Below are 115,343 nucleotides of genomic sequence, written 5' to 3'. Positions count from 1 at the left end.
ATCATCGATCCGATCGGCGTGGGCGGGTTCACGCTGCCGCAGATCACCACGCTGGAGATCGTCACCCCGCCGTTGACAATCGATTCGATCGGTACTGGCGGGTTCACGCTGCCACAGATCACCACCCCGGAAATCACCACACCACCACTCACCATCAACCCGATCAACGTCGCTGGCTTCACCCTCCCCCAAATCACCACCCCAGAAATCACCACACCACCACTCACCATCAACCCCATCAACGTCGCCGGCTTCACCCTCCCAGAAATCACCACACCACCACTCACCATCAACCCCATCAACGTCGCCGGCTTCACCCTCCCCCAAATCACCACCCCAGAAATCACCACACCACCACTCACCATCAACCCCATCAACGTCGCCGGCTTCACCCTCCCCCAAATCACCACCCCAGAAATCACCACACCACCGCTCACCATCCCACCGATCGGACTGGCGGCCTTCACAACACCGCCGCTCACCATTCCCGGCATCCACCTGCCTAGCACCACGATCGGAGGATTGGCTATCCCAGGGGGTCCGGGCTACCTCAACTCGAGCTCCGCGCCGTCGTCGGGCTTCTTCAACTCCGGTGTAGGTAGCAGCTCGGGCTTCGGCAACAACGGTTCGGGGCTCTCCGGCTGGTTCAACACAAACCCCACTGGGCTGTTCGGCGGCTCGGGGTACCAGAACTACGGAGGACTATCCTCGGGCTTTTCGAATCTGGGCAGCGGCGTATCGGGCTTCGCCAACACGGGCGTCCTGCCCGTTGCGGTGATCAGCGTTGTTTCGGGCTTTGCCAACATCGGCAACAACGTCGCCGGCTTCTTCCAAGGCATCAGGCCGTAACCCGTGGGGTCGTGACCGACGCCAATGGCCTGCTCCTAAGGCCGGTAACCTGGCCCCGCCGTGCGAGCGGACTCCGCAAGCGCTACTGGATTACTCCTGAGGACGGTCTGCCCAAGCGGATGCGACTGCTTGAACCCAACCGTGCCGCCAATGGACATTTGGCGCTCGGCTAACTGGAATGCGCTGCTACGCAAGCTTGCCCAGTGTGCGATCCCACAGCTCGGCCCCGAGGCGCGGATCGTAAGCGGCGCGGTTGGCCTTCGCGATCTTGCGGCGTGAGTAGTATTCCCCTGGCTGCCAATCGATACCGGGCTTGCTTGGTGCCAGCCAGACCAGTTGCCCGGCTCCCTCGTCTGAGGTGGCAGTGAATCGGGCCGTCAGCGGCACGTGGTTCTTCATGAAGGCGAGGACCCTAGATCCCGATGCCTCACCGAAGTTCGAGTTGACGTAGCCGGGATGGACCGTCGCGACCGACAGTCCCTCAGCGTGATATCGCCGATGTAATTCCATGGTGAACAACACAATTGCCAGCTTCGATAGGGCATAGGCGACGCTGGGCCGCCGTACGGCGGTGTTCTCCACATTGGCCGGCACCGTATTCGGCTCGTGCAATCCCAAAGCGGACATCTCCCGGCTGGCCAGGCTGTATGAGACCGGGCAGCTGCAACTCGATGAGATGATCACCAAGCGTTATCGCCTCGATGACATCAGCGATGCCTACCGCGATCTTCTCAACGGTGAAATCATCCGGGGCATCATCGATTTCGGCATCATCTGATGCTATTTCTTGCTCAACTTGAGCCGCTGCAGCTGGCGTACGCGTCGATCGGGCTGTGCAGGGCCAGACCACCGTCGGCGTGCACCACCTGTCCGGTCACCCAAGGCAATTCGAGAACGGTGACGATGGCGGCGGCCACGTCGGAAGCGTCATCCAACCCACCCAACGCCGTCCGCTCGGAAATGCCTTCCGCCCAGCCGGGCAGCGCTAACGACACCGGAATCCCAAACGGCAAGCGGCATTTGGCTACCAAGCCCACGCTCGCCGCGGGCCTGGTAGCCCGCGCAGCGGCCGCCAAGGTCCCCCGCAGCTGGGTTGCCGGCGACGGGGTCTATGTGGCAACCGCAGGCTAAGGGCGGCCATCCACGGCCACGGACTAGTACTGCAGCCGTAGATCGTGTTTGGTGCGGCTTGGGCGTGTCTGCGCTGGTCAGGGCGGTCACCGCGGCATTGTTCGGAGTTTGTGAAGACATCTGAATTGGCCGCGGTCGCCGCGGTTCATAGCGTAGACCTGGATCGGTGGCTGTCTGAGTTTTCGGCGGTGATTGATCAGATCGCGCCCGACGCCGGCGATCATTTGCTGATCCGCCGCAACGATGCCACCGGGGAGCTGGCCTACCTGCGCTGCTATCGCCGCACCGGGTCATGTAGTTGGAGTTTTTGCCATTTCGGGTGCCAGTTGTTCGTAGAGGTGATCGGCTAGACCGCGCACGGTGGTCGTGGCGTGCTCGTGGTTGATGCGTACGCCAGTTTCAGCCTCGATGCGAGTCCGTAGGTCGAGGGCGCCCAGGGAGTCGAGGCCGTACTCGGCTAGCGGTCGGTCTGGATCGACCGTGCGGCGTAGAATCAGCCCGGCTTGCTCGTAGATCAGTTGCCGAAGCCGGGCGGGCCATTCGCCGAGGGGAAGTGTCATAAGCTCGGCGAGGAATTTGCTTGTACCCGCGTCATGTCCGGTGGATTGGAACAATTCGAAGAATTGACTGCGTTCAGCAAAGGTAGTCAACCACGATGTTCCGATGAATGGCACATATCCTGCGTAGACACGGTCGTAGCGCAGGAGTGTTTCGAATGCGTAGGCGCCCTCGTCGGCAGCGATGCCAGCGCCGCTGCTTTCGGCCAGCTCGGTGGCGCGGCCAACCCCGGCCCACGCGCCCCATGCGATCGCGATCGCTGGAAGGCCCTGCGCTCGTCGCCAGTGGGTGAAGGCGTCCAGCCAGCTGTTAGCCGCGGCGTAAGCGCCCTGGCCCGGTGAACCAACGGTGGCCGCCGCGGAAGAGAACGAGCAAAACCAGTCCAGGGGCTGGTCGGCCGTCGCGTGATGCAAGTTCCAGGCGCCATATGCTTTGGGAGCCCAGTCCCGGTCGAGCAGCTCGTCGGTAATATTCGACAGCGCCGCATCCTCGACGACCGCGGCCGCGTGTAGCACCCCACGGACTGGGAGTCCGGTGGCGGTGGCCGCGGAAACCAGGTGATGGGCGGTGTCGGGTTCTGCGATGTCACCGCATTTCACTACGATGTCCGACCCGATTGCTCTGATGAATTCGATTGTCTCTAAGGCTTTTTGACTGGGTTGGGAGCGGGAGCTGAGCACAATGCGACCGCAGCCGGCTGCGGCCATTTTTTCGGCCAAGAACAGTCCGATCCCGCCCAGGCCGCCGGTGATGATGTAGGAACCGTCACCCCGGAAGACCTGAGCCTGTTCGGGTGGCAATACCACGCTGCTACTTCCAGTGCGCGGAATGTCCAGCACGAGTTTGCCGGTGTGGCGTGCCGCACTCATTTGCCGAATGGCGGTGGCCGCGTCGGCAAGCGGGTAGTGGGTGCTCGGTGGGATCGGCAGCTCGCACTCGGCGGTCAACCGGTACACCGTGTTCAACAACTCGCGGACCTGGTGAGGATGGCTGACTGACCACAACGCCAAGTCGACGGCGTGAAACGTGAGATTGCGCCGGAACGGGAAGAGACCAAGCTTGGTGTCGCCATAGATGTCGCGCTTACCGATTTCCACGAACCGGCCGCCGAAGGCCAGCAATTTGAGTCCCGCCAGTTGTGCAGCGCCGGTCAGCGAGTTGAGCACCACGTCCACGCCGTAACCGTTGGTTTCGCGGCGGATTTGGTCGGCGAACTCGATGCTGCGCGAGTCGTAGACATGCTTGATTCCCATGTCGCACAATAGTTCTCGGCGCTGAGGACTGCCGGCCGTGGCGAAGATCTCGGCCCCGGCAGCCCGAGCAATCGCAATCGCCGCCTGCCCTACCCCGCCGGTTGCCGAATGGATCAGTATTCGGTCGCTGGCCTTGATGCGGGCCAGGTCGTGAAGGCCGTGCCATGCGGTGGCATACGCGGTGGTCACCGCCGCGGCCTGCATGTCGGTAAGCCCTGGTGGCAGCGTTGCGGCGAGCCTGGCATCACAAGTTACCGATGTGGCCCAACAACCGTTGGGAGACATGCCCCCAACGCGATCACCGACCTGATGATCGGTGACGTCGGGTCCGACCGCGGACACCACGCCGGCGAAATCGCCGCCCGGCTGCGGCAGGTGTCCCTCGAAGCTGGGGTAGCGCCCGAACGCTACCAAGGCGTCGGCGAAGTTGACACTGGACGCACTAACTGCCACCTCGATCTGTCCGTGGCCCGGTGGCATCCGGTCGAACGCAACGAATTCCAGTGATTGCAAGTCGCCCGGCGTGCGGATTTGCAAGCGCATGCCGTCGCGCTCATGATCCACAGCAACGGTTTTCCGGTCTTCGGGACGCAGTGCGGTGGGGCACAACCGCGCCGCGTACCACTCATCGTTCCGCCAAGCGGTCTCGTCTTCGTCGGATCCGACCAGCAGTTGGCGTGCCACCTGTTCCATGTCGGTCTGCTCGTCAACGTCGATGTGAGTCGTGTGAAGGTGCGGGTGTTCGGTGCCGATCACCCGCAGCAACCCACGCAGCCCGCCTTGCTCTAGGTTGATACTCTCGCCGCCAACCACTGCCTGTGCATTCCTGGTGACGACATACAGCCGAGGTGTTTGGCCGACCAGGGTTAGCAGTTCACGCGCGATACGCAGTACATGCTGTACGCACTCACGACCGCGAACGGCGCAGTTGCCATCCGGGTTCTCGTAGTTGAGCCCGGTGAGCAAGACCAGGCCAGTGAATTCCCCGGCGTTGAGTTGATTACTTAGCACAGTCCCGGCGGTGATGTGGTCGTCGTGTTGGTGCCAGCGCATGGTCGTGCAGTGGGCACCGTGGAGCTGCAACGCGTCCGCCAATGTGGTACCGGCGTCATCGGCCGTGGTAGCGGCGCTGATCAGCAGCCAGCTTCCAGCGCCGGCATGGTTGCCCTCCGGCAGCTCGCGTCGTTGCCAATCGATGGTTAGCAGCCGTTCGTTCAGCACCCGATTTCGGTTGGCGTTTTCGGAAAGCCCGGTCCCGAACAGGAGCCCATGAACGGCTATCAGTACCGTTCCGTGCTCATCCAAGATGTCGAGGTCGGCTTCCACGCCCGAGCCACAAGGGGTCACCGTCGTGTAGCAGTATCGGGCCTTGCGGGCGTTGGCGTAGGCGCGGATCCGGCGGATACCTCGCGGCACCGGTAGACCTCCGTTTACCGCGCGTTGTGCGGCGGGATGAGCTGCTATCGATTGAAAGCAAGCATCCAGCAGTGCCGGATGGACAGAATAGGCATTTTGCTGGGAACGAATCGAACCGGCCAGCGCGACTTCGGCCAGTACCGTGGGATCGTTGGCGGTGTGGACTGCTGTTAGGCCAGTGAACGCCGGACCGTACTGTACCCCGTGCTCGTCGAACAGGGTCCGTATCTCGTCGCCGCCCAGGCGGTGCGGGTGAGCTGCCAGCAAAGCTGGCATGTCATATGCCGGCGGTTGCTCATAGTCGTCTACCGCGTCCAGCACCGCCGAGGCCCGCCGAAGCCGTCCCGCACCCTCTTGCAGAGTCTCCACGGCGAATTCGACCTCACCCAGCGATGGCACTGTTGCGACCGTCGATACGAGGGTCTCGTCGTCGTCCAGCAACAGCATCACCTCGAAGCGCATGTCACGCACCTCGAATTTCTCGCCCAGAATCGTCCGAGCCGCGGTCAGCGCCATCTCGCAGTAGGCGGCGCCGGGCACGGCCGGCACATTGTGTATCTGGTGATCGCCCAACCAGGGCAGCTCCGCGATACCCATCCCCGCTTGCCAGACATGGCGTTTCGGCTCTTCGGAGAGCTGGACATGTGCACCCAACAGCGGATGCACTGCGACAGTGCTGCCGCTTTTTGCCTTATGATTCTGATCGTCGCGATCGTGGAATAGATAGCGGTGCGTCCACGCCGGCAGCGGCGCATCCACCAGTCGTCCGCTTGAGTACAGCGCCGAGAAATCCACCGCGGCGCCCGCATTATGCAGGTCGGCCAGCAGGCCGCGCAGGCCATGGGGTAACGGCTGACCTCGCCGCATGCCGGCCAAGGTGGCCACCGGAATATCGAGGCTCTCGGCGGTCTGGTTGACGGCGTGGGTTAGCAGCGGGTGCGGTGCCAGCTCGGTGAAGACCCGGCACCCGTCCTCGAGCGCGGCTCGCACTGCGGCGGAGAACCGCACGGTGTAGCGCAGGTTGTTCACCCAGTATTCGGCGTCGCACACCGGCTCCTCGCGCGGGTCGAACAGGGTCGCCGAATAGTAGGGAATCTCCGGCGTCAGCGGGGTGAGATCGCTTAGTGCCGTTGAGAGTTCGTCAAGGATCGGGTCGACTTGCGGAGTATGCGATGCCACGTCAACCGCAATTTCCCGCGCCATTACTTCGCGCTGCTCCCACTCAGAAACCAGTGCGCGCACAGCCTGGCTCGACCCGCCGATCACGGTGGACTGCGGCGAGGCAACGACAGCGACCACGACGTCATTGATACCGCGGCTTAGTAACTCCGAAACCACTTGCTGCGCAGGCAATTCCACCGACGCCATCGCGCCGTGACCAGCGATACGCGACATTAGCCGCGAGCGGCGACAAATGATGCGCACCCCGTCCTCGATCGACAAGGCTCCGGCGACCACCGCCGCAGCGGCCTCCCCGAGGGAGTGCCCGATCACCGCGCCCGGCTCCGCCCCGTGGGACCTCATCGCCGCGGCAAGCGCGACCTGCATAGCAAATATGGTCGGCTGCACCCTCTCGATGCCAGTCACCGTTTGTGGCGCAGTCATCGCCTCTGTCACCGAAAATCCCGACTCCCCAGCGATTAACGGCTCGATTGTGGCCACGGTGGCGGCGAAGACGGGTTCGGTTACGAGCAAGTCAGCGCCCATCGCGGCCCACTGCGAGCCCTGCCCGGAAAATATCCACACCGGGCCCCGATCGTCGTGCCCCACCGCCGCCGGATACAGCGTGTCACCCTCGGCGATAGCGCGCAGCCCCTCGTTCAGCTCAGCGATGCTGGCGGCGATGACCACGGTCCGTACCGGCCGGTGGGCACGCCGACGTGCCAGCGTGTACGCCAGATCCGATAGCACCACAGACTCCGCGCGCTGTTGAACCCAGCCCGCCAGGCGCTTGGCGGTTTGCCGCAGCGCGTCGGGCGAGGAGGCCGACAGCGCGCACAGCTGGAGCTGTGTTGCTGGCACATCGGCCGTCCCCTTGCGCTCTGCTTGGGGTTCGCAAGCTTGCTCGACAACGGCGTGCACGTTGGTTCCCGACATCCCGTACGACGACACGGCCGCGCGCCGAGGACCATGATAACCGTTGTTCGGCCATGGCGTATTTTCCTGTGGCACAAACAGATTGGTCTTGATTGTGGCAAGCGCATCAGGTAGCCGAGTGAAGTGCAGATTGCGCGGAACCACACCATGTTGCACGGCCAGGACCGCCTTAATCAGTCCCAGCAGTCCAGAGGCCGACTGAGTGTGTCCGAAATTTGTCTTCACCGATGCCAGCGCGCACGGTGCCGTAAGCCCGTACACCTCGGCCAAACTGGCGTATTCGATCGGGTCGCCCACCGGTGTGCCGGCGCCGTGTGCCTCCACCATGCCGACGGTGGCGGGGTCCACGTCCCCGGCGGCCAACGCCTCTCGATAGACCGCAACCTGCGCGGGCCGCGACGGCGTCGCGATGTTGACCGTGCGTCCATCCTGATTGGCGGCGGTGCTACGCAGCACCGCCAAAATCCGGTCACGGTCGCGCTGCGCGTCCACTAACCGTTTGAGCACCACCACACAACAACCTTCGCCACTGACGAAGCCGTCCGCAGCGATGTCGAACGCGTGGCAACGCCCTGTCGGAGACAACATGCCCAGGGCCGATCCCGACGAAGATTTGCGGGGTTCCAGCATCAACGAGACGCCCCCTGCCATTGCGAGGTCACTTTCGCCCTCGTGCAAGCTTCGACAGGCCAGGTGGACAGCGGACAAACCAGATGAACATGCGGTGTCCACCGTCATCGCCGGACCACTCAAGCCCATAGCGTAGGCGACACGTCCGGACGCCATACTGAAACTGTTGCCCAGGAAACCGTACGGCCCTTCTAGAGCGTGCGCATCGGCTGCCACCAATGTGTAGTCGCTATGTGTCACTCCCACGAATACACCGGTCCGCGAGCCAGCCAGTGCGTTTCGAGTAAGGCCGGCGTGTTCCATGGCTTCCCAGGAGGTTTCGAGCAGTACGCGCTGTTGCGGATCGATCGCGATCGCTTCTCGTTCGCTGATCCCGAAGAACTCGCAATCGAAATCCGCTGGGGCCGCTAAAAACCCGCCCCACTTAGACACCGATCGGCCAGGAACACCCGGCTCGGGGTCATAGAACTCGTCAACATCCCACCGCTCAAGCGGAACCTCGGTGATCAGGTCATCGCCGCGCAACAACGCCTCCCACAACAGCTCAGGGGAGTCAATGCCGCCCGGAAGACGGCACGCCATGCCGATGACGGCAATAGGAGTAACAGAATTCTCGCTCACTGCTATTCAAACCTCGTCTCTACGTTTATAGGCGGCTTATCTTCTTACGCCCGCGGCCCTGTTGCGTTTTGACGGTGGACCTAGATACGAGCTAACCAGCTCACCCTTCCATTAAAAGCTTGAGTCGATCGCCGTACTTGCTGAGTGATTCCTGGGACAGCATTTCTTCATGCGTGCAGTCGACCGAGTACGTCGTAATGTCGCCGGTAACGTACGGCTGCCAAATCCGCAGAAGAAATGCACTCCGATCGCTCTCATCTCGTGCCGCACAGAATATCGCCATATCGCCATCAAATACATCGGGCACGTGGTCTGACCAATATAGCAATCTGTAGTTCTGCACCAACAATCGGAGGAGCTGTTTCGCTGGAAAGGGAAACTCCTCCTCGGCCTCTCGCTCCTGAATTAATTGTTCTACCTGCTCATAGGTGAGCGGGTCAGACTGCTCGGGAATATCTACGCTAACGGAGCGCAAGATTTCTTCCAGTATTTCACTCTCGCCAAGAGCCCGGTCGCTAACCGGGAATATGCTACTTGCGGCGAGTACGGTGTCCAAAAGTACGACGCGGGGCACTGCGCATCCACGTCGACGAAGCTCTACGGCGAGTTGCTGCGCGACGACCCCTCCAAACGACCAGCCGAGCAGGTTGTAGGGCCCAGCCGGGTAGAGCGCCTGGATTTCATCCGCATAACTGCTTGCCATGCTGCGAATTGACACGGGCGCGGCTTCGTCGGGCTGTGGGAATTGTTGAATGCCAACGATCGGGCAGTCCAGGTAATTTCCTAGAGTCAAATAGGGCCAAATTACGCCGCCTGCTGGATGGACGCAGAACAGTGGCGTGCCGGAACCGGGCTTTAAGATCTCAACGGGGGTCTTTCGCGCGGAATTGGCATCCTCAGCAAGCCGTTGACTCAAACCGCCGACCGTAGGCGCCTCGAGCAAGGTGCGCACAGATAGGTGGGTGTCTAGGGTGGTGTTGATCGCAGCGATCAGACGCATCGCTTGCAGGGAGTCCCCACCTAAGTCGAAGAAGGAGTCGTCGATGCCTACTCGGTCGATGCCGCATACCTGGGCATAGATGGTGGCCAGGATTTCCTCGGTGGGGGTGCTCGGGGGGCGGTAGCCGTCGGTGTGGCCGTATTCGGGGGCGGGTAAGGCGCAGGTGTTGAGTTTGCCGTTGAGGGTCAACGGGATTGCGACCAGGCCCACTACCGCAGCGGGGATCATGTAGTGCGGTAGCTGGGTGGCTAATTGGGTGCGCAGGCTTGTCGGGTCGGCGGTTCCGGTGATGTAACCCACGAGGCGTTTGTCGCCGGGACGGTCTTGGCGGGCTATAACGACGGCTTGGTCGACGCCGTCGAGGGCTGATAGTGCGGCGGTTACTTCGCCCAATTCGATGCGGTATCCGCGGATTTTGACTTGTTCGTCGGCACGTCCGACATAGTGCAGTTGTCCTTCGGCACTCCAGCGCACCACATCGCCGGTGCGATACATTCGGGCGCCGGTGTCCCCGAAGGGGCAGGCCACGAACCGGGACGCGGTCAACCCAGGCCGGCGGACGTATCCGACTCCGACCCCGGTGCCTGCCACATACAACTCACCAGCGACCCCGACGGGCACCGGCCGAAGCCAGGCATCCAAAACAAACAGCGCTGCGCCCGATAGTGGCACACCGATCGGCGGTACCCCGGAGTTCGCCGTCAACGGCCCGCTCATCGCCGCATACACCGTGGTCTCGGTGGGGCCGTAGGCGTTGATCATGACCCGCCCAGGTGCCCACCGGTCGACCACTTCGGTGGGGCAGGCCTCCCCGGCAACCACCAAGGCGACCGAATCTAAACCTTGTGATGACAACTCCCCCACAGCTGAGGGGGTTTGATTTAGGACTGTGACTTGTTCGGAGACAAGCAGGGCGTGGAATTCGTCCGGCAAGCGCAGTACTGGTTCGGGTACCACTACCAGGCGCCCACCGTGTAGTAGTGGGGCCCAGATTTCCCACACCGAAACGTCGAAGGCATGGGAGTGATATTGGGACCAAACCTGTCCAGGTGCTGGCGTGAATGAGGTCGCCGATGCGAACAGTTGGGTGACGTTGTGGTGGGTGATGCCGACGCCTTTGGGGGCACCAGAGGTTCCGGAGGTGTAGAGGATGTAGGCCAGCTCATCGACACCTGGGTACGGCAGCACGGTGTCGGGTTGGCTGGCGAGTATGGGGTCGTTGACATCGATGATCGCAAGGTCATGCCCGGCCAGCCGGCCGCTGAGAGTGCTGGTGGTCAGCGCTGCTGCCGGTGCTGCGTCTTTGATCATGAAGGCGATCCGGCTGTCGGGTTGGGCGGGGTCGATAGGCAGGTAGGCCGCCCTGGTCTTTAGCACCGCCACCATGGCAACGATGGCTTGGACGGAACGCTCAAGCAGTAGCGCCACAATGTCACCGGGGCCCACTCCACGGCTGGTCAATAGGTGAGCGAGTTGGTTGGCGGCCGTGTCGAGTTGACGGTATGTCAACGACGCACCCGCCCCAGTCAGCGCCACTGCTTCGGGCGCGTGGATGACTTGAGCTGCGAATAGTTCAGGTATCGAGGCCGCCGCGCGAGAGTTAGCGGTCAGCGCCACGCGATTACCCCACTCATCGAGGCAGGCCCGTTCATCGGCGTCGAGCAGATCCACCGTCGCCAACGGACGTGTTGGATCGGCTGTCATCACTTCGAGCACCCGCTGCAGCCGAGTGGTCAAGGTGTGGATGCCGACGGCGTCGAAGACGTCTGTGTCGAATTCCACCCGCAGGCCCAGTTCATCACCTGGCACGGCTTGAATCGCAAGCGGGTAATGGGTGCTTTCGCGGCTGGCGATATCGCTGATGGCCAGCTCCCGGTCACCCAGGGTCGCTGAGATGTCGATCGGGAAATTTTGGTAGACGAAAAGGGTGTCGAACAAGGGGTCGTGACCGGTGATGCGATGAATGGCGCTCAGAGCCAGGTGGTGGTGCTCGAGGGTGTGGTTGTGCGTGCTCTGCAGTTGGTGCAGCAGGTCCGTGGTGGTGGTCGTCGCGCTGATGCGCGCCCGTACCGGCACGGTGTTAATGAACAGGCCCATCATCGATTCCACGCCAGGCAACTCCGCTGGCCTGTTGGCGTCCACGGTGCCGAACACGACGTCGCGGTGACCGGTCAGCACGGTCAGCAACTGCGCCCACGCGCCCTGCAAGACGGTGCTGACAGTGGTGTGGCATGAGCGCGCCAGCTGGGTAATGGCCCGCGTGACGGCAGCGGGTAGCCGAAGCAATTGCACGTCCCGGCCGCCTGGCCGCAACTGGTTCGGCGAGCCGATCAAGGTCGGCGTGTCAAAGTCGGCGAACACCTCGCGCCAGGCCTCGTGGGCGGCGACGACGTCGCGGTCGGCCAGCCAGGAGAGAAACCTGCGATACGATCCGACCGCAGGCAACGGCTGCCCACAGTAGCTGGCGAATATCTCCTGCAACAGGATCGGCACGGACCAGCCATCGAGCACGATGTGGTGATGGGTGTGGATTAACCGGTGATGATCCTCTGCGATGTGAATCAGCGCGATCCGGAAAGGACAGTTACCGGCGACATCGGCGACCGCGGCGCGTTCAGCGGCACTCAACCGCTGGATTTGCTCCTCGACGTCGACCTCGCTACCGCGAAGATCGATATACCGCCAGGGCACGACGGGATCGGCCGGAATGATCTGCACTGGCTCGTCGAGGTGCTCATAGATGAACCGGGCCGCCAGGTGTGGATGCCGGTTAACCACTGTGTGCACCGCAACAAGCAGGCGGTGATGGTCAAGCGGACCGGTGACGGTTATGTCGACCTGTACCGCATACAAATCGTTACAGTCCGGCGCGATACTGGCGTGGAAGAGTAGGCCTTGTTGTAGCGGAGTCAGCGGCAAAACATCAGCGATCTGGTACTGCTGGATAAGTTCGTCTATCTGCCGCTGGCCCAACCGGGCGGGCAAAATATCGGAGGGGGTCAAGCCACCCCCGCCCGCGCGGACATGCGCGCAGATACCGCCCAGGGCCTCGAACCATAGCTGGCTAACTTGGGCAATCTGGGCGTGATCGAATGCCGACGACGCCCACATCCAGTTGGCGCGCAGTTGCGGGCCGTTATTGGTGTCGATGGTGGCGACGTTGAGTGCAACCGTGTGCGTCAGAGACATCGGCAAACCGGCGGGACCATTGTCGGTCGTTAAGAAGTCCCAACCGGAGATTCGCCAGGTGTCGTCGCCAACGGAAGTCTGCCCCGCTAGTGAGCCTAGGCGCCCGAGATAGCTGAGGCTGATCGTTGGGTCTGCACCAGTCAGGTCGACGCCAGGGTTCAGATAGCGCAGCAAGCCATAGGTCAAAGCATCGGGAAGCGCCCGAAGCTGTTCTTTTGCGCCTTTGAGGACCGCGCCCAGGGCAGCATCGCCTGCTGCCACCTGCCGCCAGCTGAGCTGGTCGACCGCCAATGACACCGGATATTTGGCCGTAAACGATCCCACCGTATGCGACAGATCGATTCCGGGGGCCAGGTCCTCCTGGCGCCCGTGGCTTTCCACCTCGATGGTGATTGGTTTGCCGCCATTACCCAAGAACTCCGTCCACGCCAGCCCAAAAGCGATGAGCAGGAGGTCTTGCACACTGGCGTGAAATGCCGTCGGCACCTCACCCAAGAGCATGGCGGTCGTCTCCGCATCCAGGGATACCGACAGGTGCCCGGCAGTGGCAGACGTATCCACGGCCGGCTGTATTGCGGGCAGCGCGGGCGCAACCGCCGCTAGCTGTTTCCACGCGGCGGCCTGGCTCACGATCTCCAAGCGGTGCGCGTGCTCGCCCAGCAGTTGCGCCCACCGGCGAAACGATGTCCCTCGCGTCTGCAACAGCACCTGTTGCCCGCGGCGATGTTGGTCCCAGGCGGTGTTTATGTCATCCAGCAGGATGCGCCACGACGCCGCGTCGACAGCCAAACGATGGATGATCAGCACCAACTGGGTGGTGGGGACAACCCACAGCGCGCTCACCATCGCCCCAGCAGCCGGATTCAGCCGGGATCGGGCCGCTGCCAGGGTCTCATCGGACAACACCTTCGCCTGGTGCAGACAACTGCGTGCATCTACGGAACCCGACCCGGGCACCCACAACGACCAGCCGCCGGCGGCATCGTCGTCGACCCGCAACCGCAGCATGGCGTGGCGATCCAGCAGGGCCTGCAGCAAGACCACTACGTCGGCGTCGGTCACCCGCCTTGGGGCCTGCAATATCACCATTTGACTGAAACGCTCGGCCGACCCGTCAACGCATTGCAGCCAACGCATGATTGGTGTCGCGGCGACCTCGCCCTCACCGTCGGTCGCATCATCCTCAATACAGGTTTCGCCACCAGCGTCGCTGCACGCTACCCGGGCCACCCCCGCCACGGTTTGTTCGATGAAGATGTCCCGCGGGTTACACACCACTCCTGCCGCGCGTGCTCGCGCAACCACTTGGACCGACAAAATGCTGTCGCCGCCTAGGTCGAAGAAGGAGTCCTCGACCCCGACGCGTTGCAGTCCCAACACTTGGGCGTAGATGTTGGCCAGGATTTCTTCGGTGGGGGTGCTAGGGGCCCGATACTGGTCGACCTGGCCGTACTCGGGGGCCGGTAGAGCGCGAGTGTCGAGTTTGCCGTTAAGGGTCAGCGGGATCGCGTCCACACTGACCACCGCCGCGGGCACCATGTAGGAAGGCAGTCGGTCAACCAATGCTGCCCGCAAGGCAGCGGTCTGCGCGGTTCCGGTGACATAACCCACCAGACGCTTGTCGCCGGGACGGTCTTCGCGAGCGATCACCACGGCTTGATCGACACCGTCGAGGCCCGACAGCGCCGCGGCTACCTCGCCCAGTTCGATGCGATAGCCGCGGATTTTGACTTGCTCATCAGCACGCCCGACATAATGCAATTGCCCCTCACTACCCCAACGCACCACATCCCCAGTGCGATACCGACCCCCGACAACCACGCCTGGCGTCGGTCCGCGTGGCGCCCCCCGCTGTGTTCACGCGCCCCGCCCCCCCCCCCGCCCCCCCCCCCCCCCCCCCCCCCCCCCCCCCCCCCCCCCCCCCCCCCCCCCCCCCCCCCCCCCCCCCCCCCCCCCCCCCCGCGCCCCCCCCCCCCCCCCCCCCCCCCCCCCCCCCCCCCCGCCCCCGCCGTCCTGGCCGGCCTTACCGGTTGTTCCGGCCGAGCCGAGGCCGCCGTCCCCGCCTTCGCCGCCGGCCCCCCCGTTGCCGACCAGACCGCCGTTGCCGCCGCGACCGCCAGCCCCGCCGTGGTGGCCCAACAAAATGCCAGGGTTGCCTTCGGCGCCGTTGCCGCCGTTGCCGCCGCTATGGGGTGTGAAGCCGGCCGCACCGGTCGCGCCCGTGATCAAGCCCGCACCGCCGATCCCGCCGGCGCCACCCGCGCCGGGGTTGCCGCCGTTGCCACCGTTGCCACCGTTACCGCCAACGGCTGCCGATATCGCGCCGTTGCCGCCGTCGCCGGGGGCTCCGGCCGCCCCACCGGCTCCACCAACCCCACCGATGCCGAACAGTCCGCCGGTCCCGCCGTTGCCACCGGTCCCGCCCGCCCCGCCGTTGCCGCCGTCACCGCCGGACGCGCCGCTGAGGAAAGGAGCGTCTAGCCCGTGTGCGCCGGACCCGCCAACTCCGCCCACGCCACCGGTCCCGCCGACGCCGGTTAGCAGGCCCGCGGCGCCGCCGTTGCCGCCGGCGCCGCCGGTGCCACCGTGACCTCCGTGGCCGCCGGCAGTAGCACCGGCGAGGCCGTTGCCGCCGGCCCCGCCGACTCCGCCGTTACCGATCAACCCCACGGCGCCGCCGTGGCCGCCGGCCCCGCCGGCCCCGCCCGCAGTTCCGGCGGCTCCGCCGCTGCCGCCGTTGCCGCCGTTGCCCCACAGCAACCCTCCAGGCCCGCCGGATTGCCCGGTGCCGGGCGCGCCGTTGGTGCCGTTGCCGATCAGCGGACGTCCGAATATCGCCTCGGCGGGTACGTTGACCGCGTTCAGTGCCTGCTGCATCGGTGCGGTGTTGGCGGCCTCGGCGGCCACATACGCGCCGGCACCCGAGGCGAGGGCCGCCACGAATTGGCCGTGATACGTCGCCGCCTGCGCGCTGAGTGCCTGGTATGCGCGGGCATGCGCGCCGAACAGCGCCGCGATGCCCGTCGACACCTCATCAGCTGCCGCCGCCAGAATCCCCGTTGTCCGGGCGGCCGACGCCGCGTTGGCCACGCTGATCGCCGAACCGATACCGGCCAAATCCGAAGCCGCCGCCACCACCATCTCCGGCGCCGCGAGCACATACGACATCTGACACCTCCCGGGAAGTTTGTGCTTGCCATTGTGACCTAACCCAGACGCGTTGACTGGCAATCGGCGCATCGGCGGGTACCGCTTCAAGAAACCGGACGGCTCGCTTCCACAACCACGCCATGGGCGATGAGGTGGTCGATCAACGGAATTGCGCTGGCGGACAGGTGTTCCGACATCGCGGCGCGGGCGAGCTTGTCGTCGCGCTTCTTCAAGGCGGCCAACACCCGTCGATGGTCCTTCACCGCCTGGCGGGGCCAATGCGCGATGGTGGGAAACACCGATTCCGGTGCGTAGCGGGTGATCTGCGACATCAACTGCGCGAGTTTGGGCGAGTTCGCCGCAATATTGATCGCCCGGTGGAAGGCGTGATTCAGCCGGACCGTCCGTTCGTCGTCATCGGCGGCATAGGCCTTCTCGAGCTGAGCCTGGATCTCGTTGAGTTCACGCAACTGGGCGTCGCTGATATTGATCGCGGCCCGTGCTGCCAGCTCCCCGCCGACGTGAGCCTGCACGTTGGCGACGTCGGCCAGGTCGCGTTCGGTTAGCGGCAACACCACAAAGCCTCTACGTGGCTGTTGGGCGACCAGACCTTCGGCGCGCAGAGCGAACAGCGCCTCGCGAACCGGTGTCACGCTGATCCCCAATTCGGCGGCCAATTGGTCCAGACGAATGTACTTTCCGCCAGCGTATGTGCCGTCGAAGATCCTCTTTCGCACAAAGCGCGCGACATCTTCCGAAAGTTGGGGCCGCGCAGCGAAATCGGGAACGGTCATCGCGTCAGACCCGATACTCGGCGAGCAGCCGCTTGCTGATGATGGACTTCTGGATCTCGCTGGTACCCTCACCGATGAGCAGGAACGGCGCATCGCGCATCAGCCGCTCGATCTCATATTCCTTCGAGTAGCCGTATCCGCCATGGATCCGAAAGCTCTGCTGGGTAACTTCGGAGCAGTATTCGCTGGCCAGGTATTTCGCCATGCCGGCGGCGAGGTCGTTACGTTCTCCGGAGTCCTTGAGTCGTGCGGCGTTGACCATCATCAGGTGCGCCGCTTCGACTTTGGTCGCCATCTCGGCCAGCTGGAATGCGATGGCTTGGTGCTCCGCGATTGGCTTGCCGAAAGTGTGACGTTGCTGGGCATAGCGCACGGCGAGCTCGAAGGCGCGGATGCCAACCCCACAGGCTCTCGCCGACACGTTGACCCGGCCAACTTCGATCCCGTCCATCATCTGGACGAAGCCCTGCCCGGGCGTGCCGCCGAGAATGTCGTCGGCGCTGGCGCGGTAGCCGTCGAAGATGAGTTCGGTGGTCTCGATGCCCTTATAGCCCAGCTTGTCGATCTTGCCTGGGATCATTAGCCCCGGCGCGACTTCGCCAAAACCGACCGGTTTTTCGACAAGGAAGGCGGTCAGGTTGCGGTGCGACCTCTCCGCACCTTCGTCGGTGCGCACCAGCACGGCCACCAGCGTGGAAGTGGCGCCATTGGTCAGCCACATCTTTTGACCGTCGATGGTGTAGGTGCCCTCGGGATCGCGTCGAGCCCGGGTGCGGATCGCGGCGACATCGGAGCCCAGTTCCGGCTCCGACATTGAGAACGCGCCACGAGACTCGCCGGTGGCCATCCGCGGTAGGAAGCGCTGTTTCTGTGCGTCGGTGCCGTGCTGGCGCAGCATGTAGGCGACGATGAAGTGGGTATTGAGCACCCCAGACACACTCATCCAGCCGCGCGCCAGCTCCTCGACACACAGCGCGTAGGTCAGCAGCGACTCCCCTAGTCCGCCGTACTCCTGCGGGATCATCAGGCCGAACAGGCCCATGTCGCGCATCTGGTCGACGATGTCGTGCGGGTAGGTATCGCCGCGTTCGAGTTTCGGCGCGTTGGGAATCACTTCTTTTTCGACGAATTGTCTTACCGTGGCAATGATCTCGGTCTGAAATTCGGTGAGGCCGAGTGTTTGAGCCAGTTTCGTCATGGGCCGTCTTTCCCTATCATGTTGGCGCTCGTGAGCCGTGCGACGTCGGCGGTAGTCAGACCCAGGTACTCGGTGAGGACATCGGCGGTGTCCTGGCCCAGGGCGGGCGCGTGCGCGCCGGCGGGGTACACCCCTTCGAACGCGATCGGGAGGCCAGGTGCCAGATAATTACCGACACCTGGTTGGTGCAATTGGGAGAACAGCGGATTGGCGGTCACCCGCGGATCTTCGACCACTTCCGCGAAGCTTCGATACCGCTCAAATAGCACCGTAGTGTCCGACAGGGCCGCAACGATCTCCTCGGCCGTGTGGTCGGCGAACCAGGTTGCGAACAGGCCGGAGAGCGCGTCTCGGTAGCGGTAGCGGTCGCCCTCGGCGCCGAAGTCCACGCCCAACGCATCCGCGAGCGCCGACACCGCGGGCCCGGTGCCGGTCACGTCGATCAGGTCGCGAAAGTGCCTCCCAGTCAATGCCACAACCATGAATGCGACCCCATCGCGACTGGTGAAGTCCTGGCCGTACTGTCCGTAGATGGCGTTGCCCACACGCTGACGTTGCGTCCCATTCACCTGGGGCTCGGTCAACAATCCCAGATTGCCCGCCATGGCCAGGGCGACATCTTCGAGCGCCAGGCTGATACTCGCCCCCACCCCGGACCGGTCACGGCGACGGACCGCGGCGACAACGGCGAGCGCGGCATACAGCCCGCAGCACACGTCCCAGGCCGGCAGCGCGTGGTTTACCGGTCCGGCATGGTTGACCGGACCGGTGATGAGCGGAAATCCGGTTGCCGCGTTCACGGTGTAATCAACTCCGGTGGAACCATTGCCACGCCCCAGCAACTGCACGTGGATCACGTCCGGCCGCTTGGCCGCCAGCAGCTCGTGTCGCAGCCAAGTCAGGCCGGAGGCGTTGGTCACGACGATGCCATCGCCCTCGGTGATCAGCCGCTGCACCAGCTCCTGGCCTTCGGCCGAACGCAGATCGATAGCGACCGACCGCTTTCCCTTGTTAAGTCCGGTCCAGTAGATCGAGGTACCGGTTGCCGCCAGCGGCCAACGGTGGATATCGGAGGCCCCGCCGATCGGATCGACGCGGATCACCTGTGCGCCAAGCTGACTCAGGGTCATGCCGCACAGCGGCGCGGCGACGAAGCTGGACACCTCGACAACGCGGACCCCGTTCAGCGGCAGCATGATCAGCTGACCCGCTCGAAGACCGCGGCAAGGCCCTGGCCGCCGCCGATGCACATGGTCTCCAAGCCGTAGCGGGCCTGGCGGCGGTCGAGCTCGCGCGCCAGGGTGGCCAGCATTCTCCCGCCGGTCGCTCCGACCGGGTGACCCAGCGAGATTCCGGAGCCGTGCACGTTGGTCCGGTCGCGGTCGGCGCCGCCGAATTTCCACTCGCGCATCACCGCAAGCGCCTGGGCGGCAAAGGCTTCGTTGAGTTCGATGACGTCCATGTCGCGTAGGCTTAGGCCGGCCTTGGCGAGCGCGACCTCGGTCGCGGGCACCGGACCGATGCCCATGATGTTGGGCGCCACACCCGCCTGCCCCCACGACACCAACCGGACCAACGGCGTCAGGCCATACTCGGCGGCCTTCTCCGGGGTGGTCACGACACACATGGACGCGGCGTCGTTCTGCCCGCTGGAGTTGCCGGCCGTAACGGTTGCTTCAGGATCATCTTTGCCCAGAACGGGTTTGAGCTTTGCTAAAGATTCCACCGATGCGTCGGCGCGGGGATGTTCGTCGGTGTCAATCAATTCCTCGCCCTGGCGGGTTCGTATCGCAACTGGGACGATCTCCTGGGTCAGGATGCCGGCCTGCTGCGCGGCCACCGCGCGCTGGTGCGAAGTGACCGCGAGCTCATCTTGCTCCCGGCGGGAAATGCCGTACTGACGGCGCAAATTCTCGGCGGTCTCCAGCATCCCGCCCGGCACCGGGTAATGCCGGCCGCCGGCCGTGGTGCGGCCGCGCGTCAGCCCGTCGTGCACCCGGACGCCGGATCGACCACCGCCCCAGCGCATATCGGTGGAATAGAACACGACATTGCTCATGCTTTCACAACCACCGGCGATGACCAGATCGTTGTCGCCGCTACTCACCTGCAGACACGCTTGGATCACCGCCTGCAGGCCCGAACCGCAGCGACGGTCGACCTGCATACCGGGAACCGTCACCGGCAGGCCGGCGTCCAACGCCACCACACGACCGATCGCGGGCGCCTCACTGCTGGGATAGCAGTGTCCGAGAATGACGTCCTGCACAGCGTCAGGCGCGATCCCGGTTCGCTCAAGCAATCCTTTCAACGCGGCGACGCCGAGATCAACGGCGTTCTGCGACTTGAACATTCCGCCATAGCGGCCGATTGGCGTCCGTACGGGCTCACAAATGACGGCGCTACTCATATGTGCCGGCCGCCGGTGACGTCCATGACGGTGCCGGTCATGTACGAGGACAGATCGGACGCCAGGAACAACGCGACGCTGGCGACCTCGCTGGGCTCACCGGCCCGGCCCATCGGAACCTCGGCGACCTTCTGGTCCCAAATGCGTTGCGGCATAGCTTCTGTCATCGCGGAGCGAATCAGCCCGGGAGCGATCGCGTTGACCCGAACACCAAGGTAGGCAAGCTCTTTGGCCGCGGCCTTGGTCATTCCGACTATTCCCGCCTTGGCCGCCGAATAGTTTGTCTGGCCGACCATGCCGACCTTCCCCGACACCGACGACATGTTGACGATCGCGCCCCGCTTTTGCTCCCGCATGATCGCCGCCGCCAGTCGGGTGCCGTTCCACGTCCCTTTCAGGTGTACGTCGATGACCTGATCGAACTGCCCTTCGGTCATCTTGCGCATCGTCGCGTCGCGGGTGATCCCGGCGTTGTTGACCATGATGTCCAGCCCGCCGAATCGCTCCACGGCGGTCCGGATGAGTGCCTCGACCTCGTCCGCCTGAGTCACGTCGCATCGCACGGCCAGCGCCACTTCGTCGCCACCGAGTTGCTTGGCCGCGGCCTGGGTCGCTTCGAGGTTCACATCACCGAGCACCACCCGTGCACCCTCGGCGATAAACCGCTCCGCGATAGCAAAACCGAGACCTTGGGCACCGCCCGTAACCACCGCTGTTTGACCACTCAGCAACGACACCGGTCTCCCTCACTGTCTTGGCCCAGATGGGCACCGTCGTTCGAATATCATATTTCATATAGGATCTTGCTCCGAAAGGAGCGTCCGCCGATGAGCACTGCCGATCTCCCCGAGGTGTCTGACGAGGACTTTCAGGAGATCCTGGCCCAGACCCACCACTTCGTGCGCACCGCCGTGATCCCCCGCGAGCAGGAAATCCTTGACGACGACCGGGTGCCCGATGACCTGCGCGACCACGCCAAGGCAATGGGGCTGTTCGGCTATGCGATTCCGCAGGAGTGGGGCGGCCTCGGCCTGAACCTGGTGCAAGACGTCGAGTTGGCCATGGAGCTCGGCTACACCTCCCTGGCGCTGCGGTCGATGTTCGGCACCAACAACGGCATCGCCGGGCAGGTACTCGTCGGGTTCGGCACGGACGAGCAAAAGGCCCGCTGGCTGGAGCCCATGGCATCCGGCGACGTCGTCGCCTCCTTCGCGTTGACCGAGCCCGGCGCCGGATCAAACCCGGCCGGCCTACGCACCAAAGCCGTTCGCGTTGACGGTCATTGGGTGATTTCCGGGCAGAAGCGGTTTATCACCAACGCGCCCGTCGCCGATCTGTTCGTCGTCTTCGCGCGCACTCGGCCCGCCGACGACCGAGGTCCTGGCATCGCCGTCTTCCTCGTTCCCGCGGACGCGGCGGGAGTTGACATCGGCGCCAAGGACGCCAAAATGGGCCAGGAAGGCGCGTGGACCGCCGACGTCAGTTTCGCCGATGTCCGCGTCGACGGCGCCGCGCTGATCGGTGGCGACGAAGACATCGGCTACCGAGCGGCAATGACGTCGTTGGCACGCGGACGAGTCCACATAGCCGCGATCGCCGTGGGCGCCGCCCAGCGCGCTCTGGACGAGTCGGTGGCATACGCCGCCACCGCCACACAGGGTGGCACGCCGATCGGCGATTTTCAGTTGGTGCAGGCGATGCTGGCCGACCAGCAGACCGGCGTGCTGGCCGGGCGCGCGCTGGTTCGCGAAACCGCACGGCTGTGGGTAACGGGCGAAGACCGTCGGATCGCGCCATCGGCGGCCAAGCTCTTCTGCACCGAAATGGCCGGCAAAGTAGCCGATCTCGCGGTTCAGATTCACGGTGGCAGCGGATACATGCGTGGCGTTCCGGTCGAACGCATCTACCGCGACGTGCGCTTGCTGCGGCTGTATGAAGGCACCAGCGAAATACAGCAGCTGATCATCGGGTCCAACCTGGTTCGGGCGGCACAGCGATGACCTAACTTAGCCGATCAGTTCGAGCGTTCCCAGATCACGGATCGCCTGACAACCCCGGCGCAGCATGGTCACCACCATATCGTCGCCACGTTCGGTGGCCGTGGCGAATGCAAATCCCAGCGCCGAGATCAGGAGGACGTGCGGCATTCCGAGCCGGTAGTCACGCCAGCACGTTTCGCGGTCGTAGTCACTGACGCCGTAACCGGTTAGGGCTTGGTAATACTCGCCGACGAGGTCTTCCTCGATGGCGGCGCGCAATTCGGAATTCAGGCTGGTGGCCGTGAAGTACGCGAGATCCCTCGCCGGAAGGCCGACGCTGATGGTTTGCCAATCCACCACGCTCACCCACGCGAGGGCGGGATCGAACAACAGGTTGTCGAGCCGATAATCGCCGTGCAGCAGGGCGAATCGGTCCCGCTCGGTGAGTAACCACGGCGCCACCAGACCCATTGCCGCACTGAAGGTCTCACGATCCTCGGCACTGAGCCGGTCACCAAGCTTGTCCAGGGTGATGTCGGCGCTCATTCGCGCGACCTCGCCGAGGCCCTGGGCGGACGCCTCGTCCGGACGCTGAAACGCGATGTCCGGCAGGTCCAGCCAGAACGGATCACACCAGCCGGGTCCGTGTAAACCGGCCAACGCGGTCACCGCCAACCGGGCCTCCCGTTCGCCGCAGCCCGCGATCTGATCGCCCTGCACCGCGGGCGCCTGATCGGCCAGCAGCAGGGCGAAGTCCATTGCGTCCTCGGTGATCCCGCTGTAGAAACACCTCGGTGTCGGTACCCGGACCCGGTCAACGATGGACGTGTAAAACGCGCACTCACTTCGGTAGCCGATCGCGACCCGGCCGCGCACCGTGTCATCCTGGGCCGGCAGTTTGATCACGAAGGTTGGCGGCAAACCATCCGGGTTTGTCTGGTACCTGGCCGTCACCCGGTAGGTGGCGCCGGTCTGCCCGGTGCCGATGGCGACGACGTCGGCGTCGGAAACCTCGACGGATGCGCCCGGTTCACTGAGCACCGCCGACAACCACTCGGGGGTCACATCACCGGGATATCGGGGAATCACACTGCGCCGATCCGCCACTCGGCAGCGTCACGCTGCTGCCGCCAGAATTCAGCGAAACGCCCACTTGCGGTGAGCAACTCGTCGATCGCACCGTCCTCGACCACCCGGCCATCGTCGACAAAGAGCACGCGGTCAGCGTGGCGAATGCTGGCCAATCGATGGGCGACGATCACCCGGGTGCGCGATTGCGGATCCACGGTGAGCGCATCGACGACCGCGACCTCATTCTCGTTGTCCAGGGCACTGGTCGCCTCGTCGACCAGCAATACCGGCGCCGGTTTCAGCAGGGCGCGCGCGATGCTGACCCGTTGCCGCTCGCCGCCGGACAGCGCCGCGCCGGCTTCGCCGACGATCGTGTCGAAGCCGTCGGGCAGCCTGTCGACAAGGTCGTCAACTCGTGCCAGCCGAACAGCTTGGGCAAATCGGTCGTCGCCGGCGTCGAGATCCCCCGCGCACACGTTGTCGCGGATTGTCCCGTGGAACAGATAGGGATGCTGGAACACGACGCTGCTGACCGCCCGCCGGCGGTCGACATCCAGTGTGGCGGCGTCGATCCCGTCGATGAGAACACGGCCGCGGGTCGGCTCGTGCAGTCCGGCGATTAGCGCCAGGATGGTGCTCTTGCCGGAGCCGGAGGGCCCGACGATCGCCGTCGTCGTTCCCGGCTGCAACGAAAAGCTGACCCCGTCGAGCACCAAACCACTTGCGTCGTCATAACCGAACGCAACATCATCGAACTCGATACGGGGTGCCGCGGCGCCGTCGCGCAACGCACCCACTCCGGCCAGCATGACCGGTGCACCGAGCACAGAACGGATGCGGTCGAGTGTGGCGCGGATGCTTTCCAGCGCAGGTGCGAGTTCGCTGACGGTGGTGAATGGCTCCAAGTAGCGGGCCATCACAACGATCAGCGCGATCGCCTCCGCCACCGTGAGCGTGCCCGTCACCGTCAGCGCGGTGGTGGCGCCCGCCAGCGCGATGAGAGCCAGCTGGCTGGCCAGAGTGAACAACAGCTGGCCCGGAATCTGCATGAGCAGCAAGCGCATTGTCGCGCCGTGCTGTGTGGCGAGCGCGGAGCCCGCCAGACTTCGCGCAGGCTCGACGCGACGCGCGGCGCGCAACGCCTGCTGGGTCCGGGCGAACTCGATGATCCGCTCGGTGAGCGCGGTGTTAGCTTCATCGGCCACTTTGTCGGCGCGACGCGTGCAACGTGCCGATGCCCATAGCGCCCCCAGCAGCAACGGCACGCCGGTCAGCGCGGCCACCCCGAGCTGCCAGGAGATCGGCAACAGCGCCAGCGCAATGACGGCGGGCAGCAGGATCGCCGAGGTCAGGGGCGTCAGCAAGTTGACCACCAGACCGACGAGTTCCGGCCCGGTTGCCGCGATCGCCTGCCGGGATGTCGCGGTGTTGTCGGCGGTGAACCAGTCCAGCCGAACACCGGGAAGCCGGTCGGCCACGTGGTGCTGGGTGTGGTCGAGCACGGCAAAACCAAGTTCGAAACCGATTCGCGCCGTGATGGTGTCGATCGCCCACCCCGTCACGGTCGCGGCGGTGAGCCAGCCCAGCCACACCAACGCCTGTTGCGGTGTGTCGCTGAACAACGACCCCACCAGTGGCACAAGCAAGACCGTGCCTACCGCACGCACCACCACGGAGACGAACGCCAACACTGCATAGGCAATCACCTTGGGGCGGCGGTCTTCCGGCACCAGCCCTATCCAGGTGCGGATCATCGTGCACCCTCCCGGGCCGCGATGGCCAGCGGATCGCCCTGGCCCGGCTGCTGGCCGGTTTCCCATAGCCGGCGATACCGTCCATCGGCGGCGAGCAATTCGTCGTGGGTACCGCGTTCGGTGATCCGGCCATGATCGAGCACCACGATTTGGTCCGCTCGTGTGATGGTGTGCAGTCGATGAGCGATCATCAGCACGGTGCGATCTCGGGTCAGTCGGTTAAGCGCTTGCTGCACAAGGTATTCCGATTCCGGGTCAGCGAAGGCGGTGGCTTCGTCGAGGATGAGAACCGGGGTGTCGGCGAGGATCGCGCGGGCGATGGTCAAGCGTTGCTGTTCGCCACCCGATAGTGCGGTGTTGGCGCCCAGCACGGTGTCGTAGCCGTTCGGCAGCCGCAGCACCCGTTCGTGTATTTGCGCCTCGCGGGCGGCGGCCTGCACTTGTTCGCTGGTGGCGTCGGGGACTGCCAGCGCGATGTTCTCGGCGACGGTCCCGTGCACGAGCTGGGTCTCCTGCAGCACGAAACCGACCCGCGTGTAGAGCTCGTCAGCGGTCATGGACCGAATGTCTTGCCCCCCAACACGTATCGCTCCTTGCTCGACATCGTGAAACCGAGCCAGCAGAGCGGCCAGCGTCGACTTGCCCGACCCGGAGGGGCCGACGAGCGCGGTAACCGTGCCCGGCCGCAGCTCCAGCGACACCTCCCGGATTACCGGCACCCCTGGGCGGTAGCCGAAGCTGACCCGGTCGAACACCACCGTCGCCGGCGAGTCCTGAGCCGCCGCTAAGTTCGTCGGTTCCCGCACGGCGAGTTCGGGCTCGTCGAGTGCGTTTTGGAGTCGACGCGCGGCTAACATCCCGGCGCGGCTGCCACCGACTCCGTAGCCGATGCCGAGCAGTCGGACACCGAATGTGGTGCCCAACAACAAGAATGGCAGCAGGTTTACCGGGTCCATCCGGTGTGTGACGACGAACAAGGTGCCGGTCACCGCGATCAGCCACAGGAACGTCGTGGGCCGGGTGGCCAGATCCATCACAGTTTTCTTTCCGGCGAGGGGGCGTTGCCAGGCGACCAGGAAACCGATGTACTCGTCCAGGCGGCGCCGGAAGGTCGACGCCGCCGCGCCGCCGAAAACGCGAATCACCGGCTGGCCCTCCAGGTAGGCGCCGGCCTCTCCGTTCATCTTCTCGGCCCAGCGCTGAGCTTGAACGACACGTGAAGCGGACTGAACCGCCAGCGTCGACATCACCCCCAGATACCCCAGCCCCGGGCCGAACAAGACGAGCGCTACCCGCCAGTCGACGACGAACAGGTAGACCAGCACCGCCACCGGCGCAACGACCGCGTTGACCGCGTCCGGAATCGCATGAGTAACCAGATAGTGCAGCGACAGCGTGTCGTCTTGCACGAGTTGCTTAATGGATCCCGACCCGCGGTCGGTGAACCACCCCAGCGGCAGCCCGGACATCTTGCCCAACAGCCGCGAACGCAACCCCCGCGCGAACCGCGCGTCGACGACGTGCAGCCAGAAGGTCAGGACGGCGCCCAGCAGAGTACCCAGGCCCAGCAGCGAAACGGCGGCTATTCCGACGTCCCAAAGCCGCGACTCGTCGGCGCCCGATAGCAGCAGCCGCGCCAACTCCACCAGCAGCACGAATGGCGCCAGCTGCACCAGCGTAATTACCGCCTGCAGCCCCCCGGAGAGGATCAGCGCCGGGCGCAGCGGCGCGAGTAACCGGCCGGCGGCCTGGGTGCGCCAACTGCCGCGGGAAGGCGGCGCGACCGTAGGTTGTTGGGCCACCGGCTGGGCAGCTTCCGGTTCGCCCCCGCGGCGGGTGCCCATCTCGCGGCCCGCGCTCCAATACGCCTGCGCGTGTACCTCGGACTTGGGGAACCCGAACACATCACGCAGCCGCTTTCGGACGTTCTTGAGCGTTGTCGCCTCGGGCGTCACCCAGGCATACCAATTCGACCAATCCCGGCTCTCGATCGCATCAGCCAGTGATTTCTCGTCGCGCCGGCTGATCCAATGGACCCGCAGCCGGGGATGGTGCGCGATGGGGATCAGCGTGTCGTTGTCGTCGTGTTGCTCGAGATACATCTCGATCGGGATATCGTCTGGGACCGTTCCGATGATCCCGTTCATCCCCGGGATCGATGCCGAGTCTCCGATGAGCAGGTAGCCGGCCGGCTGCTCCTCGGGCGCGCTGAACCGCGACGAGCCCATCAGTGCCATGACCGCGATGGTCGCGCCGGGTTTGACCGTGCGCGCCCACAACGAGGCCGGACCCGCCGGGTCATGCAACACAACGTCGACCGCAAAGCGACCGGATGCGGGGTCTGCTTCGGAAATCGTGTAGGCACGCTGGAATTCGGTATTGGACCCCTTAGGGTCGGGGAACCAGAACCGCAGCCAGGCCGCAGGCTCGGTCTCGGCGTCCTCGAACAGCGTCGGCGACATCATCCTTATCCGCACGAAATGCGGTGCGATCCGGAAGGTTTCGATCACCGTTGCCGTGTGGTCGCGCGCTCCGTAACCCCGCATTATCGCGCCCTGCAAGCCGCGTGCCATCAACGGTCCTCTCCCGTGGCGTGCGCCGCCACGACTTCTAAGATCGGGCGACCCGGCGGAATTTCCCCGACCAGACCCCGGATCGAAGCGGCCAACAACAGCCGCACGAACTCTGAACTCGACAGCTGCGGCAACGCGACGTGGGCCGCACCCAGCTGTGCGTTACTGGCCAACCGGTGTGCGACGGCATTGCGCTCCGCAGCGAAGCCCTGGGCCTGCTCACCGCCGGTTGCGCTGGTGTTGCTCTCCTCTCGAGCGGCCAGACTGATCGCCAGCGTGGCGACCGCGCTACTCAACACCATGGCGGCGTCCGCGGAATAACCGCGGCGCCTCAGCGCCTCGACCTCGGCTACCAACAGCCGCACGCCGGCATCACCACGTGGGAACAAGACCTGTAGATACGCCGCGAGGCCAGGATGATCAACGGCGAAGTGCCACAGCTGCAGTCCAAACGAAAGCAGGTGTCGTTCAACATCTTCCGCGGGGTCCTCGCTCAGCTCGAGTTCGGCGAGCAGACTTTCACCGACCAAACGCTCAAGTTCCCAACGGCTTTCGACATGCCGGTACAGAGCAGTCGCCGATACGCCGAGTTGCGTCGCGACGGCGTTGACGCTCAGCCGTCGCATACCCAGCTCGCGACCCACCCGGACGATGTCGTCAACAGCGATCAGCGGCGGTCGCCCACCGGGACGTGACGTCATGGTTTTCATCTGGCAGCGCACCTAAGCTAGTAAGTTACCCCCACAAACTAAGGGTTACCTTACCGCGGGGTCAACCGAAGGATGCCGACGATGACCACATCGAGGACGCGGTCGCCGGTCTACCTGGTTACCGGGGCCGGCGGCGGGCGTCGCCGGTATCAGCCCACAGGTGGTGACCCGACTGCGCGGCCGGGGCGAGGCGGTGCGCGCATGGCGCACCACGACCGTGCGACAACACATCGCCACCATGGCCAGGCTGCACCGCCAGGATCGCTACAACCGCGCGACTCACGACTTCGAAGACATCATTGGCCGCGCCCCGCAGACTGTGCGGGAGTACGTCGAGCAGCATCGCGATTTGTTCGACTGACCTGAGGTTGGCGCCGAGCCTGCGCTGGGCGCGTCGATCGGCTGGAAAATCGCACTCTCACCGCAGGCTGAGGGCCGTCAGCACAGACTCGATAGCCCGGGCAAACAAAATCCGGACGATGGCCCCGGAGAAATTTGTAACCCATGACGCGACTCATGACAAAAGTGCGGGCGGAGGGACTCGAACCCTCAAGCTCTCACGAGCAATGGCACCTAAAACCATCGTGTTTGCCGATTTCACCACGCCCGCAGCGGCCTTGCGATCCTATCGCTTCGCCTACGCAGAACCTGTCAGCGGTGCGGCCTAGCTTAGGCGTACCGAGGCAAGGCTTTCGCGTGCGGTCTGCAGAACAGTTCGAGGCGGCCAGGCGGCTCATCGCGGCTGGTGTCAACGACTGCGCGATCGCACGTCAAATCGGCGTGCCACGAACGACCGTGCGGGACTGGCGGTGCAGGCCACAGGGTCAGCCACGACTAGCGAGGGGACCGGGCTGCGGCCGCCCGCCACGACTTTTCCGCGCTTCCACCAGCGGCATACTGCTACGTACTCGGTCTGTATCTCGGCGACGGCTGCATCTCGCGGAGCCAGCGGGTGTGGCATCTGCGCATCACGCTCGACAAAAAATATCCAGACATCATTGACCGCTGTCGCGCGGCGATCGACGTACTTCTGCCCCGCCAGCGTGCATCGATCAGTCCGCGCCAGATCGGATGTGTCGACATATCGTTGTACTCAAAGCACTGGCCTTGCCTGCTTCCTCAGCACGGTCCCGGGCTATAGGACTCGAGGCTCATCCGACTGGAGCCCTGGCAGGAAGTTCTGGTCAACCAGGCCACCGAGGAATTCGTTCGCGGCTTGATCGACAGCGACGGGTGCCGGGTGGTCGCCAACGACCGCGGTGTCCGCAGCGTCCGGTACCACTTTTCGAACAGATCCGAAGACATCCTCGGATTGTTCAGCGGAGCCCTCGATGCTCTCGGAATCCCGTGGACCCGGCCCAGCCGGCACTGCATTGCCGTGTACCGCAAGGCCGCGGTAGCGCGTCTCGACGAATTCGTCGGGCCCAAGTCATGACGCAACAACGCGGTACCGTCGAGGGGTGCCCACCACACGTCGCCGCAGGCCCGCGCTGATCGCCCTGGTGATCGTCGCGGCCTGCGGCTGCCTGGCCCTGGGCTGGTGGCAATGGACGCGATTCCAATCGGTGTCCGGCAGCTACCAGAACCTCGGTTACGCACTGCAGTGGCCGCTGTTCGCCTGGTTCTGCATCTACGCGTACCGCAAGTTCGTTCGCTACGAAGAGGTACCGCCGACGCCGCGAAACAACGGACCCACCGAAATACCCGCCGGACTGCTCCCCGAAAGACCAAGGCCCGCCCAGGCGCCGACCGATGACCCAGCACTGCAGGAATACAACGCCTACCTGGCCGAGCTGGCCAAAAACGATGCCGAAAAGCAGAACAGGACGACCGCATGACTACACCCGAGACCCCCGAAGCGCAGCAGACCGCGTCGATCTTTCCCCCCGAGAAAATCCGCACGGCGCTGGTCGCCTACCGCACCATGGCGTGGGCGACGGGTATCTGGCTGATCGCGCTGTGCTACGAGATCGTCTCGCACATCGCCTTCCACCGGGAAATCCGGTGGATTGAAGTCGTGCACGGCTGGGTCTACTTCGTCTACGTGTTAGCCGCCTTCAACCTCGCCATCAAGGTCCGCTGGCCGATCGCCAAGACGGTCGGTGTCCTGCTCGCCGGCACCATCCCGCTGCTCGGCATCATCGTCGAGCATTTCCAGACCAAGGACATCAAAGCGCGCTTCGGCCTCTAGGCCAGCGCCCCGAACGTGAAGCTGGCTTCACGGTCGGCCTCTAGGCCAGCGCGCGCAACGCCGGGAGCAACAGCCGCAGCGCGCGACCGCGATGGGATACCGCATCCTTATCGGCCGGACTCAGCTGCGCCGCGGTGTACTCGCAACCGTCGGGAATGAAGACCGGGTCGTAGCCGAATCCGCCGTCGCCCCGCGGCGCCCGGGCAATCGTCCCAGGCCACTCGCCGCGCACGACCACCTCATCGGACCCCGAGACCAGCGCGCAGGCCGAGACGAATGCCGCACCACGCCGCTCGTCGGGAACATCCGATAGCTGCGCCAACAGCAGTGCGGTGTTGCCGGCATCATCGCCGTGGCGACCCGACCACCGCGCAGAGAGCACGCCGGGCATGCCATTGAGAGCGGCGACTTCCAAACCGGAGTCATCGGCGACACTCGCCAGACCCGTCGCGGCGAACGCGTCGCGTGCCTTGGCCAACGCGTTGTCCTCAAATGTCGCACCGCTTTCCGGCGCTTCGTCGAACGGGGCCACATCGTTGAGCGAGACCAGTGTCAACCCAGACACGCCAGCGCAGTCGAGCACCCGGTGCAGCTCGGCCAGCTTCTTGGCGTTGCGGCTGGCGACCAATATGCGGGTCAGCTTCCAAACGCCTTCGCCGGCGGCGGACCCTCGGGCAACACTCCCGGGTACGGCAGCGCCAGCGCTTCACGCTGTGCGGCGAACAACTTGTCGCAGGCACCAAGCGCCATATCGAGCAACTTGTCCAGGGTTGAACGCGGGAACGTCGCGCCCTCGCCGGTGCCCTGCACCTCGACCAGCGTTCCGGTGTCGGTGGCTACGACGTTCATATCGACCTCCGCGCGGGAGTCCTCCTCGTAAGGAAGGTCCGCTCGGATCCTGCCGTCGACCACGCCGACGCTGACCGCGGCGATAGCGCACGACAGCGGCCTGGGATCCAACAGCTTGCCCGCGGCCGACAGGTAGGTCACCGCGTCAGCCAACGCCACATACGCGCCGGTGATGGCCGCGGTGCGGGTGCCACCATCGGCCTGCAACACATCGCAGTCGACGGCGATGGTGTTCTCGCCCAGCGCCGCCAAGTCGATACACGCCCGCAGCGACCGGCCGACCAGCCGACTGATCTCCTGGGTGCGCCCGCTGAGCCGGCCTTTCACCGATTCCCTGTCTGCGCGACTGTGGGTGGCTGACGGCAGCATCGCGTACTCCGCAGTGAGCCATCCCAGACCCGACCCTTTGCGCCAGCGGGGCACCCCTTCGGTGACGCTGGCGGTGCATAGGACTTTGGTATGACCGAATTCGATCAGCACCGATCCCGCGGGGTTTTCGGTGAATCCCCGGGTAATGACCACCGGGCGAAGTTCGTCGTCAAGTCGGCCGTCTTCTCGTTTGGACACGACGCCACACTAGCCCGGCATGGGCCGGCATGGGCCGGCATGGGATTGAAGAGTCTGTCAGCGCCGCTCTTGGATGCGGACCATGTTGCCGGCGGGATCGCGCAGGGCGCAGTCACGAACCCCGTACGGCTGCTCGGTCGGCTCCTGAACCACTTCAACGTCACCGCCCTGCAACCGCTCGAAGGTGCCATCGAGGTCCTTGGTGGCCAGCAGGAGCGTGCCATAGGTGCCCTTGGCCATCATTTCCGAGATGATGCGGCGCTCCTCGTCGGTGATACCGGGCGTGGCATTGGGCGGGTACAGAACGATGGAGGTCTCGGGCTGGTTGGGCGGGCCGACGGTGACCCAACGCACCTTGCCCTTCCCGACGTCGAGGCGAACCTCGAAGCCAAGGACGTCGCGATAGAACGCCAGGGATTCTTCCGGGTCCTCGTGGGGGAGGAAGCTCGAGTGAATGGTGATGTCCATGACGCTCACGCTAGGTGCAGCGCGATGCCCGGCGCTTCTCGATTCCTGATCGGTCTGGTCACCTGCTTTTCCACACACGACGGCATCCCCGCGGTCACGTCAGCCGTCTTGTCCCTATAAGCGCTGGGCGACATGCCGACCAGCTCGGTGAACCGAGTACTAAAGGTACCCAGTGACGAACAGCCAACGGCGAAACAGACTTCCGTGACAGACAAATCGCCACGGCGCAACATCGCCATCGCGCGTTCGATGCGGCGTGTCATCAGATAGGAATACGGCGACTCCCCGTAGGCGATCTTGAACTGGCGACTCAGGTGCCCGGCAGACATGCTCACACCGCGGGCGAGTGCCTCGACGTTCAGCGGTTGCGCGTACTCCCGGTCCATCCTGTCGCGGACGCGGCGCAGCAGCTTGAGATCGCGTAGGTGTTCCGCGGTCGTGTGGTCAGGCCCGTCGGACTTCGAACGTCTCACCGCAGACCACCGCATGCACGGGACCGTCGAATTCGGCTTTGGCCTCGGTGATCACATCCTCACGCGAGGTCCAGGGCGGGATATGGGTGAGCAGCAATTCGCGGACTCCGGCCTGCGCCGCAGCCCTCCCGGCCTCAGTGCCAGACAGATGCAGATCGGGCGGATGCTTTGGCGAATGGGTCCACGAAGCCTCGCACAAGAAAACGTCGGCGCCGCGGGCCAGATCGACAAGCTGCTTGCAGGCGCCCGTGTCGCCGCTGTAGACCAGCGTTGCCCCGGTGGGATCGGTGAACCGCATGCCGTACGACTCGGTCGGGTGAGCAACCACCCGGGGCACCACCGTGATCGCGCCAAACGTCACCGGCTCGCCGTCAACCCAGTGGTGGACGTCGAAGATATCCGAGCAATCGTCGATCTCGCCGCCATACGGTGACGACGCCGCACCCAGCCGCGACCAGGTGTCGCTCGGGCCGTACAACAACGCCTTGCCTTTCGGACGCGACGGGTGGTAGCGACGCCACACGAATAGTCCGGGCAAGTCCAGGCAGTGATCGGCGTGCAGATGCGACAACAGCACGTGCACCGAGCCGGGATCGGTGTGCCGCTGCAGGGCGCCGAGTACCCCCCCGCCGAAGTCGATGACCATCGGCGGCGTGTCCGGAGCTCGGAGCAAATAGCCCGACGCAGGCGAATCCGGACCCACGACGCTGCCTGAGCATCCGAGCACGGTTATTCGCACGGACACTACTGTGCCATGCCTGTTACCACGATGGACAAAACATCGCCGCATTGGGTGACCAGAATCATCCCCATACCTATGAAACGTGGGTGTGACGGACAGGTTCAACGCCGGTCAAAGCCGGGCCGAGGAATCGCGCCGCGAGTTTGGTAAACGCCTCGGGGTCGCCCGTGGCTTCGAAAATTCGGGTGGCCGGCGGCGCATCATGCGGGCGCAGTAGGTCCGTTTCGGTGAGCACCCGGACCACCTCCTTGGCGGTCTCCTCGGCGCTGGAGACCAGTGTGACGTTGTCCCCCATCGCCAGCTGGATCAGTCCGGACAACAGCGGATAGTGCGTGCAACCCAGCACCAGCGTGTCCACCTCGGCGCGCTGCAACGGCTCCAAATAACCCTCGGCCAATCCGAGCACCTGACGGCCACTGGTGACCCCGCGCTCGACAAAGTCCACGAAGCGCGGGCACGCGACGGCTGTGATCTCGGTGTCGCGGGCAGCGGCGAACGCATCCTGGTAGGCGTGCGAGGTTATGGTCGCCCGCGTGCCGATGACGCCGATCCGGCCGTTGCGAGTGGCCGCAACCGCTCGGCGCACCGCCGGCAGGATCACCTCGACGACGGGAACGTCGTAACGCTCACGAGCGTCGCGTAGGCAGGCCGCAGATGCCGAATTGCATGCGATCACCAACGCCTTGACACCCCGACCGACCAGGTCGTCACCGATGGCCAGGGCGTGCGCACGAATCTCCGGGATGGGCAGCGGACCATACGGCCCATTGCCGGTGTCGCCGACGTAGATGATGTCCTCGTCCGGCAGTTGGTCAATGATCGCCCGCGCAACCGTCAGTCCCCCGACGCCGGAGTCGAAGACTCCGACGGGCGCCAGCGGCGAATTCATGTCTTCGGGTGCGACGAACTGAGGGACCGTTTACGTTCGCGAGCCTTGCGCTCAGGTGCGGATAGCAGATACGCCGCGACCACGCCCGCGATCGCCCCACACAGGTGACCCTGCCACGACACCCCGGGGGTGCCGGGCAGCATGCCGAGCAGGACGCCACCATAGATGAACAACACGACGACGCCGACGACAATCTCCCACGCCTTGCGGGTGAAAAACCCGAACACGATCAGGAACGCTAGCCAGCCAAAGATAAGGCCCGACGCACCGATGTGGTTGGTCTCGCAGTGCACGCCGACGTATGGGCAGTGCGCGCCGACGTTGCCGATCAGCCACGTGCCGAAGCCGCCGAGTATCCAGACGATGGCCGTGGCGAAAATGAACCGCGACAAGCCCGCGAGCGTCATCAGGAAACCGAGCACGAGCGCCGGAACGGTGTTGGCGATCAGGTGGTCCCAATTCGCGTGGAGTAGCGGCGCGACGAGGATGCCCCACAGCCCGTCGGTCTCCAGCGGTCGGATGCCGTTGCGGTCGAGGCGATGATTGGTCAGGCCGTCCCACAGCTCGATGGCCCACAGCAGCACGACGAACGTAAGGATCGTGGCCCCGCCGACCATCCAGCGTGGCCGCTTCTCCGGCCGCGTCGCAGGTGTCTGCGGATGTCCCGTCATATGGCGCCGCTCTCCCCCGCAAGCGGGGGTGCCCCCACCTCATCGCCTTTGTATCGTCGCCGGTGCGTCATGCCCATAGCTGCCCTTCCAGAGCGTTTTCGGCATCATCAAGGCTACCGGCGTACGCGCCGGTCGACAGATACTTCCATCCGGCGTCGGCGACCACGAAGGCGATGTCGGCGCGTTGACCGGCCTTGACGGCGGCAGCGCCGACTCCGAGCGCGGCATGCAGGACCGCCCCGGTCGAGATGCCCGCGAAGATGCCTTCGGCGTCCACTAGCTCGCGGGTGCGGCGCACCGCGTCGGCGGCGCCGACCGAGTACCGGGTACTGAGTACCTCCGGGTCATACAGCTCGGGTACAAATCCTTCGTCGATATTGCGCAGCGCGTACACCCCTTCGCCGTAGCGGGGTTCGGCCGCCACGATCTTGACGTCGGGGACATGTTCGCGAAGAAACCGCCCGGTCCCCATCAGCGTGCCCGTGGTGCCCAGGCCAGCGACGAAGTGGGTGATTTCGGGCAGGTCGGCGAGGAGCTCGGGGCCGGTTCCGAAGTAATGCGAGTCGGTGTTGGCCGGATTGCCGTACTGATACAGCATCACCCACGATGGATTGGCCGCGGCCAGTTCCTTGGCGGTCAACACCGCGGTGTTGGATCCGCCCTCAGCCGGGGAAAACATGATCTGCGCGCCGTAGAGCTCCAAGAGCTGACGCCGTTCCGCCGAGGTGTTCTCCGGCATCACGCAGATCAGCCGGTAGCCCTTTAGCCTGGCCGCCATCGCGAGCGAAATGCCGGTATTTCCGCTGGTGGGCTCGAGGATCGTCGCGCCCGGCGTGAGCAGTCCGTCGCGCTCGGCCTGCTCGATCATCCGCAGCGCCGGCCGGTCCTTGATCGACCCGGTCGGATTGCGGTCTTCGAGCTTGGCCCACAGCCGCACGTGCGGCCCCTCGGAATCGCCCCAGCGCGGTGACAGCCGTTGCAGACCGACCAGGGGCGTGTTGCCCAGGGCCTGCAACAACGAGTCGTATCGCGTCATACGCTCGGTTCAATCACAGGCTCATCCACCCGCCACGGCGGGCAGGATGGTGACCGCGTCGCCGTCGGCGACCGCGGTGGCCAGGCCGCCGGAGAACCGCACATCCTCGTCGTTGACATAGATGTTCACGAAGCGGTGCAGCTTGCCGTTATCGATCAGGCGCTCGGAGATGCCCGAATAATTGGCCTCCAGATCACTGATGACCGCACCCAGCGTGTCGCCACTCGCGGAGACGCGTTTCTGGCCACCCGTGTGGGGCCGCAGGATGGTCGGAATCGAGACGGTGACGCTCATGAGGGGCCTTTCTCGGGACTGCTTGATCATTTGACTGGCTAGTACTGCTCGACGATGTTGACAAGTTCTTCGGTGACGGCGCCGTCGACGATGCGATAACTGCGCAGCTCGTGGCGGTCGGGGTTGCGCGTGGACACCAGCACGTAATGCGCGTCCGGTTCAGCCGCCAGGTCTATGTCGGTGCGGCTCGGATACGCCTCGGTCGCGGTGTGCGAGTGATAGATGACCACGGGCGTTTCCTGTGCTTGCTCCAGCGCCCGCCACACGTTGAGTTGCTCTTGGGAGTCGAAACGGTAGAAGGTCGGGGAGCGCTCGGCGTTGACCATCGGGATATGCCGTTCAGGACGGTCGGAACCGTCACGGCCGGCCAGCACGCCGCACGCTTCGTCGGGGTGGTCTCGGCGTGCATGGGCGACCATGGCATCCACCAGGTCAGCACGTATCACCAGCACTTCCGCCCTTCCTCTATGAGTTGTCTTGCGCCCCGAATGCCCCGGGCAACACGTCGCGGTAGGTCGGTATTCCGGCTACCGACTCGGCGGTCATTACCCCGACCAGCACCGCACGAGCCAGGCAATCGGCCGCGGCCGCACCGATCGCGGTGACGAGCTCCGTTTCCGGGGACAGCGCTGCCGGGGTGCCAGCATTCGAGGGCACCTCGACCGCGCCCGTAGCCAGCGCGAACACTGTATCGCCGTCCAGCGGGGTGTGCGAGGGCCTGATCGTGCGGGCCAGCCCATCGTGTGCGGCGATCGCGACGCGCCGGCACGCCGCCGGGCTCAGCGCGACGTCCGTCGCAACCACACCGATCGTCGTGTTTAGCGGGCTCAGCGTCGCAGGCAGTTGCGCCAACGCATCGACCTGCGCGGCCGGTGGAGCCGTCAGCGCGAACTGATCGATCAGGTCTGCCATCCACGGCAGGCCGGTCGCCGGATCAACGACGTTGCCGACGGAATTGACCACCACCACCGCTCCGACGGTTACACCGGACGCCAAGATAATCGATGCCGTGCCCACGCCGCCCTTGAGTGCGCCGGCGCGCGCCCCGACCCCCGCACCGACGGTTCCGACAGCCACGGCCCCACCCTCGGCACCGGCGGCGGCCTCACATGCGGCATAGCCGAACTCCGCCGTCGGCCGACACTCCCAACCACCGACTGGCAGGTCGAAGATCACCGCACTCGGCACGATGGGCACCACACCAGCGCCCATCGCCACGCCACGCTGGTGTTCTTCCAGCCAGCGCATGACGCCGTCGGCGGCGGCCAGACCGTAGGCGCTGCCGCCGCCAAGCAACACCGCATCAACGAAGCGCACGCTGTTGGCCGGGTCCAGTAGATCGGTCTCCCGGGTCCCAGGCGCGCCGCCCCGGCAGTCGACCGCGCCGACCGTCCCAGGCGGAGCTAGCACCACCGTGACCCCGCATGCCCAGCCGGCGCCGAGTGACGCATCCGGGGCCAGCCGCTGGTAGTGGCCGACGCGGATGCCTCCGACGTCGGTAATGGAGTTCATCCGGCCGCCGTCAAGATGATCGCGACCCCATCAACACCAGCACCAGGTATTCCTGCAACACCGTCAGCCACTGATACACGTCGAAATGCGCGGCCAGCGGATGGTCAGCCGGCAGGCGCTCCGGACCCCGCGGGCCGATCTCGAGCATCACTCCCAATGTCAGCCGAAGATCGTTGACCGCGGTAATCCAGGCGTTGGCGCTGTCTTCGGTGAGTTCAAACCGGCCGCCGTTCTCCGGAACCGTATCCAATAACTGCTGCGCGGCAACACGTTTGGCTTCGAGGATCTCTGGCTCGTGCAGGCTGCGCAGCGCGGCGTTGAGGCTCTCGGCGCTGTCGGCGGCCAACGGGTTGTCGTCCTCGCCTTTGTGGAAGTCGGGGAGCAGCCGACGCAGCGTCGGATCCACCGGACGCTGCGTATGACCGGTCCTGATGCCGGTGATCTCTTCGAGTTCGTCTGACGGCGAGGAGGATTGGCGCTCATCGAGCAAGCCGATCATGGCGCCGACCAGGTTCTTGAGCAGGGCTGCCTCATGCGGGGCCAACGACGACCGAAACCTGGGACCGTTGCGGGTCTCTACGCGCTTCCATTTGCGCACGGTGAATCCGGGTACCCTCGAATCTCACCGGTCCTGCTGCATCGTCGCCCACAAACCGGCGGCGTGCAGTTTGGACACGTCGGCTTCCATAGACTCCCTGCTGCCCGCCGAGACCACTGCCTTACCTTCGTTGTGCACTTGCAGCATCAACTTGGTGGCATGGGGCTCGCTGTAGCCGAACAACTTCTGGAACACATACGTCACGTAGGTCATCAAATTGACGGGGTCGTCCCACACGATGGTGACCCATGGGCTGGCCGTCACGTCGACAGGCGCAGACTCGCGTTGCCCAGTGGTGCCCGGCTTGGCGGGAGCGGACGTGGCAACAACCATGGCCTTAGAATACCGAGCCCCGGGCGTGGATACCGAGCCCAGTGATGCGAACCGATACCGTTGCGCTGTGAACTTAGCGGGGCTGCTGACCGACAAGTACGAGTTGACGATGCTGGCGGCGGCGCTGCGCGGCGGCACCGCCGATCGCCGGACCACGTTCGAGGTGTTCGCCCGGCGTCTTCCGGCGGGTCGCCGGTACGGAGTGGTCGCCGGAACCGGGCGCCTGCTGGAAACCTTGCCGCAGTTCAGGTTCGACGATGAGGCGTGCGAGCTGCTGGCCCATTTCCTCGACCCCAACACGCTGCGCTACCTGCGCGATTTCCGGTTCGGCGGCGACATCGACGGCTACGCCGAGGGCGAGCTATACTTCCCCGGCTCCCCGGTGCTGTCGGTACACGGCAAATTCGCCGAATGCGTGCTGATCGAAACGCTGGTGCTGTCGATCCTCAACCACGACACAGCGATCGCGTCGGCGGCGGCACGCATGGTCAGTGCCGCCGGCGACCGCCCACTAATCGAGATGGGCTCGCGTCGGACCCACGAACGCGCCGCGGTTGCGGCCGCCCGCGCGGCCTATATCGCCGGCTTCGCTGCCTCATCGAATCTTGAAGCCCAGCGGCGGTACGGTGTGCCCGCGGAGGGCACCGCGGCGCACGCGTTCACCATGCTGCACACCCAAGAAGACAGGGGCGCAAAGATGTCTGAGCTGGCCGCGTTCCGTGCCCAGGTCGACGCCCTGGGGTCCGGCACCACGCTGCTGGTGGATACCTATGACGTAACGACCGGTGTGGCGAATGCCGTGGCCGCAGGCGGTGCGACGCTCGGCGCGGTGCGCATCGATTCGGGCGAACTCGGCGTCCTGGCCCGCCAGGTGCGTGAGCAACTCGACCGGCTGGGCGCCACGCAGACCCGCATCGTGGTGTCGGGCGATCTCGACGAGTTCAGCATCGCCGCGCTGCGCGCCGAGCCCGTGGACGGTTACGGCGTCGGCACGTCGCTGGTTACCGGATCGGGCGCACCGACGGCGAACATGGTCTACAAACTCGTCGAGGTGGATGGCATTCCGGTGCAAAAGCGCAGCAGCCACAAGGAATCCCGCGGTGGCCGCAAGGAGGCGCTACGGCTGGCACGCCCGACCGGCACCATCACCGAGGAGATTGTTCATCCGGCGGGTCGCCCGCCGACCACCGACGAGCCGTGCCGAGTGTTGACAACGCCGCTCGTGCGGGGCGGTCGCATGGTGGCCGATGCAAGCCTGGCGACCGCGCGGAAGCTTGTGGCGTCTGGATTGCACAGCCTGCCGTGGGAGGGACTGAAATTGGCACCCGGCGATCCGGCGATTCCGACGCAGACGATCCCGGCCTGAGCACAAGGAAGTCATCACGTCCGACGTTTCTGTGTCCGTGCCCGAGCTGTTGGCCATCGCCGTGGCCGCGCTCGGGGGCAGCGAACGCGCCGGCCAGCTGGAGATGGCGACCGCGGTAGCGGAGGCCTTCGAAACCGGCGAGCACCTGGTGGTCCAGGCCGGAACCGGCACCGGCAAATCACTTGCCTATCTGGTTCCCGCGGTTGTGCGTGCGATCGGCGACGACGGGCCGGTTGTGGTGTCGACCGCCACGATCGCGTTACAGCGTCAACTTGTCGATCGAGACCTGCCTCGGCTGGCCGATTCACTCGCCGCGGCGCTGCCTCGCCGGCCACAGTTCGCATTACTCAAAGGGCGACGAAATTATCTGTGCCTCAACAAGATTCATAATGGCGGCGAGGCAGCCGAAGACGACGAGCGACCGCAGGAAGAGCTCTTCAACCCGATGGCAGTCACCGCCTTAGGCCGCGACGTGCAACGTCTCACCGAGTGGGCGACGACCACCGATACCGGTGATCGCGACGACCTCAAACCCGGTGTACCGGACCGATCGTGGTCCCAGGTCAGTGTGTCGGCGCGAGAATGCATCGGGGTGGCCCGCTGTCCGTTTGGCTCCGAGTGCTTCTCCGAACGGGCGCGCGGCGCCGCCGCCCGTGCCGATGTAGTCGTCACCAACCACGCACTGCTTGCGATCGACGCCGTTGCGGATTCGGCTGTGCTACCGGAACATACGCTGCTGGTGGTCGACGAAGCACACGAGTTGACCGACCGAGTGACGTCGGTCGCGACTGCGGAATTGACGTCGGCCGCCCTCGGCGTTGCGGCCCGGCGCATTACGCGATTGGTGGACCCCGAGCTGACCCAGCGGCTGGAGGCGGCGTCGGCCACCTTCGCGTCGGCGATCCACGACGGGACACCCGGTCGCATCGATTATCTCGACCAGGAGATGGCTGCGTATCTGGCCGCGCTGCGCGACGCAGCCAGCGCGGCACGCTCGGCGATCGACACCACTAGCGATGCGAAGGCCGCGTCAGTGCGCGCCGAAGCGGCCGCTGCACTCATCGAGATCGCCGATACTGCGTCGCGAATCCTGGATTCGTTTACCCCCGCCATCCCAAATCGCACCGACGTGGTTTGGCTGGACCACGAGGACAACCGCGGCTCGCCGCGCGCCGTGCTGCGGGTGGCGCCCCTGTCAGTTGCCGGACTGCTGGCCAGTGAAGTGTTCTCGCGTTCCACCACCGTGTTGACATCGGCAACGCTGACCGTCGGCGGGTCGTTTGACGCGATGGCCTCCGCGTGGGGCCTGAGCGGTGACGATCATCCCTGGCGCGGGCTGGACGTCGGATCGCCGTTTCAGCACGCCAAGTCCGGAATCCTCTACGTGGCAGCCCATCTCCCGCCGCCCGGCAGGGACGGCACCGGCACGGCCGAGCAGTTGACCGAGATCGCCGAACTCATCGCCGCGGCCGGTGGACGCACGCTGGGACTGTTCTCGTCGATGCGGGCGGCCCGGTCCGCCGCCGAGGCCATGCGCGAACGGCTGTCTACGCCGGTGTTGTGCCAGGGCGACGACAGCACCGCGGCTCTCGTCGAGCAGTTCACCGACGACCCCGAGACCTCTCTGTTCGGCACTTTGTCGCTGTGGCAGGGCGTCGACGTGCCGGGTCCGTCGCTGTCGTTGGTGCTGATCGACCGAATCCCGTTCCCGCGTCCGGACGACCCACTACTAAGTGCCCGCCAGCGTGCGGTAGCCGCACGCGGCGGCAACGGGTTCATGGATGTCGCGGCAAGCCACGCCGCTTTGTTGCTGGCGCAGGGATCAGGCCGGCTACTGCGCCGCGTCACCGACCGTGGCGTGGTTGCGGTGCTGGACTCGCGAATGGTCACGGCCCGATATGGCGGCTACCTGCGCGCCTCGCTACCGCCGTTTTGGCAGACCTCCAACGCCGAGCAGGTCCGGCAGGCGCTGGCGAGGCTGCGGTGTGGCCCGACAGCCAGCCAGCCGTGACAAATCGCCCTTCCCCTGCAGGCTCCTACTGCTTGGCCGAAAAGCGTTCGGGTAGGCCCGGTTACAAACCAACTAGCGGGCGCAGCGCATCGCCGGCCGCGGCGATGACACCGGGCCCGCAGCCGTAGGCGGGCAGGTGGATGATCAACCCATCGATGCCCGCGTTGAGTACATTGGCCTGCACCTGCTCGGCAACCCGGGCCGCGCTGCCCACGACCATGCGCAGACGCATCTGCTCTGGCATGTCTGCGGGCTTGACGTTCTCGTCGATGATCACCCCCACCAGCATGCTGGTGTGCAGCGTCGACAGGTCGCGGCCGGCCTCGTAGCATCGCTTGGCAAGCGCGTCGAGCTTGCCCGGCAGCTGGTCGAACCCGGCGTCGATATTGAGATGGTCTGCGTAGCGAGCGGCGATCGCGAACGTTTTCTTCTCACCACCGCCACCGATCATGACCGGAATGTGGTCTCGGTAGCGTGGCTCGGCGATCGCAGATTCGGTGGTGTACCAACGGCCCGAGAACGTCGACCGTTCACCCCGGATCATCGGATCTAGGATCTGCAGCGCCTCCTCGAGCCGGCTGAACCGCTCGGCGAACGTGCCGAACTCGAAACCGAGCTGTCGGTGTTCGAGCTCGAAATAGCCGGCACCGATGCCCAGGATCGCCCGGCCGGCACTTGCCACGTCCAAGGTGGTGATGATCTTGGCCAGCAGGGCGGGGTTGCGGTAGGTGTTGCCGGTCACCAGCGCGCCGAGCCGGACTCGCTCGGTCGCAGTCGCCAGCGCACCGAGGGTCGTGTAGGCCTCCAGCATTGGCTGGTCGGGTGGTCCCAGCATGGGCGGCTGGTAGAAGTGGTCCATCACGAAAACCGAGTCGAATCCGGCCGATTCCGCCTCACGCGCTTGCGCGATGAGTGACGGGAACAGCCTGTCGACCCCGGTTCCGTACGAGAAGTTGGGGATCTGCAGTCCAAGCCCAAGCCGAAAAGTCACGTTGTTTGCCGACATTAGATCAACCAGGGCTTTCGTCGAGTCGGTCGGCGCGTCCCTGCGGACTCGCCGGGATGGGCGATGCGTTCGGGGTGTGCCGGGTGCCCGGTTCCATCGGGCTTCGTGCGGAGAAGGGTCCGCATGCGTAGCCCGCGCGCGGTCAGGTTGACCGTTGCTCGAGGACGCAGGGGCGTGCCGGGGATCGGTTCGAGGCGCCAGCGGGATGCGATGGTGGCGAGGACGAGGATCATCTCGAGAGGAGCGGCCTGGGCGGCGATGCACTGGCGGGCTCCCTTACCGAAGGGCACGAAGGCTTGCCGGGGTGGTGGGGGGCGGGAGTCATCCCAACGGTCAGGATCGAAGCGATCGGGGTGGTCGTAGAGCGGGCTCCGACCCATGAGATAGGGGCTGTAGGTCAGGATCGTGCCGGCCGGGAGGAAATGCCCGCCAAGTCGGGTCGCTGCGGTGACGACACGCGTCATGATCCACACACTCGGGTACATTCGGAGAGTTTCGGTGACAATCTGCCGACTGAATTTCAGCTCGCTCAGGTGCGTAAAGCCAGCCGGAGCCGCCGCCAAGACGCTGTCAACCTCGGTGTGGAGACGAGCTGCAATGTCGGCATGTTGGGCCACCATGAGCAGCACCCATCCCATCACACTGGCGATGGTCGCCGTGGGGGCGGCGATGAAAGTGGCCGCATGATCCAGGATCACGGTGTCGGTCAGCTCCGGGCGACCGTCTTCATTGGTGGCCAGCAATGCAGTGAGGAGGTCGTCGTAGGCTCCCCCTTGTGCCCGGCGGTCAGCAATCACTTCATGGAGCGTCTGGCGGATTCGGGCAATCGCCTGCTCGAAACGACGGTTATCCGGGGTGGGCAACCGACTGAAGATGGGGGGTCGGCCCACCCGTTGGGCGACCGCGATCAGGAAGGCAGTGAAGTCATCCGCCATTTGATCAACCGCGGAGGGACCCAGCACACCCGAAAACAACACCCGTACCGCGGCGTGGATGGCGATCCTACGCATTTCGACCGGCACGTCGATGACATCTCCGTGTCGCCAACCATCGGTCACGGCGGTCGTCGCCGCCGTCAGAGTTTCGGCGTAACTAGGGAAACGGGCAGGGTCGAAGACCGGCTGGATCAACCGGCGATACCGCCGGTGCCGGCTTCTCGGGCATGTCGCCAGCCCGTCCCTGACCAACGGCTTAACCAGTTCGATAAGCGGTCCGCCTTTATCGAAGGTGCGGTCGTCGCTGAGCACCTGGTGCGCCAGTTCCGGATCACACACCATGACCATAGGTTTGGGACCTATACGGAATCGAACGAGATCGGCGCCCGCGGGGAAGGAATCCAGAAAACGCAGAGGATCACGCCGGAGCCGGAGCATATGCCCAAGCACCGGCAACGCTCCGGGCGCCGAAGGAATTGGCTCGTTGGTGCTCGCTGCCATAACCACGGAGGACCGGGTCATATCAGATCCCTCTCACGAGTACTCACCTGCTGGGTAAACAACCACGTGACTTCGGGTGAGCTGCTCGGCGAAACGTGCGCGACGCCGTCGCCGCTTGGCCGGGGCGGTCGGATCGTCGGGGTGGTAAGCGGGCGCGTAGATCCGTTGCAGGGGAATGTCTTCCACGTCAGCTGCCGTGCGAGGTGTCACGATACCGGGTGCCGCGTTAGAAAATCAGCGAATTCTGCTGCGGCGTAGGCGTTCTCCCAATGTTCGACTATTCGTCCATCGCGAAATCGCCACAGGCCGCAGAATGGCATGGCGATGGATTCCTCGTCTAGGCTGGCACGCAGATGTCCGAAGACCGCACCAAAGTAATCGTTTGCGGCGATGAAGCCGACGTCCATAACTAGGGTGTCGGCCGTCCTTCGGATCAAGTCGATCTCTTTCTCTAGAACCGCACGTGCACCCGTGTAGGTGGGAACTGCACCGGGAAGGTCGCGTTCTGCGGCATGGAGCACGACGTCGTCGTCTACGTATTCCGAAATCCGTGTGAGATCTGCGTAAATCGCCCGAAGCAACGCGACATTAGGGTGTTCATCGGTGATGGCACGGGCCGCGCAACGCGTCATCGTGTTGGCCGCCAAACTTCGACGCCTGATTGATCGACAGCGGTGGTTATCGCCGCCAAGTCGCGTGCGGTCAGACGTAGGTCCCAAGTCGCGAGATTTTGTTCGAGGTGCGTAATGGACGTAGTACCAGGAATGAGCAGCGTATTTGGGGACACGTGTAGCAGCCACGACAGGGCCAGCTGCGATGGCGTCACACCGAATTCAGTGGCTATGGGGTGCAATGGGCTGTCGGGTCCGACGAGGTCACCGTGCCCAAGGGGAAACCACGGGATGAAGGCAATATCGTTGTCCTGGGCATAACGTAGCGCCTCTATCCCGGCCCGGTCGGCGACATTGAAGAGGTTCTCGACCGCAACAATGTTGGCATACTTGCGAATTGCGTCCAGCTTGTCTGCTGTGACCTCAGGCTGGCCCGACACCCCGATGTGCCGAATCTTGCCTTGCTGTTGCAGCGTCACCAATTCGCCGAGCTGATCAGCAACCGGTACCGCGGGGTCGATGCTGTGTAGCTGGTACAGATCGATGCAGTCCAGGCCAAGATTATAAAGACTTACCTCGACCTGTTGGCGCAGGTATTCGGGACGCCCCAGAGGAACGATGTACGGATCGCCTTCGCGGGTCCAGTCTTTCGGTCCCGATCGCAACAACCCACCCTTGGTGCATATGACGAGATCGTCGGGATACGGGTGCAGGGCACGGCGAATGATTCGCTCGTTGCTACCAGGCCCGTAGGAGTCAGCGGTGTCGATGAAGGTGACCCCGAGCTCAACAGCACGGCGCAGCAACGCAATCGCATTGGCGGGGTTGGCCGGGTCCCCCCACATACCGGGTCCGGTCAGGTGCATCGCACCATAACCGAGACGGTTGACGGTCAGATCGTTACCTATCGTCAGGGTTTGGGGGAGCGAGCTAAGCGTGGTTGTCATCGGGAAATTCCTTAGGCGAGGTTGGTTTCCAAATTGCGCGGCACCGAACGCGCAGTGGGCTTTTCGGCGGCGTGGGACCAGCTACCGACGGCGACCTCTGCGGTGATACCGGGGCCGAATCCTGCGATCATTCCGCGCGCCCCCTCGACGAGATCACCTGTCTCGAATTGACGGCGCAAGGCGTCGAATACGACCGCCGAGGCGATGTTTCCGCATTCGGTCAGCGTCGCTCTGCTATGCGTGAAACAGCCTGCGGGCACATTCAAGTACTTGGAGAGGTCGTCAAGGATGCGCGGCCCGCCGGCGTGTATGACGTAGAAATCGAGCTGAGACGCATCCCAGCCACGTTGCGCGGCGATCTCGGCCAGCACCGGCGCAAGTTGTTCCATTGTTCCGGGAACACGCTTATCGAGGAGGAAATGAAAGCCCGTAGCTTTCACCACGTAGGAGATCCAATCCTCGGTGTCGGGAACGAGACGTGACCCGCTGTGCTCGATCCGCAGCCCGACCCCGCCCCCATCGTCTCGAACAACCGCCGCGGCGATTGCATCGCCGAATAGACCGTTCGACAACAAGTTCCCTACACTGATATCGGCCGGCTGGTAACACAGAGAACAGAATTCGCACGCCACAATGAGCACGTTGGCGCCTGGATGCGCGGCGCAAAAGTCGTGTGCTCGATTGATCGCCGCACCCCCCGCCGCGCATCCCAGTTGCGCAATCGGGATCTGGCACACATCACTGCGAAACCCCAAGTTGTTGACCATCCACGCGGTCAACGACGGCATCGTAAAACCCGTGCAAGAAACGAACACAATCGCACCGATCTGATCGACCGCCACCCGTGCGTTCGCCAACGCCGCTGAAACCACATCGGGGATCCGAGCTTTCGCCTCACGAACGTAGACCGCATTACGCATCTCGAAGCCAGGATGCTCAAGCGTCACATCGATCGGCTGAACCAGATGCCGGGTGCGAACCCCGGTGTTACTGATCAGCTGGACCGCCAACTCATACTGTGGATGATCCCGGTGCAGGCTTTCGGCCAGCCGCAATGTCTGATCAAGCGTTATTACACATTCCGGCAAATGTACAGCCGGACGACATAAAATGGGGCCTACCGATCGTTGCCCACGGTCGAGATCAGATGACGTCGCCGCCTGCGGGCCATGACGACAGTCCACGCGTTCCTTGGTGAGATCGATACGATGCAGCCGTGGCATGAATCCGCTTCCCTTCCATACGATCTCATCGAGTGAGCTAACCTACGACCGCCTGCAACGCGGTTACATATAGCGTTGTGCGCAACCGCATCACCGGGATCGAAAATCGCGTAGGAATACCTTCCCTTGGGCGAGTGGCCGATACCGCGAGGGTAGATAAACATAAACTGTCGATCGCATTCAATTCGCATTCAATTCGCTTTTTCATGACGCCGCGCAGCACAAAAACCGCTGTTCAGTGCGGATGCCGTTGCGGAAGCGGCGACGACTGCTCGCATTCGCACTTGCCATCTGCCGAGATATGCGCGGCCGTCATCCCTGCCTTCGTGGGATTTCAGGCGGCCGGCATCCACGCGAGCAGACGTGAAAGCCCCCGAATCCTCACGGATTTGGGGGCCTACGCGTCTGCTCGCACCGTCAAGCCAAAGTGACCAGACCGAGTTCGTTGCTGGCGGCCAGCATCGGATGACGGGGCAACACCCGCACGGTGTACCCGAGCGCGCCGGCCAGCGGCAGCGGAGTCGTCGTCGAGAAGACCTGGTTGCCGCCTTCGGCGCTACCGGCATATGACATTTCGACGGTGACCGGATCTAGCAGCGCGTCGCCGGCGTCGACCCTGCCCAGCACCGCCTGCACCAGCACTTCGTCGGGTGCTAGCCCGGCCAGCTGCACGGTCGCGGTCAGAGTCAGCTTCGACCCGAGCAGCGGCGTGTCCGGCAGACCGGTGCTGTCTACATCGGTGATTTCGATCTTCGGCCAGGCTTCTTCCACGCGCGCGCGGTAGGCGGCCAGCTCGCGGGCCGCACCGAACTCGCTTCCGTCAGCATGTATCGCGACGGTCTTGCGCAACGACTGCGCCGCCGGCGTGTAGTAGTGCTCGACGTAGTCGCGCACCATCCGCGATGCCAGCACTTTCGGACCAAGCGTCTGCAAGGTGTGCCGCACCATTTCGATCCACCGCGGCGGAACACCATGCTCATCGCGTTCATAGAACTTTGGCGCCACGGCCTGCTCCAGCAGGTTGTATAACGCGCTGGACTCCAGGTCGTCGCGACGGTCCTCGTCGGCTACGCCGACGGCAGACGGTATCTCCCAACCGTTTTCGCCGTCGCACCACTCATCCCACCAGCCGTCGCGGATGGAAAGATTCAAACCACCATTGAGCGCGCTCTTCATTCCTGAAGTACCGCAAGCCTCCAACGGCCGCAGCGGGTTGTTCAGCCAGACATCGCAGCCCCAATACAACAGCCGGGCCATCGACATGTCGTAGTTGGGCAAAAACGCGATGCGGTGCCGCACCTCTGGCCGGTCGGCGAACCGCACCACCTGCTGGATCAGCGCTTTCCCGCCGTCGTCGGCAGGGTGCGATTTCCCGGCAACAATCAGCTGGATGGGCCGCTCCTTATCCAGCAGCAGCTGTTCGAGCCGATCCGGATCACGCAACATCAGGGTCAGCCGCTTGTACGTCGGGACCCGCCGGGCGAATCCGACGGTAAGCACGTTGGGATCGAATGCCGTTGAAATCCAGCCTAATTCGGCCTCCGATGCGCCGCGTTCCAGCCACGATTGGCGTAGCCGCACCCGGACGTCCTCGACCAGCAGCGCGCGCAGTTGCGAGCGAATCCACCACAGCTGTCCGGGGTCGACTTGCTGCAACCTTAGCCACACGGCCGGCTCGCTGAATGAGTCCGATCCGGCCAGTTCGCGGCCGAGCTGTAACCACTGGGGTGCGGCCCAGGTGCGCGCGTGCACGCCGTTGGTGATCGACCCGATCGGCACCTCGTCGGGGTCGAATCCCGGCCACAGCTCGTTGAACATGGCCCGGCTCACCCGGCCATGCAGGAGCGAAACGCCGTTGGCCCGTTGCGCTAGCCGCAGGCCCATGTGGGCCATGTTGAACTTGGTCGGATCGTCCTCGGCGCCCAGTGCGAGAACCCGATCGGTCGGCACCCCCGGCAACAACGTTGACACGCCATCGCCGATGCTGTCATCGAAGTAGCTCTGCACCATGTCCAGCGGGAACCGGTCGATACCGGCCGGCACCGGGGTGTGGGTGGTGAACACGGTGCTGGATCGCACGACGGTCAACGCGGTGTCGAAGTCCAATCCCGAATCGGTCACCAGCTCACGGATGCGTTCTACCCCGAGGAATCCGGCGTGGCCCTCGTTCATGTGGAACACCTCGGGCGCGGGCAGCCCTGCAGGCCCGTTCAAGGCGGTGTACGCACGGATTGCCCGCACTCCGCCGATACCTGCGAGGATCTCCTGCTTGATGCGGTGTTCCTGATCGCCGCCGTACAAGCGGTCGGTGACGCTGCGCAGTTCGTGTTCGTTTTCCGGGACGTCGGAATCCAGTAGCAGCAATGGCACGCGACCAACCTGAGCGACCCAGATCCGCGCCCGCAGCCGCGCGGAATCCGGCATGGCCACCTCGACCAGCACCGGGTCACCTTGGGCATTCGTCAGCAGCCGCAGGGGCAGCCCCTGCGGGTCCAGCGATGGATACGTCTCATGCTGCCACCCCTCGGCGGTCAACGACTGACGAAAGTAGCCGGAGCGGTAATAGAGACCCACCGCAATTAGCGGCAAACCCAGGTCGGAGGCGGCCTTCAGATGGTCGCCGGCGAGAATCCCGAGGCCCCCGGAGTAGTTGGGCAACACCTCAGCAATGCCGAATTCCATCGAGAAGTACGCGATCCCGGTTGGGCCGGCAGCCCCGCCCATCTGGTGCTGCTGATACCACAGCCGACGGCTCAGGTAGTCGTTCAAATCGGCCGCCAACGCGTCGAGTCGGCGCAGAAACTCCTCGTCGATCGCTAACTCGTCAAGCCGCGCAGGCTTCACCGCCCCCAGCAGCGCCACCGGATCGTGGCAACTCGCCCACAGCTTCGGGTCAATGGTCGCGAACAGGTCCTGCGTCGACTGCTCCCAGGACCACCGCAAGTTGGTCGATAGCTGGTCCAGTGCGGCCAGACGATCAGGTAGGTGGGCACGGACGGTAAACCGGCGGAGAGCTTTCACGCATCCTTACCTTACTGAGGATTCCGCCGCGCGCAGGGCCACCAGCCACCGTTAACCTCCCGGTGTGTGACCGGACACTAGGGTGGGTACGGCTAGGTGTTGGGGTGCAAAGGTTGCTCCCCGATACAACCCAAGCAAAGGTTTCCCACGAGAGGAAGTTTCCCGACGACCGGCATTCCGCGACGAAACACACCGCGGTTTTGCCGCACAATCGGAACACCCCGGCGACGATTGCGGCCCGGGCAGCGGGCCGGCGCGGAGCTGGGCAAGTCGGAACGGAGTGGTCGTGCCCGGTCGCGTCGAGATCGATAATGTCCAACCCGTCGTCTCGTGCGGCGCATACCCTGCCAAAGCGGTGGTCGGCGAGGTAGTCCCGGTCAAGGCCTCGGTATGGCGCGAAGGCCACGAGGCGGTAGCAGCCACCCTCGTGGTGCGCTACCTCGGGGCCGACTACCCGCACGTTGCCGACATACGCGGGCTCAAGGCGGTCCAGGCCCCCGAGGCCAGCCCGGTAACCAGGCCGGCCCCATCGCAGCGCGTCAAACCGCTGCTGCTGCCAATGACAATGGGCGAGGAGCCGTACGTTTTCCACGGCCAGTTCACCCCCGACCGCGTCGGATTGTGGACCTTCCGGGTCGACGGCTGGGGTGACCCGATCCACACCTGGCGCCATGGACTGGTGGCCAAGCTGGACGCCGGACAAGGTGAGACGGAGCTGTCCAACGACCTGTTGGTTGGCGCCGCCCTGTTTGAACGCGCCGCGACCGGTGTGCCACGCCAGCAGCGCCAACCCTTGCTGCAGGCTGCAGCGGCGCTGCGGACTCCCGGGGATCCGCTGACCCGCACCGCGCTGGCCCTGACGTCGGAGATCGATGAACTTCTGACCAGCTTTCCGCTGCGGGAGCTGGTGACCCGGGGCGAGCAGTTCGGGGTCTGGGTGGATCGGCCGTTGGCCCGCTTCGGCGCCTGGTACGAAATGTTTCCGCGCTCGACCGGGGGGTGGGACGCCGACGGCAACCCCGTGCACGGGACCTTTGCCACCGCCGCGGCGGCGCTCCCCCGCATCGCCGCGATGGGATTCGACGTTATCTACCTGCCGCCTATCCATCCGATCGGCAAGGTGCACCGCAAGGGCCGCAACAACAACCCCACCGCCGCTTCCGGCGATGTCGGATCACCCTGGGCCATCGGTAGCGCCGAAGGTGGTCACGACGCGGTTCACCCGAAGCTGGGCACCATCGACGACTTCGACGATTTCGTCGCCGCGGCGCGCAAGCTCGGCATGGAAGTGGCCCTGGACCTCGCGCTGCAGTGTGCCCCGGATCATCCGTGGGCACGCGCACATCGCCAGTGGTTCACCGAACTGCCCGATGGCACCATCGCCTACGCGGAGAATCCGCCGAAGAAGTATCAGGACATCTATCCGCTCAACTTCGACAACGATCCTGCAGGGCTCTACGACGAAGTGCTGCGCGTGGTGCGACATTGGATCGACCACGGCGTCAAGTTCTTTCGGGTTGACAATCCACACACCAAGCCTCCCGATTTCTGGGCCTGGTTGATCTATCAGGTGAAGTCGGCCGACCCCGACGTGCTGTTCTTGTCCGAGGCGTTCACCCCACCGGCCCGCCAGTACGGTTTGGCCAAACTGGGTTTCACCCAGTCCTACAGCTACTTCACGTGGCGCACGGCCAAGTGGGAGCTCACTGAGTTCGGCAATGACATCGCCGAACTCGCCGACTACCGTCGGCCCAACCTGTTCGTCAACACCCCCGACATCCTGCACGCCGTCCTCCAGCACCACGGCCCCGGCATGTTTGCCATTCGTGCGGTGCTGGCGGCGACCATGGGTCCGGCGTGGGGTGTGTATTCCGGTTACGAGCTGTTCGAGCACCGCGCGGTGCGAGAGGGCAGTGAGGAGTACCTGGACTCGGAGAAATATGAATTGCGTCCCCGCGACTTTGTGGGCGCACTCGCCGAAGGCAGATCCCTGGAGCCGTTCATCGCCCGTCTCAACGAAGTTCGCCGGCTGCATCCCGCCCTGCAGCAGCTGCGCACCATTCATTTCCATCACATCGACAACGACGCATTGCTGGCCTATAGCAAGTTCGATCCGACCACCGGCGACTGCATATTGGTGGTGGTGACGCTCAACGCGTTCGGCCCCGAGGAAGCAACGCTGTGGTTAGACATGGCAGCTTTGGGTATGGAGCCCTACGAACGGTTTTGGGTGCGCGATGAGATTTCGGGCGAGGAATACCAATGGGGGCAAGCCAATTACATCCGCATTGACCCCGGGCGGGCAGTCGCCCACATCATCAACATGCCGCTCATACCGTACGAATCCCGAACCACGCTGCTACGCAGGAGGTGAGGCCCGATGAGCCGAACCGAGAGCCGAACCAACCACATCGCCGGGATGCACCTGGCGCCCGAACCAGCTGCGCTCGCCCGCTTGCTGGCCGGTGCACACCACAATCCACACGACATCCTGGGCGCCCACGAGTATGGCGACCACACCGTGATCCGGGCTTTGCGCCCCCACGCGGTCAGCGTGGTCGCGCTCGTCGGTGCTGACCGGTTTCCCATGCAACACATCGATTCCGGCCTATTCGCTGTCGCGCTGCCGTTCGTCAACCTCATCGACTACCGGCTGCAGGTGACCTACGAGAGTTCCGACCCGTACACCGTCGCCGACGCCTACCGATTTCTGCCGACCCTGGGCGAAGTCGACCTGCACCTGTTCGCCGAGGGCCGCCACGAACGCCTTTGGGACGTGCTCGGTGCCCATCCTCGCTCGTTCACCACAGCCGACGGTGTCGTCGACGGGGTGTCATTTGCGGTGTGGGCACCCAACGCCAAGGGCGTCAGCTTGATCGGCGAATTCAACGGGTGGACCGGCAACGACGCCCCGATGCGGGTGCTGGGATCTTCCGGGGTATGGGAATTGTTCTGGCCTGGCTTCCCCCCCGACGGTCTGTATAAGTTCCGGGTCCACGGCGCCGACGGCGTCGTCACCGAACGTGCCGACCCGTTCGCGTTCTGCACGGAGGTGCCACCGCAGACCGCATCTCGGGTGACGGTGAGCACCTACAACTGGGATGACAACGACTGGATGGCGCAGCGCGCACGACGGAATCCGGTATTCGAGCCGATGAGCACCTATGAGGTCCATCTCGGCTCGTGGCGTCCTGGGCGCAGCTACCGTCAGCTTGCCAAGGAACTCACAGATTACGTTGTGGCACATGGGTTTACCCATGTCGAACTGCTGCCTGTCGCCGAGCACCCGTTCGCCGGATCGTGGGGATATCAGGTCACGTCCTACTACGCGCCAACTTCACGCTTCGGCACACCCGACGATTTCCGGGCGCTGGTCGACGCGCTGCACCGCGCTGGTGTTGGTGTCATTGTGGATTGGGTGCCAGCGCACTTTCCCAAGGACGCCTGGGCATTGGGACGGTTTGACGGGACGCCGCTTTACGAGCATTCCGATCCGAAACGCGGAGAGCAATTGGATTGGGGCACTTACGTATTCGACTTCGGTCGCCCTGAGGTGCGAAACTTCCTGGTGGCCAACGCGTTGTACTGGCTGCAAGAGTTCCACGTCGACGGCTTGCGCGTGGACGCGGTGGCATCGATGCTCTACCTTGACTACTCGCGCCCCGAAGGCGGCTGGACCCCGAACATCTACGGCGGGCGGGAAAACCTGGAAGCGGTGCAGTTCCTGCAGGAGATGAACGCCACGGCACACAAAGTGGCACCGGGCGTGGTCACCATCGCCGAGGAGTCAACCTCGTGGCCCGGTGTGACTCGAGCGACTAACCTTGGCGGCCTGGGCTTCTCGATGAAATGGAACATGGGTTGGATGCACGACACACTCGACTATGTCGGCCGAGATCCCATATACCGCAACTACCACCACCACGAGATGACCTTCTCGATGCTGTATGCGTTCAGCGAGAATTACGTACTGCCGCTCAGCCACGACGAGGTGGTCCACGGCAAGGGCACCCTGTGGGGGCGGATGCCGGGCAACAATCACGCGAAGGCCGCCGGGCTGCGCAGCCTGCTCGCCTACCAGTGGGCGCATCCGGGCAAGCAACTGTTGTTCATGGGCCAGGAATTCGGCCAGCGCGCCGAATGGTCGGAGCAGCGCGGTCTGGACTGGTTCCAACTCGACGAAAACGGTTTCTCCAACGGCATTCTGCGCCTCGTGCGCGACATCAACGACATCTACCGCGGCCACCCGGCGCTGTGGAGTCAAGACACCACCCCCGAAGGCTATTCGTGGATCGACGCCAACGACTCGGCCAACAATGTCTTGAGCTTCCTGCGTTATGGCACCGATGGCTCGGTCATGGCTTGCGTGTTCAATTTCGCAGGGTTGGAACACAGCGGCTACCAGCTCGGCCTGCCGTGCGCCGGCCGCTGGCGTGAGGTGCTCAACACCGACGCGACGGTCTACAACGGATCAGGGATCGGCAATCTCGGTGGTGTTGACGCAACCGACGAGCCCTGGCACGGCCGCCCGGCGTCGGCGGTGCTGGTGCTGCCGCCCACGTCGGCGTTGTGGTTGGAGCCTGTGTAGCGCGAGCTGCCGCAGAGCTCAGCAGAGCGCTACTGGGCAAACTGCACAACGCTGCAGCGCAGATTGTGGCCATTCTGTGGTCGAAAAGCCACTACTCCGCTCGATCGAATGATCGATACTGACCGGCGATGAGCCTTGTCGGGAGGTATGCGGAATGTCATTTTTGATCACGACCCCTGAGGTAGTGACCGCAGCGGCGGCGGATCTGTCCAGAATCGGGTCAGCGATCGGCGCGGCCAACAGCGCCGCGGCGACTTCCACCACCGAGGTCCTGGCCGCCGGTGCCGATGAGGTGTCGGCGGCGGTCGCGGCGCTGTTTGGTCAGCACGCTCACACCTATCAGGCGCTCAGTGCGCAGGCAGCGGGATTTCATAGCCAGTTCGTGCAGGCCTTAGCCGCCGGCGCCAGCTCGTACGCCAGCGCGGAGGCCGCGGCCGCGTCCCCGCTTGAGGCATTGCTCAACGTCATCAATACGCCCACCCAGTTGTTGTTGGGGCGTCCACTGATCGGCAACGGAGCCAACGGGGCTCCCGGGACAGGGCAAAACGGCGGGGCCGGCGGGTTGTTGTACGGCAACGGCGGAGCCGGAGGGTCCGGCGCACTCGGCCAGGCCGGCGGCGCCGGTGGGGCAGCAGGACTTTTCGGCGCCGGCGGCGCCGGCGGCGCCGGCGGCGATGCCCCTACCGGCACCGGCGGCACTGGCGGTGCCGGCGGCAGCGGCGGGCTACTGTGGGGCGCCGGCGGAACCGGTGGGGCCGGCGGTAACGGCTACACCGGCAATGGCGGTGTCGGCGGGGCCGGCGGTGCGTCTTGGCTGTTCGGCTCTGGAGGCATCGGCGGCGCAGGCGGGGGCGGCGGCAACGCCGGAATGTTGGCCGGCTCGGGCGGCGCCGGCGGCGCCGGCGGGCACGGCAGCATAGCCGGCGACGGCGGCGCCGGCGGCAACGCCGGCCTGCTCTACGGCGACGGCGGCACCGGCGGTGTCGGCGGGATTGGCATCGCCGGTAACGGCGGGACCGGCGGGCACGGCGGCAAGGCCGGCCTCATCGGCAACGCCGGCGCTGGGGGTGCCGGCGGGTTAAGCATTGCGGCGGCCGGCGGTAACGGCGGGGCCGGCGGCGATGCCCAGTTGATCGGCAATGGCGGTAACGGCGGTAACGGAGGGCTTGGCGAGACGTCGGGCGCCGGCGGCGTCGGCGGCGCCGGTGGGATCCTGGGCCTGCCTGGCATCAACGGCTTATAGGACTCCTAGCCCACCTCGGCTCGGCGGCTAATAAAGTGCGTTGGCGAGGTTGCGCCGGCCCGCGATCACCTCGGGGTCCGCGGGGTCGAAGAGCTCGAAAAGCTCGATAAGCCTGGTACGTACCTTGGTGCGCTCGTCGCCAGATGTACGGCGCACCAACACAATTAACCGATCGAACGCCGCAGTGACATCCTGGTTGAGGATTTGCACATCGGCTGCCGCCAGCGCGGCGTCGATATCATCCGGTGCGGCGTCGGCGATGACGACGGCATCGGGCCGCTGTGCAGTTGCGCGCGTGAGGAATTCGATCTGCCGGATGGCCGCTTTCGCTTCGACGCTGCCCGGATCGGAATCCAAGATCGCTTGGTATGACTTCTGCGCGGCGTCGAAGTCGCCCGCCTCGAGTTCCCGTCTCGCCTGTGCGACGACTGGATCGACTTCGGTTGACTCCTCGGAACCCCTTGGGCCCTTGAGCTTTCCAGCCGTCGCCGAAACCAGGGAGTCCAGCCAGCGCCGTAGCTGATCGGCGGGCTGTGGCCCCTGGAAGCTCGAGATCGGCTGTCCTGCCGCCAATGCCACCACGGTCGGAACGGCTTGGACGCCGAATATCTGGGCCACTCGAGGCGCCACGTCAACGTTGACCGACGCCAACCACCACTTGCCTTTGTCGGCAGTAGCCAGGCCGGTCAGCGTGTCAAGCAGGTCGACGCACACGTCGCTGCGCGGTGACCACAACAAAACCACCACCGGCACTTCGTCGGACCGGACGATCACCTCGTCCTCGAAGTTGACCTCGGTGATGTCGGTGACGCCTGGGCCACCCGCGCCGGCGGGCTCCGCCGACGGCGTCCGGCCCGCTGCGTCCGACCCAGCTGCGCTTTGTTGAGCCCGCTGCTTGAGGCCGGACAGGTCGACCGCACCAGCCATTGCAGGCCCAATCGGGGGTCGCGGACGCGTCACGGCATCAAGTCTGTCACGCCGCCTCGGTCCCGGTTCACCCGGTCGCGCCGACCCGCATATCGCTGAAAAGCGGCTTCCAACGCGCCGCGTTCGGCAGCTATGACCAATCTCACACCAACGTCCGCAGACATCGCTCCAGCAACGTCGCGGTGGGGGCCGCCTTAACCCGCCCGCAGGATCAACGCGTCGCCCTGGCCGCCAGCACCGCACAGCGCCGCGACCCCGTAGCCCGAGCCACGGCGCGCCAACTCCAGCGCCACGTGCAGGGTAATTCGCGCTCCCGACATACCGATTGGATGCCCGACGGCAATCGCGCCCCCGTTGACGTTGACAATCTCGGGATTTACCCCAAGTTCCTTGGTCGATGCCAGGGCCACCGCGGCGAACGCTTCGTTGATCTCTATGACATCGAGCTGGTCGACCGAGATGCCTTCGCGGTCAAGCGCCTTCTTGATCGCGTTGGCCGGCTGCGATTGCAGGGTGGAATCCGGCCCGGCCACCACGCCGTGCGCAGCGATCTCGACCAGCCACGTCAGGCCCAGCTCCTGGGCCTTTTCCTTGTTCATCACCACAACCGCGGCGGCACCGTCGGAGATTTGCGACGCCGAGCCGGCGGTGATGGTGCCATCCTTGCGAAACGCCGGTTTAAGCCCCGCCAGTGAGTCCGCAGTGGTGTTGGCGCGAATACCTTCGTCTTCGCTGAACTGCAGTGGATCACCCTTGCGCTGCGGGATATTCACCGGGACCACTTCGTCGGTGAACACGCCGTCCTTCCATGCCGCAGCCGCTTTCTGGTGCGACTGCGCGGCGTATTCGTCCTGTTCCCGACGGGTGAATTTGTCGACGTCGTTGCGCTGCTCGGTCAGAGCACCCATCGGCTGGTCGGTGAACACGTCGTGCAGACCGTCATAGGCCAAGTGGTCCAAGACCGTGACGTCGCCGTACTTGTAGCCGGCCCGGCTATCCATCAACAGGTGGGGTGCCTTCGTCATGGACTCCTGCCCACCGGCCACCACAACGTCGAACTCGCCGGCCCGAATGAGCTGGTCAGCAAGGGCGATGGCATCGATGCCGGACAGGCACATCTTGTTGATGGTCAGCGCCGGCACGTCCCAACCGATACCAGCAGCGACCGCCGACTGGCGCGCCGGCATTTGGCCTGCTCCCGCGGTGAGCACCTGACCCATGATCACGTACTCGATCAAGGACGCCGGTGCCTCGACATTTGGAAAGGCCTTCTCCAGGGCACCCTTAATCGCAATGGCGCCCAGATCGCTGGCGCTGAAATCCTTCAGCGAACCCATTAGCTTGCCTATAGGCGTCCGGGCTCCAGCAACGATCACCGACGTCGTCATGACTACCTCCTTGGGGGCACTGGAACACCGATCCGGGATACCGGAAACGCAGATTCTTTGTCTTGAGGTTACCGTTGTGTGATGACTACTGATCAAGTTGACGCGCGTCACGTTCTGGCCACCGCTCTGGTGACCGGTCTGGACCATGTCGGCATTGCCGTCGCCGACCTGGACGCTGCGATCGAGTGGTACCACAACCACCTGGGCATGATCCTGGTGCACGAGGAAGTTAACGATGATCAGAAAATCCGCGAGGCGATGCTGGCGGTGCCAGGGTCCACCGCGCAGATCCAGTTGATGGCCCCTAGCGACGAGTCATCGGCGATCGCGAAGTTCTTGGACAAGCGCGGACCCGGCATCCAACAGCTCGCCTGTCGGGTCTCCGATCTCGACGCCCTATGCCAGCGACTGCGCAGCCAAGGCGTCCGGCTGGTCTACGAAGCCGCCCACCGCGGAACGGCAAACTCACGGATCAACTTCATCCATCCGAAGGACGCCGGCGGAGTTCTGATCGAATTGGTGGAACCGGCGCGCTAAGACCACCTTCGGGTTGGACTGCGGTTGGCGCGGTTGGCCCAGCACGGTGTGTGCCAGTGCCGGCGGTCTTGAACCGCTCCCGGCAATTCAGCCGGCCAAACCACAACATGCGCAGTGCCAGAACGGATTTCGTGATCGCATCCCGGGCAGCGATAGGTCTTGACGGCGCGGGACGCCGCGACCGGACGCACTTCGTATTCGTAGCCATCGGGTCCGGTTTCCAGCCGGCCCAGCGTCGAGAACGCCGGGTGTTGCCGGCGTGGCGATTTACGACGCCGAGCCATCAGAACAACCGGTACTCGTCGCTATCCATCCCCCGCATCTGGTCGTAATCCAATGTCACACAACGGATACCGCGATCAGTGGCCAGCGTGCGGGCCTGTGGCTTGATCTGTTGAGCGGCGAACACGCCTTTAACCGGCGCGAGAACGCTGTCGCGATTGAGCAATTCGAGATAACGAGTAAGTTGCTCCACACCGTCAATCTCGCCACGCCGCTTGATTTCCACTGCGACCGAGCCACCCCGTTCATCGCGGCATAGCAGGTCGACGGGCCCGATCGCGGTCATGTACTCACGGCGGACCAACGTGTACCCATCGCCCAGCAGTTGGACATGCTCAGCTAGCAACGCCTGCAAATGGGCCTCCACGCCGTCCTTGACCAGACCGGGGTCCACACCCAGTTCGTGGCTGGAGTCGTGCTCGATCTCCTCGACGGTGATACGCAGCTGTTCGCCGGCCTTATTCGCGACGACCCACACGGGCGACTCACCGTTGAGCTCTTCGGTAAACCAGCACGGCGGGCTCATCCAGTTCAACGGCTTGTAGGCGCGGTCGTCGGCGTGCACACTAACCGATCCGTCGGCCTTGAACAGCAGCAGCCTGCGCGCGGAGGGCAGATGCGCGGTAAGCCGACCAACGTAGTCCACGGTGCACTGAGCAATGACTAGACGCACCCGAACCACCTTAGAGCGTGTCCAACGAATTTAGCTGTCGCACCAGGTTGGCGATGAAGACTGTGTGGACAGGCCACATCGCACCCGACAGGCTGCTGACAACCTCCGGGGCACCGCACCGTGCCCACGAAAAGGGGTGCGTCCATTGGCTTTTGGGCGAGACGGCGACGCTTCGTGGGCACGCCCAGCCCACCAATCGGCCCACCCGTCTTGATGCAGCTGTTGAGCCGCTCGAGCCCCGCCGACCGAAACGAATTAGGCTGACGCCAACATGTCGCCGAAGAAGGCTGCCAAGAAAAGCACTGCACAGCGCTTGGGCCGGGTGCTCGAGCGGGTTACTCGGCAAAGCGGGCGACCCGATACCCCTGCATACGGCTCCTGGCTGCTCGGGCGAGTTTCGGAGAGCCGACAACGCCGGCGCGTACGCATCCAGGTCATCCTGACCGTGGTGATCGTGGGCGCCAACCTGCTCGGTATCGGCGTCGCCTTGCTTCTGGTAATGGTGGCCATTCCGACGCCCAGCGTGTTTGACAACGCGGTGTTGTGGATTACCTTTGGGGTCTCACCGGCATATATCATGCTTGCCCTGGTCATGGGCACCTACTGGATCACCCGGCGCACCGTCCTCGCGCTGCGTTGGGCCATCGAGGAACGCACCCCGACCCCCGAGGACGAACGCAACACCTTCATCGCCCCCTGGCGAATCGCGATCGTTGACCTCGTCCTCTGGGGAATCGGCGCGGCGCTGTTGACGACCTTGTACGGGATGGCCAACCACGCGTTCATCCCGCGGTTCCTGTTCGGGGTGAACTTTTGCGGCGTTCTAGTCGCCACCGGCAGCTACCTGCTGACCGAGTTTGCGCTGCGCCCGATCGCTGCCCAGGCACTCCAGGCGGGACCACCGCCGCGGCGGCTCGCGCCGGGGATCATGGGTCGAACCCTGACGGTGTGGCTGCTCGGTTCGGCCGTGCCCGTCATCGGCATTGGACTGGTGGCGTTCTTCGAGCTCTTGTTGCGGAACCTGACCCAGACCGAGTTCGCGGTCGCGGTGCTGATTCTGTGCGCGGCGACGGTGATCTTCGGATTCATCCTGATGTGGATCCTGTCCTGGCTGACGGCCACGCCGGTGCGGGTGGTACGTGCGGCACTGCGGCGCGTCGAGCAGGGCGACCTGCGCGGCAACCTGATCGTCTTCGACGGGACCGAACTCGGTGAGCTGCAGCGCGGTTTCAACGCGATGGTCGACGGCCTGCGTGAGCGCGAACGCGTACGCGACCTCTTCGGCCGGCACGTCGGGCGCGAAGTCGCCCTGGCGGCCGAACGCGAGCGACCAAAATTGGGAGGTGAGGAACGTCATGTCGCGGTGATATTCGTCGACATCATTGGCTCCACGGGGCTGGTGACCAGCCAGCCTCCGGCCAACGTCGTTAAGTTGCTCAATCGGTTCTTCGCGATCGTCGTCGAAGAGGTGGACCGCCATCGTGGACTGGTCAACAAATTCGAGGGCGATGCATCACTGGCCATCTTCGGCGCGCCAAATCGCCTCGAATGCCCCGAAGACCAGGCGCTGGCCGCCGCACGCACCATCGCCGACCGGGTGTCCAGCGAAGTGCCCGAGTGCCAGGCCGGCATAGGCGTGGCGGCGGGGCAGGTCGTCGCCGGCAACGTCGGCGCCAAAGAGCGGTTCGAATACACCGTGATCGGCGAACCGGTCAACGAGGCGGCGCGACTGTGCGAACTGGCCAAATCCCATCCGGGCAGACTATTAACGTCGTGGGAAACGCTGCGCGGCGCGAGCGAAAATGAGCGTGCCCGTTGGTCTTTGGGTGAGACCGTAACACTTCGCGGGCACAACAATCGTACCCAGCTGGCGAATCCGATCGAGCCGGCCGAGCCACGCAAATAGGCCCTGGCAGGGGCCGGCCCACTGTCTCGCGAAAACACTATCGTGTCGCTTTTCCGCCAGTCATGTCGGCGGGTAGGTGTAATTGTCGAAGTGTGCATGAAGATTTCGAGCGCTGCTACCGAGCGGTCCAGGCCAAGGACGCCCGGTTTGACGGATGGTTCGTCATTGCGGTGCTAACCACCCGGATCTACTGCCGGCCCAGTTGCCCCGTAAGGCCACCGTTCGCCCGCAACGTACGGTTCCTCCCAACCGCGGCGGCGGCTCAACGGGAAGGCTACCGAGCCTGCAAGCGATGCCGTCCCGACGCATCTCCGGGTTCTCCGGAATGGAACGTGCGCGGTGACGTCGTCGCGCGGGCAATGCGACTCATCGCCGACGGCACAGTGGACCGTGAGGGTGTCACCGGCCTTGCCGCCCATCTTGGGTACACCACACGCCAACTAGAGCGGCTGTTGCAGGCCGAGGTCGGCGCCGGCCCGCTTGCGCTGGCGCGCGCCCAACGCATGCAGTCCGCCCGGGTGCTGATCGAGACGACTGACCTGCCATTTGGCGATGTCGCATTCGCGGCTGGATTTTCCAGTATCCGCCAGTTCAACGCGACCGTGCGCCTGGTCAGTGACGCCACGCCGACGGCGCTGCGCAAACGCGCAGCCGCCCGGTACGGGTCCGCCACCCCCTCCGCGGGGACGGTCTCGCTTCGGCTGCCAGTGCGCACACCGTTCGCGTATGAGGGTGTTTTCGGTCATCTGGCTGCCAGTGTGGTCCCAGGTTGCGAAGAGGTCCGCGATGGTGCATACCGTCGCACGCTGCGGCTCTCGTGGGGCAACGGCCTAGTCAGCTTGACGCCGGCACCCGATCATGTCCGCTGCGTGCTGGTGCTCGACGACTTCCGGGACCTTTCGGCAGCTACCGCGCGCTGCCGGCGGCTGCTCGACCTTGACGCCGATCCTGAAGCGGTGGTCGAAGCACTCAGCGCCGACCCGGATCTGGGTCCGGTGGTGTCCAAGGCACCCGGCCAACGTATTCCCCGCACAGTTGACGAGGCCGAGCTCGCGATTCGCGCGGTCCTAGGTCAACAGGTATCCACTAAGGCGGCACGAACCCACGTGGGCAGGCTGGTAGCCGCGTATGGACATCCGATACAAGATGATGTGGGCGCATTGACCCACACCTTCCCTTCCATCGAGCGGCTCGCCGAGATCGACCCAATACATCTGGCCGTCCCCAAATCACGTCAACGCACGCTACAAGCTCTAGTCGCTGGCCTTGCCGACGGAAGTATCACCCTGGACGCAGGGTCCGACTGGACATGTGCGCGCAATCAATTGCTGTCGCTGCCGGGTGTTGGTCCCTGGACCGCTGAGGTAGTCGCCATGCGCGGCCTAGGTGACCCAGACGCGTTTCCGGTCAGTGACCTCGGTGTAAGGCTGGCGGCGGAGCAATTGGGCCTGCCCAAGCAACAACGCAGCCTCACCGAGCGCAGTACCCGTTGGCGTCCTTGGCGCTCCTACGCCACCCAACATTTGTGGACCACGCTCGAGCATCCGGTAAACCGATGGCCTCTTGAAGGCCACCACGGGAGTCACCAAAGGAGGTTGCATGATTAACTACCGCACCATCGATAGTCCAATTGGACCGTTGACGCTGGCCGGATATGGCTCGGTGTTGACAAACTTGCGAATGGTCGACCAAACCTACGAGCCGAGTCGCAGCGGCTGGACGCCCGATCATGCGGCATTTGCAAAGGCCGTCGATCAACTCAATGCGTATTTCGCGGGTGAGCTCACTGACTTCGACATCGAGCTGGATCTGCGAGGGACCGAGTTTCAGCAGCGGGTGTGGAAAGCATTGCTGACAATCCCGTATGGGGAAACACGGTCCTACGGAGAAATCGCCGACCAGATCGGCGCGCCCGGCGCGGCACGCGCTGTCGGATTGGCGAACGGCCATAATCCCGTCGCCATCATCGTGCCATGTCATCGCGTAATTGGCGCCAGCGGGAAACTGACCGGGTACGGTGGCGGACTCGATCGGAAACAAACTCTGCTGGAATTGGAGAAAAACCGAGAATCGGCGGATTTGACGTTGTTTGATTGACATGCAAAAACACCCCCGGCTTGCGGGGGTGTTTTTGTGTATGTTCGGCGGTGTCCTACTTTTCCACCCGGATGGGCAGTATCATCGGCGCTGACAGGCTTAGCTTCCGGGTTCGGGATGGGACCGGGCGTTTCCCTGTCGCTATTACCGCCGTAACTCTATTTAAAATTGTACTGGTGGGGGGTGTGGTGTTCAACGACAAATAGTCGTGAAACTAAATAGTGGTTGCGATCTTGTGTGTTAGTAAGTTTTCGGCCGGTTAGTGCCAGTTCCCTACGCCCATTACTGAGCTTCCAGGTCTGGCCTATCGATCCCGTGTTCTGCGGGGGGCCTTATCCCTCTAAAAGGGTGAGAAGCCTCATCTTGGAGAAGGTTTCCCGCTTAGATGCTTTCAGCGGTTATCCTGTCCGAACGTGGCTATCCAGCGGTGCCCCTGGTGGGACAACTGGTGGACCAGAGGTTCGTCCGTCCCGGTCCTCTCGTACTAGGGACAGGTTTCCTCAAGCTTCTGACGCGCGCGGCGGATAGAGACCGAACTGTCTCACGACGTTCTAAACCCAGCTCGCGTGCCGCTTTAATGGGCGAACAGCCCAACCCTTGGGACCTGCTCCAGCCCCAGGATGCGACGAGCCGACATCGAGGTGCCAAACCATCCCGTCGATATGGACTCTTGGGGAAGATCAGCCTGTTATCCCCGGGGTACCTTTTATCCGTTGAGCGACACCCCTTCCACTCGGGGGTGCCGGATCACTAATCCCGACTTTCGTCCCTGCTTGACGTGTAAGTCTCGCAGTCAAGCTCCCTTGTGCATTTACACTCGCCACCTGATTGCCGTCCAGGTTGAGGGAACCTTTGGGCGCCTCCGTTACATTTTAGGAGGCAACCGCCCCAGTTAAACTACCCGCCAGGCACTGTCCGTGAACCGGATATACGGTTCGACGTTAGGTGTCCAATACGATCAGAGTGGTATTTCAACAACGACTCCGCCTCAACTGGCGTTGAGGTTTCACAGTCTCCCACCTATCCTACACAAACCGTACCGAACACCAATACCAAGTTGTAGTGAAGGTCCCGGGGTCTTTTCGTCCTGCCGCGCGTAACGAGCATCTTTACTCGTAGTGCAATTTCGCCGAGTCTATGGTTGAGACAGTTGAGAAGTCGTTACGCCATTCGTGCAGGTCGGAACTTACCCGACAAGGAATTTCGCTACCTTAGGATGGTTATAGTTACCACCGCCGTTTACTGGGGCTTAAATTCTCCGCTTCACCCTTGCGGGTTAACGGGTCCTCTTAACCTTCCAGCACCGGGCAGGCGTCAGTCCGTATACATCGTCTTGCGACTTCGCACGGACCTGTGTTTTTAGTAAACAGTCGCTTCTCACTGGTTTCTGCGACCGGATCCCGCTCCCACCGCAAGGGTGTTCACGATATTCCGGTCCCCCTTCTCCCGAAGTTACGGGGGCATTTTGCCGAGTTCCTTAACCATAGTTATCTCGTACGCCTTGGTATTCTCTACCTGACCACCTGTGTTGGTTTGGGGTACGGGCCGTGTGTGTGCTCGCTAGAGGCTTTTCTTGGCAGCAGAGGATCACCGAATTCGCCTCAACCGGCTATGCATCACCTCTCAGGATTAGTGAGCGACGGATTTGCCTATCGCTCTCCCTACAGGCTTGCCCCAGTATTACCACTGACTGGTACGGCTGCCTTCCTGCGTCACCCCATCGCTTGACTACTACCAGCGAAGGTCCCACGCAGCCCCAGAACTCCACGCCCCCGAAGGGGAATGATCGATCCGGTTTTGGGTGGTTAGTACCGCTGATTCATCACGGGCGCCCACACACGGGTACGGGAATATCAACCCGTTGTCCATCGACTACGCCTGTCGGCCTCGCCTTAGGTCCCGACTCACCCTGGGCGGACTGGCCTGGCCCAGGAACCCTTGGTCTTTCGGCGGGCAAGGTTCTCACTTGCCTTGTCGCTACTCATGCCTGCATTCTCACTCCCCCACCCTCCACCACCGGTCACCCGGCGGCTTCGCTGAATGAGGGACGCTCCCCTACCCACACCCACCTTGCGGTGGATGTGCCGCGGCTTCGGCGGGGTGCTTGAGCCCCGCTACATTATCGGCGCACAATCACTTGACCAGTGAGCTATTACGCACTCTTTCAAGGGTGGCTGCTTCTAAGCCAACCTCCTGGTTGTCTCTGCGACTGCACATCCTTTCCCACTTAGCACACGCTTTGGGGCCTTAGCCGGCGATCTGGGCTGTTTCCCTTTCGACGTACGGAGCTTATCCCCCGCCGTCTCACTGCCACGTTTGACACCACGGCATTCGGAGTTTGGCTGACGTCAGTAACCTAGTAGGGCCCATCGGCCATCCAGTAGCTCTACCTCCGTGGTGAACCACGCAACGCTGCACCTAAATGCATTTCGGGGAGAACCAGCTATCACGGAGTTTGATTGGCCTTTCACCCCTACCCACAGCTCATCCCCTCAGTCTTCAACCTAAGTGGGTTCGGGCCTCCACGCGGTCTTACCCGCGCTTCACCCTGGCCATGGGTAGATCACTCCGCTTCGGGTCCAGAACATGCCACTACACCCCTTACGGGGATACGCCCTATTCAGACTCGCTTTCGCTGCGGCTACCCCACACGGGTTAACCTCGCGACATGTCCCTGACTCGCAGGCTCATTCTTCAAAAGGCACGCCATCACCCCACAAGGAGGCTCTGACGGATTGTAGGCACACGGTTTCAGGTACTCTTTCACTCCCCTCCCGGGGTACTTTTCACCATTCCCTCACGGTACTAATCCGCTATCGGTCATCGAGAAGTATTTAGGCTTACCGGGTGGTCCCGGCAGATTCACAGCAGATTCCACGGGCCCGCTGCTACTCGGGAACTGATACAAGGCAGGTGCCGGGTTTTCGCGTACCGGGCTCTCACCGTCTGCGGCAGACCATCCCAGGCCACTTCCGCTAACCGCGACACTTTCTGACTGCCCCTCAGCTGGGTAGAGCTGAGACGTATCACTCCCACAACCCCGCACACACAACCCCTACCCGGTTACCCATGCGTGCGGTTTAGCCATGTTCCGCGTTCGCTCGCCACTACTTGCGGAATCACAATTGTTTTCTTCTCCTACGGGTACTGAGATGTTTCACTTCCCCGCGTTCCCTCCCGCACCCTATATATTCAGATACGGGTAACACGACATAACTCGTGTTGGGTTTCCCCATTCGGAAATCCTCGGATCCACGCTCGGTTGACAGCTCCCCGAGGCATATCGCAGCCTCCCACGTCCTTCATCGGCTCTCGATGCCAAGGCATCCACCATGTGCCCTTAGACACTTACAAACACTACAAAAACCAAAGAATTAAAATTGCACATCTAAATGGATTCGCAACCCTACGGGTAGCGCATCCAATTGATGCTCGCAACCACTATCCAATTCTCAAACACCACACCCCACCACCAAGATGGTGGGGACAACACCTTGGAACAAGCCCGAGTGTTGCCTCAGGACCCAATAGTGTGTCTGGCTTGTTTGTTGTCGTGCACCCGGCTCTCGTCCACTACAGACGAAAACCCCTCACGGCTTACACCCCACCAGTTGGGGTGCTTTTCGTGGTGCTCCTTAGAAAGGAGGTGATCCAGCCGCACCTTCCGGTACGGCTACCTTGTTACGACTTCGTCCCAATCGCCGATCCCACCTTCGACAGCTCCCTCCCAAGGGTTAGGCCACTGGCTTCGGGTGTTACCGACTTTCATGACGTGACGGGCGGTGTGTACAAGGCCCGGGAACGTATTCACCGCAGCGTTGCTGATCTGCGATTACTAGCGACTCCGACTTCACGGGGTCGAGTTGCAGACCCCGATCCGAACTGAGACCGGCTTTAAAAGGATTCGCTTAACCTCACGGCATCGCAGCCCTTTGTACCGGCCATTGTAGCATGTGTGAAGCCCTGGACATAAGGGGCATGATGACTTGACGTCATCCCCACCTTCCTCCGAGTTGACCCCGGCAGTCTCTCACGAGTCCCCGGCATTACCCGCTGGCAACATGAGACAAGGGTTGCGCTCGTTGCGGGACTTAACCCAACATCTCACGACACGAGCTGACGACAGCCATGCACCACCTGCACACAGGCCACAAGGGAACGCCTATCTCTAGACGCGTCCTGTGCATGTCAAACCCAGGTAAGGTTCTTCGCGTTGCATCGAATTAATCCACATGCTCCGCCGCTTGTGCGGGCCCCCGTCAATTCCTTTGAGTTTTAGCCTTGCGGCCGTACTCCCCAGGCGGGGTACTTAATGCGTTAGCTACGGCACGGATCCCAAGGAAGGAAACCCACACCTAGTACCCACCGTTTACGGCGTGGACTACCAGGGTATCTAATCCTGTTCGCTCCCCACGCTTTCGCTCCTCAGCGTCAGTTACTGCCCAGAGACCCGCCTTCGCCACCGGTGTTCCTCCTGATATCTGCGCATTCCACCGCTACACCAGGAATTCCAGTCTCCCCTGCAGTACTCCAGTCTGCCCGTATCGCCCGCACGCTCACAGTTAAGCCGTGAGATTTCACGAACAACGCGACAAACCACCTACGAGCTCTTTACGCCCAGTAATTCCGGACAACGCTCGCACCCTACGTATTACCGCAGCTGCTGGCACGTAGTTGGCCGGTGCTTCTTCTCCACCTACCGTCAATCCGAGAAACCCGGACCTTCGTCGATGGTGAAAGAGGTTTACAACCCGAAGGCCGTCATCCCCCACGCGGCGTCGCTGCATCAGGCTTGCGCCCATTGTGCAATATTCCCCACTGCTGCCTCCCGTAGGAGTCTGGGCCGTATCTCAGTCCCAGTGTGGCCGGACACCCTCTCAGGCCGGCTACCCGTCGTCGCCTTGGTAGGCCGTCACCCCACCAACAAGCTGATAGGCCGCGGGCCCATCCCACACCGCAAAAGCTTTCCACCTAAAGGCATGCGCCTTGAGGTCCTATCCGGTATTAGACCCAGTTTCCCAGGCTTATCCCGAAGTGCAGGGCAGATTACCCACGTGTTACTCACCCGTTCGCCACTCGAGTACCCCCGAAGGGGCCTTTCCGTTCGACTTGCATGTGTTAAGCACGCCGCCAGCGTTCGTCCTGAGCCAGGATCAAACTCTCCAAACAAAAACCCCTCGATAACGAGGTGAATTTACAATCAGAGATACCTGACAAGACACCAAAAACTGGCATCTGAAAATGCGACTACACCTACACACGGGGAGTGCAAGGTGTAGTCAAAAAAACAACAACAAACAAAAACACCAAACACACTATTGAGTTCTCAAACAACACGCTCGCTTGTTTTTGCCCTCTTCGGGGCAACCCTGCCAGCTTAATACAGATCAGGCAGAGGAGTCAACCCCCGGTTTTTGGTCATCTTGTGTAGTAACCGTGCTATCGGGGGCCGGTGTCTACGAGCATACCCGCTCAATCTCGCCTCCCAAACCAACGAGGTTCTCCACGAACAACGGGTAGCCCCGATCGATGTGGAAGACGTCGTGGACCTCGGTGTCGCCGTCGGCGACCAATCCCGCCAGCACCAAGCCGGCACCGGCGCGGATGTCGGAACACCAGACCGGCGCACTCGAGAGTTGCGCGAGACCCCGCACCACGGCGTGGTGACCGTCGGTGCGGGCGTCGGCGCCAAGCCGGATCATCTCTTCGACGAACCGAAACCGCGCCTCGAAGACGTTCTCCGTGATCATCGAGGTTCCATCGGCGATCGACGCCAAGGCAATGGCCATCGGCTGCAGATCGGTCGGAAAACCGGGGAACGGCAACGTCGCCACGTTGACGGCCTTCGGGCGCTCGTACTGGACAACACGGAAACTGTCGTCGGTCTGGGTTACGGTGGCGCCCGCGTCGTGCAACTTGTGCAGTACCAACTGAAGATGGGCCGGATCGACGCCCGTCACCGTTATGTCACCGCGAGTCATGGCGGCAGCGATGCCCCACGTCGCGGCCACAATGCGGTCTCCGATCACGCGGTGCTCGGTCGGATACAGTCGCGGAACACCGGTGATGGTCATCGTCGGCGAACCCGCACCTTCGACCTGCGCACCCATCTGGTTCAACATCGTGCAGAGGTCGACTACGTCGGGCTCGCGCGCCGCGTTGTGAATTGTGGTGACGCCCTCGGCTACGACGGCGGCCATCAGAATGTTCTCGGTGGCCCCCACCGAGGGAAATTCCAACTGAATCTCCGCGCCCCGCAATGTATCTGCCTGGGCCACGACGCACCCATGCTCGATGTTGCAGTGTGCGCCCAGTTGCCGCAGGCCCGCCTGGTGCATATCCAGCGGACGAGATCCGATCGCGTCGCCACCTGGAAGCGCGACCCTTGCCTGCTTGCATCGACCGACCAGCGGCCCCAGCACGCAAACCGAGGCCCGGAACTGGCGCACCGCGGCGAAGTCGGCGTCGTACTTCGGCTCGTCGGGTGAGGTGATGCGGGCCACGTCACCGTCGAGTTCGACGGTAGCGCCTAGCCCACGCAGTACCTCCGCCATCAACGGCACATCGAGGATGTCGGGACAGTTGGTGATGGTGCTGGTGCCCTCGGCCAACAACGTTGCGGCCATAAGTTTGAGAACACTGTTCTTGGCACCCCCGACAGCTACTTCGCCTGACAACCGGTTGCCACCAGTCACGACGAAACGCTCTGCCACCCGGGTTAGTGTAGTGAAGCGCTATCGGCTTTGTCAGTCAGACAAGTACGGTTTGCTTATGGCCGTACACCTGACCCGTATCTATACCCGTACCGGCGACGACGGAACCACCGGCTTGAGCGATTTCTCGCGGGTCTCGAAGAACGACTCTCGTCTGGTGGCGTATGCGGATTGCGACGAGGCAAACGCCGCGATCGGCGCGGCAATCGCGCTTGGCAGCCCCGACCAGCGAATCACACAGGTGTTGCGGCAGATCCAGAATGACCTTTTCGACGCCGGTGCGGATTTGTCGACGCCGCTGGTCGAGAATCCTGAGCATCCTCCGCTACGTATCACGCAGCCTTACATTGACCGAGTGGAGGGCTGGTGCGACACATACAACGATTCCCTATCGGCGCTGAATTCCTTTGTGCTGCCGGGTGGTTCGCCGTTGTCGGCGCTACTGCATGTTGCCCGCACCGTGGTACGCCGCGCGGAGAGGTCGGCCTGGGCCGCGGTCGAAGCTTACCCGGGCGGTGTCAGTGCGCTGCCGGCGAAGTATCTGAACCGCCTATCGGATCTGCTGTTCATTCTGTCGCGAGTGGCTAACCCCCAAGGCGACGTGTTGTGGCGCCCGGGCGGTGGCGCGCCAAGCGCGGGTTAGACGAAAGGTCAAGTATTGCAATGAAACACAATCGCTCGATTCCTCCGGCGACTGTTATCCCGGTGCTCGTCTATCCCGACGTGCGAGCAGCGGTGGCTTGGCTTAGTGCGGCTTTTGGTTTCGCCGAACGAGTTCGGGTCGGCGAAAGTCACCGAGCGCAAATGAGTATCGGCACAGACGGCGCGATGATCGTCGCGGATGTCCGCGGTGCGCAGCAACCACCCGCGGCCAACACCGTGACACACGTCATCAAGGTTCGGGTCGATGACGTGAACGCCCAATTCGAGCGCGCCCGGGCCGCGGGGGCCATCGTGCTCGAGCCGCCCGTCGACCGCGAGTACGGTGAGCGCGAATGTACCGTGCAAGACCTGGCTGGCCACCAGTGGCAATTCAGCGAAACACTGCGCGACGTCAGCCCCGAAGAGTACGGATGCCAGACCATCACTCCATGGCACAATCGTTCGGGCACTTAACTTTTGAGATTCAGCAGGTCAAAAGCTGCGGCGACGGGCCCGCGGTGATGGACGCGATTCCAGCCACGACAAGAATGCGGTCAATGCCCCTTGATCCAGTGCCAGTTCATATCCCGACCTGCGATCTTGTGTCGTGTCGCGCAATTCGAGCACCACGATCTCGTCGGTCATGATGTCGAACTCGTCGCCTCGTGGCGCCCGCCGGGCCACGATTTCCACACCCCGCCTGCTGAGCCGACGATCCGGCCACAAACGCAGACTCGACAGACGGTAGAACGCCGCCTCGCCGCCGCGGTAGCGGATCACTCCGTGGCGCCAGCCGTGTCCGCCGACAGCCGGAATGTCCCTCATGATTCCCGCTGTTCCGCCCTGGCGCAGTTTCCACAACCGGTAACTCAGTGCCAAGACGGCCGCGCCCAGCAGAACTATGAGCACGGCCATGCCGATCATGGGCGCGCTCATTGGGCTGTTAGTCGATCACGCCGATGGCGCGCAATCTGGCGCGACCCCTGGCGGCGATCTTCGGATCGTCGGACTCGGAATCCTGCTTGGCGGCGCTCTCGTCGATGTCCTTCTCGAATTCGGCAGATTCGGCGAGAATGCTGACGCCCTCTTCGGTCACCGACAAGAAACCACCATCTACCGCGATCCGCAGGTCCTCTTTGCCTTCCCGCTCGACTCGCACCATGGCGTCGTCGACCAGTTGCGCTACCACAGGGATGTGGTGCGGCAGGATGCCGATCTCGCCGACGGTGGTGCGGGTGAAAAGAAAGGTGCCCTCGCCCGACCAGATCTTCCGGTCGACAGCAACGATTTCAACTTTCAATTCCGCCATTACACACCGCCTTTCGACTCAGCCCGGACCCTAGGTCTGATGAGTGGCGACCCGCTGCGCCCCGGCTTCGCCGCGTTTGCGATCGCCACTAGAGCTTGGCCCCGAGGCTCTCGGCTTTCTTAGCGAGGTCATCGAGGCCACCGATCAGGAAGAAGGCCTGTTCGGGTACGTGGTCGAAGTCGCCCTTCGCCAGCTTGTCGAATGCCTCGATGGTCTCCTTCACCGGGACCGTCGAACCCGGCTGGCCGGTGAACTGCTCGGCCGCCATCATGTTCTGCGAGAGGAACCGCTCAATGCGCCGAGCCCGCCCGACCAACTGTTTGTCCTCTTCTGACAGCTCGTCGATACCGAGGATGGCGATGATGTCCTGGAGGTCCTTGTAGCGCTGCAGGATTCGGATGACTTCCTGCGCAACACGATAGTGCTCCTCGCCGACCACACCGGGGTCCAGGATCGTCGAGCTCGACGCCAACGGGTCCACGGCGGGGAAGATGCCCTTGGAGAACACCGAACGCGATAGCTCCGTGGTGGCATCCAGGTGCGCGAATGTCGTTGCCGGCGCGGGGTCGGTGTAGTCGTCGGCCGGCACGTAGACGGCCTGCATCGATGTGATCGACCTGCCTCGCGTCGACGTGATTCGCTCCTGCAGCTCACCCATCTCGTCGGCCAGCGTGGGCTGGTAACCCACCGCGGACGGCATGCGACCCAGTAGCGTCGACACTTCGGATCCGGCCTGGGTGAACCGGAAGATGTTGTCGATGAACAGCAGCACGTCCTGGCCCGCTTCGTCACGGAACCATTCGGCCATCGTCAGCGCCGACAGCGCCACCCGCATACGGGTGCCGGGCGGCTCATCCATCTGACCGAAAACCAAGGCGGTGTCCTTGAGCACGTTGGCTTCTTGAAGCTCGACCCAGAGGTCGTTGCCCTCACGGGTGCGCTCCCCCACGCCGGCGAACACCGAAGTGCCGCCGAAGTTCCGGGCGATGCGGTTGATCATCTCCTGGATCAGTACCGTCTTGCCCACACCGGCACCACCGAACAGTGCGATCTTGCCGCCACGCACATACGGAGTAAGCAGGTCGACGACCTTCAGGCCGGTCTCGAGCATCTCGGTCCGAGGTTCCAGATCTTCGAACGCCGGTGGCTTGCGGTGAATGGACCAGTGCTCGAACTGTTCTCCGTAGCCCGGCTCGTCCAGGCAGTCACCCAGCGCGTTGAAGACATGTCCTTTGACGCCCTCACCGACCGGTACCGAAATCGATCTGCCGGTGTCGGTGACCTCGACGCCGCGCACCAGTCCATCGGTGGGCTGCAGGGAGATGGTGCGCACCAAGTTGTCGCCGAGGTGCTGCGCTACCTCCAACGTGAGGGTTTTGGCGAGCGACTCGAAATTGATCTTGGCGTGCAACGCGTTGAACAGCTCCGGGACGGAACCACGCGGAAACTCGACGTCGACGACGGGCCCGGTCACCCGTACCACGCGGCCGCTGGTTTCGGTGCTTGTCGACTTTTCAGTGGTTTCAGTAACAGCTGTCATACTTTCTTCGCTTCCTCGTGGGGCTAACCTAGCTTGGCCTAGCGGGCATCGGCGAGCGCATTTGCGCCACCAACGATTTCGCTAATCTCCTGGGTGATCTGTGCCTGCCGCTCGCGGTTTGCCATCAGCGTCAGGGCCTTGATCAGGTCGTCTGCGTTGTCGGTGGCCGACTTCATCGCCCGCTGTCGCGACGCCAGCTCCGATGCAGCGGATTCCAGCAACGCCGCGTACACACGAGTGGTCAGGTACCGCGGCAGCAGCGACTCGAACAGCGTCGTCGCATCAGGCTCGAACGAATACAGGGTGCGCGGTCCGCGGTCCTCCTCCACGTACTCCACCACCATGGGGGCAATCCTGTGCGCCTCCGCCGACTGCGACAACATCGACTTGAATTCGGTGTAGACGATGTGCAGTTCGTCGACGCCCCGGTCGTTGTCGGACCCCTGTTCTTCGCCGTTGCCGGCGCCGAGCATGAACGCATCGACGAGGGTCGAGGCGATCTCCGCGGCGTTCTCGTACTTTGGTTGCTCGGAGAAACCGGTCCACGACTCGGTGATGTCCCAGTTGCGAAACGTGTAGTAATTCAGCGCTTTACGGCCCACCACGTACAGAACCGGCGTCTTACCCTCGTCCCGCAGCAGCGAGAACAGCTCCTCGGAGCGACGGAAGATGCTGGCGTTATACGCACCACACAAACCACGATCTGACGACACCACAAGAACGCCGGCGCGTTTCGGTTCGCGACGCTCGACGAGCAGTGGATGATCTAGGGCAGCCTCGGCCGCCAATGTGGTCAGCATCCGGGTGATCTCGAAGGCGTAGGGCCGCGCGGATTCGAGCCGAGCCTGCGCCCTAGCGATGCGCGAGGTCGCGATCAGCTCTTGGGCCTTGGTGATCTTCTTGATCGACCCGGCCGATCGAATCCGTCCGCGTAGTTCGCGAAGTGTGGCAGCCATGGTTAGCTACTTCTTCTTCTTCGGCGCCGGCTTTTTGACCTTCACCGCTTCCTTGGCCAACTTCTCCTCATCCAGGGCCTCGACATGTTCGTCGGGCACCACCGAGGCGCCACCGGTAGCCGCGAAGCCCTTTTTGAAGTTCTTGATGACTTCCGTGAGCGCGTCGGCGTTTTCGTCGGTGAGCTTCTGGCTCTCGCGGATCTCTTGGAGGATCTTTTCTTCGGATGCCCGCATATGGTCCAGCAGTTCGGTTTCGAACCGTCTGACGTCCTCGACGGGCACCGAGTCCAGGTGACCGCCGGTACCAAGGAAGATCGAAACCACTTGTTCCTCAACCGGCATCGGCTGGTATTGCGGCTGCTTCAGCAGCTCGACCAGTCGTGCGCCGCGCTCCAACTGCGCCTTCGATGTGGCATCCAGGTCAGAAGCGAAAGCGGCGAACGCTTCCAGCTCGCGGTACTGCGACAGGTCTAAGCGCAGACTTCCTGCCACCTCTTTCATTGCCTTGATCTGCGCGGCGCCGCCAACCCGGGATACCGACACACCGACGTTGATGGCGGGGCGGACGCCCTGGTTGAACAGGTCGGTCTCCAAGAAGCACTGCCCGTCGGTGATCGAGATGACGTTGGTTGGGATGTACGCCGAGATGTCGTTGGCCTTGGTCTCGATGATCGGCAGACCCGTCAGCGAGCCGCCGCCGAGTTCGTCGGACAGTTTGGCGCAGCGCTCCAGCAGCCGGGAGTGCAGGTAGAACACGTCGCCCGGATACGCCTCGCGACCGGGCGGACGGCGCAGCAGCAGCGAGATCGCGCGGTACGCCTCGGCCTGCTTGGTCAAGTCGTCGAAGACGATCAGCACATGCTTGCCGTCGTACATCCAGTGCTGCGCGATCGCCGAACCGGTATACGGTGCAAGCCATTTGAAGCCGGCGGAGTCCGAAGCCGGCGCCGCGACGATGGTGGTGTAGTCCATGGCGCCGCCCTCTTCCAGAGCGCGCCGGACCGCGGCGATAGTGGTGCCCTTCTGCCCGATGGCCACGTAGACGCAACGCACCTGCTGCTGCGGATCGCCGGTTTCCCAGTTCTGCCGCTGGTTGAGGATGGTGTCGACGCAGACGGCGGTCTTGCCGGTCTTGCGGTCGCCAATGATCAGCTGGCGCTGCCCGCGGCCAATGGGGGTCATCGCGTCGATTGCCTTGATGCCGGTCTGCAGCGGCTCCTTCACACCTTGCCGCTGCACCACCGACGGTGCCTGAAGCTCCAGCGCACGCCGGGTATCGGACTCGATATCCCCGCGCCCGTCGATCGGCTGGCCGAGCGGGTTGATCACCCGACCCAAGAACCCGTCGCCCACCGGAACCGACAGAACTTCCCCGGTGCGCTTGACCTGTTGGCCCTCTTCGATGTTCTCGAAGTCACCCAGGATCACCGCGCCGACGCTGTGCTCATCCAGGTTGAGAGCGACACCGAGAACTCCGCCAGGGAACTCGAGCAACTCCTGGGTCATCACCGACGGCAAACCTTCAACGTGCGCGATACCGTCGCCGGCGTCGACCACGGTACCGACCTCCTCGCGGGAAGTGTCGGAGGTGAAAGAACTTACGTACTCTTCGATGGCGCTCTGAATGTCATCAGCGGAGATTGTCAAGTCGGCCATGGCTTTTCGTCTTCCTACTTCGGTTTTCGTTTTTAGTCGGGCAATTGCGCTTTGGCAGCGGCCAAACGAGACGAGAGCGTTCCGTCGATTACCTCGTCACCAACAGCGATCAAGAGCCCACCCAGCAATCCGGCGTCGATCTGCAGCTGCACCGTCACCGGATGACCATAAATGCGGCTAAGCACTTGGGTCAGGCGCGTGCGCTGGGCATCGCCGAGCTCGGCCGCGGCACTGACCTGCGCGACGATTTCACCGCGGCGCGCCACCGCCACCTCGGCCAAGAACAGCACGGCCGCTTCGGCCGGCTGGCCTCTCAATAGCTCGACGGTCTGCGACAACAGCGCAGCGGCAACCGGGTTCACGTCGCCGCTCGAGCTCTCAAGTACCTTGCGCAGCAACCCGATACGACCTTCGACCGGGCTCGTGTGATCGCCCAACAGGACGGCAAGTCGCGGTTGCGCATCGAGAATGCGGGAGAACCGGAACAACTGGTCTTCGACCTCGTCGACCTTGCCGTCGCGTTCGGCGACTTCCAGCAGGGCTTGGCGAGACACGTGCTCTATCGCGTCTACGAGATCGGTGTTAGCCGACCAGCGCTCCGAGACGGCCGCACGTAGCACGTCGAGGGTGGCGGCGCCGACTTTGCCCGACACCAGCCGCTCGATCAACCTGACTCTGGGTGCCGAGTCTTCGGCGGGCACGGTGAGATACCGGGTGACGACGATTTCGCGGTCGAGCATCTTGGCGACCGACACCAGCTCGCCGGCAAGTGTGGAGAGGCCATCTGTGTCAAGGCCCCTGGCTATCGTGCCGAAGCGATCCACCAGGCCGCCCAGCGCTCGCCGACTCGCCGAACGCATCTTGGCCAACAACGGATATTCGACGTCGGCCGCCTCCGGCGCCATTGCCTCGAGCTCGTCGAGGAAACGATCGACGGTGGCCGACTGCTGCGCCTCATCGGCAACGTAGTCGCGGACCAATTCCCCTGCCAGGCGCACGGATTCGTGGCCGAGCTCCAGCCGAAGCTGACGGGCCAGCTGTGTCCGCAGCAGCTCGACCTGACTGACGCCCTGCACCTTGATGCGTTCCGCCTCGGCTTCGGCTTGGGCCTGCAGCTGCTCCGTGATGCGTTCGGCGTCTGTCTTGGCCTCTTCGACGACGCGCTGCGCCTCCGCCTTGGCGGCCTCCACGGCCTTGCTATGGGCCGTAGTCGACTGGGCCAGCCGATCGGCAGCGGCAGCCGCATCTTGCAACTGCTGACGCACCATTTCTTGCCGGGCGCTCATCAAACGGCGGACCGGCGGCACAACATAGCGCCATATCAGGAGCACGATGGCCGCGAAACCGACCAACTGTCCGATAAATGTCGACATAGCGAGCTACCTCGTCGCAGCCGGGGTGGTGACCTCGACACCGAGGATTCGAGTGGCCAAAGTCGCCGACATAGTCCCAACGTTGGCGCGCAAGTCCAATTCCACGGCGTCCTTCTCCCGCTTCAGTTGCTCGTTTGCCTGTTGCAACGTCGATGCCACTTCCTGCTCGGCACGGGCGCGCGCGTCTTCAACGACCTTACGACCCTCTGAGCGGGCAGTATCGCGGTAGGACGACGCCTGGATTCGGGCTTCCTTCATGGCTTCTTCGTAATCGGCCTCGGCAGCGGCGAACTGCTCGGCCGACTTCTTGTTGTCGGCGTGCGTCTTGGCGACCATGGCGTCGCGTTCCCGCAGCACCTTCAGGATCGGCGGCACGACGAAAGTCCCGATGACGCCTAGCACCACCAAGAAGATGGCCAGCACGAAGAAAAAGGTGCCGTTGGGAATGAGGAAGTTGCTGTTCTTGCCACCTTCCTCTGCTGCCTGACTCGAGGCCAGGACAATAGAGTTCAGGTCACCCATCACAGCGAATTACTTGACGGGAGTTGCAAAGACGAACAACGCCATAAAGGCCAGGTTGATGAAGTACGCCGCCTCAACCAGACCGACGGTGATGAAGAACGGCGTGAACAGCCGTCCCTGCGCCTCGGGTTGCCGGGCAACACCGGAGATCAGCGCGTTACCGGCGACACCGTCACCGATACCGGCACCGATGGCGCCACCGGCCATGATCAGTCCACCGCCGATGAGCGCGCCGGCAGCGATTGTGGGGTCCATTCCTAATCCTCCTTGATAACCAGTGGTGTCTAGTGGTGGTCTTCTTCCAGCTCCATCGCCTGGCTGAAGTACAAGATCGTCAGCAGCGCGAAAATAAACGCCTGTATGGCGCCGACGAACAAGTCGAACGATTTCCAGATCGCATTCGGCAACCACAAGACATACGGCGGAAATAGCGCGATCAACGCGACCAGGATGCCACCGGCGAAGATGTTGCCGAAAAGTCGGAGCGACAACGAGATCGGCTTGGCAAGCTCTTCGACGACGTTGATCGGCGCGAGGATTGCCACGTGCCCCTTGAGCAGCTTGATCGGGTGTCCGACGATGCCACGACGCCAAATCCCGGCCGCGTGGTAACAGACGAAGACGAAAAGGGCTAGCGCCAGTACGTAATTGATGTCCGCGGCCGCCGACGAGAGCACCTCGGTGGTCTTGCCGCCTTCTTCGGTGTACTGCAGCGGGAGGACCGACAGCCAGTTGGAGATCAGGATGAACACGAAGATGGTCACCGCGAGCGGCAGCACGAACGGGGCGATTCGCATCCCAATGGCGGCCTCGACCTGGCTGCGCATCTGAATGGTGATCGCTTCGAAGAACAGTTGCACGCCGCCCGGCACGTCGGTCGAGGTGACCTTGGCGCGCAGGTAGAACGCCAGCGCGATCACGATCAGCGCCGCGATTGCGGTCGACAGAATGGTGTCGGTGTTGACCGTCATGCCAAGCCAGGTGGCCGTATGGTGCTCACCGACCTCGATCTGGGCGGCCAGGATCGACTCAGTCATCGCTGGTGCTCCTCACTTCCGTCCCTTCCGATCCCGCGGGCTCCCCGGTGCGCAGCTTCTTCCAGACCGGCAGCGCGGTAGATAGCACCAGCACCACCTGGAAGAGTGCCAATCCGAACACCACGCCCAGTCCAGCGGGCCGGAAAACGTACGCGATGATCAACCCGATGATGGTGATGATTGCCAGCCGCGACGCCGAGTTCAGTGCCATCGACCTTTTCAGCGGATGGTCTTTCGCGGTGATCGACTCAACCGATCGCCTCACCAACAGTGCGTTGAGCAAACCCAGCAGCAACCCGATACCAAAGAACACCCCAACCAGTAGGTGCCCGGCTAAACCCGCGATGAGCATCGCCACCGCGGTCAGGACAACGCTGATAACCAAGAGCCGCACGGGACGGAAAGCAACAGCGGGAAACACCAACGGCGCGTCCTGCGCTGGTGTCGTCACTGCAGCACCTCAATCCCAGGTTGGTGGAGCGGAAACCGCCCGATCAACTGATCGGTGGCCCGCCGAGCGTATCGCAAGGGTCGCGCTGGAATCACCCAAGGGGTAGCTCCCTGTGTCGGTCGTTAATCGGCGCGCGCGGATACGGATCCGACGGGCCGGGGGGCCGGCAACCCGCGAGGTTTTTTTCGGGGTTCTAGCTGCACCGTACCACAGGACAGACGCAACTACTACTCGTTGTCGTAGGCTCTGCCCGGGCTAGTCGAGGTCCGGGTCGTAGTAGTCATCTCGGCGGCGCAGCAACGGGATCACCGTCGCGACGCCCGCCACAAAAATCGCGCCCAACATGACCGCCGCCGTATGGCGTGGGTTGAAGAAGATCGTGCTCGCAGCGCCGAACGCAACGATGCTCACCCACAAGTAGATGATCAGCACCACGCGGCGATGCGAATGACCGATCTGCAGCAGCCGGTGATGCAGGTGCATCTTGTCGGGGCTGAACGCGCTGCGGCCCGCGCGGGTGCGGCGCACGATCGCGAGCAGCAAGTCGAGCATTGGTACCAACATGACCGCCACTACCAGCAGGAACGGCGACAGCAGAGCAAACACATCCCGGGCGCCGTAGGCGTTCTGCGAGATTGGCCCGGCCGCCGTCGTGGAAGCAGCGGCGAGCATCAACCCGATCAGCATCGAACCGGAATCGCCCATGAAGATCCTGGCGCGGTGGAAGTTGTGCGGCAGAAAGCCCAGACATGCGCCGGCAAGTACCACCGAAATCACCGCGGGCGGGTAGTACAACACGTCGCCGCCGTGGTCACGTAGTAGACCGACCGAGAACATGCAGATCGCCAGGGCCGTGATGAGGCCCAGCCCGGCGGCCAGTCCGTCGAGACCATCGACGAAGTTCATCGCGTTGACGATCGACACGGTCAGCGCCAGGGTCAGCAGGATCGACGAGGCTTGGTCTAACACGATCGTGCCGACCCCGCCGAACGGTATATACAGCACACTCCACGCGACACCCATGGTCACCAGCACGCTTGCCGCCGTGATCTGTCCGGCGAACTTCGTCAGGGCGTCCAAGCCCCAACGGTCGTCGATCAGACCGATGCCCATGATCACCGCACCCGCCACTAACACCGCGGGCATGCCGGTGGAGTAGACGAACCCGCGGGTCAGAGCCGGAAGCTGGGAGGCGAGAAAGACCGCGGAAACGACACCGAGAAACATCGCCAGTCCACCCATCCGGGGGGTTGGCTTCACATGCACGTCTCGTTCGCGCGGATAGGCGACGGCTCCCAGGCGGGTAGCCAACACCCGCACCGGCCCGGTCGCGAAATAGGTGATGATCGCCGCCGTCAGCCCGACAAGCGCGAGCTCGCGCAGCGGAACACCGGCGCTGCGATCAGAAAGGGCGAGCAAGCCGCCGGCAAGGCTGGCCACATCGCTGGACACGTCGCGACGGTACTGCACCAACCTGAGGCCCGGATAACTGCGCTCGCCGCTGGGGCCGAGACGCTACCGAGACGCTACGTGCGAGAAGGTTTCAGTGCCTACTCGGTCAAGGTCGCCGGGTCCAGCCCCAGCACTTCGGCGATCCGCTCCGTGCTGACCGGCCCCGATCGCAGGATGCGGGGGGCGGCTCCGGTCAGGTCGACGATCGTCGACGCGGCCTGCTGTGCGGACGGACCTGCATCGAGATACACGTCGACGAGATCGCCGAGCTGGTGGCGCGCATCGGCGACGTCGACGGCGGCCGGCCGGCCCGAGATGTTGGCGCTGGAAACCGCCATGGGCCCTACTTCACGCAACAACTCGATGGCGACCGGGTGCAACGGCATTCGCAGCATCACGGTGCCATAGGCATTGCCAAGGTCCCACTGCAGAGACGGCGCCTGCACTACGACCAGGCTCAGGGCGCCCGGCCAAAACGCGCGGATCAGCTCGCGTGCCCCGTCGGGCATCGAGTAGACCAGGCCCTCAATCGTGTGCCAGGACCCGACCAGCACACCGACCGGCATATCGCGCCCACGCCCCTTGGCCGACAACAACGCATCAACTGCGGTGCTGTCGAAGGCGTCGGCGCCGATTCCGTAGACGGTATCGGTCGGCATGACGACCAGTCGGCCGGCCTTGAGCGCTCCGACCGCGGCCTCGAGTCCGCGTGACCGCTGATCGGGGTAAGCGCAGTCGAACAGGCTACTCAACGGCGCCGCCCCCCGTCCTGCGGGCAGTCACGAACCTTGGCCGTCCCGCGAGATCCGTGCGGGGCATCACGTCGTCGAAAGCGCCTGTGCTGCTGATCAATTCGACGGTCAATTCCGACGTCGCGTCGTCGTGCTCGACCGCGAACAGGCCACTGGAACGCAGCCAACGCGCGGCGAGGCGGCCAATCGCCGAAATCACCACCATACCGTCCGGCCCGCCGAACACCGCATCGGGTGGATCATGCTGTGCCACTTCAGGTTCCAGAACGGCATCGTCGGGAACGTAGGGCGGATTGGCGACGACGAGGTCGACCTGTCCGTCGAGTTCGGGGAGCAGACCGGGTGTCCCGACGTCGGCTCGCACCAGTTCGATCGTGGTGCCCGCGGCGTTGCGGCGTGCATAACCGAGGGCGGCTTCGGAGTTGTCGATGCCGATGATCCTGGCCGCCGGCCGATGCCGGGCGAGCGCGACCGCCAATGCGCCAGATCCAGTGCACAGGTCGACGATCACGGGTCGCGCCGGAAGCGATTGCGCGGTGGCCCATGCCAGTATCGCCTCGGTCTCCGGGCGCGGGATGAACACGCCAGGGCCGACCTGCAGCAACACCGGCCCGAAGGACACCGTCCCGGTGAGATGCTGCAACGGCACCCGTCGCGAACGCGCGGCGACGGCCTCGTGGTAGCGCCCGAAAAACTCCTCGCTGGGCGGCTCGATCAACGGCAGCCGGCCACGTTCGACACCCGCCAGGTGAGCCGCCAACTGCTCGGCGTCGCACCGTGCCGAGTCGATGCCCGCGTCGGCGAGTAGCTCCGCGGCGGTGTCGATTGCGTGCCGCAGCGAGGTGGAGCGCCCCAGCGAGGTCATGCCTGTTGTAGCCGGGACTGCTTGTCGGCGGCAGCCAGCGCGTCGAACAGCGCATCCAGGTCACCGTCGAGGACTTGATCGAGATTGTGTGACTTGAAGCCGATCCGGTGATCGGTGATCCGGTTTTCCGGAAAGTTGTAGGTGCGAATGCGTTCGCTGCGGTCGACAGTGCGGATCTGGCTGGCCCGATCCGCCGAAGCGTCGGCCAGCGCCTGCTCCTCGGCCAATGCCTGCAGGCGCGCGGCCAACACCTGCAGCGCACGGGCTTTGTTCTGCAGCTGAGAGCGTTCATTTTGGCAGGTGACGACAATCCCGGTGGGCAGGTGCGTGATCCGGACCGCGGAGTCGGTGGTATTAACACCCTGGCCGCCCTTGCCGGAAGATCGGTAGACGTCGATGCGCAAATCCGACTCGTCGATCTGCACCTCGCCGACTTCTTCGGGCTCGGGATAGACCAGCACACCTGCGGCCGAAGTGTGTACGCGGCCTTGGGATTCCGTGACTGGAACTCGCTGCACCCGGTGGACACCGCCCTCGAATTTCATTCGCGACCACACGCCGTCGGACGAATCGCCTTTGCTCGCAATGGCCAGCGTCGCGTCCTTGTAGCCGCCGAGATCCGAAGTCGTCTCGTCCAGCACCGTCACCGTCCAGCCATGCCGCTCAGCGTAGCGGATGTACATCCTGGCCAGATCGGCCGCGAATAACGCCGACTCTTCGCCCCCCTCACCGGATTTGACTTCGAGCACGATGTCGTCGGCGTCATGCGGGTCGCGCGGTGCCAGCATGTCGGTGAGTTGGGTGTCCAGTTCGGTTACCCTGGCCTCCAATTCGGAGACCTCCTCGGCGAACGACTCATCGGACGCGGCCAGCTCGCGTGCGGTCTCGAGGTCTTCGCGCGCGGACACCAGCTTGCGGTGGGTTGCGACGATCGGGGCCAGTCGTGCGAAGCGGCGTCCGACTTTGCGCGCCTCGTCCGGCTTGCTGTGCAGTTCCGGATCTGCCAGAGCAAGCTCGAGTTCGGCGTGTTCGGCGAGCAGGACGTCAATCGCCTGCACCGGCTGCGTCATGCTGACCTTCCTCCTGAAGCGGGCCGACTGCCGCAACGCAACCGACGCCCGGCCTGCGCCGATTCAGCACAGTTCGGGCGTCGGTTAGCCAGCTATTTGTCGGCTGATTCGGCCTTGTCAGCCGCCTTGCGCTTGCCGTAGCGCTTCTCGAAGCGGGCGACCCGGCCGCCGCTGTCCAGGATCTTTTGCTTGCCGGTGTAGAACGGGTGGCACTGCGAACAAACCTCGACCACGATGCGGCCACCGGGCTTGGTGCTTCGCGTCTGGAACGTATTGCCGCATCCGCACACCACGGTGGTTTCCTCGTAGGCGGGATGAATTTCAGTCTTCATGCTGTCCTCTGTGATCGAAGTCGAACATCGATTATGCCAGGTCAACCACTGCCCACCCAAAGCACCGGGCTAGTCGTTATCCATCGACCCCGGCGTCGTCTTGGACACCTGGACCAGGAATTCGTAGTTGTTCTTCGTCTTGCGCAGCTGCGACATCAGCAAGTCGATGGCTTGGTGGGAATCCAACCCCGACAGGACCCGGCGCAGCTTGTGCACGATCGCGAACTCGTCGGGCGAAAGCAGGAGCTCGTCCTTGCGGGTGCCGGATGGGTTGACGTCGACCGCGGGGAATCCCCGCCGCTCGGCGATCTTGCGGTCCAGCTTGAGCTCGGCATTGCCGGTGCCCTTGAACTCCTCGAAGATGACGGTGTCACCGGTGGACCCGGTCTCGACCATCGCGGTGGCGATGATGGTCAGCGACCCGCCTTCCTCGATATTGCGTGCGGCGCCCAGGAAGCGCTTGGGCGGATACAGCGCGGTGGAGTCGACACCACCGGACAGGATGCGGCCCGACGCCGGTGAGGCGTTGTTGTAGGCGCGGCCCAGTCGGGTGATCGAGTCGAGCAGCACGACGACGTCTTTGCCCTGCTCCACGAGCCGCTTGGCCCGCTCAATCGCTAACTCGGCGACCGACGTGTGGTCCGACGGCGGCCGGTCGAACGTCGAGGCGATCACCTCTCCCTTTACCGAGCGCTGCATGTCGGTGACCTCTTCAGGCCGCTCGTCGACCAGCACAACCATCAGGTGGCATTCCGGGTTGTTCCTGGTGATGGCGTTGGCGATGTCCTGCAGAATCGTCGTCTTGCCGGCCTTGGGTGGCGACACGATCAGCGCACGCTGGCCCTTGCCGATCGGCATGATGAGGTCGATGACGCGAGTGGTCAGCCGTTCGGTGGTGGTCTCCAAACGAAGCCGCTGGTTGGGGTACAACGGCGTCAGCTTGCCGAACTCGGGCCGCTTCTTGGCATCTTCGATCGATCCACCGTTGATGCTGTCCAGGCGCACCAGCGGGTTGAATTTCTGCCGCGGATTTCTGTCGCCTGCCTCGCCTTCTCGGGGCACCCGAACCGCGCCCGTCACCGCATCACCGCGGCGCAGGCCGTTCTTGCGCACCATGTTCATCGACACATACACGTCATGCGGACCGGCCAGGTAACCGGAGGTACGCACGAACGCATAGTTGTCCAGGACGTCAAGGATGCCGGCCACCGGCTGGACAACGTCGTCCTCACGCAGTTCGGCTTCGGCGCCGTCGCCCGTCCGTTCACCGCGGCGCCGGCGGTCGCGAAAGCGGCGTCCCCGCCGGCCCTGGCGTCCCTCGCCGTCCTCGTCGGTACGAGTTTGTTGCCCCGAGCCCTGTTGATCACCGCTTTGATCGGTACCCGGCTCCGGGGCGCGGCCGTCGGTCTTGGTGTCCGGTTGGGTCGCTTGGCGGGTGTCAGCGCCCCGGGTGGCGGTGTCCTCGGTCGCGGTAGCGGGCGATCCCGCGTCGCGGGAGCCTGCGCGTCGTTCCCTACGCGGCGCGTCGCCGGAGGAATCGCTCTGGCCCTGTTGGGCCTGGGTTTGGGCGGCTGCTTGAGGAGCCTCTTGGGCAGCCGGGGTCTCGGCTGCGGCCGGCGAGTCGGCGTTGCCCGATTGCTGCCCGGACGGTTGGCCGGACTCTTGAGTCGAGGCACCACCGGCCGATACGCCGTTGGCCTGCCCCCTGATTTCCTGAATCGCGGCAATCAGTTCGCTCTTGCGCATGCCCGAGGTCCCCTTGACGCCGGCTTGGTTAGCCAGCGCCCGCAGCTCGGGCAGCACCATGGTGGTCAGTGAGCCTGCGGGCGCACTGGTTTTGACGTCTGGATTGGTTTTGACGTCTGGAGTCTCTGTGGTCGCGGAATCCGACTGCTTATTGGCGTCGGTGCTTCCGCCAGCCGTGATGAGGTCCGTATCAGTCACGGATTTCCTTTCTCTCCCCCGCTGGTTACGTCAGACGAGGGGTTCGTTGCATTCAGCCAAATCGCCGAGTGCGCCCAACTGTCGACTCTGCAACGGTGATCGCCTGGGGCGGCGAAAACGGCGAACCTCGTCCACGAGAAGAATTGGTGTTGTCCTAGCGGCAAGGCAGTATGGATGCAGATGCAGATGCTGCGATTGCTGGACGGCTCCGAGGATAGCCCGCTTCCTGGCCGGAAGCAAGCAAACCCCCCGCGGCGGTGTGGATTACCCGGGAACTGTGACTCCTGGGCTCCAGCGAACTCCGTCGCCGGTGGTCGTCGCAATGATGGCAAATCCGTTTGCGGCACCGTACTGCACCGCTTCTAGTGGTAACTCCGGCTCAGTAGTCAATGCAATCAGCGTGGGACCCGCCCCAGATAGCGTTGCTGCCATGTTATGACGCCGCAGCAGCCGCAAATATTCCGCCGACGCGGGCATGGCCGGGGCGCGCTGAGGCTGATGTAGCACGTCTTCGGTGGCCGCCATCAGCAGGTCGGGCCGCTCGGTGAGCGCTACCACTAGCAACGCGGCACGGCTGACGTTGAACCGCGCGTCGTCGTGACTGACCTTCGCTGGCAGTAGTACCCGGGTCTCGGCGGTCGACGAACGCTCCTCGGGAATCGCGCAGAACAAGTGGATATCGGGATGAAGCCGTAACGGCACGGCCGAGTATTCCGGCCGCCCCCTGCTGCGGTCGATCCAAGAAACCACCGCACCGCCCATCACAGCGGCCGCGGCGTTGTCGGGATGCCCCTCGAACTCCGAGGACAGCTGGATCAGCTGTGCCTCACTCAACGGTGTCGAATCTGTCTGTGCAACAAGCCCGTTGACAGCCGCGAGTCCGCTCACCACCGCCGCCGCGGACGAGCCGAGGCCGCGGGAATGCGGGATGTCGTTGCGGCAACGCACCACCAGGCCGGGGGCGCTGACCTCAAGTGCCTGCAACCCGTGCTGGATGGCGCGCACCACCAGGTGGTCGGGACCCAGCGGAACTTGGTCGGCACCCTCCCCCTCGACCTCCACTACCAAGCCGGAATCTGTTGTCTCGACAATGATCTCGTCGCAAAGACGCAGCGCCAGGCCGATGCTGTCGAAGCCCGGGCCGAGGTTGGCACTCGATGCCGACACCACTGCGCTCGCCACGAGTCCGGGAGGCAGCACTAACCCCACTAGGTCAGCCCCAACTTCTCGACGACGGCTATGGGGTCAACGGGCAGCGGCGACACGCTCGGCATGTCCCGCAGTGCCGTGTCGGGATCCTTGAGGCCGTTGCCGGTCACCGTGCACACCACCGTCGACCCGCGAACCACCCAGCCGTCATCGATGGCCTTGAGCAAGCCCGCGATGCTGGCCGCGGAAGCGGGCTCGACGAAGACACCTTCAGCTTGGGCGACCAGGTGGTATGCGGCCAGGATTTCCTCGTCGGTAGCGGCCAAGAAACGGCCCTTGGACTGTTGCTGTGCCTCGACGGCCGAAGTCCACGATGCGGGTGACCCGATGCGGATCGCGGTAGCGATCGTCTCCGGATGGCTCACCGGTTCGCCAAGAACCAGGGGCGCCGCGCCCGCGGCTTGCGTGCCCAGCAAGCGGGGCAGCTTGTCGATCAGTCCCTCGCGGTGATACTCGGTGTATCCCTTCCAATACGCGGTGATGTTGCCGGCATTGCCAACCGGAAGGGCGTGCACGTCCGGTGCCGCGCCCAGCGCGTCGACGATTTCGAACGCCGCTGTTTTCTGACCTTCGATGCGCACCGGGTTGACCGAATTCACCAACGAGATTGTCGGGAAATCAGCGGCCAACTTGCGGGCCAGTTCCAGGCAGTCGTCGAAGTTCCCGTCGATCTGAATGATCTTGGCGCCGTGCATCACCGCCTGAGCCAGCTTGCCCATCGCGATCTTGCCCTGCGGTATCAGCACCGCGCAGGTGATGCCTGCCCGGGCCGCGTATGCCGCCGCCGATGCCGAAGTATTTCCCGTCGATGCGCACAACACCGCCTGCTGCCCCCGCGCCAGTGCGTCGGTGACCGCCATCGTCATGCCCCGGTCCTTGAAGGAGCCGGTGGGGTTGAGGCCCTCGACCTTGAGGTGGATCGTGCAGCCGGTCCGCTTGGACAGTCTCGGCGCCGCAATCAGCGGTGTTCCACCTTCGAGCAGCGTCACGGGAGTCCAATCGTCACCCACCGGGAGTCGGTCCCGGTATGAGGCGATCACGCCCGGCCAGGGCTGATGGATGGCCGACTGAGCCATCCGGGGGGCGCTCATAGGCCGGTTCCTTCCAGTCGCAGCACACTCGTAACGCCGTTCACGACATCCAAGTCTGCCAGTGCTTCAACGGTTTCAGAGAGTGCGGCGTCGGTAGCCAGGTGGGTGACCACCACGATTTGGGCTCCCACCCGTTGGCCACCCTCGTCGACCATGCCTTCCTGACGCACTTCGGCGATGCTCACTTCGCGTTTGGCGAATTCCGCTGCTACGGCTGACAATACGCCCGGTTTGTCCGCGACATTCATGCTGACGTAGTAACGAGTGCTGATGAAACCCATTGGTGCTATCGGCAATTGAGCGTACTTGGATTCACGTGGTCCGCGACTCCTCATGACTCGGTTACGGGCGGCCATCACCAGATCGCCGGTGACTGCCGACGCGGTGGGTGCGCCGCCGGCGCCCTGGCCGTAGAACATGAGCCTCCCTGCGGCTTCGGCTTCGACTACCACGGCGTTGAAAGCACCGTTCACCGTGGCCAGCGGATGCGACAGCGGCACCAAGGCCGGATATACCCGGGCCGAAACCCGTTGCTGTCCTTCGTCGGTGGTTATGCGTTCACAGATCGACAGCAGCTTGATCGTGCAACCCAGGGCGCGCGCCGACTCGAAGTCGGCGGGGGTGATCTTGGTGATGCCCTCCCGATAGACGTCATCGGCGGTTACCCGGGTGTGGAAGGCAATCGATGCCAGAATCGCGGCTTTCGCTGCGGCGTCATACCCTTCGACGTCTGCGGTGGGATCGGCCTCTGCGTAACCCAGCGCGCTCGCGTCGGCCAAAGCTTTGTCATAGTCAGCGCCGGTGCTGTCCATTTCCGAAAGGATGTAGTTAGTGGTGCCGTTGACGATGCCTGCCACCCGAAGCACCGTGTCACCAGCCAGCGACTGGGTCAGCGGGCGGATGACGGGTATGGCACCGGCCACCGCGGCCTCGAAATACAAGTCCACATGCGCGCTTTCGGCGGCTCCCGCGAGTTCCCCGGTCGATGTGGACAGCAGCGCCTTGTTCGCGGTGACGACGGACTTGCCGCGCTCGAGTGCGGCCAGGATCGCCTTGCGAGACGGTTCCACCGGGCCCATCACTTCGACGACGATGTCGACGTCCTCGCGCGTAACGAGTTCTTCGATGTTGTCGGTGAGCAGTTCGATCGGCACACCGCGGTCGGCGGCAACCCGGCGCACCCCGACGCCGCGTAGCACCAATGGGGCGCCGATGCGGCCCGCAAGATCGTCGGCGCTGTTCTCAATGATCCTGACAACTTCACTGCCGACGTTGCCCAACCCGAGTACCGCTACGCCGACCGGCTTTTCGTCACCGGGCACGGGTCACCTCACCTCCAGACTCAGCAGATCGTCGACCGTCTCCCGGCGGAGGATCAGGCGAGCCTTGCCCGCTCTCACCGCGACCACCGCGGGACGGCCAACCATGTTGTAACGGCTCGACAGCGAATAGCAGTAGGCGCCGGTCGCGGCCACTGCGACCAGGTCGCCAGGCTTTAGGTCGTCGGGCACCCACGCGTCTCGCACGATGATATCGCCGCTTTCGCAATGCTTTCCGACGACGCGGGCCGAGACCGCCGGTGCATCGCTGATGCGCGAGACCAGCCGGACGTCATACCGCGCGTCATAGAGCGCCGTGCGGATGTTGTCGCTCATGCCGCCGTCGACACTGACATAACGCCGGTTGGTTGTGGAGCTGATGTCGACGTCCTTGACGGTGCCGACTTCGTACAGCGTGATGGTTCCCGGTCCGGCGATGGCGCGTCCGGGCTCGACCACCAGCCTTGGTACGGGGAGGCCCACGGCCTGCGACTCGTTGCTCACGATGGCGCCCAGCTTTGCCGCCAGGTCGGCTATCGGCGGCGGATCGTCAGCCGCCAGGTACGAGATGCCCAGGCCGCCACCGAGATCAACGGTCGACACCTGTGCCGTCTTTGCGGGGCCAAACTCGCCGACAACCTCATGGAGCAGGCCGATCACTCGGTGCGCGGCGAGTTCGAAGCCAGCGACATCGAAGATCTGCGAACCGATGTGGCTATGCAGCCCCACCAATCGCAGGTGATCGGTGGCAAACACCCGGCGCACCGCTGCCATGGCGGCACCGCCGGCAACCGACAACCCGAACTTCTGGTCTTCGTGGGCGGTGGAGATGAACTCGTGGGTATGAGCCTCGACACCGACGGTGAGACGCACCAGGACATCTTGGACGATTCCCGCCTCCCCAGCGATGGCGTCCAGGCGCTCGATCTCGGTCATCGAGTCCAGCACGATATGGCCGACGCCGGCTTTGACCGCGGCGGTAAGCTCTGCGACCGATTTGTTGTTGCCGTGCAACGTGATTCGATCCGGCGGGAAGTTCGCGTGCAGCGCGACGGCCAGCTCCCCCCCGGTGCATACATCGAGGGAGAGCCCTTCTTCCTCGATCCACCGCGCTATTTCGCTGCACAGGAAGGCCTTGGCGGCATAGTGCACGTTGGCTCCACCGCCGAATGCGGCGGCGGTCTCTTTGCACCGGGAGCGAAAGTCGTCCTCGTCGATGACGAACAGCGGCGTTCCGTACTCATGGGCCAGATCGGTCAGTTTGACCCCCGCAATGCTGGCCACGCCAGCGTTGTCGCGAGTGGTGTTGCGAGGCCACACATTCGGCGCCAACCGCAGCAGCTCATCGGTCGACTGCGGCCGCGGAGGGCTTTCGGTGTGGCGGGTCTCTTCGGCGTGCCGGGGACCGGCGGGATGGACGTTCACATTCTCTCCGGGGCGCTGACACCAAGGATTGCCAGCCCATTGGCGATGACCTGGCGGGCGGCCTGACACAACGCCAGGCGTGCGGCATGCAGGTCGGTGGGCTGCTCGTCGCCTTGGGGCAACACCCTGCACGAGTCGTAGAAGCGATGGTAGTCGCCGGCGAGGTCTTCCAGGTAGCGGCATACCCGGTGCGGTTCCCGCAGCGACGCCGCCGTTTTGAGCACCCGCGGGAATTCGCCGATGCTACGCAGCAACGTGCCCTCTTTGTCGTGGGTGAGCAGCTGGAGGTTTGCGGTGTCGGGAATCAGGCCGAGCTCGGTGGCGTTGCGGGCCAATGCCGACAACCGGGCATGCGCGTATTGCACGTAATACACCGGATTTTCATTCGATGCCGAGGACCACAGCGCCAGGTCGATATCGATCGCCGTGTCCACCGACGAGCGGATCAGGCTGTAACGCGCGGCGTCGACTCCGATGGCCTCGACCAGGTCGTCAAGGGTGATCACGGTGCCCGCTCGTTTGCTCATCCGGACCGGCTGGCCATCACGGACCAGGTTGACCATCTGGCCGATGAGCACCTCGACGGTTGCCGGGTCGTCGCCGAAGGCCGCAGCCGCTGCCTTGAGCCGGGCGATGTATCCGTGGTGGTCGGCGCCGAGCATGTAAATGCACAGGTCGAAACCGCGCTGCCGCTTATCCAGGTAATACGCAAGATCCCCGGCGATGTAGGCGGGCTTGCCGTCGCTTTTGATCACGACGCGGTCCTTGTCGTCGCCAAAAGCGCTGCTGCGCAACCAGGTTGCGCCGTCCTTCTCGTATATGTTGCCGGTTTCGCGAAGCCTGGCGATGGCCTGGTCGACGCGCCCGCTGGTGTGCATCGAGTCTTCGTGGGTATAGACGTCGAAGTCGGTGCCAAACTCGTGCAGCGACTCTTTGATGTGGGCGAACATCAGGTCGACGCCGATTTCGCGGAAGGTCTCGCGCGTCTCGGCGTCGGGCAGGGCCAGCGCGTCAGGCGCCTTCTGCAGCACCAATGCGGCGATGTCGGTGATGTACGTGCCCGCATAGCCGTCGGCAGGTGTGGGCTCACCCTTGGCGGCGGCGACTAAGGAGTTGGCGAAGCGGTCGATCTGGGCGCCGTGGTCGTTGAAGTAGTATTCGCGCACCACGTCTGCGCCTTGCGTGGATAGGAGCCGACCCAGCGCGTCGCCGACCGCGGCCCAGCGCGTTCCGCCGATGTGGATCGGTCCGGTCGGGTTGGCCGAGACGAATTCCAGGTTGACCTTCTGGCCCGCCAATAGCTGCGAGTGACCGTAGGTGTCGCCGGCGTCGATGACGTCGTTGACGACCTTGGCCTGCGCCGAGGCCTCGAGGCGCATGTTGATAAAGCCCGGTCCGGCGACGTCTGCTTCCGCGATGCCGTCGGCCTTTATTAGCGCGTCGGCGAGCCATCCGGCCAGTTCACGCGGATTTGTGCGAACCTTTTTGGCGAGCTGGAGCGCGAGGTTGCTGGCGTAATCGCCGTGCTCGGGGTTACGCGGGCGCTCCACGGTGACCGTCTGCGGCAACGCAGACACGTCGAGGCCATGCTCGACCAGCACCGCGGTAGCGGTGGCTTTGAGCAGCTCGGCGAGGTCAGCGGGGGTCACGATCGTCCATCCTATTGGCTGCGGTGCTTGCGCCTCGAATCCATCGCGGTGGTCCGTCCGTGACCGCGATGCGCTAGTCTGGCGGGGCCCGATGGCGCAGTGACTTAATGGTGCGCCCCCGTAGCTCAGGGGATAGAGCGTCTGCCTCCGGAGCAGAAGGCCGCAGGTTCGAATCCTGCCGGGGGCACAGCCTCTACCAGCGGAAACGTCTCTAAGCATAGGGTCCGTGCGATCCGCGTGCAATCTTTTTTTAGCCGCTCGGCCGGCTCTCCGCTCAACAGCACCACGTGAGTAAGGAGATTCAGCAAACGAAGAACCCCGGCGACTGCGGTGAACAGCCCGGGGGATGGCCGAACCTAACTAGGAGATTCGACGTGTCCAACCCTACTGTTCTCAGCCGACACCACCCGTCCCAGAACGAGATCCGCACCCACGCCGATCGCACCTGGCGTAACTACACCGACGAGTTGAGCGAGGAGGAGATGCAAGACCTCACCCGCCGCGAAGCTGGCATCTGGCCCCCGGGTCTTGCGTTCCTCACGACCCGCCCGGAACCCGACACCCCCGAAGCCCGGGTGAATCTGGCGCAGTGGTTCGTTCACCAGAACCGAGCCCAGATGCGCTTGGCGCACATACCCGCACCAGCAGGGGCAGATGAGGTTAACGCCGCACCCACCGCCGCGCCCAACGCCGTGTGCGCGACGCCGGATTCCCACGCCCAAAGCGGCTCGAAGAGTTCTCCTTTGAGGCCAACCCCGCGATCAACCCCGCCGTCATCGGACAACTCGCCACCTGCGCTTGGGTCAAGGCAGGAAACCCGTTGTGTTTGATCGGCGATTCCGGCACCGGCAAAACCCATCTCCTCATCGCGCTGGGCAGCCTGGCCGCCGAAGCCGGCCACCGGGTCCGCTACACCCTGGCCAGCAAGCTCGTCAACGAACTCGTCGAAGCCGCCGACGACAAACAACTGACCAAACTGATCAACCACTACGGAAGAGTCGATCTGATCCTGGTCGATGAACTCGGGTACTTGCAGCTGGACCGCCGTGGCGCAGAACTGCTGTTACAAGTTCTCACCGAGCGCGAGGAACGCGCGGCCATCGCCATCGCCTCCAACGAACCCTTCTCCTCGTGGACCAAGACATTCACCGACCCGCGACTATGTGCCGCCATCGTCGACAGACTGACATTCGCCGGCCAAATCATCGAAACCGGCAGCACCTCATACCGACTCGCCCAAGCCCGCAAAACCTGCCAAGCAGGTGGGGCCAATTCGAACCGTCACGCCGGGGCCAGTTCAAGTTGACATTGCCAATAGCAACGACTCGCGGCCTATTTGAACGTGTTTCTGCAGATGGGTGGTGATCGTCCGTAGCAGGTGGGGTGGGATTGAGATGTCCCGGATGCCCTCCTTGCTTTTCGGAGTCGTCAGCTTGAACACGCCGTCGACCAATGCAACCGCCCGGCGCACACGGACGACGTTGGCAACCAGATCGACGTCTTTGCGGCGTAACTCGCGTAGTTCACTAATAGGCATGGCTAACCACGCGGCCATAAGTACGAGCGCTTGGTAGGACTCTCGCATCCCGGCAGCGATGGTCTCGATCTCATCGTGGGTTGCTGGATGTGTCTTTTCGGCGCGGTGCGAGGTGGTGACGCCGGTGATCTGACAGGGCGTTGCATCGATCAAACCACGCGCCAACACAGCATCCATAATTGAGCGCAGCAGCGAATAAGCGTGACGGCGCACGGTGGCGGGGCCGGCGGCCGAGCTGGCGTACCACTCGTTGACCCCCGCCGAGCTAATATCGCGAAGCTCCACGACCGCGAAAGTTGGCAGAAGCCGCGCCCGCAGTAGCCGACGGTAGCTGTCGCGCGTGCGTCCCGAGACAGTCCGCTCCGCTAGCCAAGCACCCGCAAACTCATCGAACCAGGGCGTGGTACCGCTCATCCCTGACATAGGCATGAGCAAACCGTAACGCGGGCAGAATGAACGCGCGTAGGGTGACGGGGACCCTTGAGTTCACCTGTTGGGGATCATCTATGTCGACGGAGCCTTTGTCCGACGCAGAAGTCGGACTAGCGGAGAACTTCGGGTTCGCGATTCTTGGCGTCCGCGTCGGCGGCGGTGAACTGCTCAAACTGCCGGGACCAGGAAGTGTCGTCGCCGTCGTAGGCGCAAACAATGTGGGAAAATCGACGTTCTTACGCCAAATCCAGGAAATCTTAAGTTCGGGCAATCTCGCCAAGGAAATGTTTCCTTCGGTCGTTACCGAACTCGCCGGACCTTGGGTGGGCTCAGAGGGAGACTTTACCGCGTGGCTCCTCGCACACGCTCGGATTGACGAACGAGCAGGTATCAAATACGTAACCCGTAACAGCAACGATCCCCAGATCCCATTGCAGAACACTTCCGCAATCCGGAAATTGCCTACGCCCGGCGGCCTAACTCACTGGTTTGTGAGCAACCTAATGTACCCCTCGGACAGGCAAATGGTCTGCGGGATGTCTAACCGCAGCGATCCGTCGGGTTCGCCGCCCCAGACCGCCATGCAGGTCCTATTCGCAGACATACTAAAGCGCGAGAAGATCAAGAGCCTCGCGGCCCGCATGTTTGACGTTGAACTCCATTTCGACACCGTGTCCGCAAGCATCGGCTTCCGCCTCGGCAGACCCGACGTTGCGCCCCCGAACGTAGATGAGATAGACGCCGAGTACGCGACCGCTGTAGGGAAGTTACCTCTCCTGACTAGTCAGGGAGACGGAATTAAGTCAGCACTCGGTCTGCTTATTCCTCTGATCGTCAATGAAAATCCTTTGTCGATCGTAGATGAGCCAGAAGCGTTTCTGCATCCACCTCAAGCAGAAATTCTTGGTTCCGAGATAGCAGCTGTTGCAAGGGCAAACAATTCACAGGTCATCCTTGCCACCCATGACAAAAACATTCTTCAGGGTCTCGCCAGAAGCGAAACTCCATTATCGATTATTCATCTCAGGCGTTCAGGTGACAGCACTACGGCCATCCGCTTGGGGGCCGACGACATCGAATACCTCTGGAAAAATGTGACACTTCGATACGGCAATGCTCTCGACAGCTTATTCCACCGCGCAGTCATCATTGCAGAAGCTGACCGCGACGCGCACTTTTACCGCGCTGCCATCGACTTCGTACAAGACGAGAAAAACCCAAAACCCCCGGCACACAATCTGATGTTTCTCAGTAGCTACGGTAAGCAGAACATGGCATCAATCGTCGAACGCCTCCGAAAGCTCGGCGTACGGACCGTAACCACTCCTGACCTTGACATCCTCAACGATGAAACGGTACTCCGCCGGCTAGTCATTGCGCATGGCGGTGACTGGGACACGATCAAGCAGCTGTATAAGCAGGCAACGAATGAATTCCTCGGTCCCGCGAAGTCTCCCACGATCGACGAAGCGCGAGCGAAGATCGAAGATGTGCTTAGCAAGAATGTGGGCAATGTATTGGATAAGCCGCTCGCGAAGGCTCTGGCTACTGCGGTTTCACTCCCAACAACGAGTTGGAGCAGGCTCAAGGAAGCGGGCAGCCGGGCATTCCACGCTGATAGGGAAGCCGCAGCAAAACTACTGGATGCCTTGGACGCCGTGGGAATTATCGCAGTAAAGGTTGGTGAGTTGGAGAATTTCGTCACAAATGCCAACGCGCCGAAGGGGCCGGAGTTCTTGCCCGTCGCATTTGCTGCAGGCGCTCACCGCACGGACGAGGCACAAGCACATGCCAATCGGCTCTTAACGGCGGCCGGCATCTGAGTCGAGCCTGTTGAGGCGGTCTGCTATTCCCACCGCCCATATGAAGTAAGGGGTGCCGCGCGACCTCCCCCTTCCTTGTCCGTCGCCGTCACCCGGTGTACGTAAGCTTCGATCCCACCACCACGTCGGGATTGTGTCCGTTCTTCAGCAGTAACCGCTTTACGGCGTCTATTCGCAGCTCCTGGTCCGGACCAGGCCCAACCACGAGGCTCGCAATCGTTTGCCGTGAATCCTCCGGGCGCGGAAGGGGGGAGAAAGTGGCGATGCCGACGGTCTTGGGATTGATGTAGAGGTCGATATACGGAACGACACCTTTTGCCGACGGCCTGAATTCGGTGAAGTCGTAGCCCGATGTTTCGGTAATAAGGCGCCACTCGGACTCTTCAGCGAAACCCTCATCCTTCATCTGCGCAATCGCTTGCATTACGTGGATGCGTCCAAAATCGTTTGGGTAACCTCCTTCGAGCATCGGCAAGCTGTCCGGCAGCGGATCAACTAGCCGGTCAATCGTCCCATGTGCTACCCCAGCGGCCTGTCCGCGGCCGTACCACACCTGATGAAGAGTTACCTTCATCATCACCAGGTCCTGCGAGAAGCGGTACGTATTCTCCGCCAGCACTTCGCGGGGTATCCCGATCGCGTACCCGCCGCCGTTGGCCCCGTACCCTCGCCATTGACTAAGGAGGTCGCCCGTTTCACAAAAGCAAGCAGCATGAATTGCAAGTCTCGACTTGAGTGTCGCCCAATCAATCTCAATGCGATCTTCGCGCAACTCCTCGGCGAGCCTTAGTAGTGCAGAGCTAATCAACTGCGAAGCATCATCTCGACTATCGGACCATGCTTCAAGTTCGGCCGTCATAACTTCTGCGCCGAAACGCAGCTCTGCCTTGTCGTTGAGATAAAGCACATCCGAGGCCCTCAGCGTGAGGGCCCCTTCGAACGAGAGTTCCTTGGTCCACGGGTCGGGTGGATCCGATCTTCCGATGATCCCAATGAGCCCTGCGGCGTCTGTGTAGTGAAAAAGTACGTCCGGTTCGTCCATCGCTCGAACTTCTCGTCTTGTGATCCGCGGATGCATGCCAGGCCCCAACTGGCTGACGTGCCAGCTCGACTACTTCCTGCTGCAGTAATAATTCAACCAGGCTTCAATGCGCTCGCCGATACGTGGATCGGTCTCCGAGGGAAGCATGGAGACCCGCTCGCGAATTACAGCCACATCTAGAAGGCCGCCACGAATCAGTGCCAGAACGAAATCGAGGTCCTTTGGACGTCCCGCAGCAAGTTTTGAGACGGCGAGGTCGTGCGGATTCAGAAAATGCGGTTCAGCAGGCTTTGAGGACTGAAGTCCCCAACTTACGAGCCGGTCCTTCCACCCCTCGGGCAAGGTGGCCACGTCGATATGGACGCCCTCGGCGTAAATTCCGTGTTCTTCGTGGAACGTTGACATCTCGCCGATGGCGCCCTCGACCTCATCCGCTTTGTTCCTCCCCGGATCATCAAGAAACGCGATGTCAGCCTCTTGAGAGGCTGTGGCTTCAGGAGGCAGATCCTCTTCGTCAAACGATCCGAGGATCGACTGCGAGCCAAGTACAAGCACATTCGCATCGCGTGCGATAGCGCAGGCGGAACGGAGCAGATGAGCCAGTTGTTGTCGGGTCATGCAGCCAGGACTTGCTCGTGCTCCCGATTCCAGTGATCCTTAAAGGTGCGCAAGACTCGCAGTCTCGTCTCATCGGGCAACACGCCGGCAAATGGAGAGTTTTGCCGCAGCTCGCGCGCCTCCCGCGAAGGACTGTTCACGACGTCCACAATCGCGTCTAGGCCGCCGTCGAGCACTCGCTTCCACTCTTCGAAATACCGCACAGTCATTCCATCGGGACGATGCATGGTGGTCCAGCGAACGAGGTTGTCACGAGCCTTGGATATGACGACATCGGGTTCAGCGAGCACTTGCGTCAGCAACGCCTGATGTAGCCGCAACGACTTTTCTTCTTCGCGCGTGAGCCGATTGCCCATGAGGCGGGCAACTTCCCGGCTCGGGACACGTCGATGAGCGCCTACGCGGACATGCTCGATGTCGCCGCGGTCACACAAATTGGCGACATGCTGGCGTGAAACGCCGAGCAACCGCGCGACCTCACCTGTCTTCAGCATTGTCTCCATGGGGACCAATCCTCTCTCACAAACCCAAAAAACACAACACCACTGTTCAGCGACATATTCCCACGCCAGAGTTCACAGCACCTATCGTCACCCGCCGCCGCAGCTGTGATCCGCAAGCATCCTGTACACCGTGGCCCGGCTAACCCTGAGCGTTGTCGCGATGGTGCTCGCGGACTCACCACTGGCATGCATCCGCTGAGCCAGAGCTGCTTTGGAAGCATCGAGTGCCTTGGGACGGCCAATCGCTTGGCCACGTGCCCTCCGCGCCTCTCGTGCGGCAGCCCGCCGCTCCCGCCCAAGCTCAAGTTCAAGTTCGGCAAGGCTGGCGAGAACGCCGGCCACCATGCGGCCTGTGGCATTAGAAGTGTCGATGCCTTCTCGAAGCGAACGGAGCACGATGATGCTTGCAGGGCCGTTTTCATTTTTCGTCAATAGATCAATCGACCGCGACGGGCCATCGGGCCATCGGGCCATCGGGCCATCGGGCCATCGGGCCATCGGGCCATCGGGCCGGGCCCGTACTCCTCCCTTCAACTCGGTTGCGTCGCAATGCCGTCTCGTAATACGTGTTTCATTGCACGCCAATATGTTTCATGCCATTCCCCAAGTTCGCTCGACGCCTGAGCTACTCGACCTGACTGCTCGCGGAGCTCAGGCCGCGCGAGGATTACTTTTTCGAATGCAGCAACTATCGCTTGCGTTATCTCGATATATTCCGCGCGATTGCAGGCATAGATAGCGGGGGTCGCGATACGGCGAAGATAGGACGTCGAACTTACGTCGGCGTAAACCTCGCATTTTCCCTCGCGCGGCAGAGGGCACAATTTAGGCTCATTTTTCCGTGACACACATCAACTAACTGCGCAGCCCGCAATAAGTCGAAGGGGAGATGGACCAATGTCGTTCTTACTCGCGGAGCCGGACCTGGTGACGGCGGCGGCCGGCAATTTGGCCGGTATTCGCTCGGCGCTGAGCGAAGCCGCTGCCGCAGCATCGACCCCCACGACCGGGCTGGCGGTGGCGGCCGGCGATGAGGTGTCGGCAGCCATCGCGCGACTGTTCGGCGTGTACGGCCAGCAATTTCAAGCGCTCAACGCCCAGGCGATGGCTTTTCACGGCGATTTCGTGAGTTTGTTGAACGGCGGCGCGGCGGCCTATGCCGCCGCCGAGGCCGCCAACGCTTCGCCGATGCAGGCCCTGGCCGCCGCGGTAAATGCGCCCGCCGAGTCGCTGCTGGGGCGCCCGCTGATCGGCAACGGCGCCGACGGGCAGGCAGGTACCGGGTCGAATCCCGGCGGAAACGGCCAGCCCGGTGGAATTTTGTACGGCAACGGTGGGGCTGGCGGGGCCGGCGGACCCGACGGCGGGGCCGGCGGCAGCGGCGGGTCCGCCGGGTTAATCGGCAACGGCGGGGCCGGCGGTTCGGGGGGCACCGGTGCGGCCGGCGGCGCCGGCGGTATGGGCGGACTGTTGTACGGCAACGGCGGAGCCGGTGGTAACGGAAACGGTGCCGGGGCCGGAGGGGCCGGCGGCAACGCTGTGTTCTTCGGCAACGGAGGGAACGGTGGCAGCGGACCTACGGGCGGTACCCCCGGACATGCTGGGCTGGTATCCGGCAACGGCGGGAATGCAGGAGCCGGATCTGGGCTGGCCGGCGCGGACGCGGGGTTGTTCGGTAACGGAGGCGCCGGTGGTTCCAGCGCCACAAAGGCTGGCGGCGCCGGCGGAAATGCCCTCTTCGGCAATGGCGGGAACGGCGGTAACGCCGGCGTGGCCGAGATTTCGGATCCCCTCGCTAGCACGGCCGGCGGAGCCGGCGGAAATACCCTTGTCGGGAACGGCGGTGCCGGCGGTGCCGGTGGCGTGAACTTCATCGGTGCCGGCTCGGCCGGCGGAGCCGGTGGCAGCGTTGGACTGTGGGGCTTCGGTGGTGCCGGCGGTGCCGGCCATGCCGGCACGACAGTTGCCTCCATCGGCATGAACGCCGGCGGCGGTGGCCGGGGCGGCAACGGTGGGCTGCTGTTCGGCGGCGGCGGTGCCGGTGGCGCCGGTGGCACAGGTGCGGATACTTCGTTTATTGGAGTCAGCGCCGGTGCCGGCGGTAGCGGGGGTGCGGGCGGCAACGCCAGCTTGTTCGGCAACGGTGGGGCCGGTGGTGCCGGTGGCGCTGGTGGTGCTGCCGGTCTCACCGCCGCCGCCGGCGGTGCCGGTGGGGCCGGCGGTCAGGGTGGTGCCTCCGGGCTGTGGTACGGCGACGGCGGGTCCGGCGGGGCGGGCGGCAACGGCGGAACGGCAGCAGGGAGTGCGTTGGCCGGGGGTAACGCCGGCGCTGGGGGCGCCGGCGGAAACGGCGCCAACGCGTCCTTCATTGGCAACGGTGGGGCCGGCGGTGCTGGCGGTGTTGGCGGCGCCAGCACCCTAAGCATTGGCGCCGGTAAGGCCGGTACCGGCGGGGCGTCAACTGTCGCGTTCACCGGCGACGGCGGTGCGGGCGGTGCTGCCGGAAATGGCGGCAACGCCGGAGTGGTGTACGGGACCGGTGGGAACGGTGGAGCCGGCGGGGGCGGCGGCGCCACCAGCGCCGAACTTAGCGGTAAAGGCGGGGCCGGTGCCAACGGAGGTACCGGAGGCAATGCGACGTTGATTGGTGACGGTGGTAACGGCGGACCCGGCGGCACTGGCGGCACCGGCATAACGGTCGGAGCCAACGGGAACGGCGGTGCAGGTGGCACCGGCGGTGTGTTGTTTGGCAAGGGCGGCACGGTTGGTCCGCCTGGAGCCGCCGCGGTGGCTGCGGCCAGCTTGAGTGCCAGCCTTCCCATCGTCGGACCCTACGAAGACCTGATCACCAACACGATCACCAACCTGCAGAGCATCGGCAATGGCGTGCTTGCAAACCCGGCGCCATTCCTATCGCAGTTCCTCGCCAACCAGTTCGGCTACGGTCAGCTGACCCTGACGGCGTTGACGAATGCCACCAGGGACTTCGCCATCGGGCTGGCTGGTATTCCGCCGAGCCTGCAATCGGCCTTCCAAGCCCTCGCCGCGGGCAACGTCAGCGCCGCGGTGAGCGACGTGTTGCGGGCGGTGGTCAACGTCTTCGTCAGCGGTCTAGACACCAGTGACTTCTCGGACATCCTGCTGCTCGGTCCCGTGGGAGACCTGCTGCCCATCGCGAGCATCCCCGGAGCCATGTCGCAGAACTTCACCAATGTGGTCACGACGCTCACGAGCACCAACCTCGCCTTCACGATCACGCTTGATCCTCCTGGCGGGGTGATGACCTTTGGATTGCCGCTGGCGATGACCCTTAATGCAGTGGGTTCGCCGGTCACCACGGCGATGGCGTTTGGACAAAGCACGACAGCGTTTATCGGTGCTGTGCAGGCCGGAAACCTTCCGGCGGCAGCGAGCGCCCTGGTCGGTGCTCCCGCCAACATCGCCAACGGCTTCCTCAATGGTGAGGGCACGATCCCGCTGGCGCTGCCGCCGTCGTCGACGGGGGGAATTCCGGTGACCGTCAACATTCCAGTCGGAGGCATTCTCTCGCCGCTGCGGCCCTTGACGGCGACGATTGATTTACCGCCATCTCTCGGTGGCCCGGTTACCCTGACGCTCGGCGGAACGCCTGCCGGCGGCATCGTGCCCGCACTGCTGAGCTACGCGCCGGGACAGCTCGCGAAGGCAATCGGCGGTTAGTCGCGGCCACCCTCGTACGTCACACATCTGCACGCCGTCTCGTCTCACACGTGAAGACGAAAAGCTGATAGCTAAGGACGGCCATCATGAATCCCACAGGAACCGCGGCGCGCCGGTACGTGACCACGGTGACGGCGCTGATCGGACTGCTGACCATTGGGATCGGGATTTGGTGTCTGATCGATCCCCGCTCGTTCGCCGAATTCGTCGGATTCGCCGAACATGAGCACTTTCTGCATGACGTCGGCGCCTTCCAGCTGGGTCTCGGCGCGACGCTGCTGCTTGCGCTGATCTGGTCAGATGCGTTGGCCACGGTGATCGCCGGATTCTTCCTGGCCAACACGGTCCACACCGTCAACCATGTGGTGGACCTGCACCTTGGCGGTTCGCCTGCCCAAGCGTGGCTGCTCGGCGTGGCGTCGGTGGCACTTGCCGTCGCCTTCGTAATGCGGTTGCGTCAGCTCGGCTACGTCTTGGGCAACGTCAGTTGCGCCACCGATCCGGCACTAGCCCGATTCGTGCGCCAGAAGACCATCAGGCTCACGACATTTCGCAAGGACGGAACGGCCGGAACAAGCCCCGTCAGCATCGTGGTGGACGGCGATCGCGCGTATTTCCGTAGTTTCGAGCAAGCCGTCAATGTGCGCCGGATTCGACACAACCCAAACGTCGAATTCGGCCCAGCGACCATGTCGGGCAACGCAACCGGCGACATGCAACCCGGTCGGGTGCGGTTGCTCGACGGCGTCGACTACCAGAAGGCGAAGCGCCTCCTGCGGCGCAAGTACCCCCTGCTTCACGGCGTGCTTGTCCCGACTGCGCACCGCCTCGGACGGTCCAAGTATGGCCACACGGTGCACGCCGAATTGATCCCCCTCGCGTCGGCCCAACACTGATCACCCGCGCCGGTTGGCGCCGAATAGGTAGACCAGCTCTCGGCGTAGCTGCGATGCATGAGTCGTCTATGAATAGCCCGCAACACCCGATTCCGCATGCGAGTTTGCTGATAGCTTTCGCGCGAGTTGCCGCGAAGGCAGGAAAACCACCATGTAAGGGCGGACGGCATGAGGTGCAAAACGTTGGTCGCGGCAACTGCGGTCTTTGCTGGCGTGGGATCGTGCGCAACGGCACCACTAGCGAGGGCTGAAGTCTCGGCGATGGACGGTGTCTACACCTACGCGGACGAGGACGGCGTCGTAGCTACGTGGGCCATCAACACGACGTGCACGCCACGCTGCGTCGCTCATGTGACGACCGCGCCAGGTCAGGGTTTTGATGCCCCGCTGGTGGATGGCCGTTACTTCGTTACGCGGACGGTCCCGGAGGGGGCGATATGTCCGGCGCACATACCCGGGGACGGCGGCAGCCCGCATGATGCCAGCCAGCATCCGGTTACGGTCAATCAATGGTGGGATCCGATAACGCTTACCGGCGAGGTGGACTTCTTGGAGAGTCCCGCGCCCTGCGGTCTCGGTGACTGGCATGACCGATTTACCCTCACGAGAGTCGGCTAGCGCCGGTTAAGCGGCCAGGCCCGGGGCGGCCGACAGACGGAACGCCGAACGCATCTCCTTGACTGAATCGGCCGCACCGTCGAATTTCACCCGACGCAACGCGGCCTTGCGCTCGGCCGCGGTCGAGGCAAGCCGGGCAGCGATGAGATCCGCGGCGGTCGCGGTCACCGTCACGTCGGGCGAGCCCTGCGCCGCGGTCAGGCCACCGTCGTGTACCGCGAATTCGAAACGGCGATCGTCGATATCGACGCGGTAGGACGCGCTTAGCCGCGCGCTGCGATCGAACGCCAACAGGACGCCGGCGAGGAAGCCGTTCAGCGGCGTAATCGCGGTCTCGTCCGGGTCGACCAGGTCCAACCCGAACGTGGCGATCGCCTGGATGACGGGCGGGACCTTGCGCCAGCCCGTCGCACTGAGTGTGTATACGGTGCGCGCGATCGGCGGCGGTAACTCGGTGCGGTCGACGAGCCCCACCTCTTCCAGCTCTCGTAACCGGTCGGCCAACAGGTTGGTGGCGATCCCGGGCAGCGCGGCGCGCAGGTCGGCGTAGCGTCGCGCACCGCCGATCAACTCGCGCAGGATCAACAGCGTCCACCGCTCCCCGAGCACATCGAGCCCACGCGCGATCGGGCAGTTCTGCTGGTAGTTTCGCCGGGCTGACACACCAGAAACTATACCATAGGGAAAACAATCAGGAATATATGGTTGAATTTTTTGTCTATAAGATTTATGTTTCTATCCATGCGTACACCAGCCTTCAAGAACCACCCGGTCGCCGCACTTGTCGTCATCTGCCTCAGCGTCTTTGTCATCAGCGTCGACGCCACCATCGTCAACGTCGCGCTGCCCACGTTGTCCCGCGAGCTCAACGCCGATACTTCGCAGCTGCAATGGATCGTCGACGCATACACCCTCGTCATGTCCGGCCTACTGCTGTCGGCCGGCAGCCTGAGCGACCGATACGGCCGCCGCGGCTGGCTCAGTGGCGGACTCACCCTGTTCGCGATTACGTCTGCCGTTGCGGCGCAGGTGAACTCGGCGAACACACTGATCGCCGGGCGCGCTGCGATGGGCGTCGGCGCAGCCGTGATCTTCCCGACGACTCTAGGCCTGATCACAAACATCTTCACCGACCCGGTTAAGCGGGCGAAGGCGATCGGCGTGTGGGCCGCTATGGTCGGCGTCGGCGTCGCTGCCGGGCCGATGACCGGCGGCTGGCTGCTCGAACACTACTGGTGGGGTGCGATCTTCCTAGTGAACGTCCCGGTCGCCGCGGTAGCGATAGCCGGGGGCATCCTGTTCGTCCCAACGTCACGCGACCCCGCGGCCCCGCCCGTCGACGTGCCCGGGTTGATTCTTTCCGCGATCGGGGTCACCGCCGTGGTCTACACGGTTATCGAGGCACCGAACTGGGGATGGGCCAGCATCCGGACCGCGGCAGGCTTCGCCGTCGGCGCGGTCGTGCTCACCGCATTCGCGCTGTGGGAACGGCGCATTAGCCACCCGATGCTCGACGTGTCGGTGTTCGCCAACCGCCGGTTCTCCGGCGGCAGCTTGGCCGTCACCGCGGGCTTCCTGACGCTGTTCGGCTTCATCTTCGTCATAACCCAATACTTCCAATTCATTAAGGCCTACAGCGCATTCGAGACCGGAGTGCGACTGCTACCGGTCGCTGCATCAATCGCGGTCGGCAGCGTCGCAGGACCCCGGATCGTCGAGAAGATCGGCAGCACGGCGGTGATCGCAGGCGGCCTGGCGACCTTCGCGGCGGGGTTGGCCTGGGCGTCCACCGCCGACGCGGCCACCCCGTACCTGCAGATCGCGATGCAGATGGTGCTCCTCGGTGGTGGTCTGGGGTTCACGTTTTCACCAGCTACCGATGCAATCATGGGCTCACTGAGTGCCGACAAGGCCGGTGTTGGATCCGCCGTCAACGACACCACCCGTGAACTGGGCGGTACCCTCGGCGTCGCGATCGTGGGCAGCGTCTTCGCGTCCGTGTATACGACGCGGCTCGCCGCGAACTCGACGATCTCAGCGTTACCTGTCGAACTGCGATCCACCATGCAGGATTCGATGGCCGCGGCCGAGCAGGTTATCAGGCAGCTGCCCGCGGGTTTGGTCGCCGACGTTCGCAATGCGGTCAACACTGCATTTCTCGACGGGCTGCAGGTCGGATCGTTGGTCTGCGCCGGTCTCGCGCTGGGCGCGGCCGCCGTCGTCGCCGTGATTCTTCCGGCGCGGGCGCGCCAAACAGCACCCGTCACAGCCGAAATCGAAATCGACGCATCAGAGAAGGTCCCCGCATGAGTGCGCGGCGGTTTCGTCGACAAGAGCAAACTGACCGAGGACTTCCTCGTCGAACTCCGGAAAAGCGGTAGCCGCAAGGGGTATTCAAGGGTGTCTCGAGCGAACTATTGCAGCCTCAAGGGATTTCAAAGTGCACGAGACCGCTACCCCGAAGTCAGCGTGCCGGTCACACTGGTGAACGACGTGGCACGGATCCTGCTGCAGGCGCGGTGATAAGCCACCCTAAAGCCCCTGGCGTGCGAGCCAGCCATCCATTCTTTCGGCCACCGCCGGCCATCCCGGCTCAAGCATCATGTCGTGGCCAATGTCGGGGAAGATCTGCGCCGAGGCGCCGTAAACCGCAGCGGTGCGGCGAATTTGGCGCTGGGAGACGATGACGTCGTCCTCGGCTCCGAGCACCAGCATCGGGACACGGTTGACGTGTTTGGTCTTCACCAGATCGAGGGCGAGCATGTCAAGGAAGGCCCGGTAGGACTCGTCTTGGACTCGCTGCTGATACGTGTTGACGTGCTTATCCGGTGTGGACGCGCAGATCAAGCATGCGCGTCCCTTCAACCCGCCCCTTATGGCGTGAGCCATCTTCTCAGGGGTGAGCATTGAAAGACTCAATTCGGCCGGTCCGCGCGGCTAGCTTGCCGAGGCAAAATATCCGCCAAGCGCCCGCGACCGGTGCATGCTTTATCCGTGACCGCAAGCAACCTGCTAAGGCGCCGGAGCGTCATACGGGACTACGTGCAGGGCGCAGTCTGGGTGCTGCCGACACTCGGCGTTGCGCTCGGGCTCGGGGCCGGCGCCATCCTGTCGATAATCCCCGTCAAGCCCGGCTCGCTGATCGAAAAGGTGATGTTTCAGGGCACCGCAGGCGACGCCCGCGGGGTGCTGATCGTGGTGTCGGCCACGATGATTACCACCATCGGCATCGTCTTCTCGCTAACGGTCCTGTCCCTACAAATCGCCTCGACCCAATTCTCGGTGCGGTTGCTGCGGACCTTCCTACGCGACGTGCCCAACCAGGTGGTGTTGGCGATCTTCGCCTGCACCTTCGCGTACAGCACCGGCGGCCTACACACCGTCGGGGAGCATGTCGACGGAGGCGCGTTCGTTCCGAAGGTCGCGGTCAGCGGATCGCTCGCCCTGGCGTTCGTCAGTATCGGCGCGCTGATCTACTTCCTGCATCACCTCATGCACTCGATCCAGATCGACGCGATCATGGAAAAGGTGCGTCAGCGCACGCTGGGGCTTATCGACGAACTGTATCCAGAACCGGATACGCCGGATCGACAACCGCAGACGCCGCCCACACCGCCGGTCGAAGCGAAGCCGTTGTTAGCACCGCAATCGGGCTATCTGCAAACCGTCAACGTCGACGACATCGCCGAAGTGGCGGCCGCCAGCAGGCACACGGTGCAGCTGGCTATCTTCGTCGGCGACTACATCACTGCCGGGTGTGTACTCGGTTGGTGCTGGCGCAGCGGCACCACACCGGCCGCACCTGAGTCCGGCTTTGCGCGACGCCACCTGCGACATATCCATATCGGGTTCGAACGCACCCTGCAGCAAGACGTTCGGTTCGGATTGCGGCAGCTGGTCGATATCGCGCTCCGGGCACTATCGCCCGCCATCAACGACCCGTACACGGCCATTCAAGTCGTCCACCATCTTTCGGCCGTGGAATCGGTGCTGGCGTCACGGGCGCTGCCCGACGACGTGCGCCGCGACATTGCCGGCGAGCTCCTCGTCTGGCTTCCCTACCCCAGCTTCGCTACGTACCTGCACGTCGGATGCGCACAGATCCGCCGCTACGGGTCGCGTGAACCGCTGGTGCTGGCTGCGCTGCTACAGCTGCTAAGCGCGGTTGCCCAGAACTGCGTCGACCCGGCGCGCCGCGTTGCGGTACAGACCGAAATCGCACTCGGGGTACGAGCGGCACAGCGCGAACTCACCGACGAATCGGACCGGGCCATGGTCGTCGGCGCCGCTGCACGGGCGACCGAGGTCGTCGAGCGGCCTGGGACGTTGGCGCCGCCACCGTCCGCGTTCGGCCAGGTGGCCGCCGCCAAGGCGGCGGTTTCGACAGTCGCGACCCCGGAACACAGCGGCCCCCGCTAGCGGCCGCCAGCTAGCAACTCGTCTCAAATCCGCCAAGAATTTGTTGAGAATCCGTCAAGGCACGCGGCTGAGTATTGGTCTACGCAATCCAGCGTCCACCACCAGTTCATAGCAGCACCGGAGACACCAATGTTCACTCGCCGATTCACCAGCAACTTTGCCCGCACCACCCTGACCGCCGGCGCTCTCGGCCTGGCCGTGCTCGGCTTCGCCGGCACCGCTGGCGCGAGCTCGGTCGATGACGCGTTCCTCGCTCAGCTCGCGGCGGACGGGATTACGCCGCCGAGCGCCACGCACGCCATAAGCGAAGCCCACACGGTCTGCAAAGCCCTCGACCAGGGACAATCGAGCACGCAGGTTATCAGCGGGGTGTCCAAAAGGACCGGTCTGAGCGCCAAGGGCGCCAAGACGTTCGCCGTCGACGCGGCATCGGCCTACTGCCCGCAGTACGTCAGCTCGAACTGACAGCGGCATCCACAGATGCGGGGACTCGTGACGGGTCCCCGCATCTGTCTGCGTCGCCAACGTCGTCGCGATCACGCCTTCGCTCAGTTCAACCGAAACTTGGTGGCGCCGAACGGTTCCGACGTGCCGAGCGCGAACACCGTCGACGGCTTCACGCGATAGACGAACCAAGGCGCTGGCCCGGCCGACGGGGCGCTGTATTCCGCCGTGAGCGCGTCGCCAGCGACCTCAGCGGGCCACCCATCGCGGGCGAAAGCCTCAGCGACCAAAGACAATTCGACAGCATCGGTGACACGTTCGGCGGCCCCTTCGACGACGAGGTCAAACGGATCTGTCGCGACGCTGACCACACACCGAGCGTCGCGAGCTAAATTGCGAGACTTCCGCGTCGCCGGGCCGGAAGTGAAGTACCAGCTGCCGCTGTGCCAAATCACCCCCACCGGCATCACATGCGGGCTGCCGTCGGAATTGATCGTCGTGAGCCACATCGTGTGGCGTTGCGGACCACCGGTGCCCGGCGCCTGGGTCAACTGACTGTCCAGCACGGCTTTTACGCGGGCCCACTCAATTGCCGGCGTACCGTATCCGTCCAGGTTCCGCTGCGTAATCGTCATACCGGTACTGACCAACGCCGATCCCAGAAGTCATCGCCGGCGCAGCAGGAACAGCCCGTAGGCTGCGATCGACTGTGAGTCCACAATCACCCCTGAGCGAATCATCTGCTCGACGTCGTCACGCGAGAACCATGCACTGTGCATGTCCTGTTCCTCGTGCTCGCGATCGGATTCGCCCTCGGTGATTCCGGTGGCCAAGAACACCCAGCCACGCTGACTGGTCATTCCAGGAGCGGTGTCGAGCTGTCCGAGTAGCTCAAATGCCGTCGCGCGCAGTCCGGTTTCCTCACGCAGCTCACGCTTGGCAAGCTCGGACGGTTCGAGGTCCTCCAGGCCGGGTGCGGTGCCCTGCGGGAACTCCCAGCGCCGTGCGCCGATGGGATAGCGAAATTGCTCCACCAATCGGAATCGTTGCCCGTCATACGGCATCACCAGCGCGAACGTCGGCTTGTCCACCACGGCGTAGATGCCGGGGCTGCCGTCAGGGCGGCGGATGTCGTCCTCGCGGACCACCATCCACGGGTTTCGGTATATCTCGCGGGAGGCAAGGCGTTCGATGAAAGGCACCCTAACAGTGTGGGCCAGTAGGACGAAGGAGCTGAGGACATGGGGCTGAGGTTCGACGAGATCTGTATCGACGCAGCGAATCCGACCACGTTGGGAAAGTGGTGGTCGCAGGTGCTGGGGTGGCCGCACGATGTCGACGAGGACGGTGACGTTCGATTGACCCCACCACCCGGCACCAGCCCGAACTGGCTGTTCCTGCGGGTCGACGACAGGCGAATCATCAAGAACCGCATCCACTTCGACTTCCGGCCGGACGACCAGCATGCCGAGGTCGAGCGGCTGCTAAAGCTCGGCGCGCACCACGTCGACATCGGCCAAGGAGAGCAGAGCTGGGTCGTGCTCGCCGACCCCGAAGGCAACGAATTCTGCGTGCTCGCCGCGGACTAGTCGGCCATAGCACTGTTGATCACTGTTGCCCGCGCCAGCGCAGCACGTCCAACGCAACAGCCACCGTGACGCTGCATTCTTCCAATGGCCGGGGCAACAGTCGGTCGGCACGGTGCAGCCGCCTGAACAACGTGTTGCGATGGGTGAAGAGGCGAGTCGCGGCCCGAGAGGCGTTGCACTGCTCGTTGACGAATGTCCGGACGGTGTCGTGTAATTCGGCGTCGGCGTGTTCGAACTCGCCGAGCGTGTGGTGAACGAACTCGGCCGCGCGATCGGTGTCGGCGGTAATGATCGCGGTCAGTTCAACATCGGTGAAGAGTGCAATGCGTTGCGGTGAGTGCAACCGCGCCATCATGTGTTGGGTGCTGACGGCGTCGAAATGGCTGCGTCGAAACCCGTCAATGCCGTTGGCGGTTGGTCCGATAGCGACTCGGATGTCGGCCATGGAGTCGATCGCATCGTGCAGTGCATCGATGTTTATCTGGTCGCCGGTCTTGCTGCCGGGCACCCAGACCCACCGGGTGGCCGTGCTGGCCAGCACGGTCAACGGCCGAGCACCGGCCGCCTGACCAAACGCCTCGGCGACCTTGTCCAGACGGGCCAGATCACCCGCCGGAGCGTCACTCCAGATGACGGCCGCGGTATGTGCGCCGGTCAATGCGTAACCGAGTCGGCCCTCGGCGCGGCTCCTTGGTATGGGCGCGCCCTGCAGGATCAGCGTGACCGTTTCGCGTCGTTCGGCGTGGGTACCACCGGTGAGTTCGTCATGCTCCACTTCGATCTGGCCAGCGATGAAAGCCAGCGTCGCGTCGACAAACGCGCTCGTCGACCGGGAGCACACGTCGAGAAGTTCGTGCAGTTCGGATGGATCCGAGGTCAACTCGAACGCGATTTCCATGAAGCGTCGCCAGGCCACCCCCTCGCCCACGCGATAGGCATCCAGCGAGTAGGCGTTGAGTCCCCGGCGCACCAGCTCACGCGCGATGTTTATCGGCTCGGGGCCAGTGTTCGCCGCTACCGGGGCGCCCGGGTCGCGCACGTTGGCGGTTGCCCAGAAGTAAAGGTTGGCTCGGTTACTACGGCTCACCGCCGCGGCCAGTTCCGGATCCGCCGCGATGGCGGGACTGGCGGCAAGAACCGCGCGATCGAGTTCCTCGAGCCACTCGGGCCGCGCGCCGACAACGATCTGAGCGCATTGCCGGATCAGCTCCTGACACCGAGGTGATGGCCGCTTCCACGTCACCAAACGACCCTAGTTTGCATGGTGCATAATGCACCACAATCTGACGATATTGAGTCATTTTGCGCTATTGCGGCGGTTCGTGCGTCGGGACGATTGGTGCATCGAGTTCGGCCCCACCACCAAAGGAGTTGGTCATGGAGCGCACCACAGGCAGCGCTGACGTCCACGTCGAGAACGTCGACGTTCTGATCGTCGGCGCCGGTATCTCCGGCATCGGTGCCGCCTATTACCTGCAGAAACACCACCCCGGCCGGACCTACGCGATCCTCGAGGCACGCGGCGCCACCGGCGGCACGTGGGACCTGTTTCGCTACCCCGGCATCCGGTCGGACTCCGACCTGCACACCTTCGGCTACGAGTTCAAGCCGTGGCGCGACGATCACGCGATCGCCACTGCCGACAAGATCCTGAGCTACCTGCGCCGGACCGCCGCCGAGAACGGCATCGAGGAGAAGATCCGCTTCCACCACAAGGTGCTCGGCGCAAGGTGGTCCAGCACCGAAGCACGCTGGACGGTAGACGTGGAGAACGTCCAGGCCGGGCAGTTGGTGCAATTCAGCGCCAACTGGATCTTTATGGCAGGCGGGTACTACCGCTACGACCGGGGCTTCACCCCCGAGTTCAAAGGCCGTCACCGATTCGAAGGCCAGATCGTGCACCCGCAGCACTGGCCCGAGGACCTCGACTACACGGGCAAGAAAATCGTCATCATCGGAAGCGGCGCGACCGCGGTAACCCTGGTGCCCGCAATGGCCGGCACGGCCGCGCACGTGACGATGCTGCAGCGCTCGCCGACGTACATCCTGACGGTGCCGTCGCAAGACGTCTTCGCCAACACCGCCAAGAAGATACTCGGTGATAAGCGCGGTTACGCCCTCTCACGGCGCAAGAACATCTTCAGGCAGCGCGTCGTATATCAGTTCTGCCAGACTTTCCCGGGCACGGCCAGGAAGGTGATCCGTCACCTCAACGCCAAGCAGTTACCCGCCGGCTTTCCCGTCGACGAACACTTCAACCCGACCTACAACCCGTGGGATCAACGGCTGTGCGCGGTGCCCGATGGCGACCTGTTCAAGGCCATCGCCGACGGCAGCGCCTCGGTGGTGACCGACCGCATCGCGACGTTCACCGAGACCGGGATCGAGCTGGAGTCGGGCAAGCACCTAGACGCCGACATCATCGTCACCGCAACGGGTTTGAACATCCAGATGTTCGGCGGGGTGTCGTTGAGCGTGGACGGCGACCCGGTCGACTTGGCAAAGACGTTCGCGTACAAGGGCATGATGCTTTCGGGTGTGCCGAACTTCGCGTTCGCGGTCGGCTACACGAACTCGTCGTGGACGCTCAAGGTTGGGCTGCTGTGTGAACACTTCTGCCGGCTGCTGAGCCATATGGACGCCAACGGTTACGACATTGCGCGGCCCGAGGTCGACGACCCGGAGATGGCGGCGACCCGGCCGCTGCTGGACCTCTCCGCCGGATACGTCCAGCGTGCGTTGCACCTGATGCCCAAGCAGGGCGACGTCGCACCGTGGATGATGTCATCGAGCTACTACAGCGATGTCAAGCTGCTGCGCGGCGACTCCGTGGCAGACCCCCACCTGCGGTTCGCTGCGTCCGCGCAGAACTACGCCGGCGTTTCCGCGGCCCTTTTCACGCGCCGCAGCGTCTCCTCGATGCCTCGGTTTACCTGGCGTCCGCGCGGGATAACCGCTTCGGCCAGTCTGTTGGGTATTGAGCACCACAGGAACTCGAAGGACTCGGTGAGCAATGTTCCCGTCGAGGACGGCTCCAACGTGTAGCGCCAACGTGTTTCTTGACGACCGGCCCCGTCGTTGACTGTGGTGAAGCCGAACTCGCGTCCCCGGTCGGCGGTATCGACCACCGCAGTTCTTTCCCAGCGGAGCCGGCCAAGCCGGTTGTACCCGCGAAACCGCGCGCCCGGGACCGCCGCGGTTGCGCCGTCCAGCCACTCGCATCGGTAACACTCCGGACTCCATTCGCCCATCCGGGTCACGTCGGCGATGAGGTCGTACACGAGTTCCGGGGGCGCAGCGATGTCGACACTGCTCTGGCCGCGCCGGGCTGTGGGCATGGCCCAAGTATTCCATTGGCACAATTCCTGGTTATGCCGGACAAGCGAGACGCGTGACCATGCGCGACCACATCGTCGTCAGCGGTGACGACGCGTTGGCGACAACGATCGTCGAGGAACTGAAGACCGCGGGCGCCAACATCGTCAAGCTCTCCGGCGACGACCTCGCCGACGTCGACCTCGGTCACGCGGTCGCCATCATCTGCGCCGGCGATGACGACGACCAAACCTCGAAATCGCGCTGCTGGCAAGGAAAGCCAACTCGGACGTCCGTGTGGTTGCCCGACTGGCCAACGATGTGTTGCGCGAAGCGATGGCCGCCGGCAACGGTCCCGGCGCAATCCTCGACATCGCCGACCTAGCGGCGCCCTCGGTCGTGGAAGCATGTCTGGCGCGCACCGCGCATCCCCTCGAGCTGGCCGGCATCAAGTTCGTGGTCGCCGGCACCGAGGCACCGCATGATGCGACCCTGCGCGAGCTCTACGGCGACCTGGCACCGGTTGCGGTGATCCACGGTAAGAACTCGTCCTCCCCCGGCGAGTTGGTGGCATGTCCCGGACGAGATCGGCGGGGGCGGCCGCGCCCGCGGGTGCCCCCGGCGCGCCGGCAGCCGGCCCCGCCGCCGCCACCCCGGCCGCCGGTCCGGCGGAGGAGGGGGGGGTCCCCTTCGATGTCGGCGCCGCCCCCGTGGCCGCCAGTACCACCGCGGCCGCCTTGGCCGCGGGTGCCGGCGGGGCCGGCACCAATGCCGGCGTTACCCCCCGTGCCGCCGGCACCGCCACCGCCACCGCCACCGCCGATCATTGTGGG

At 63.8% G+C, this 115,343-nt stretch carries 94 protein-coding genes, 2 tRNA genes, 3 rRNA genes and 10 pseudogenes (1 of these 109 running past the window's edge); 33 read left to right on the top strand and 76 right to left on the bottom strand.

Translation table 11 applies throughout. The features are described from left to right. Nucleotides 1-849: the 3' end of a PPE family protein gene (locus MSIMFI_RS14620; RefSeq protein WP_191497729.1), read on the top strand. 2,313 nt of this gene lie to the left of the window's left edge; 849 of the gene's 3,162 nt are visible here — the last part of the coding sequence; its start codon lies beyond the left edge, outside the window; its stop codon occupies nucleotides 847-849. Nucleotides 850-1,035: 186 nt separating this feature from the next. Here MSIMFI_RS14620 and MSIMFI_RS14615 read toward each other — a convergent pair. After that, a pseudogene (locus tag MSIMFI_RS14615) lies at nucleotides 1,036-1,434 on the bottom strand (SDR family NAD(P)-dependent oxidoreductase); the annotation flags it as partial. Here MSIMFI_RS14615 and MSIMFI_RS14610 point away from each other — a divergent pair. Further along, a pseudogene (locus tag MSIMFI_RS14610) lies at nucleotides 1,430-1,627 on the top strand (alcohol dehydrogenase); the annotation flags it as partial. The pseudogenes MSIMFI_RS14615 and MSIMFI_RS14610 sit on opposite strands and share 5 nt — an antisense overlap. 13 nt (nucleotides 1,628-1,640) lie before the next feature. Here the strand turns inward: MSIMFI_RS14610 and MSIMFI_RS14605 are convergent. From MSIMFI_RS14605 to fabG, 9 genes and pseudogenes are all read right to left on the bottom strand, one after another. After that, nucleotides 1,641-1,862 carry a Rossmann-fold NAD(P)-binding domain-containing protein gene (locus MSIMFI_RS14605; protein ID WP_224770192.1) on the bottom strand — a complete coding sequence of 74 codons (222 nt, stop codon included), beginning with the start codon at nucleotides 1,860-1,862 and terminating at the stop codon, nucleotides 1,641-1,643. A gap of 408 nt (nucleotides 1,863-2,270) precedes the next feature. Further along, nucleotides 2,271-8,555 (bottom strand): sulfolipid-1 biosynthesis phthioceranic/hydroxyphthioceranic acid synthase, encoded by a 6,285-nt coding sequence (gene pks2, locus MSIMFI_RS14600; protein WP_191497728.1) that lies wholly within the window; start codon nucleotides 8,553-8,555, stop codon nucleotides 2,271-2,273. A gap of 100 nt (nucleotides 8,556-8,655) precedes the next feature. Continuing rightward, nucleotides 8,656-14,547 (bottom strand): annotated as a pseudogene (locus tag MSIMFI_RS14595) (amino acid adenylation domain-containing protein); the annotation flags it as partial. 54 nt (nucleotides 14,548-14,601) lie between these two features. Then, the gene (locus MSIMFI_RS29270) at nucleotides 14,602-15,912 is read right to left on the bottom strand and encodes a PE family protein (protein WP_191497726.1); all 1,311 of its coding nucleotides are present in this window, start codon (nucleotides 15,910-15,912) and stop codon (nucleotides 14,602-14,604) included. An 86-nt stretch (nucleotides 15,913-15,998) separates the two neighbouring features. Beyond that, complete coding sequence (locus MSIMFI_RS14585) at nucleotides 15,999-16,688, bottom strand: GntR family transcriptional regulator (protein ID WP_191497725.1); 690 nt, start codon at nucleotides 16,686-16,688, stop codon at nucleotides 15,999-16,001. Between the two features lie 4 nt (nucleotides 16,689-16,692). Then, nucleotides 16,693-17,886 carry an acyl-CoA dehydrogenase family protein gene (locus MSIMFI_RS14580; RefSeq protein ID WP_191497724.1) on the bottom strand — a complete coding sequence of 398 codons (1,194 nt, stop codon included), beginning with the start codon at nucleotides 17,884-17,886 and terminating at the stop codon, nucleotides 16,693-16,695. After that, nucleotides 17,883-19,082: a CoA transferase gene (locus MSIMFI_RS14575; protein ID WP_191497723.1), complete on the bottom strand. Its 1,200-nt coding sequence runs from the start codon at nucleotides 19,080-19,082 to the stop codon at nucleotides 17,883-17,885. The genes MSIMFI_RS14580 and MSIMFI_RS14575 overlap by 4 nt, the downstream gene beginning before the upstream one ends. Before the next feature lie 2 nt (nucleotides 19,083-19,084). After that, nucleotides 19,085-20,296 (bottom strand): acetyl-CoA C-acetyltransferase, encoded by a 1,212-nt coding sequence (locus MSIMFI_RS14570; protein ID WP_191497722.1) that lies wholly within the window; start codon nucleotides 20,294-20,296, stop codon nucleotides 19,085-19,087. Continuing rightward, nucleotides 20,293-21,033 (bottom strand): 3-oxoacyl-ACP reductase FabG, encoded by a 741-nt coding sequence (gene fabG, locus MSIMFI_RS14565; RefSeq protein WP_191497721.1) that lies wholly within the window; start codon nucleotides 21,031-21,033, stop codon nucleotides 20,293-20,295. Before fabG ends, MSIMFI_RS14570 begins: the two co-directional genes overlap by 4 nt. A 90-nt stretch (nucleotides 21,034-21,123) precedes the next feature. Here fabG and MSIMFI_RS14560 point away from each other — a divergent pair, with 90 nt between their 5' ends. Continuing rightward, the gene (locus tag MSIMFI_RS14560; RefSeq protein ID WP_191497720.1) at nucleotides 21,124-22,296 is read left to right on the top strand and encodes an acyl-CoA dehydrogenase family protein; all 1,173 of its coding nucleotides are present in this window, start codon (nucleotides 21,124-21,126) and stop codon (nucleotides 22,294-22,296) included. 6 nt (nucleotides 22,297-22,302) lie between these two features. Here the strand turns inward: MSIMFI_RS14560 and MSIMFI_RS14555 are convergent, their stop codons facing one another. Genes MSIMFI_RS14555 through MSIMFI_RS14540 form a run of 4 tightly spaced genes read right to left on the bottom strand, consistent with a single transcriptional unit; the run spans nucleotide 22,303 to nucleotide 28,383 of the window. Continuing rightward, nucleotides 22,303-23,382: a phosphotransferase family protein gene (locus tag MSIMFI_RS14555; RefSeq protein WP_191497719.1), complete on the bottom strand. Its 1,080-nt coding sequence runs from the start codon at nucleotides 23,380-23,382 to the stop codon at nucleotides 22,303-22,305. Next, a complete protein-coding gene (locus tag MSIMFI_RS14550) occupies nucleotides 23,361-25,100 on the bottom strand; it encodes an ABC transporter ATP-binding protein (RefSeq protein ID WP_191497718.1) in 1,740 nt (579 codons plus the stop codon). Before MSIMFI_RS14550 ends, MSIMFI_RS14555 begins: the two co-directional genes overlap by 22 nt. Beyond that, the gene (locus MSIMFI_RS14545) at nucleotides 25,097-27,673 is read right to left on the bottom strand and encodes an ABC transporter ATP-binding protein/permease (protein WP_191497717.1); all 2,577 of its coding nucleotides are present in this window, start codon (nucleotides 27,671-27,673) and stop codon (nucleotides 25,097-25,099) included. The genes MSIMFI_RS14550 and MSIMFI_RS14545 overlap by 4 nt, the downstream gene beginning before the upstream one ends. Continuing rightward, on the bottom strand, nucleotides 27,673-28,383 hold the full coding sequence (locus MSIMFI_RS14540; RefSeq protein ID WP_191497716.1) for a TetR/AcrR family transcriptional regulator: 711 nt from the start codon (nucleotides 28,381-28,383) through the stop codon (nucleotides 27,673-27,675). The genes MSIMFI_RS14545 and MSIMFI_RS14540 overlap by 1 nt, the downstream gene beginning before the upstream one ends. 163 nt (nucleotides 28,384-28,546) lie before the next feature. Between MSIMFI_RS14540 and MSIMFI_RS14535 the strand changes: the two genes are divergently transcribed. Then, on the top strand, nucleotides 28,547-28,744 hold the full coding sequence (locus MSIMFI_RS14535; protein ID WP_191497715.1) for a hypothetical protein: 198 nt from the start codon (nucleotides 28,547-28,549) through the stop codon (nucleotides 28,742-28,744). Between the two features lie 165 nt (nucleotides 28,745-28,909). On the opposite strand, the gene MSIMFI_RS14530 is transcribed toward MSIMFI_RS14535, so the two are convergent. Beyond that, a tRNA-Leu gene (locus MSIMFI_RS14530) sits at nucleotides 28,910-28,993 on the bottom strand. Between the two features lie 47 nt (nucleotides 28,994-29,040). Here MSIMFI_RS14530 and MSIMFI_RS29665 point away from each other — a divergent pair. The 4 genes from MSIMFI_RS29665 (at nucleotide 29,041) to MSIMFI_RS14515 (ending at nucleotide 30,574) form a co-directional block, all read left to right on the top strand. Next, on the top strand, nucleotides 29,041-29,385 hold the full coding sequence (locus tag MSIMFI_RS29665) for a helix-turn-helix domain-containing protein (RefSeq protein WP_396820000.1): 345 nt from the start codon (nucleotides 29,041-29,043) through the stop codon (nucleotides 29,383-29,385). Between the two features lie 214 nt (nucleotides 29,386-29,599). Continuing rightward, complete coding sequence (locus MSIMFI_RS28180) at nucleotides 29,600-29,818, top strand: hypothetical protein (protein WP_224770191.1); 219 nt, start codon at nucleotides 29,600-29,602, stop codon at nucleotides 29,816-29,818. A gap of 25 nt (nucleotides 29,819-29,843) precedes the next feature. Continuing rightward, nucleotides 29,844-30,221, top strand: a complete 378-nt coding sequence (locus tag MSIMFI_RS14520; RefSeq protein WP_191497714.1) for a hypothetical protein — start codon at nucleotides 29,844-29,846, stop codon at nucleotides 30,219-30,221. Then, the gene (locus MSIMFI_RS14515; protein ID WP_191497713.1) at nucleotides 30,218-30,574 is read left to right on the top strand and encodes a DUF3817 domain-containing protein; all 357 of its coding nucleotides are present in this window, start codon (nucleotides 30,218-30,220) and stop codon (nucleotides 30,572-30,574) included. Before MSIMFI_RS14520 ends, MSIMFI_RS14515 begins: the two co-directional genes overlap by 4 nt. A gap of 40 nt (nucleotides 30,575-30,614) precedes the next feature. Here the strand turns inward: MSIMFI_RS14515 and MSIMFI_RS14510 are convergent, their stop codons facing one another. The 13 genes from MSIMFI_RS14510 to clpS form a co-directional block, all read right to left on the bottom strand. Then, on the bottom strand, nucleotides 30,615-31,214 hold the full coding sequence (locus tag MSIMFI_RS14510) for a non-canonical purine NTP pyrophosphatase (protein ID WP_191498199.1): 600 nt from the start codon (nucleotides 31,212-31,214) through the stop codon (nucleotides 30,615-30,617). Continuing rightward, nucleotides 31,211-31,990 carry a ribonuclease PH gene (gene rph, locus MSIMFI_RS14505; RefSeq protein ID WP_191497712.1) on the bottom strand — a complete coding sequence of 260 codons (780 nt, stop codon included), beginning with the start codon at nucleotides 31,988-31,990 and terminating at the stop codon, nucleotides 31,211-31,213. The genes MSIMFI_RS14510 and rph overlap by 4 nt, the downstream gene beginning before the upstream one ends. A gap of 57 nt (nucleotides 31,991-32,047) precedes the next feature. Then, nucleotides 32,048-32,458 (bottom strand): VOC family protein, encoded by a 411-nt coding sequence (locus MSIMFI_RS14500; protein WP_191497711.1) that lies wholly within the window; start codon nucleotides 32,456-32,458, stop codon nucleotides 32,048-32,050. Nucleotides 32,459-32,463: 5 nt separating this feature from the next. Beyond that, the gene (locus MSIMFI_RS14495; RefSeq protein WP_191497710.1) at nucleotides 32,464-32,946 is read right to left on the bottom strand and encodes a helix-turn-helix transcriptional regulator; all 483 of its coding nucleotides are present in this window, start codon (nucleotides 32,944-32,946) and stop codon (nucleotides 32,464-32,466) included. Continuing rightward, a complete protein-coding gene (locus MSIMFI_RS14490; protein ID WP_191497709.1) occupies nucleotides 32,903-33,676 on the bottom strand; it encodes a cyclic nucleotide-degrading phosphodiesterase in 774 nt (257 codons plus the stop codon). Before MSIMFI_RS14490 ends, MSIMFI_RS14495 begins: the two co-directional genes overlap by 44 nt. A 70-nt stretch (nucleotides 33,677-33,746) precedes the next feature. Then, a complete protein-coding gene (gene murI, locus MSIMFI_RS14485) occupies nucleotides 33,747-34,562 on the bottom strand; it encodes a glutamate racemase (RefSeq protein ID WP_186244077.1) in 816 nt (271 codons plus the stop codon). Further along, the gene (locus tag MSIMFI_RS14480) at nucleotides 34,559-35,233 is read right to left on the bottom strand and encodes a rhomboid family intramembrane serine protease (RefSeq protein ID WP_191497708.1); all 675 of its coding nucleotides are present in this window, start codon (nucleotides 35,231-35,233) and stop codon (nucleotides 34,559-34,561) included. Before MSIMFI_RS14480 ends, murI begins: the two co-directional genes overlap by 4 nt. Before the next feature lie 67 nt (nucleotides 35,234-35,300). Then, nucleotides 35,301-36,269, bottom strand: a complete 969-nt coding sequence (locus MSIMFI_RS14475; RefSeq protein WP_191497707.1) for a cysteine synthase — start codon at nucleotides 36,267-36,269, stop codon at nucleotides 35,301-35,303. Between the two features lie 21 nt (nucleotides 36,270-36,290). Then, nucleotides 36,291-36,563 carry a MoaD/ThiS family protein gene (locus MSIMFI_RS14470; protein ID WP_186244080.1) on the bottom strand — a complete coding sequence of 91 codons (273 nt, stop codon included), beginning with the start codon at nucleotides 36,561-36,563 and terminating at the stop codon, nucleotides 36,291-36,293. A gap of 38 nt (nucleotides 36,564-36,601) precedes the next feature. Then, nucleotides 36,602-37,015 (bottom strand): Mov34/MPN/PAD-1 family protein, encoded by a 414-nt coding sequence (locus MSIMFI_RS14465; protein WP_191497706.1) that lies wholly within the window; start codon nucleotides 37,013-37,015, stop codon nucleotides 36,602-36,604. Between the two features lie 13 nt (nucleotides 37,016-37,028). Further along, nucleotides 37,029-38,075: a P1 family peptidase gene (locus MSIMFI_RS14460; RefSeq protein WP_191497705.1), complete on the bottom strand. Its 1,047-nt coding sequence runs from the start codon at nucleotides 38,073-38,075 to the stop codon at nucleotides 37,029-37,031. A 10-nt stretch (nucleotides 38,076-38,085) separates the two neighbouring features. After that, nucleotides 38,086-38,673 (bottom strand): oxidative stress transcriptional regulator AosR, encoded by a 588-nt coding sequence (aosR, locus tag MSIMFI_RS14455; RefSeq protein ID WP_186244083.1) that lies wholly within the window; start codon nucleotides 38,671-38,673, stop codon nucleotides 38,086-38,088. Between the two features lie 24 nt (nucleotides 38,674-38,697). Then, the gene (gene clpS / locus MSIMFI_RS14450; protein ID WP_085251734.1) at nucleotides 38,698-39,006 is read right to left on the bottom strand and encodes an ATP-dependent Clp protease adapter ClpS; all 309 of its coding nucleotides are present in this window, start codon (nucleotides 39,004-39,006) and stop codon (nucleotides 38,698-38,700) included. 67 nt (nucleotides 39,007-39,073) lie between these two features. On the opposite strand from clpS, the gene MSIMFI_RS14445 reads away from it, so the two are divergent. Further along, on the top strand, nucleotides 39,074-40,372 hold the full coding sequence (locus tag MSIMFI_RS14445) for a nicotinate phosphoribosyltransferase (RefSeq protein WP_224770190.1): 1,299 nt from the start codon (nucleotides 39,074-39,076) through the stop codon (nucleotides 40,370-40,372). Nucleotides 40,373-40,385: 13 nt separating this feature from the next. Continuing rightward, on the top strand, nucleotides 40,386-42,383 hold the full coding sequence (locus tag MSIMFI_RS14440) for an ATP-dependent DNA helicase (protein WP_191498197.1): 1,998 nt from the start codon (nucleotides 40,386-40,388) through the stop codon (nucleotides 42,381-42,383). A 61-nt stretch (nucleotides 42,384-42,444) separates the two neighbouring features. Here the strand turns inward: MSIMFI_RS14440 and MSIMFI_RS14435 are convergent, their stop codons facing one another. From MSIMFI_RS14435 to glgP, 7 genes are all read right to left on the bottom strand, one after another. Further along, on the bottom strand, nucleotides 42,445-43,389 hold the full coding sequence (locus MSIMFI_RS14435; protein WP_191497704.1) for an LLM class F420-dependent oxidoreductase: 945 nt from the start codon (nucleotides 43,387-43,389) through the stop codon (nucleotides 42,445-42,447). Beyond that, nucleotides 43,389-44,825: a cytochrome P450 gene (locus tag MSIMFI_RS14430; RefSeq protein ID WP_224770266.1), complete on the bottom strand. Its 1,437-nt coding sequence runs from the start codon at nucleotides 44,823-44,825 to the stop codon at nucleotides 43,389-43,391. The genes MSIMFI_RS14435 and MSIMFI_RS14430 overlap by 1 nt, the downstream gene beginning before the upstream one ends. A 33-nt stretch (nucleotides 44,826-44,858) precedes the next feature. Continuing rightward, nucleotides 44,859-45,011, bottom strand: coding sequence for a hypothetical protein (locus tag MSIMFI_RS14425; RefSeq protein WP_191497702.1), 153 nt, complete (start codon nucleotides 45,009-45,011; stop codon nucleotides 44,859-44,861). Between the two features lie 20 nt (nucleotides 45,012-45,031). Next, nucleotides 45,032-45,472: a nuclear transport factor 2 family protein gene (locus tag MSIMFI_RS14420; RefSeq protein WP_224770189.1), complete on the bottom strand. Its 441-nt coding sequence runs from the start codon at nucleotides 45,470-45,472 to the stop codon at nucleotides 45,032-45,034. Further along, a complete protein-coding gene (locus MSIMFI_RS14415; RefSeq protein ID WP_186244088.1) occupies nucleotides 45,454-46,383 on the bottom strand; it encodes an aldo/keto reductase in 930 nt (309 codons plus the stop codon). Before MSIMFI_RS14415 ends, MSIMFI_RS14420 begins: the two co-directional genes overlap by 19 nt. 11 nt (nucleotides 46,384-46,394) lie before the next feature. Continuing rightward, on the bottom strand, nucleotides 46,395-47,438 hold the full coding sequence (locus tag MSIMFI_RS14410; RefSeq protein ID WP_318187392.1) for a type III polyketide synthase: 1,044 nt from the start codon (nucleotides 47,436-47,438) through the stop codon (nucleotides 46,395-46,397). Between the two features lie 585 nt (nucleotides 47,439-48,023). Continuing rightward, nucleotides 48,024-50,627, bottom strand: a complete 2,604-nt coding sequence (gene glgP / locus MSIMFI_RS14405) for an alpha-glucan family phosphorylase (protein ID WP_191497700.1) — start codon at nucleotides 50,625-50,627, stop codon at nucleotides 48,024-48,026. A gap of 286 nt (nucleotides 50,628-50,913) precedes the next feature. On the opposite strand from glgP, the gene MSIMFI_RS14400 reads away from it, so the two are divergent. The 3 genes and pseudogenes from MSIMFI_RS14400 to MSIMFI_RS14390 all read left to right on the top strand — a co-directional run. Then, nucleotides 50,914-53,001 carry a maltotransferase domain-containing protein gene (locus tag MSIMFI_RS14400; protein ID WP_224770188.1) on the top strand — a complete coding sequence of 696 codons (2,088 nt, stop codon included), beginning with the start codon at nucleotides 50,914-50,916 and terminating at the stop codon, nucleotides 52,999-53,001. Nucleotides 53,002-53,007: 6 nt separating this feature from the next. Further along, nucleotides 53,008-55,215 carry a 1,4-alpha-glucan branching protein GlgB gene (gene glgB / locus MSIMFI_RS14395; RefSeq protein ID WP_191497698.1) on the top strand — a complete coding sequence of 736 codons (2,208 nt, stop codon included), beginning with the start codon at nucleotides 53,008-53,010 and terminating at the stop codon, nucleotides 55,213-55,215. Between the two features lie 154 nt (nucleotides 55,216-55,369). Beyond that, nucleotides 55,370-56,452 (top strand): annotated as a pseudogene (locus tag MSIMFI_RS14390) (PE family protein); the annotation flags it as partial. 33 nt (nucleotides 56,453-56,485) lie between these two features. Here the strand turns inward: MSIMFI_RS14390 and MSIMFI_RS14385 are convergent. Both MSIMFI_RS14385 and MSIMFI_RS14380 read right to left on the bottom strand, forming a co-directional pair. After that, on the bottom strand, nucleotides 56,486-57,418 hold the full coding sequence (locus tag MSIMFI_RS14385; RefSeq protein WP_191497696.1) for a thioredoxin family protein: 933 nt from the start codon (nucleotides 57,416-57,418) through the stop codon (nucleotides 56,486-56,488). Between the two features lie 161 nt (nucleotides 57,419-57,579). Then, on the bottom strand, nucleotides 57,580-58,773 hold the full coding sequence (locus MSIMFI_RS14380; protein ID WP_191497695.1) for an acetyl-CoA C-acetyltransferase: 1,194 nt from the start codon (nucleotides 58,771-58,773) through the stop codon (nucleotides 57,580-57,582). 78 nt (nucleotides 58,774-58,851) lie between these two features. Here MSIMFI_RS14380 and mce point away from each other — a divergent pair, with 78 nt between their 5' ends. After that, complete coding sequence (gene mce, locus MSIMFI_RS14375) at nucleotides 58,852-59,310, top strand: methylmalonyl-CoA epimerase (RefSeq protein WP_191497694.1); 459 nt, start codon at nucleotides 58,852-58,854, stop codon at nucleotides 59,308-59,310. Here the strand turns inward: mce and MSIMFI_RS14370 are convergent. Further along, nucleotides 59,307-59,594 (bottom strand): hypothetical protein, encoded by a 288-nt coding sequence (locus MSIMFI_RS14370; protein ID WP_191497693.1) that lies wholly within the window; start codon nucleotides 59,592-59,594, stop codon nucleotides 59,307-59,309. The two genes, mce and MSIMFI_RS14370, sit on opposite strands and share 4 nt — an antisense overlap. After that, on the bottom strand, nucleotides 59,594-60,265 hold the full coding sequence (gene nucS, locus MSIMFI_RS14365; protein ID WP_186244098.1) for an endonuclease NucS: 672 nt from the start codon (nucleotides 60,263-60,265) through the stop codon (nucleotides 59,594-59,596). The genes MSIMFI_RS14370 and nucS overlap by 1 nt, the downstream gene beginning before the upstream one ends. A gap of 271 nt (nucleotides 60,266-60,536) precedes the next feature. Between nucS and MSIMFI_RS14360 the strand changes: the two genes are divergently transcribed. The 3 genes from MSIMFI_RS14360 to MSIMFI_RS14350 all read left to right on the top strand — a co-directional run bounded on the left by MSIMFI_RS14360 (nucleotide 60,537) and on the right by MSIMFI_RS14350 (nucleotide 64,268). After that, nucleotides 60,537-62,171, top strand: a complete 1,635-nt coding sequence (locus MSIMFI_RS14360; RefSeq protein ID WP_191497692.1) for an adenylate/guanylate cyclase domain-containing protein — start codon at nucleotides 60,537-60,539, stop codon at nucleotides 62,169-62,171. A 92-nt stretch (nucleotides 62,172-62,263) separates the two neighbouring features. Further along, nucleotides 62,264-63,778 carry a DNA-3-methyladenine glycosylase 2 family protein gene (locus tag MSIMFI_RS14355; protein ID WP_191497691.1) on the top strand — a complete coding sequence of 505 codons (1,515 nt, stop codon included), beginning with the start codon at nucleotides 62,264-62,266 and terminating at the stop codon, nucleotides 63,776-63,778. After that, the gene (locus MSIMFI_RS14350) at nucleotides 63,771-64,268 is read left to right on the top strand and encodes a methylated-DNA--[protein]-cysteine S-methyltransferase (protein ID WP_191497690.1); all 498 of its coding nucleotides are present in this window, start codon (nucleotides 63,771-63,773) and stop codon (nucleotides 64,266-64,268) included. The genes MSIMFI_RS14355 and MSIMFI_RS14350 overlap by 8 nt, the downstream gene beginning before the upstream one ends. A 42-nt stretch (nucleotides 64,269-64,310) precedes the next feature. Here MSIMFI_RS14350 and rrf read toward each other — a convergent pair. From rrf to murA, 4 genes are all read right to left on the bottom strand, one after another. Next, nucleotides 64,311-64,423 (bottom strand): 5S ribosomal RNA (gene rrf / locus MSIMFI_RS14345). Between the two features lie 84 nt (nucleotides 64,424-64,507). Then, a 23S ribosomal RNA gene (locus MSIMFI_RS14340) occupies nucleotides 64,508-67,622 on the bottom strand. Nucleotides 67,623-67,907: 285 nt separating this feature from the next. Next, nucleotides 67,908-69,437: ribosomal RNA gene (locus tag MSIMFI_RS14335) — 16S ribosomal RNA — on the bottom strand. Together the 16S, 23S and 5S rRNA genes form the textbook arrangement of a ribosomal RNA operon. A gap of 287 nt (nucleotides 69,438-69,724) precedes the next feature. After that, nucleotides 69,725-70,981: a UDP-N-acetylglucosamine 1-carboxyvinyltransferase gene (murA, locus tag MSIMFI_RS14330; protein WP_186244102.1), complete on the bottom strand. Its 1,257-nt coding sequence runs from the start codon at nucleotides 70,979-70,981 to the stop codon at nucleotides 69,725-69,727. Between the two features lie 58 nt (nucleotides 70,982-71,039). Between murA and MSIMFI_RS14325 the strand changes: the two genes are divergently transcribed. Both MSIMFI_RS14325 and MSIMFI_RS14320 read left to right on the top strand, forming a co-directional pair. Continuing rightward, a complete protein-coding gene (locus MSIMFI_RS14325) occupies nucleotides 71,040-71,624 on the top strand; it encodes a cob(I)yrinic acid a,c-diamide adenosyltransferase (protein ID WP_191497689.1) in 585 nt (194 codons plus the stop codon). A gap of 20 nt (nucleotides 71,625-71,644) precedes the next feature. After that, nucleotides 71,645-72,097 carry a VOC family protein gene (locus tag MSIMFI_RS14320; protein WP_191497688.1) on the top strand — a complete coding sequence of 151 codons (453 nt, stop codon included), beginning with the start codon at nucleotides 71,645-71,647 and terminating at the stop codon, nucleotides 72,095-72,097. Between the two features lie 18 nt (nucleotides 72,098-72,115). On the opposite strand, the gene MSIMFI_RS14315 is transcribed toward MSIMFI_RS14320, so the two are convergent. From MSIMFI_RS14315 to argS, 21 genes are all read right to left on the bottom strand, one after another. Next, nucleotides 72,116-72,559: a DUF2550 domain-containing protein gene (locus MSIMFI_RS14315; RefSeq protein ID WP_191497687.1), complete on the bottom strand. Its 444-nt coding sequence runs from the start codon at nucleotides 72,557-72,559 to the stop codon at nucleotides 72,116-72,118. Between the two features lie 7 nt (nucleotides 72,560-72,566). Further along, nucleotides 72,567-72,932 carry a F0F1 ATP synthase subunit epsilon gene (locus MSIMFI_RS14310; RefSeq protein WP_186244105.1) on the bottom strand — a complete coding sequence of 122 codons (366 nt, stop codon included), beginning with the start codon at nucleotides 72,930-72,932 and terminating at the stop codon, nucleotides 72,567-72,569. Between the two features lie 88 nt (nucleotides 72,933-73,020). Further along, a complete protein-coding gene (atpD, locus tag MSIMFI_RS14305; RefSeq protein ID WP_186244106.1) occupies nucleotides 73,021-74,472 on the bottom strand; it encodes a F0F1 ATP synthase subunit beta in 1,452 nt (483 codons plus the stop codon). A gap of 38 nt (nucleotides 74,473-74,510) precedes the next feature. Further along, nucleotides 74,511-75,428, bottom strand: a complete 918-nt coding sequence (locus tag MSIMFI_RS14300; protein ID WP_191497686.1) for a F0F1 ATP synthase subunit gamma — start codon at nucleotides 75,426-75,428, stop codon at nucleotides 74,511-74,513. A 6-nt stretch (nucleotides 75,429-75,434) separates the two neighbouring features. Then, nucleotides 75,435-77,084: a F0F1 ATP synthase subunit alpha gene (gene atpA / locus MSIMFI_RS14295; RefSeq protein WP_186244108.1), complete on the bottom strand. Its 1,650-nt coding sequence runs from the start codon at nucleotides 77,082-77,084 to the stop codon at nucleotides 75,435-75,437. 32 nt (nucleotides 77,085-77,116) lie between these two features. After that, nucleotides 77,117-78,457: a F0F1 ATP synthase subunit B/delta gene (locus MSIMFI_RS14290; RefSeq protein WP_191497685.1), complete on the bottom strand. Its 1,341-nt coding sequence runs from the start codon at nucleotides 78,455-78,457 to the stop codon at nucleotides 77,117-77,119. Nucleotides 78,458-78,463: 6 nt separating this feature from the next. Continuing rightward, complete coding sequence (locus MSIMFI_RS14285) at nucleotides 78,464-78,979, bottom strand: F0F1 ATP synthase subunit B (protein WP_186244110.1); 516 nt, start codon at nucleotides 78,977-78,979, stop codon at nucleotides 78,464-78,466. Between the two features lie 9 nt (nucleotides 78,980-78,988). Then, complete coding sequence (locus MSIMFI_RS14280) at nucleotides 78,989-79,234, bottom strand: F0F1 ATP synthase subunit C (RefSeq protein WP_003406686.1); 246 nt, start codon at nucleotides 79,232-79,234, stop codon at nucleotides 78,989-78,991. 29 nt (nucleotides 79,235-79,263) lie between these two features. Next, nucleotides 79,264-80,016, bottom strand: a complete 753-nt coding sequence (gene atpB / locus MSIMFI_RS14275) for a F0F1 ATP synthase subunit A (RefSeq protein WP_186244111.1) — start codon at nucleotides 80,014-80,016, stop codon at nucleotides 79,264-79,266. After that, nucleotides 80,009-80,467, bottom strand: coding sequence for an ATP synthase subunit I (locus tag MSIMFI_RS14270; protein ID WP_186244112.1), 459 nt, complete (start codon nucleotides 80,465-80,467; stop codon nucleotides 80,009-80,011). The genes atpB and MSIMFI_RS14270 overlap by 8 nt, the downstream gene beginning before the upstream one ends. Before the next feature lie 255 nt (nucleotides 80,468-80,722). Continuing rightward, entirely contained in the window at nucleotides 80,723-81,937 is a 1,215-nt protein-coding gene (rfe, locus tag MSIMFI_RS14265) for a UDP-N-acetylglucosamine--decaprenyl-phosphate N-acetylglucosaminephosphotransferase (protein ID WP_186244113.1), read from the bottom strand. Between the two features lie 80 nt (nucleotides 81,938-82,017). Continuing rightward, a complete protein-coding gene (locus MSIMFI_RS14260) occupies nucleotides 82,018-82,671 on the bottom strand; it encodes an L-threonylcarbamoyladenylate synthase (protein ID WP_191497684.1) in 654 nt (217 codons plus the stop codon). Then, nucleotides 82,664-83,536 (bottom strand): peptide chain release factor N(5)-glutamine methyltransferase, encoded by an 873-nt coding sequence (gene prmC / locus MSIMFI_RS14255; protein WP_191497683.1) that lies wholly within the window; start codon nucleotides 83,534-83,536, stop codon nucleotides 82,664-82,666. Before prmC ends, MSIMFI_RS14260 begins: the two co-directional genes overlap by 8 nt. Further along, the gene (prfA, locus tag MSIMFI_RS14250; RefSeq protein ID WP_191497682.1) at nucleotides 83,533-84,606 is read right to left on the bottom strand and encodes a peptide chain release factor 1; all 1,074 of its coding nucleotides are present in this window, start codon (nucleotides 84,604-84,606) and stop codon (nucleotides 83,533-83,535) included. The genes prmC and prfA overlap by 4 nt, the downstream gene beginning before the upstream one ends. A gap of 92 nt (nucleotides 84,607-84,698) precedes the next feature. After that, nucleotides 84,699-84,938 (bottom strand): 50S ribosomal protein L31, encoded by a 240-nt coding sequence (gene rpmE / locus MSIMFI_RS14245; protein ID WP_191497681.1) that lies wholly within the window; start codon nucleotides 84,936-84,938, stop codon nucleotides 84,699-84,701. Nucleotides 84,939-85,007: 69 nt separating this feature from the next. Continuing rightward, complete coding sequence (rho, locus tag MSIMFI_RS14240; RefSeq protein WP_191497680.1) at nucleotides 85,008-86,882, bottom strand: transcription termination factor Rho; 1,875 nt, start codon at nucleotides 86,880-86,882, stop codon at nucleotides 85,008-85,010. A 264-nt stretch (nucleotides 86,883-87,146) separates the two neighbouring features. After that, nucleotides 87,147-88,082, bottom strand: coding sequence for a homoserine kinase (thrB, locus tag MSIMFI_RS14235; protein WP_191498195.1), 936 nt, complete (start codon nucleotides 88,080-88,082; stop codon nucleotides 87,147-87,149). Nucleotides 88,083-88,090: 8 nt separating this feature from the next. Then, nucleotides 88,091-89,167 (bottom strand): threonine synthase, encoded by a 1,077-nt coding sequence (gene thrC / locus MSIMFI_RS14230; RefSeq protein ID WP_396820219.1) that lies wholly within the window; start codon nucleotides 89,165-89,167, stop codon nucleotides 88,091-88,093. 11 nt (nucleotides 89,168-89,178) lie between these two features. Further along, entirely contained in the window at nucleotides 89,179-90,504 is a 1,326-nt protein-coding gene (locus MSIMFI_RS14225) for a homoserine dehydrogenase (RefSeq protein ID WP_186244121.1), read from the bottom strand. 3 nt (nucleotides 90,505-90,507) lie between these two features. Then, entirely contained in the window at nucleotides 90,508-91,926 is a 1,419-nt protein-coding gene (gene lysA, locus MSIMFI_RS14220; protein WP_191497678.1) for a diaminopimelate decarboxylase, read from the bottom strand. Beyond that, nucleotides 91,923-93,575 carry an arginine--tRNA ligase gene (gene argS, locus MSIMFI_RS14215; protein ID WP_191497677.1) on the bottom strand — a complete coding sequence of 551 codons (1,653 nt, stop codon included), beginning with the start codon at nucleotides 93,573-93,575 and terminating at the stop codon, nucleotides 91,923-91,925. The genes lysA and argS overlap by 4 nt, the downstream gene beginning before the upstream one ends. Before the next feature lie 114 nt (nucleotides 93,576-93,689). Here argS and MSIMFI_RS14210 point away from each other — a divergent pair. Next, a tRNA-Arg gene (locus tag MSIMFI_RS14210) sits at nucleotides 93,690-93,762 on the top strand. 169 nt (nucleotides 93,763-93,931) lie between these two features. Here the strand turns inward: MSIMFI_RS14210 and MSIMFI_RS14205 are convergent. Further along, nucleotides 93,932-94,177, bottom strand: a complete 246-nt coding sequence (locus MSIMFI_RS14205; protein WP_191497676.1) for a hypothetical protein — start codon at nucleotides 94,175-94,177, stop codon at nucleotides 93,932-93,934. Nucleotides 94,178-94,242: 65 nt separating this feature from the next. On the opposite strand from MSIMFI_RS14205, the pseudogene istB reads away from it, so the two are divergent. Beyond that, nucleotides 94,243-94,881: pseudogene (gene istB / locus MSIMFI_RS14200) on the top strand (IS21-like element helper ATPase IstB); the annotation flags it as partial. Here istB and MSIMFI_RS14195 read toward each other — a convergent pair. Then, entirely contained in the window at nucleotides 94,873-95,541 is a 669-nt protein-coding gene (locus MSIMFI_RS14195; protein ID WP_191497675.1) for a site-specific integrase, read from the bottom strand. The pseudogene istB and the gene MSIMFI_RS14195 sit on opposite strands and share 9 nt — an antisense overlap. Nucleotides 95,542-95,618: 77 nt before the next feature. On the opposite strand from MSIMFI_RS14195, the gene MSIMFI_RS14190 reads away from it, so the two are divergent. Next, complete coding sequence (locus tag MSIMFI_RS14190; RefSeq protein WP_191497674.1) at nucleotides 95,619-97,367, top strand: ATP-dependent nuclease; 1,749 nt, start codon at nucleotides 95,619-95,621, stop codon at nucleotides 97,365-97,367. Nucleotides 97,368-97,455: 88 nt separating this feature from the next. Here the strand turns inward: MSIMFI_RS14190 and MSIMFI_RS14185 are convergent, their stop codons facing one another. The 4 genes and pseudogenes from MSIMFI_RS14185 to MSIMFI_RS14170 form a co-directional block, all read right to left on the bottom strand. Further along, nucleotides 97,456-98,409: a DUF2971 domain-containing protein gene (locus MSIMFI_RS14185; RefSeq protein WP_191497673.1), complete on the bottom strand. Its 954-nt coding sequence runs from the start codon at nucleotides 98,407-98,409 to the stop codon at nucleotides 97,456-97,458. A gap of 69 nt (nucleotides 98,410-98,478) precedes the next feature. After that, nucleotides 98,479-99,027, bottom strand: coding sequence for a DUF6036 family nucleotidyltransferase (locus MSIMFI_RS14180; RefSeq protein WP_191497672.1), 549 nt, complete (start codon nucleotides 99,025-99,027; stop codon nucleotides 98,479-98,481). Continuing rightward, nucleotides 99,024-99,530: a helix-turn-helix domain-containing protein gene (locus tag MSIMFI_RS14175; protein ID WP_191497671.1), complete on the bottom strand. Its 507-nt coding sequence runs from the start codon at nucleotides 99,528-99,530 to the stop codon at nucleotides 99,024-99,026. The genes MSIMFI_RS14180 and MSIMFI_RS14175 overlap by 4 nt, the downstream gene beginning before the upstream one ends. An 87-nt stretch (nucleotides 99,531-99,617) precedes the next feature. Continuing rightward, nucleotides 99,618-99,929: pseudogene (locus MSIMFI_RS14170) on the bottom strand (helix-turn-helix domain-containing protein); the annotation flags it as partial. 498 nt (nucleotides 99,930-100,427) lie between these two features. Between MSIMFI_RS14170 and MSIMFI_RS14165 the strand changes: the two are divergent. From MSIMFI_RS14165 to MSIMFI_RS14155, 3 genes are all read left to right on the top strand, one after another. Next, on the top strand, nucleotides 100,428-103,229 hold the full coding sequence (locus MSIMFI_RS14165) for a PE family protein (RefSeq protein WP_191497670.1): 2,802 nt from the start codon (nucleotides 100,428-100,430) through the stop codon (nucleotides 103,227-103,229). An 83-nt stretch (nucleotides 103,230-103,312) separates the two neighbouring features. Further along, on the top strand, nucleotides 103,313-104,125 hold the full coding sequence (locus MSIMFI_RS14160) for a PPOX class F420-dependent oxidoreductase (protein WP_396820218.1): 813 nt from the start codon (nucleotides 103,313-103,315) through the stop codon (nucleotides 104,123-104,125). Nucleotides 104,126-104,386: 261 nt separating this feature from the next. Further along, a complete protein-coding gene (locus MSIMFI_RS14155) occupies nucleotides 104,387-104,743 on the top strand; it encodes a hypothetical protein (protein ID WP_186244126.1) in 357 nt (118 codons plus the stop codon). A 6-nt stretch (nucleotides 104,744-104,749) separates the two neighbouring features. Here the strand turns inward: MSIMFI_RS14155 and MSIMFI_RS14150 are convergent, their stop codons facing one another. Beyond that, complete coding sequence (locus MSIMFI_RS14150; RefSeq protein ID WP_191497668.1) at nucleotides 104,750-105,406, bottom strand: winged helix-turn-helix transcriptional regulator; 657 nt, start codon at nucleotides 105,404-105,406, stop codon at nucleotides 104,750-104,752. A 78-nt stretch (nucleotides 105,407-105,484) separates the two neighbouring features. On the opposite strand from MSIMFI_RS14150, the gene MSIMFI_RS14145 reads away from it, so the two are divergent. Both MSIMFI_RS14145 and MSIMFI_RS14140 read left to right on the top strand, forming a co-directional pair. Then, nucleotides 105,485-107,053 carry a DHA2 family efflux MFS transporter permease subunit gene (locus MSIMFI_RS14145; RefSeq protein WP_191497667.1) on the top strand — a complete coding sequence of 523 codons (1,569 nt, stop codon included), beginning with the start codon at nucleotides 105,485-105,487 and terminating at the stop codon, nucleotides 107,051-107,053. Then, nucleotides 107,054-107,266: a hypothetical protein gene (locus tag MSIMFI_RS14140; protein WP_191497666.1), complete on the top strand. Its 213-nt coding sequence runs from the start codon at nucleotides 107,054-107,056 to the stop codon at nucleotides 107,264-107,266. A gap of 9 nt (nucleotides 107,267-107,275) precedes the next feature. Here the strand turns inward: MSIMFI_RS14140 and MSIMFI_RS14135 are convergent, their stop codons facing one another. After that, nucleotides 107,276-107,650, bottom strand: a complete 375-nt coding sequence (locus MSIMFI_RS14135; RefSeq protein ID WP_191497665.1) for an alpha/beta hydrolase — start codon at nucleotides 107,648-107,650, stop codon at nucleotides 107,276-107,278. 52 nt (nucleotides 107,651-107,702) lie between these two features. On the opposite strand from MSIMFI_RS14135, the pseudogene MSIMFI_RS14130 reads away from it, so the two are divergent. Together MSIMFI_RS14130 and MSIMFI_RS14125 are read left to right on the top strand one after the other, a co-directional pair. Then, nucleotides 107,703-109,162: pseudogene (locus MSIMFI_RS14130) on the top strand (DUF2254 domain-containing protein); the annotation flags it as partial. Between the two features lie 129 nt (nucleotides 109,163-109,291). Next, a complete protein-coding gene (locus tag MSIMFI_RS14125; protein ID WP_191497664.1) occupies nucleotides 109,292-109,627 on the top strand; it encodes a DUF732 domain-containing protein in 336 nt (111 codons plus the stop codon). Between the two features lie 83 nt (nucleotides 109,628-109,710). On the opposite strand, the gene MSIMFI_RS14120 is transcribed toward MSIMFI_RS14125, so the two are convergent. Together MSIMFI_RS14120 and MSIMFI_RS14115 are read right to left on the bottom strand one after the other, a co-directional pair. Beyond that, entirely contained in the window at nucleotides 109,711-110,241 is a 531-nt protein-coding gene (locus MSIMFI_RS14120) for a pyridoxamine 5'-phosphate oxidase family protein (protein WP_191497663.1), read from the bottom strand. 30 nt (nucleotides 110,242-110,271) lie between these two features. Next, on the bottom strand, nucleotides 110,272-110,757 hold the full coding sequence (locus tag MSIMFI_RS14115; protein ID WP_186245898.1) for an NUDIX domain-containing protein: 486 nt from the start codon (nucleotides 110,755-110,757) through the stop codon (nucleotides 110,272-110,274). 90 nt (nucleotides 110,758-110,847) lie between these two features. Between MSIMFI_RS14115 and MSIMFI_RS14110 the strand changes: the two genes are divergently transcribed. Beyond that, complete coding sequence (locus MSIMFI_RS14110; RefSeq protein ID WP_191497662.1) at nucleotides 110,848-111,195, top strand: VOC family protein; 348 nt, start codon at nucleotides 110,848-110,850, stop codon at nucleotides 111,193-111,195. A 19-nt stretch (nucleotides 111,196-111,214) separates the two neighbouring features. Here MSIMFI_RS14110 and MSIMFI_RS14105 read toward each other — a convergent pair whose 3' ends face one another. Further along, nucleotides 111,215-112,438: an Rv1453 family transcriptional regulator gene (locus MSIMFI_RS14105; RefSeq protein ID WP_191497661.1), complete on the bottom strand. Its 1,224-nt coding sequence runs from the start codon at nucleotides 112,436-112,438 to the stop codon at nucleotides 111,215-111,217. 134 nt (nucleotides 112,439-112,572) lie between these two features. Here MSIMFI_RS14105 and MSIMFI_RS14100 point away from each other — a divergent pair, with 134 nt between their 5' ends. Further along, a complete protein-coding gene (locus MSIMFI_RS14100; protein WP_191497660.1) occupies nucleotides 112,573-114,240 on the top strand; it encodes a flavin-containing monooxygenase in 1,668 nt (555 codons plus the stop codon). Here the strand turns inward: MSIMFI_RS14100 and MSIMFI_RS29660 are convergent. Next, nucleotides 114,138-114,533 (bottom strand): annotated as a pseudogene (locus MSIMFI_RS29660) (SRPBCC family protein); the annotation flags it as partial. The gene MSIMFI_RS14100 and the pseudogene MSIMFI_RS29660 sit on opposite strands and share 103 nt — an antisense overlap. Nucleotides 114,534-114,592: 59 nt before the next feature. On the opposite strand from MSIMFI_RS29660, the pseudogene MSIMFI_RS14095 reads away from it, so the two are divergent. Beyond that, nucleotides 114,593-115,110: pseudogene (locus tag MSIMFI_RS14095) on the top strand (NAD-binding protein); the annotation flags it as partial. Further along, nucleotides 115,083-115,343, top strand: a pseudogene (locus tag MSIMFI_RS14090) (hypothetical protein); the annotation flags it as partial. The pseudogenes MSIMFI_RS14095 and MSIMFI_RS14090, both read left to right, overlap by 28 nt.

This window comes from Mycobacterium simulans, from assembly GCF_900232995.1.
In the GTDB taxonomy this organism is placed as follows: Bacteria; Actinomycetota; Actinomycetes; order Mycobacteriales; family Mycobacteriaceae; genus Mycobacterium; species Mycobacterium simulans.
The sequence above is the reverse complement of the archived record's forward strand: the minus strand, read 5'-3'. Positions and strand labels throughout refer to the sequence as shown.

Bases quoted from the DNA above. Each gene is read 5' to 3' on its own strand.
- MSIMFI_RS29270 (WP_191497726.1), bottom strand. From the start codon at position 15,912: ATGTCGTATGTGCTCGCGGCGCCGGAGATGGTGGTGGCGGCGGCTTCG.
- MSIMFI_RS14585 (WP_191497725.1), bottom strand. From the start codon at position 16,688: ATGACCGTTCCCGATTTCGCTGCGCGGCCCCAACTTTCGGAAGATGTC.
- MSIMFI_RS14580 (WP_191497724.1), bottom strand. From the start codon at position 17,886: ATGACGAAACTGGCTCAAACACTCGGCCTCACCGAATTTCAGACCGAG.
- MSIMFI_RS14575 (WP_191497723.1), bottom strand. From the start codon at position 19,082: ATGCTGCCGCTGAACGGGGTCCGCGTTGTCGAGGTGTCCAGCTTCGTC.
- MSIMFI_RS14570 (WP_191497722.1), bottom strand. From the start codon at position 20,296: ATGAGTAGCGCCGTCATTTGTGAGCCCGTACGGACGCCAATCGGCCGC.
- MSIMFI_RS14560 (WP_191497720.1), top strand. From the start codon at position 21,124: ATGAGCACTGCCGATCTCCCCGAGGTGTCTGACGAGGACTTTCAGGAG.
- MSIMFI_RS14550 (WP_191497718.1), bottom strand. From the start codon at position 25,100: ATGATCCGCACCTGGATAGGGCTGGTGCCGGAAGACCGCCGCCCCAAG.
- MSIMFI_RS14545 (WP_191497717.1), bottom strand. From the start codon at position 27,673: ATGGCACGCGGCTTGCAGGGCGCGATAATGCGGGGTTACGGAGCGCGC.
- MSIMFI_RS14540 (WP_191497716.1), bottom strand. From the start codon at position 28,383: ATGAAAACCATGACGTCACGTCCCGGTGGGCGACCGCCGCTGATCGCT.
- MSIMFI_RS14515 (WP_191497713.1), top strand. From the start codon at position 30,218: ATGACTACACCCGAGACCCCCGAAGCGCAGCAGACCGCGTCGATCTTT.
- MSIMFI_RS14500 (WP_191497711.1), bottom strand. From the start codon at position 32,458: ATGGACATCACCATTCACTCGAGCTTCCTCCCCCACGAGGACCCGGAA.
- MSIMFI_RS14495 (WP_191497710.1), bottom strand. From the start codon at position 32,946: ATGCGGTGGTCTGCGGTGAGACGTTCGAAGTCCGACGGGCCTGACCAC.
- murI (WP_186244077.1), bottom strand. From the start codon at position 34,562: ATGAATTCGCCGCTGGCGCCCGTCGGAGTCTTCGACTCCGGCGTCGGG.
- MSIMFI_RS14480 (WP_191497708.1), bottom strand. From the start codon at position 35,233: ATGACGGGACATCCGCAGACACCTGCGACGCGGCCGGAGAAGCGGCCA.
- MSIMFI_RS14475 (WP_191497707.1), bottom strand. From the start codon at position 36,269: ATGACGCGATACGACTCGTTGTTGCAGGCCCTGGGCAACACGCCCCTG.
- MSIMFI_RS14470 (WP_186244080.1), bottom strand. From the start codon at position 36,563: ATGAGCGTCACCGTCTCGATTCCGACCATCCTGCGGCCCCACACGGGT.
- MSIMFI_RS14460 (WP_191497705.1), bottom strand. From the start codon at position 38,075: ATGAACTCCATTACCGACGTCGGAGGCATCCGCGTCGGCCACTACCAG.
- clpS (WP_085251734.1), bottom strand. From the start codon at position 39,006: ATGGTTGTTGCCACGTCCGCTCCCGCCAAGCCGGGCACCACTGGGCAA.
- MSIMFI_RS14435 (WP_191497704.1), bottom strand. From the start codon at position 43,389: ATGTCGGCAAACAACGTGACTTTTCGGCTTGGGCTTGGACTGCAGATC.
- MSIMFI_RS14430 (WP_224770266.1), bottom strand. From the start codon at position 44,825: ATGGCAGCGAGCACCAACGAGCCAATTCCTTCGGCGCCCGGAGCGTTG.
- MSIMFI_RS14415 (WP_186244088.1), bottom strand. From the start codon at position 46,383: ATGACAACCACGCTTAGCTCGCTCCCCCAAACCCTGACGATAGGTAAC.
- glgB (WP_191497698.1), top strand. From the start codon at position 53,008: ATGAGCCGAACCGAGAGCCGAACCAACCACATCGCCGGGATGCACCTG.
- MSIMFI_RS14380 (WP_191497695.1), bottom strand. From the start codon at position 58,773: ATGACGACGTCGGTGATCGTTGCTGGAGCCCGGACGCCTATAGGCAAG.
- MSIMFI_RS14370 (WP_191497693.1), bottom strand. From the start codon at position 59,594: ATGGCTCGGCGTCGTAAATCGCCACGCCGGCAACACCCGGCGTTCTCG.
- MSIMFI_RS14360 (WP_191497692.1), top strand. From the start codon at position 60,537: ATGTCGCCGAAGAAGGCTGCCAAGAAAAGCACTGCACAGCGCTTGGGC.
- MSIMFI_RS14350 (WP_191497690.1), top strand. From the start codon at position 63,771: ATGATTAACTACCGCACCATCGATAGTCCAATTGGACCGTTGACGCTG.
- MSIMFI_RS14325 (WP_191497689.1), top strand. From the start codon at position 71,040: ATGGCCGTACACCTGACCCGTATCTATACCCGTACCGGCGACGACGGA.
- MSIMFI_RS14320 (WP_191497688.1), top strand. From the start codon at position 71,645: ATGAAACACAATCGCTCGATTCCTCCGGCGACTGTTATCCCGGTGCTC.
- MSIMFI_RS14315 (WP_191497687.1), bottom strand. From the start codon at position 72,559: ATGAGCGCGCCCATGATCGGCATGGCCGTGCTCATAGTTCTGCTGGGC.
- MSIMFI_RS14310 (WP_186244105.1), bottom strand. From the start codon at position 72,932: ATGGCGGAATTGAAAGTTGAAATCGTTGCTGTCGACCGGAAGATCTGG.
- atpD (WP_186244106.1), bottom strand. From the start codon at position 74,472: ATGACAGCTGTTACTGAAACCACTGAAAAGTCGACAAGCACCGAAACC.
- MSIMFI_RS14300 (WP_191497686.1), bottom strand. From the start codon at position 75,428: ATGGCTGCCACACTTCGCGAACTACGCGGACGGATTCGATCGGCCGGG.
- atpA (WP_186244108.1), bottom strand. From the start codon at position 77,084: ATGGCCGACTTGACAATCTCCGCTGATGACATTCAGAGCGCCATCGAA.
- MSIMFI_RS14290 (WP_191497685.1), bottom strand. From the start codon at position 78,457: ATGTCGACATTTATCGGACAGTTGGTCGGTTTCGCGGCCATCGTGCTC.
- MSIMFI_RS14285 (WP_186244110.1), bottom strand. From the start codon at position 78,979: ATGGGTGACCTGAACTCTATTGTCCTGGCCTCGAGTCAGGCAGCAGAG.
- MSIMFI_RS14280 (WP_003406686.1), bottom strand. From the start codon at position 79,234: ATGGACCCCACAATCGCTGCCGGCGCGCTCATCGGCGGTGGACTGATC.
- atpB (WP_186244111.1), bottom strand. From the start codon at position 80,016: ATGACTGAGTCGATCCTGGCCGCCCAGATCGAGGTCGGTGAGCACCAT.
- prmC (WP_191497683.1), bottom strand. From the start codon at position 83,536: ATGACCTCGCTGGGGCGCTCCACCTCGCTGCGGCACGCAATCGACACC.
- prfA (WP_191497682.1), bottom strand. From the start codon at position 84,606: ATGACGCAGCCGGTGCAGGCGATTGACGTCCTGCTCGCCGAACACGCC.
- rpmE (WP_191497681.1), bottom strand. From the start codon at position 84,938: ATGAAGACTGAAATTCATCCCGCCTACGAGGAAACCACCGTGGTGTGC.
- thrC (WP_396820219.1), bottom strand. From the start codon at position 89,167: ATGGCTCAGTCGGCCATCCATCAGCCCTGGCCGGGCGTGATCGCCTCA.
- MSIMFI_RS14195 (WP_191497675.1), bottom strand. From the start codon at position 95,541: ATGCCTATGTCAGGGATGAGCGGTACCACGCCCTGGTTCGATGAGTTT.
- MSIMFI_RS14190 (WP_191497674.1), top strand. From the start codon at position 95,619: ATGTCGACGGAGCCTTTGTCCGACGCAGAAGTCGGACTAGCGGAGAAC.
- MSIMFI_RS14185 (WP_191497673.1), bottom strand. From the start codon at position 98,409: ATGGACGAACCGGACGTACTTTTTCACTACACAGACGCCGCAGGGCTC.
- MSIMFI_RS14180 (WP_191497672.1), bottom strand. From the start codon at position 99,027: ATGACCCGACAACAACTGGCTCATCTGCTCCGTTCCGCCTGCGCTATC.
- MSIMFI_RS14175 (WP_191497671.1), bottom strand. From the start codon at position 99,530: ATGGAGACAATGCTGAAGACAGGTGAGGTCGCGCGGTTGCTCGGCGTT.
- MSIMFI_RS14165 (WP_191497670.1), top strand. From the start codon at position 100,428: ATGTCGTTCTTACTCGCGGAGCCGGACCTGGTGACGGCGGCGGCCGGC.
- MSIMFI_RS14155 (WP_186244126.1), top strand. From the start codon at position 104,387: ATGGACGGTGTCTACACCTACGCGGACGAGGACGGCGTCGTAGCTACG.
- MSIMFI_RS14145 (WP_191497667.1), top strand. From the start codon at position 105,485: ATGCGTACACCAGCCTTCAAGAACCACCCGGTCGCCGCACTTGTCGTC.
- MSIMFI_RS14135 (WP_191497665.1), bottom strand. From the start codon at position 107,650: ATGCTCACCCCTGAGAAGATGGCTCACGCCATAAGGGGCGGGTTGAAG.
- MSIMFI_RS14125 (WP_191497664.1), top strand. From the start codon at position 109,292: ATGTTCACTCGCCGATTCACCAGCAACTTTGCCCGCACCACCCTGACC.
- MSIMFI_RS14120 (WP_191497663.1), bottom strand. From the start codon at position 110,241: ATGACGATTACGCAGCGGAACCTGGACGGATACGGTACGCCGGCAATT.
- MSIMFI_RS14115 (WP_186245898.1), bottom strand. From the start codon at position 110,757: ATGGTGGTCCGCGAGGACGACATCCGCCGCCCTGACGGCAGCCCCGGC.
- MSIMFI_RS14110 (WP_191497662.1), top strand. From the start codon at position 110,848: ATGGGGCTGAGGTTCGACGAGATCTGTATCGACGCAGCGAATCCGACC.
- MSIMFI_RS14100 (WP_191497660.1), top strand. From the start codon at position 112,573: ATGGAGCGCACCACAGGCAGCGCTGACGTCCACGTCGAGAACGTCGAC.